Origin of the sequence: Leifsonia sp. Root112D2, from assembly GCF_001424905.1 — a bacterium.
Classification (GTDB): Bacteria; Actinomycetota; Actinomycetes; order Actinomycetales; family Microbacteriaceae; genus Root112D2.
Genome location: NZ_LMCU01000001.1, coordinates 402,391 through 514,619 on the forward strand (window position 1 = coordinate 402,391; position 112,229 = coordinate 514,619).

108 protein-coding genes, 1 tRNA gene and 3 pseudogenes (2 of these 112 only partly in view) are annotated in these 112,229 nt (G+C 65.9%); 41 read left to right on the plus strand and 71 right to left on the minus strand.

The window, feature by feature from the left end:
- The 7 genes from ASC63_RS01775 to ASC63_RS01805 all read right to left on the minus strand — a co-directional run.
- Window positions 1-142, minus strand: the beginning of a protein-coding gene (locus ASC63_RS01775; RefSeq protein ID WP_268765127.1) for an Nramp family divalent metal transporter. The gene continues 1,145 nt to the left of window position 1, outside the view; the window shows 142 of its 1,287 coding nt (coding positions 1-142); the start codon lies at window positions 140-142; its stop codon lies beyond the left edge, outside the window.
- Window positions 143-179: 37 nt separating this feature from the next.
- Complete coding sequence (locus tag ASC63_RS01780; RefSeq protein WP_055809136.1) at window positions 180-2,090, minus strand: ABC transporter ATP-binding protein; 1,911 nt, start codon at window positions 2,088-2,090, stop codon at window positions 180-182.
- Between the two features lie 124 nt (window positions 2,091-2,214).
- A complete protein-coding gene (locus tag ASC63_RS01785; RefSeq protein WP_055809138.1) occupies window positions 2,215-3,093 on the minus strand; it encodes a carbohydrate ABC transporter permease in 879 nt (292 codons plus the stop codon).
- Complete coding sequence (locus ASC63_RS01790; RefSeq protein ID WP_055809140.1) at window positions 3,090-4,454, minus strand: ABC transporter permease; 1,365 nt, start codon at window positions 4,452-4,454, stop codon at window positions 3,090-3,092. Before ASC63_RS01790 ends, ASC63_RS01785 begins: the two co-directional genes overlap by 4 nt.
- 21 nt (window positions 4,455-4,475) lie before the next feature.
- Complete coding sequence (locus ASC63_RS01795; protein ID WP_055809142.1) at window positions 4,476-5,795, minus strand: ABC transporter substrate-binding protein; 1,320 nt, start codon at window positions 5,793-5,795, stop codon at window positions 4,476-4,478.
- A gap of 174 nt (window positions 5,796-5,969) precedes the next feature.
- The gene (locus tag ASC63_RS01800) at window positions 5,970-7,214 is read right to left on the minus strand and encodes an MFS transporter (protein WP_055809144.1); all 1,245 of its coding nucleotides are present in this window, start codon (window positions 7,212-7,214) and stop codon (window positions 5,970-5,972) included.
- Window positions 7,214-7,732: a MarR family winged helix-turn-helix transcriptional regulator gene (locus tag ASC63_RS01805; protein ID WP_055809146.1), complete on the minus strand. Its 519-nt coding sequence runs from the start codon at window positions 7,730-7,732 to the stop codon at window positions 7,214-7,216. The genes ASC63_RS01800 and ASC63_RS01805 overlap by 1 nt, the downstream gene beginning before the upstream one ends.
- Before the next feature lie 175 nt (window positions 7,733-7,907).
- On the opposite strand from ASC63_RS01805, the gene ASC63_RS01810 reads away from it, so the two are divergent.
- Together ASC63_RS01810 and ASC63_RS01815 are read left to right on the plus strand one after the other, a co-directional pair.
- A complete protein-coding gene (locus ASC63_RS01810) occupies window positions 7,908-8,273 on the plus strand; it encodes a hypothetical protein (RefSeq protein ID WP_157487540.1) in 366 nt (121 codons plus the stop codon).
- Between the two features lie 194 nt (window positions 8,274-8,467).
- Window positions 8,468-9,391 (plus strand): patatin-like phospholipase family protein, encoded by a 924-nt coding sequence (locus ASC63_RS01815; RefSeq protein ID WP_055809152.1) that lies wholly within the window; start codon window positions 8,468-8,470, stop codon window positions 9,389-9,391.
- Between the two features lie 80 nt (window positions 9,392-9,471).
- On the opposite strand, the gene rplL is transcribed toward ASC63_RS01815, so the two are convergent.
- The 3 genes from rplL to ASC63_RS01830 form a co-directional block, all read right to left on the minus strand.
- A complete protein-coding gene (gene rplL / locus ASC63_RS01820; RefSeq protein WP_055809155.1) occupies window positions 9,472-9,855 on the minus strand; it encodes a 50S ribosomal protein L7/L12 in 384 nt (127 codons plus the stop codon).
- Window positions 9,856-9,919: 64 nt separating this feature from the next.
- Window positions 9,920-10,435: a 50S ribosomal protein L10 gene (rplJ, locus tag ASC63_RS01825; RefSeq protein WP_055809157.1), complete on the minus strand. Its 516-nt coding sequence runs from the start codon at window positions 10,433-10,435 to the stop codon at window positions 9,920-9,922.
- Window positions 10,436-10,735: 300 nt separating this feature from the next.
- Window positions 10,736-12,190 (minus strand): MFS transporter, encoded by a 1,455-nt coding sequence (locus ASC63_RS01830; RefSeq protein ID WP_235491714.1) that lies wholly within the window; start codon window positions 12,188-12,190, stop codon window positions 10,736-10,738.
- 193 nt (window positions 12,191-12,383) lie between these two features.
- On the opposite strand from ASC63_RS01830, the gene ASC63_RS01835 reads away from it, so the two are divergent.
- Together ASC63_RS01835 and ASC63_RS01840 are read left to right on the plus strand one after the other, a co-directional pair.
- A complete protein-coding gene (locus tag ASC63_RS01835) occupies window positions 12,384-14,156 on the plus strand; it encodes an MDR family MFS transporter (protein WP_055809162.1) in 1,773 nt (590 codons plus the stop codon).
- 24 nt (window positions 14,157-14,180) lie between these two features.
- Window positions 14,181-14,633: a MarR family winged helix-turn-helix transcriptional regulator gene (locus ASC63_RS01840; protein WP_235491716.1), complete on the plus strand. Its 453-nt coding sequence runs from the start codon at window positions 14,181-14,183 to the stop codon at window positions 14,631-14,633.
- An 8-nt stretch (window positions 14,634-14,641) separates the two neighbouring features.
- On the opposite strand, the gene ASC63_RS01845 is transcribed toward ASC63_RS01840, so the two are convergent.
- The 3 genes from ASC63_RS01845 to ASC63_RS01855 form a co-directional block, all read right to left on the minus strand.
- Complete coding sequence (locus ASC63_RS01845; RefSeq protein WP_055809169.1) at window positions 14,642-15,502, minus strand: NAD-dependent epimerase/dehydratase family protein; 861 nt, start codon at window positions 15,500-15,502, stop codon at window positions 14,642-14,644.
- A gap of 76 nt (window positions 15,503-15,578) precedes the next feature.
- Window positions 15,579-17,159, minus strand: coding sequence for a sensor histidine kinase (locus ASC63_RS01850; RefSeq protein ID WP_082487044.1), 1,581 nt, complete (start codon window positions 17,157-17,159; stop codon window positions 15,579-15,581).
- Window positions 17,156-17,932 (minus strand): response regulator transcription factor, encoded by a 777-nt coding sequence (locus ASC63_RS01855; protein ID WP_200936714.1) that lies wholly within the window; start codon window positions 17,930-17,932, stop codon window positions 17,156-17,158. The genes ASC63_RS01850 and ASC63_RS01855 overlap by 4 nt, the downstream gene beginning before the upstream one ends.
- Before the next feature lie 233 nt (window positions 17,933-18,165).
- On the opposite strand from ASC63_RS01855, the gene ASC63_RS01860 reads away from it, so the two are divergent.
- The 3 genes from ASC63_RS01860 to ASC63_RS01870 are packed head-to-tail and all read left to right on the plus strand — an operon-like array spanning window position 18,166 to window position 21,681.
- Complete coding sequence (locus ASC63_RS01860; protein WP_055809172.1) at window positions 18,166-19,761, plus strand: ABC transporter permease; 1,596 nt, start codon at window positions 18,166-18,168, stop codon at window positions 19,759-19,761.
- 26 nt (window positions 19,762-19,787) lie between these two features.
- Window positions 19,788-20,459, plus strand: a complete 672-nt coding sequence (locus ASC63_RS01865) for an ABC transporter ATP-binding protein (protein ID WP_055809175.1) — start codon at window positions 19,788-19,790, stop codon at window positions 20,457-20,459.
- Window positions 20,460-20,490: 31 nt separating this feature from the next.
- Entirely contained in the window at window positions 20,491-21,681 is a 1,191-nt protein-coding gene (locus tag ASC63_RS01870; RefSeq protein ID WP_157487541.1) for a CaiB/BaiF CoA transferase family protein, read from the plus strand.
- Between the two features lie 74 nt (window positions 21,682-21,755).
- Here the strand turns inward: ASC63_RS01870 and ASC63_RS01875 are convergent, their stop codons facing one another.
- Together ASC63_RS01875 and ASC63_RS01880 are read right to left on the minus strand one after the other, a co-directional pair.
- The gene (locus tag ASC63_RS01875; protein WP_055809181.1) at window positions 21,756-24,089 is read right to left on the minus strand and encodes a sulfatase-like hydrolase/transferase; all 2,334 of its coding nucleotides are present in this window, start codon (window positions 24,087-24,089) and stop codon (window positions 21,756-21,758) included.
- A gap of 33 nt (window positions 24,090-24,122) precedes the next feature.
- Window positions 24,123-25,361: a glycoside hydrolase family 1 protein gene (locus ASC63_RS01880; RefSeq protein ID WP_055809184.1), complete on the minus strand. Its 1,239-nt coding sequence runs from the start codon at window positions 25,359-25,361 to the stop codon at window positions 24,123-24,125.
- A 226-nt stretch (window positions 25,362-25,587) separates the two neighbouring features.
- Between ASC63_RS01880 and ASC63_RS01885 the strand changes: the two genes are divergently transcribed.
- The 4 genes from ASC63_RS01885 (at window position 25,588) to ASC63_RS01900 (ending at window position 31,022) form a co-directional block, all read left to right on the plus strand.
- Window positions 25,588-27,183, plus strand: a complete 1,596-nt coding sequence (locus ASC63_RS01885; protein ID WP_055809188.1) for an ABC transporter substrate-binding protein — start codon at window positions 25,588-25,590, stop codon at window positions 27,181-27,183.
- Between the two features lie 70 nt (window positions 27,184-27,253).
- On the plus strand, window positions 27,254-28,183 hold the full coding sequence (locus ASC63_RS01890) for an ABC transporter permease (protein ID WP_235491720.1): 930 nt from the start codon (window positions 27,254-27,256) through the stop codon (window positions 28,181-28,183).
- Window positions 28,180-30,159, plus strand: coding sequence for a dipeptide/oligopeptide/nickel ABC transporter permease/ATP-binding protein (locus tag ASC63_RS01895; RefSeq protein WP_055809194.1), 1,980 nt, complete (start codon window positions 28,180-28,182; stop codon window positions 30,157-30,159). Before ASC63_RS01890 ends, ASC63_RS01895 begins: the two co-directional genes overlap by 4 nt.
- On the plus strand, window positions 30,156-31,022 hold the full coding sequence (locus ASC63_RS01900; protein ID WP_055809197.1) for an ATP-binding cassette domain-containing protein: 867 nt from the start codon (window positions 30,156-30,158) through the stop codon (window positions 31,020-31,022). The genes ASC63_RS01895 and ASC63_RS01900 overlap by 4 nt, the downstream gene beginning before the upstream one ends.
- A gap of 20 nt (window positions 31,023-31,042) precedes the next feature.
- On the opposite strand, the gene ASC63_RS01905 is transcribed toward ASC63_RS01900, so the two are convergent.
- On the minus strand, window positions 31,043-31,954 hold the full coding sequence (locus tag ASC63_RS01905) for a LysR family transcriptional regulator (protein WP_055809200.1): 912 nt from the start codon (window positions 31,952-31,954) through the stop codon (window positions 31,043-31,045).
- Between the two features lie 108 nt (window positions 31,955-32,062).
- On the opposite strand from ASC63_RS01905, the gene ASC63_RS01910 reads away from it, so the two are divergent.
- Both ASC63_RS01910 and ASC63_RS01915 read left to right on the plus strand, forming a co-directional pair.
- Entirely contained in the window at window positions 32,063-32,623 is a 561-nt protein-coding gene (locus ASC63_RS01910; protein ID WP_055809201.1) for a quercetin 2,3-dioxygenase, read from the plus strand.
- Entirely contained in the window at window positions 32,613-33,419 is an 807-nt protein-coding gene (locus ASC63_RS01915) for an alpha/beta hydrolase (protein ID WP_200936717.1), read from the plus strand. The genes ASC63_RS01910 and ASC63_RS01915 overlap by 11 nt, the downstream gene beginning before the upstream one ends.
- 23 nt (window positions 33,420-33,442) lie before the next feature.
- Here ASC63_RS01915 and ASC63_RS01920 read toward each other — a convergent pair whose 3' ends face one another.
- Together ASC63_RS01920 and ASC63_RS01925 are read right to left on the minus strand one after the other, a co-directional pair.
- Window positions 33,443-34,258, minus strand: a complete 816-nt coding sequence (locus ASC63_RS01920; RefSeq protein WP_055809204.1) for an IclR family transcriptional regulator — start codon at window positions 34,256-34,258, stop codon at window positions 33,443-33,445.
- A gap of 40 nt (window positions 34,259-34,298) precedes the next feature.
- Entirely contained in the window at window positions 34,299-34,856 is a 558-nt protein-coding gene (locus ASC63_RS01925) for a carboxymuconolactone decarboxylase family protein (protein WP_055809207.1), read from the minus strand.
- Between the two features lie 95 nt (window positions 34,857-34,951).
- Between ASC63_RS01925 and ASC63_RS01930 the strand changes: the two genes are divergently transcribed.
- The 5 genes from ASC63_RS01930 to ASC63_RS01950 are packed head-to-tail and all read left to right on the plus strand — an operon-like array spanning window position 34,952 to window position 41,099.
- A complete protein-coding gene (locus ASC63_RS01930; protein ID WP_200936720.1) occupies window positions 34,952-35,749 on the plus strand; it encodes an SDR family NAD(P)-dependent oxidoreductase in 798 nt (265 codons plus the stop codon).
- 27 nt (window positions 35,750-35,776) lie between these two features.
- On the plus strand, window positions 35,777-36,568 hold the full coding sequence (locus ASC63_RS01935; RefSeq protein WP_055809210.1) for an SDR family NAD(P)-dependent oxidoreductase: 792 nt from the start codon (window positions 35,777-35,779) through the stop codon (window positions 36,566-36,568).
- Window positions 36,569-36,608: 40 nt separating this feature from the next.
- A complete protein-coding gene (locus tag ASC63_RS01940; protein WP_055809213.1) occupies window positions 36,609-37,484 on the plus strand; it encodes a fumarylacetoacetate hydrolase family protein in 876 nt (291 codons plus the stop codon).
- A gap of 8 nt (window positions 37,485-37,492) precedes the next feature.
- Complete coding sequence (locus ASC63_RS01945; RefSeq protein WP_055809216.1) at window positions 37,493-38,344, plus strand: fumarylacetoacetate hydrolase family protein; 852 nt, start codon at window positions 37,493-37,495, stop codon at window positions 38,342-38,344.
- A gap of 37 nt (window positions 38,345-38,381) precedes the next feature.
- Window positions 38,382-41,099 carry an alpha-L-rhamnosidase gene (locus ASC63_RS01950; protein WP_055809219.1) on the plus strand — a complete coding sequence of 906 codons (2,718 nt, stop codon included), beginning with the start codon at window positions 38,382-38,384 and terminating at the stop codon, window positions 41,097-41,099.
- A gap of 6 nt (window positions 41,100-41,105) precedes the next feature.
- On the opposite strand, the gene ASC63_RS01955 is transcribed toward ASC63_RS01950, so the two are convergent.
- The 5 genes from ASC63_RS01955 to ASC63_RS01975 form a co-directional block, all read right to left on the minus strand.
- Window positions 41,106-41,930: an MBL fold metallo-hydrolase gene (locus ASC63_RS01955; RefSeq protein ID WP_055809222.1), complete on the minus strand. Its 825-nt coding sequence runs from the start codon at window positions 41,928-41,930 to the stop codon at window positions 41,106-41,108.
- Window positions 41,927-42,883, minus strand: a complete 957-nt coding sequence (locus ASC63_RS01960) for an alpha/beta hydrolase (RefSeq protein ID WP_055809223.1) — start codon at window positions 42,881-42,883, stop codon at window positions 41,927-41,929. Before ASC63_RS01960 ends, ASC63_RS01955 begins: the two co-directional genes overlap by 4 nt.
- A gap of 122 nt (window positions 42,884-43,005) precedes the next feature.
- The gene (locus tag ASC63_RS01965; RefSeq protein WP_082487047.1) at window positions 43,006-44,109 is read right to left on the minus strand and encodes a Gfo/Idh/MocA family protein; all 1,104 of its coding nucleotides are present in this window, start codon (window positions 44,107-44,109) and stop codon (window positions 43,006-43,008) included.
- On the minus strand, window positions 44,106-45,221 hold the full coding sequence (locus ASC63_RS01970; protein WP_055809229.1) for a Gfo/Idh/MocA family protein: 1,116 nt from the start codon (window positions 45,219-45,221) through the stop codon (window positions 44,106-44,108). Before ASC63_RS01970 ends, ASC63_RS01965 begins: the two co-directional genes overlap by 4 nt.
- Complete coding sequence (locus tag ASC63_RS01975; protein WP_235491722.1) at window positions 45,218-45,958, minus strand: sugar phosphate isomerase/epimerase family protein; 741 nt, start codon at window positions 45,956-45,958, stop codon at window positions 45,218-45,220. Before ASC63_RS01975 ends, ASC63_RS01970 begins: the two co-directional genes overlap by 4 nt.
- A 178-nt stretch (window positions 45,959-46,136) precedes the next feature.
- On the opposite strand from ASC63_RS01975, the gene ASC63_RS01980 reads away from it, so the two are divergent.
- Window positions 46,137-47,339: an ROK family transcriptional regulator gene (locus ASC63_RS01980; RefSeq protein WP_157487542.1), complete on the plus strand. Its 1,203-nt coding sequence runs from the start codon at window positions 46,137-46,139 to the stop codon at window positions 47,337-47,339.
- Window positions 47,340-47,355: 16 nt separating this feature from the next.
- Window positions 47,356-48,006: a YqaJ viral recombinase family protein gene (locus tag ASC63_RS01985; RefSeq protein WP_055814653.1), complete on the plus strand. Its 651-nt coding sequence runs from the start codon at window positions 47,356-47,358 to the stop codon at window positions 48,004-48,006.
- On the opposite strand, the gene ASC63_RS01990 is transcribed toward ASC63_RS01985, so the two are convergent.
- Window positions 47,952-48,602, minus strand: a complete 651-nt coding sequence (locus ASC63_RS01990) for a TetR/AcrR family transcriptional regulator (RefSeq protein ID WP_055809235.1) — start codon at window positions 48,600-48,602, stop codon at window positions 47,952-47,954. The two genes, ASC63_RS01985 and ASC63_RS01990, sit on opposite strands and share 55 nt — an antisense overlap.
- 111 nt (window positions 48,603-48,713) lie before the next feature.
- Between ASC63_RS01990 and ASC63_RS01995 the strand changes: the two genes are divergently transcribed.
- Entirely contained in the window at window positions 48,714-49,715 is a 1,002-nt protein-coding gene (locus tag ASC63_RS01995) for a hypothetical protein (protein ID WP_200936723.1), read from the plus strand.
- Window positions 49,716-49,737: 22 nt separating this feature from the next.
- On the opposite strand, the gene ASC63_RS02000 is transcribed toward ASC63_RS01995, so the two are convergent.
- Window positions 49,738-50,382, minus strand: a complete 645-nt coding sequence (locus ASC63_RS02000) for a Pr6Pr family membrane protein (protein WP_055809238.1) — start codon at window positions 50,380-50,382, stop codon at window positions 49,738-49,740.
- Window positions 50,383-50,500: 118 nt separating this feature from the next.
- Here ASC63_RS02000 and ASC63_RS02005 point away from each other — a divergent pair, with 118 nt between their 5' ends.
- Complete coding sequence (locus tag ASC63_RS02005; RefSeq protein ID WP_055809241.1) at window positions 50,501-51,460, plus strand: NADP-dependent oxidoreductase; 960 nt, start codon at window positions 50,501-50,503, stop codon at window positions 51,458-51,460.
- 1 nt (window position 51,461) lies between these two features.
- Here ASC63_RS02005 and ASC63_RS02010 read toward each other — a convergent pair whose 3' ends face one another.
- The 7 genes from ASC63_RS02010 to ASC63_RS02040 all read right to left on the minus strand — a co-directional run bounded on the left by ASC63_RS02010 (window position 51,462) and on the right by ASC63_RS02040 (window position 57,124).
- On the minus strand, window positions 51,462-52,016 hold the full coding sequence (locus ASC63_RS02010) for a GNAT family N-acetyltransferase (protein ID WP_055814658.1): 555 nt from the start codon (window positions 52,014-52,016) through the stop codon (window positions 51,462-51,464).
- A 75-nt stretch (window positions 52,017-52,091) separates the two neighbouring features.
- Window positions 52,092-54,089 carry a S53 family peptidase gene (locus ASC63_RS02015; protein WP_235491723.1) on the minus strand — a complete coding sequence of 666 codons (1,998 nt, stop codon included), beginning with the start codon at window positions 54,087-54,089 and terminating at the stop codon, window positions 52,092-52,094.
- A gap of 163 nt (window positions 54,090-54,252) precedes the next feature.
- A complete protein-coding gene (rplA, locus tag ASC63_RS02020; RefSeq protein ID WP_055809243.1) occupies window positions 54,253-54,942 on the minus strand; it encodes a 50S ribosomal protein L1 in 690 nt (229 codons plus the stop codon).
- Between the two features lie 119 nt (window positions 54,943-55,061).
- Window positions 55,062-55,490, minus strand: coding sequence for a 50S ribosomal protein L11 (gene rplK, locus ASC63_RS02025; RefSeq protein WP_055809246.1), 429 nt, complete (start codon window positions 55,488-55,490; stop codon window positions 55,062-55,064).
- A 90-nt stretch (window positions 55,491-55,580) separates the two neighbouring features.
- Window positions 55,581-56,642, minus strand: a complete 1,062-nt coding sequence (nusG, locus tag ASC63_RS02030; RefSeq protein WP_055814664.1) for a transcription termination/antitermination protein NusG — start codon at window positions 56,640-56,642, stop codon at window positions 55,581-55,583.
- 85 nt (window positions 56,643-56,727) lie between these two features.
- A complete protein-coding gene (gene secE / locus ASC63_RS02035; protein WP_055809249.1) occupies window positions 56,728-57,009 on the minus strand; it encodes a preprotein translocase subunit SecE in 282 nt (93 codons plus the stop codon).
- Window positions 57,010-57,051: 42 nt separating this feature from the next.
- Window positions 57,052-57,124 (minus strand) — tRNA-Trp (locus ASC63_RS02040).
- Window positions 57,125-57,334: 210 nt separating this feature from the next.
- On the opposite strand from ASC63_RS02040, the gene ASC63_RS02045 reads away from it, so the two are divergent.
- From ASC63_RS02045 to ASC63_RS02065, 5 genes are all read left to right on the plus strand, one after another.
- Window positions 57,335-58,534 (plus strand): pyridoxal phosphate-dependent aminotransferase, encoded by a 1,200-nt coding sequence (locus ASC63_RS02045; protein ID WP_055809252.1) that lies wholly within the window; start codon window positions 57,335-57,337, stop codon window positions 58,532-58,534.
- 90 nt (window positions 58,535-58,624) lie between these two features.
- On the plus strand, window positions 58,625-59,557 hold the full coding sequence (locus ASC63_RS02050) for an ABC transporter ATP-binding protein (protein WP_082487653.1): 933 nt from the start codon (window positions 58,625-58,627) through the stop codon (window positions 59,555-59,557).
- On the plus strand, window positions 59,554-60,408 hold the full coding sequence (locus tag ASC63_RS02055) for an ABC transporter permease (RefSeq protein ID WP_055809255.1): 855 nt from the start codon (window positions 59,554-59,556) through the stop codon (window positions 60,406-60,408). The genes ASC63_RS02050 and ASC63_RS02055 overlap by 4 nt, the downstream gene beginning before the upstream one ends.
- A gap of 106 nt (window positions 60,409-60,514) precedes the next feature.
- Window positions 60,515-61,702 (plus strand): sensor histidine kinase, encoded by a 1,188-nt coding sequence (locus tag ASC63_RS02060; protein WP_055809258.1) that lies wholly within the window; start codon window positions 60,515-60,517, stop codon window positions 61,700-61,702.
- The gene (locus tag ASC63_RS02065) at window positions 61,699-62,376 is read left to right on the plus strand and encodes a response regulator (protein ID WP_055809261.1); all 678 of its coding nucleotides are present in this window, start codon (window positions 61,699-61,701) and stop codon (window positions 62,374-62,376) included. Before ASC63_RS02060 ends, ASC63_RS02065 begins: the two co-directional genes overlap by 4 nt.
- 28 nt (window positions 62,377-62,404) lie before the next feature.
- Here ASC63_RS02065 and ASC63_RS02070 read toward each other — a convergent pair whose 3' ends face one another.
- Together ASC63_RS02070 and ASC63_RS02075 are read right to left on the minus strand one after the other, a co-directional pair.
- A complete protein-coding gene (locus ASC63_RS02070) occupies window positions 62,405-63,094 on the minus strand; it encodes a LuxR C-terminal-related transcriptional regulator (protein ID WP_055809263.1) in 690 nt (229 codons plus the stop codon).
- Window positions 63,091-64,401 carry an ATP-binding protein gene (locus ASC63_RS02075; protein WP_055809266.1) on the minus strand — a complete coding sequence of 437 codons (1,311 nt, stop codon included), beginning with the start codon at window positions 64,399-64,401 and terminating at the stop codon, window positions 63,091-63,093. The genes ASC63_RS02070 and ASC63_RS02075 overlap by 4 nt, the downstream gene beginning before the upstream one ends.
- A 104-nt stretch (window positions 64,402-64,505) precedes the next feature.
- Here ASC63_RS02075 and ASC63_RS02080 point away from each other — a divergent pair, with 104 nt between their 5' ends.
- Window positions 64,506-66,134, plus strand: coding sequence for a PspC domain-containing protein (locus ASC63_RS02080; protein ID WP_082487050.1), 1,629 nt, complete (start codon window positions 64,506-64,508; stop codon window positions 66,132-66,134).
- Window positions 66,131-66,520 (plus strand): hypothetical protein, encoded by a 390-nt coding sequence (locus ASC63_RS02085; RefSeq protein ID WP_055809271.1) that lies wholly within the window; start codon window positions 66,131-66,133, stop codon window positions 66,518-66,520. The genes ASC63_RS02080 and ASC63_RS02085 overlap by 4 nt, the downstream gene beginning before the upstream one ends.
- 96 nt (window positions 66,521-66,616) lie before the next feature.
- Here ASC63_RS02085 and ASC63_RS02090 read toward each other — a convergent pair whose 3' ends face one another.
- The 4 genes from ASC63_RS02090 to ASC63_RS02105 all read right to left on the minus strand — a co-directional run bounded on the left by ASC63_RS02090 (window position 66,617) and on the right by ASC63_RS02105 (window position 69,629).
- Window positions 66,617-67,771 (minus strand): UDP-N-acetylmuramate dehydrogenase, encoded by a 1,155-nt coding sequence (locus ASC63_RS02090; protein WP_268765130.1) that lies wholly within the window; start codon window positions 67,769-67,771, stop codon window positions 66,617-66,619.
- A 10-nt stretch (window positions 67,772-67,781) separates the two neighbouring features.
- Window positions 67,782-68,207 carry a MaoC family dehydratase gene (locus ASC63_RS02095; protein ID WP_055809276.1) on the minus strand — a complete coding sequence of 142 codons (426 nt, stop codon included), beginning with the start codon at window positions 68,205-68,207 and terminating at the stop codon, window positions 67,782-67,784.
- On the minus strand, window positions 68,204-68,650 hold the full coding sequence (locus tag ASC63_RS02100; RefSeq protein WP_055809280.1) for an FAS1-like dehydratase domain-containing protein: 447 nt from the start codon (window positions 68,648-68,650) through the stop codon (window positions 68,204-68,206). Before ASC63_RS02100 ends, ASC63_RS02095 begins: the two co-directional genes overlap by 4 nt.
- 67 nt (window positions 68,651-68,717) lie before the next feature.
- Window positions 68,718-69,629 (minus strand): SDR family oxidoreductase, encoded by a 912-nt coding sequence (locus tag ASC63_RS02105; RefSeq protein ID WP_055809284.1) that lies wholly within the window; start codon window positions 69,627-69,629, stop codon window positions 68,718-68,720.
- 57 nt (window positions 69,630-69,686) lie between these two features.
- Here ASC63_RS02105 and ASC63_RS02110 point away from each other — a divergent pair, with 57 nt between their 5' ends.
- Entirely contained in the window at window positions 69,687-70,370 is a 684-nt protein-coding gene (locus ASC63_RS02110; RefSeq protein WP_055809287.1) for a TetR/AcrR family transcriptional regulator, read from the plus strand.
- Between the two features lie 170 nt (window positions 70,371-70,540).
- On the opposite strand, the gene ASC63_RS02115 is transcribed toward ASC63_RS02110, so the two are convergent.
- Entirely contained in the window at window positions 70,541-71,176 is a 636-nt protein-coding gene (locus tag ASC63_RS02115; RefSeq protein WP_055809291.1) for a TetR/AcrR family transcriptional regulator, read from the minus strand.
- 149 nt (window positions 71,177-71,325) lie between these two features.
- Here ASC63_RS02115 and ASC63_RS02120 point away from each other — a divergent pair, with 149 nt between their 5' ends.
- Window positions 71,326-72,345, plus strand: coding sequence for an aldo/keto reductase (locus ASC63_RS02120; RefSeq protein WP_055809294.1), 1,020 nt, complete (start codon window positions 71,326-71,328; stop codon window positions 72,343-72,345).
- 206 nt (window positions 72,346-72,551) lie between these two features.
- Here the strand turns inward: ASC63_RS02120 and ASC63_RS16765 are convergent.
- Window positions 72,552-72,692 (minus strand): annotated as a pseudogene (locus ASC63_RS16765) (GNAT family N-acetyltransferase); the annotation flags it as partial.
- A gap of 52 nt (window positions 72,693-72,744) precedes the next feature.
- On the opposite strand from ASC63_RS16765, the gene ASC63_RS02125 reads away from it, so the two are divergent.
- A complete protein-coding gene (locus ASC63_RS02125) occupies window positions 72,745-73,755 on the plus strand; it encodes a hypothetical protein (protein WP_055809297.1) in 1,011 nt (336 codons plus the stop codon).
- A 119-nt stretch (window positions 73,756-73,874) separates the two neighbouring features.
- On the opposite strand, the gene ASC63_RS02130 is transcribed toward ASC63_RS02125, so the two are convergent.
- Window positions 73,875-74,471 carry a TetR/AcrR family transcriptional regulator gene (locus tag ASC63_RS02130; protein WP_055809300.1) on the minus strand — a complete coding sequence of 199 codons (597 nt, stop codon included), beginning with the start codon at window positions 74,469-74,471 and terminating at the stop codon, window positions 73,875-73,877.
- A gap of 204 nt (window positions 74,472-74,675) precedes the next feature.
- Here ASC63_RS02130 and ASC63_RS16770 point away from each other — a divergent pair, with 204 nt between their 5' ends.
- Window positions 74,676-75,497: an NAD-dependent epimerase/dehydratase family protein gene (locus tag ASC63_RS16770; RefSeq protein ID WP_327063359.1), complete on the plus strand. Its 822-nt coding sequence runs from the start codon at window positions 74,676-74,678 to the stop codon at window positions 75,495-75,497.
- Between the two features lie 252 nt (window positions 75,498-75,749).
- On the opposite strand, the gene ASC63_RS16195 is transcribed toward ASC63_RS16770, so the two are convergent.
- On the minus strand, window positions 75,750-76,070 hold the full coding sequence (locus ASC63_RS16195) for a hypothetical protein (RefSeq protein WP_157487545.1): 321 nt from the start codon (window positions 76,068-76,070) through the stop codon (window positions 75,750-75,752).
- Window positions 76,071-76,256: 186 nt separating this feature from the next.
- Here ASC63_RS16195 and ASC63_RS02140 point away from each other — a divergent pair, with 186 nt between their 5' ends.
- A complete protein-coding gene (locus tag ASC63_RS02140; protein WP_055809304.1) occupies window positions 76,257-76,511 on the plus strand; it encodes a ribbon-helix-helix protein, CopG family in 255 nt (84 codons plus the stop codon).
- Window positions 76,508-76,777, plus strand: a complete 270-nt coding sequence (locus ASC63_RS02145; RefSeq protein WP_055809307.1) for a type II toxin-antitoxin system RelE/ParE family toxin — start codon at window positions 76,508-76,510, stop codon at window positions 76,775-76,777. Before ASC63_RS02140 ends, ASC63_RS02145 begins: the two co-directional genes overlap by 4 nt.
- Window positions 76,778-77,324: 547 nt before the next feature.
- Here ASC63_RS02145 and ASC63_RS02150 read toward each other — a convergent pair.
- From ASC63_RS02150 to ASC63_RS16830, 3 genes and pseudogenes are all read right to left on the minus strand, one after another.
- Window positions 77,325-77,933 carry a class I SAM-dependent methyltransferase gene (locus tag ASC63_RS02150; RefSeq protein WP_327063320.1) on the minus strand — a complete coding sequence of 203 codons (609 nt, stop codon included), beginning with the start codon at window positions 77,931-77,933 and terminating at the stop codon, window positions 77,325-77,327.
- A gap of 574 nt (window positions 77,934-78,507) precedes the next feature.
- Window positions 78,508-78,984 (minus strand): SbtR family transcriptional regulator, encoded by a 477-nt coding sequence (locus tag ASC63_RS02155; RefSeq protein WP_235492333.1) that lies wholly within the window; start codon window positions 78,982-78,984, stop codon window positions 78,508-78,510.
- A gap of 39 nt (window positions 78,985-79,023) precedes the next feature.
- Window positions 79,024-79,170: pseudogene (locus tag ASC63_RS16830) on the minus strand (hypothetical protein); the annotation flags it as partial.
- A 145-nt stretch (window positions 79,171-79,315) separates the two neighbouring features.
- On the opposite strand from ASC63_RS16830, the gene ASC63_RS02160 reads away from it, so the two are divergent.
- Complete coding sequence (locus ASC63_RS02160; protein WP_055809313.1) at window positions 79,316-79,927, plus strand: NADPH-dependent F420 reductase; 612 nt, start codon at window positions 79,316-79,318, stop codon at window positions 79,925-79,927.
- Window positions 79,928-79,984: 57 nt separating this feature from the next.
- Here ASC63_RS02160 and ASC63_RS02165 read toward each other — a convergent pair whose 3' ends face one another.
- The 7 genes and pseudogenes from ASC63_RS02165 to ASC63_RS02190 all read right to left on the minus strand — a co-directional run bounded on the left by ASC63_RS02165 (window position 79,985) and on the right by ASC63_RS02190 (window position 84,255).
- Window positions 79,985-80,887 (minus strand): AlkA N-terminal domain-containing protein, encoded by a 903-nt coding sequence (locus ASC63_RS02165; protein WP_055809316.1) that lies wholly within the window; start codon window positions 80,885-80,887, stop codon window positions 79,985-79,987.
- A complete protein-coding gene (locus ASC63_RS02170) occupies window positions 80,884-81,516 on the minus strand; it encodes a methylated-DNA--[protein]-cysteine S-methyltransferase (protein ID WP_055809318.1) in 633 nt (210 codons plus the stop codon). The genes ASC63_RS02165 and ASC63_RS02170 overlap by 4 nt, the downstream gene beginning before the upstream one ends.
- Window positions 81,516-82,046 carry an RNA polymerase sigma factor gene (locus ASC63_RS02175; RefSeq protein WP_055809321.1) on the minus strand — a complete coding sequence of 177 codons (531 nt, stop codon included), beginning with the start codon at window positions 82,044-82,046 and terminating at the stop codon, window positions 81,516-81,518. Before ASC63_RS02175 ends, ASC63_RS02170 begins: the two co-directional genes overlap by 1 nt.
- Window positions 82,047-82,098: 52 nt before the next feature.
- Window positions 82,099-82,596 carry a methylated-DNA--[protein]-cysteine S-methyltransferase gene (locus ASC63_RS02180; protein WP_055809324.1) on the minus strand — a complete coding sequence of 166 codons (498 nt, stop codon included), beginning with the start codon at window positions 82,594-82,596 and terminating at the stop codon, window positions 82,099-82,101.
- Between the two features lie 84 nt (window positions 82,597-82,680).
- A pseudogene (locus ASC63_RS16775) lies at window positions 82,681-82,842 on the minus strand (SRPBCC domain-containing protein); the annotation flags it as partial.
- A 57-nt stretch (window positions 82,843-82,899) separates the two neighbouring features.
- Complete coding sequence (locus ASC63_RS02185) at window positions 82,900-83,442, minus strand: dihydrofolate reductase family protein (protein ID WP_055809326.1); 543 nt, start codon at window positions 83,440-83,442, stop codon at window positions 82,900-82,902.
- A gap of 177 nt (window positions 83,443-83,619) precedes the next feature.
- Entirely contained in the window at window positions 83,620-84,255 is a 636-nt protein-coding gene (locus tag ASC63_RS02190) for a hypothetical protein (RefSeq protein WP_157487548.1), read from the minus strand.
- 279 nt (window positions 84,256-84,534) lie between these two features.
- Here ASC63_RS02190 and ASC63_RS02195 point away from each other — a divergent pair, with 279 nt between their 5' ends.
- The gene (locus ASC63_RS02195; RefSeq protein ID WP_055809331.1) at window positions 84,535-84,885 is read left to right on the plus strand and encodes a VOC family protein; all 351 of its coding nucleotides are present in this window, start codon (window positions 84,535-84,537) and stop codon (window positions 84,883-84,885) included.
- Between the two features lie 76 nt (window positions 84,886-84,961).
- On the opposite strand, the gene ASC63_RS02200 is transcribed toward ASC63_RS02195, so the two are convergent.
- Window positions 84,962-85,459, minus strand: a complete 498-nt coding sequence (locus tag ASC63_RS02200; protein ID WP_055809333.1) for a MarR family winged helix-turn-helix transcriptional regulator — start codon at window positions 85,457-85,459, stop codon at window positions 84,962-84,964.
- A 108-nt stretch (window positions 85,460-85,567) separates the two neighbouring features.
- Between ASC63_RS02200 and ASC63_RS02205 the strand changes: the two genes are divergently transcribed.
- On the plus strand, window positions 85,568-86,200 hold the full coding sequence (locus ASC63_RS02205; RefSeq protein WP_055809336.1) for an NADPH-dependent F420 reductase: 633 nt from the start codon (window positions 85,568-85,570) through the stop codon (window positions 86,198-86,200).
- 72 nt (window positions 86,201-86,272) lie between these two features.
- Here the strand turns inward: ASC63_RS02205 and ASC63_RS02210 are convergent, their stop codons facing one another.
- The 10 genes from ASC63_RS02210 to ASC63_RS02255 all read right to left on the minus strand — a co-directional run bounded on the left by ASC63_RS02210 (window position 86,273) and on the right by ASC63_RS02255 (window position 100,644).
- Window positions 86,273-87,271, minus strand: coding sequence for an ABC transporter permease (locus tag ASC63_RS02210; protein ID WP_082487061.1), 999 nt, complete (start codon window positions 87,269-87,271; stop codon window positions 86,273-86,275).
- Complete coding sequence (locus ASC63_RS02215; RefSeq protein WP_055809340.1) at window positions 87,268-88,239, minus strand: ABC transporter permease; 972 nt, start codon at window positions 88,237-88,239, stop codon at window positions 87,268-87,270. Before ASC63_RS02215 ends, ASC63_RS02210 begins: the two co-directional genes overlap by 4 nt.
- Window positions 88,236-89,867, minus strand: a complete 1,632-nt coding sequence (locus ASC63_RS02220) for a sugar ABC transporter ATP-binding protein (protein ID WP_235491730.1) — start codon at window positions 89,865-89,867, stop codon at window positions 88,236-88,238. The genes ASC63_RS02215 and ASC63_RS02220 overlap by 4 nt, the downstream gene beginning before the upstream one ends.
- 132 nt (window positions 89,868-89,999) lie before the next feature.
- Window positions 90,000-91,076: an ABC transporter substrate-binding protein gene (locus ASC63_RS02225; RefSeq protein WP_055809343.1), complete on the minus strand. Its 1,077-nt coding sequence runs from the start codon at window positions 91,074-91,076 to the stop codon at window positions 90,000-90,002.
- Window positions 91,077-91,186: 110 nt separating this feature from the next.
- Entirely contained in the window at window positions 91,187-91,972 is a 786-nt protein-coding gene (locus ASC63_RS02230) for a DeoR/GlpR family DNA-binding transcription regulator (protein WP_055809346.1), read from the minus strand.
- 72 nt (window positions 91,973-92,044) lie between these two features.
- Window positions 92,045-92,686: a recombinase family protein gene (locus ASC63_RS02235; RefSeq protein WP_055809349.1), complete on the minus strand. Its 642-nt coding sequence runs from the start codon at window positions 92,684-92,686 to the stop codon at window positions 92,045-92,047.
- 80 nt (window positions 92,687-92,766) lie between these two features.
- Entirely contained in the window at window positions 92,767-93,507 is a 741-nt protein-coding gene (locus ASC63_RS02240; protein WP_055809353.1) for an ABC transporter ATP-binding protein, read from the minus strand.
- Complete coding sequence (locus ASC63_RS02245) at window positions 93,507-94,472, minus strand: ABC transporter ATP-binding protein (RefSeq protein WP_082487064.1); 966 nt, start codon at window positions 94,470-94,472, stop codon at window positions 93,507-93,509. Before ASC63_RS02245 ends, ASC63_RS02240 begins: the two co-directional genes overlap by 1 nt.
- Window positions 94,469-97,192 carry an FtsX-like permease family protein gene (locus tag ASC63_RS02250; RefSeq protein ID WP_055809356.1) on the minus strand — a complete coding sequence of 908 codons (2,724 nt, stop codon included), beginning with the start codon at window positions 97,190-97,192 and terminating at the stop codon, window positions 94,469-94,471. Before ASC63_RS02250 ends, ASC63_RS02245 begins: the two co-directional genes overlap by 4 nt.
- Window positions 97,192-100,644 carry an FtsX-like permease family protein gene (locus ASC63_RS02255; protein ID WP_055809359.1) on the minus strand — a complete coding sequence of 1,151 codons (3,453 nt, stop codon included), beginning with the start codon at window positions 100,642-100,644 and terminating at the stop codon, window positions 97,192-97,194. Before ASC63_RS02255 ends, ASC63_RS02250 begins: the two co-directional genes overlap by 1 nt.
- Before the next feature lie 137 nt (window positions 100,645-100,781).
- On the opposite strand from ASC63_RS02255, the gene ASC63_RS02260 reads away from it, so the two are divergent.
- Together ASC63_RS02260 and ASC63_RS02265 are read left to right on the plus strand one after the other, a co-directional pair.
- Window positions 100,782-102,491 (plus strand): dihydroxy-acid dehydratase domain-containing protein, encoded by a 1,710-nt coding sequence (locus ASC63_RS02260; protein WP_055809362.1) that lies wholly within the window; start codon window positions 100,782-100,784, stop codon window positions 102,489-102,491.
- Complete coding sequence (locus ASC63_RS02265) at window positions 102,488-103,852, plus strand: FAD-dependent oxidoreductase (RefSeq protein WP_055814679.1); 1,365 nt, start codon at window positions 102,488-102,490, stop codon at window positions 103,850-103,852. The genes ASC63_RS02260 and ASC63_RS02265 overlap by 4 nt, the downstream gene beginning before the upstream one ends.
- Window positions 103,853-103,884: 32 nt before the next feature.
- Here ASC63_RS02265 and ASC63_RS02270 read toward each other — a convergent pair whose 3' ends face one another.
- From ASC63_RS02270 to ASC63_RS02285, 4 genes are all read right to left on the minus strand, one after another.
- The gene (locus ASC63_RS02270; RefSeq protein WP_162242864.1) at window positions 103,885-104,130 is read right to left on the minus strand and encodes a hypothetical protein; all 246 of its coding nucleotides are present in this window, start codon (window positions 104,128-104,130) and stop codon (window positions 103,885-103,887) included.
- A gap of 194 nt (window positions 104,131-104,324) precedes the next feature.
- Window positions 104,325-105,137 carry an IclR family transcriptional regulator gene (locus ASC63_RS02275; RefSeq protein WP_055809368.1) on the minus strand — a complete coding sequence of 271 codons (813 nt, stop codon included), beginning with the start codon at window positions 105,135-105,137 and terminating at the stop codon, window positions 104,325-104,327.
- A 7-nt stretch (window positions 105,138-105,144) separates the two neighbouring features.
- Window positions 105,145-106,134, minus strand: coding sequence for a diacylglycerol/lipid kinase family protein (locus tag ASC63_RS02280; protein WP_055809371.1), 990 nt, complete (start codon window positions 106,132-106,134; stop codon window positions 105,145-105,147).
- 15 nt (window positions 106,135-106,149) lie between these two features.
- Window positions 106,150-106,890, minus strand: a complete 741-nt coding sequence (locus tag ASC63_RS02285; protein ID WP_055809373.1) for a phosphatase PAP2 family protein — start codon at window positions 106,888-106,890, stop codon at window positions 106,150-106,152.
- A gap of 41 nt (window positions 106,891-106,931) precedes the next feature.
- Between ASC63_RS02285 and ASC63_RS02290 the strand changes: the two genes are divergently transcribed.
- Complete coding sequence (locus ASC63_RS02290; protein ID WP_235491733.1) at window positions 106,932-107,744, plus strand: DUF1206 domain-containing protein; 813 nt, start codon at window positions 106,932-106,934, stop codon at window positions 107,742-107,744.
- A 7-nt stretch (window positions 107,745-107,751) separates the two neighbouring features.
- Here ASC63_RS02290 and ASC63_RS02295 read toward each other — a convergent pair whose 3' ends face one another.
- The 4 genes from ASC63_RS02295 to ASC63_RS02310 form a co-directional block, all read right to left on the minus strand.
- Entirely contained in the window at window positions 107,752-108,426 is a 675-nt protein-coding gene (locus ASC63_RS02295; RefSeq protein WP_235491734.1) for a phosphatase PAP2 family protein, read from the minus strand.
- Between the two features lie 339 nt (window positions 108,427-108,765).
- Complete coding sequence (locus tag ASC63_RS02300) at window positions 108,766-109,545, minus strand: isocitrate lyase/PEP mutase family protein (protein ID WP_055809379.1); 780 nt, start codon at window positions 109,543-109,545, stop codon at window positions 108,766-108,768.
- A gap of 665 nt (window positions 109,546-110,210) precedes the next feature.
- On the minus strand, window positions 110,211-110,861 hold the full coding sequence (locus ASC63_RS02305) for a helix-turn-helix domain-containing protein (protein WP_235491735.1): 651 nt from the start codon (window positions 110,859-110,861) through the stop codon (window positions 110,211-110,213).
- 156 nt (window positions 110,862-111,017) lie between these two features.
- A protein-coding gene (locus ASC63_RS02310) for an ATP-binding protein (RefSeq protein ID WP_055809385.1) crosses the window boundary here: on the minus strand, window positions 111,018-112,229 show its 3' portion. Its footprint extends 54 nt past the window's final position; only the last 1,212 of its 1,266 coding nucleotides appear in the window; its start codon lies beyond the right edge, outside the window — the gene reads right to left on this strand; its stop codon occupies window positions 111,018-111,020.

Consider the following 112,229-nt stretch of genomic DNA (forward strand, 5'->3'; position numbering starts at 1 on the left):
TGCCGGGGTCAACGTACGCGATGGCGGCCACGAAGGCCGGACCGAGCAGAAAAAGGATGCGCGTGCTCCCGCGGGCGCGCTTCGGCGGGGAAGCTGTGGCTGTCGCATCCGTCGCCATCGACCGACTCGCCTCCCGTCGCATTGTTAGACGAGGCTAACAATACTCCCGCCGACGTGAATCAGTCCGTGCCAGGTTCGCCGGCCACCGACGCCACCCCTTCAGTTCCACCGCGCTGTTCCCTGTACAGCCGCGCGTACGTGCCGCCCACCGCAAGCAACTCGGCGTGTGTTCCACGCTCCACGATGCGGCCGCCGTCGACCACGAAGATCACGTCTGCCGCCACGATCGTCGAGAGCCGGTGCGCGATCGCCACCGTGGTGCGCCCGCGCGCCGCCGTGTCGAGCGCGGTCTGCACGACGCGCTCCGAGATGGAGTCGAGCGCACTCGTCGCCTCGTCGAGCACGAGCACCTCGGGGTTCTTCAGCAGCACGCGCGCGATCGCGATGCGCTGCTTCTCGCCGCCGGAGAGCCGGTAGCCGCGCTCGCCCACCAGGGTGTCGTAGGCATCCGGAAAACTCGCGATCGTGTCATGGATGTTCGCCTGGCGGGCCGCCGCCTCGAGTTCGGACTGCGTGGCATCCGGCTTCGCATAGCGCAGATTCTCGGCAATGGATGCGTGAAAAAGGTAGGTCTCCTGGCTCACAACGCCGATGTGCGCGACCAGGGATTCGTGCTGCAGCTCACGCACATCCCTGCCGGCGAAACGCACACTGCCGGCCGTCGCGTCGTAGAAGCGCGGCACCAGATACGAGACGGTGGTCTTGCCGGCCCCGCTCGGTCCGACGAACGCCGCGAACTGGCCGGGCTCGATCGTGAACGAGACGCCGTCGAGCGTGGGTCGCTCGCCCTCGCGCGCATCCGGATACGCAAATCTCACGCCGTCGAACTCGATGCGCCCGAGATCGGCGCCCTCGGAAACGGATGCGGCGCTCGGCAGGTCCGCAATGGCAGGCCGCAGGTCAAGATACTCGAAGATGCGCGCGAACAGCGCCCCGGATGTCTGCAGATCGAGCGCCACCCGCATGAGCCCGAGCAGGGGGAACAGCAGCCGGGCCTGAACGGTGGTGAACGCCACGATGGTGCCGGCCGTGATGTCGCTCGCGCCCGCGTGCAGCAGCCAGCCCGCCACGAGGTACACGATTGCGGGTATCGAAGAGAGAAAGATGTTGACCATCGCGAAGAACCACTGGCCGCTCATCGACTGGCTCACCTGCAGCCGAATCTGGTTCTCGTTCTCGTGGGAATAGCGGGCCGTCTCGGCATCCTGACGGTTGAAGCTTTTGGAGAGCAGAATGCCCGAGACGCTCAGCGTCTCCTGTGTGATGGCCGTCATGTCCGACAGCGACTCCTGCGTCTTGGTGGCGATGCGCGCCCGCACCTGGCCTACCCGGCGCTGGGCTATCACCAGAATCGGCATGAGCACCACGGCGATGATGGTCAGCTGCCAGTTGAGCAGCAGCATGGCCACGAACGCCGCCATCACCGTGACGGTGTTGCCGAGCACGCTCGAGATCGTGTTGGTGAGCACGCTGGCCACGCCGCCCACGTCGTTCTGCAGTCGCGACTGGATGACGCCCGTCTTGGTATGCGTGAAGAAGCTCAGTTCCATCGACTGCAGGTGACTGAACAGCCGCACCCGCAGCGACCCCATCACCCTGTTGCCGACGGATGAGGTCAGATACGTCTGCCACACGCCCAGCAGCGCCGAGCCGACGTAGACCACGATCATGAGGCCGACGAGCCCCATCAGCACCGGCAGATTCGGGCCGCCCCGGGGGAACAGCCCGTCGTCGAACGCGCGCTGGGTGAGCAGCGGCGGCACCACCGAGAGCGCGGCACCGATGAGCACGAGCACGATGGTTGTGACGATCGCCGCCCGGTGCGAGGCAAAGAGCGCGAAGATGCGCCGCCCCAGATTGCGGATGCGTGGCGCCTCAGCATTCGCAGCCCGCTGCGCCGCGTAGTCTCCGCCGCTGATGCGGCCGCGGCCTGGCCCGCCTGCACCGGCCGCCGCGCGGGTCGCGCCCATGCGGCCTCCGCCGCCAGCTCCGCCGGTCCCGGCGCCGTGCATTCCACTCACGTGGTGAGCCTAATCCCGACTGCCGACGCGGTTCGCGCGTATTCGCTGCTCGCGTACTGGCGAGGCCGCCGCGCTACTTCGTCGACCCCGCGAGCAGCGCGGTCACGAAGTAGCGCTGGAATGCGAAGAAGACAATCAGCGGAACGATCATCGACAGGAATGCCCCGGAGGAGAGAACGTCAATGTTCGCCCCGAACTGGCGCAGCTGACCCTGGATCGCCACCGTCACCGGCTGGGACGACGCGTTCGTGAAGATCAGCGCGATCAGCATGTCGTTCCACACCCAGAGAAACTGGAAGATGCCGAGCGAGGCTATCGCGGGCATCCCGAGCGGAATGATGATCGTGGAGAAGATGCGCCATTCGCTCGCGCCATCGAGACGCGCGGCCTCCATCAGCTCGCCGGGCACCTGCGTGAAAAAGTTGCGCAGCAGAAAGATGGCGAACGGCAATCCGAACGCCACGTGGAACAGCACAACGCCGACGATCGAGCCGAACAGGCCCAGGCTGCCGTACAGCTTCGCGATGGGAATCAGCGCCACCTGGGATGGCACCGCGAGCAGCACAATCACGGCGATGAGCAGCCAGTCCCGCCCCGGAAACTTCATCCAGGCGAAGGCGTAGCCGGCCAGCGATCCGATGATGATCACGAGCAGCGTCGCCGGCACCGTGATCATGATCGTGTTGCCGAACGACCCCATGAACTGGTTGTTCTGCAGTAGGTTCGCGTAGTTGTCGACGGTGAGCTGGGCCGGTGTCGTGAAGACGGTCCACCATCCGCTCGCACTGTTGTCTTTACTGTTGCGCAACGACGAGATGAACAGCCCGACGGTCGGTACGAGCCAGAAGATCGCTATGACGATCAACACCAGGTTGACGACGCCCTTGCCGAAGAAGTCGAGAATCTTGCGTGCGGCGCTGCGCTGCGCCTTCACCAGCGTGAGCCCGCTCATCGTTCCTTATCCATTCTGAAGCGACGCACGTTGATGATCATGAAAGGCAGAACCAGTATCAAAAGCAGGATCGCCAACGCGCTGCCGAGACCCTGGTTGTTGCCGCCCCCGAACGAGACGGTCCACATCTGCACCGCTATCACCGTGGCATCCGGCAGCGAAGAAGGCGGAGGTATGACGTAGACCAGGTCGAAGATTTTCAGCACGTTGACGATCAGTGTCACGAAGACAACGACGAGCACCGGGGAGAGCAACGGCGCGGTGATCCTTCGGAACACCTGCCATTCGTTGGCGCCGTCCATGCGGGCCGCCTCCTGCAGGTTGCGATCCATCGCCGAGAGTCCGGATGCGATCATCACCATCGCGAATCCGGCCCAGATCCAGATGTAGCTGAGGATCACAACGGCCGTCACGAGTGTCGGCCCGAGCCAGGAGACACCGGCGTATGACGCACTGAAGTTCTTGGCAGGCAGGCTCACGACATGACTGCCCGACGGAACCGATGTGATCACGTAGGTGCCGTCATCCGCCGTGGTCGCCGAGGCGACCACCTTGCCCGAGGAATCCAGCGCGTCGACTTCGACGCCCGGCAATCCCTTCTTGCCGTCGCCGATCTTGCCGTTGGTGCCGCCGCCGCCGCGCACGAAGTCCAGCCACACCGTTCCGGTGATGGTTCCGGATACCGCCGCCTGTGCTTCAACCGCGTCCTTCGCGCTCGCCGGAACGTCGGTGGGCTTGATGGCTACGAGAGGAAAGTCCTGACTCGACCCGGCGGCCACCGGATTCTGCGAGACGACCCCACCGTCCTTGACTCCGAGCCCGGCCTCCGGCCGTGGTCGCGCATTCGGATAGGCGGAACCGCCACCGAAAGTGTCATGGATGCCGACGAGCGCGGCATTGACCACACCGAGCTGCGGGCTTTCCTGGAACGTCGTGCGGAAGATGACGCCGGCAGCCACCATCGAGATCGCCATCGGCATAAAGACGATGAGCTTGAACGCGATGCCCCACTTGATCTTGTCCATGAGCACGGCAAAAATCAGGCCGAGAATTGTGACCGTGACCGGCACAACGACGACCCAGATGACGTTGTTCCGGATCGCCGTGAACGTCGACGGATCCGTGAACATGGTCGCGTAGTTGCCGAGGCCGAGAAAGTTCGTTCCGGCCGCGTCGTACAGCGAACGCCAGACCGAATAGATCACCGGATACGCGACCAGTACTCCGAGAAGCACCAGTGCGGGCGCGAGAAAGCTCACCGCGATCGTGATGTTGCGACGCCTGGCGCCCGGGCGGGGAGGGCGCCGTGCACCCTCCCCGTCCGTCGCACCAACCGTCGAGGCAACCTCCGTGGTTGTCATGACGAAGCCGTCGCGGTTTCGTTACTTCCAGGCGGCCACGGCCGCGGCTTCCAGCTTTGCCTGTGTGCCCGCGATGTCCTTCGGGTTGTTGAAGAAGTCGATCAGAATCTGCCACTCACCCGTGCCCTTTGTGCCGCCGAATGCGCTCGGTGCCTGATCGGACATGTCGAAGCGGAAGGTCTTGGCATTCAGCACAGCTTCGGCGATCTGCTTGGTGGTGGCATCGGGATACGCCGAGGTATCGACCTTCTTGTTGGGCGAGGTGAAGCCACCGAGCTTCACCCAGATCGTTGCCGACTCGGGGCCGGCAAGATACTTCATGAGCTCGGCCGCCCCCTTGTGCGTTGTCAGCTGGATCGCGGCGTTTCCGCCTCCGACCACGGCCGGACCGGAGCCGTCAACCGATGGGAAGTCGTAGAACTTGGCGTTCTTGCCGACAACCGACTTGGTGTCGCTGGCAATGTTTCCTGCGACGAAGTCACCCTCGAAGACGGTACCCGCCTTGGGAGGGGCACCGAAGACGGCCGTCACGGAGTCGCCGAAGGTGCGCTGCGCGGTTCCAGGCTGCACCAGGTTCGAGTTGCCCCACAGCTGCCCGAGAATGGTGAGTGCCTTCGTCACCGAGGGATCCGTCCACGGGATCTCGTGGTTGGTGAGCTTGTCGTACATGGCGCCGCCGGCCGAACGCAGGTACACGTTCTCGAACCAGTCGGTCAGCGGCCAGCCGGCATCCGCACCGATCGAGATGCCCGGCGTGCCAGAATCCGAGATGACACCCAGCTGCTTGATGAAGTCGTCCCACGTCTTGGGAACGGTGGCGCCGGCCGCGTCATAGACGTCGGTGTTGTACCAGACGGTCGATTTGTTGGCGCCCTTGAACCAGACACCGTAGACCTTGTCGTTGTACGAGCCGAGCTTCACCCAGTCTGGCGAATAGTTCGCCTTGACCTCTTTGAGCGTGGCTGCGTCCAGCGGCTGCAGGCTGCCGGCCTTGGCGAGGTTGTTCAGCAGGCCCGGCTGCGGCACTACCGCGACATCCGGCGGGTTGCCGCCCGAGATCTTGGTGTCCAGCGTCGTCGCGACATCGCTGCCGTAGCTCTGGTAATTGACCTTTGCCCCGGTCTCCTTCGTGAACTGGGCCAGCACGGCCTCGAAGTTCTTTTGCTCCGCCCCCGACCAATCGGATGCGACATTGAGCGTCACGCCCTTCAGCGCGCTACCTGAACCACCGCTGGTCGATCCTCCACCCGAGCCCCCGGATGAGCACCCGGCCAGCGCGAGTGCGGCGATGCTTGTGGCTGCCAGGATCGGAATGATTCGACGACGACCTATGCTCTTCATCTGTCTCTCCTCGTTGAGCGTGCAGTGCAGCGTTTACAACAAAGGATTCCTCGGATGCAAACGCTTCCTCAGTGACACCCTACCGAGGGGCAGACAGCTTCGCATCGGGGACCGGGTTGCAAATTGGCAACCATTTGAGCACCGACGCCTTCGCTGAGGTGCGAGCGGGTGAGGTCAGCTCGCGTCGGCGAGCGTGAGCGCCTCGGCCTCTTGCAGTTGCGTCTCCTCGACACCGTCAACACGCTTCAACCGGCGACTGCCCGTCACGATGATGACGGCGGCGATCAGCACGGAGACGCCACCGGCGAAGTATGGCGTGGCTGCTCCCAGCAATCCGGCCAGCAGCGTCGCCCCGGGCGGGGCAATGGCACCGCCGATGAAACGCACGCCCGAATATGCGGATGATGCGACTGAGCGGGGCAGATCCGTCGCCTCCATAACCGATTCGGTCAGCACCGTGTTCATGACGCCGAGCAGCAGGCCGCCCACAATCACGCAGACGATGATGCCTACGACCGAGCCCACGACCAGCCCCGCGACGATCAGGTCGATCGCCAGCAACGGCAGCACTATCCACATGGTGCGCGTGCGCGGAAGCCGGTTGGTGAGCAGCGGCGCACCCCAGACGGAGGAGATTGCGACGGCAAGCCCCCAGCCGAAGAAGATGAATCCGAGGGTCATGGCGTCGCCGAAGCCAAGCTCCTGCAGCGCGAAAGGCGTGTACGCCAGCAGCACGAAGAAGCCGATGTTGTAGAAGAGTGCGGCACCGGCGAGCGTGCCGAGCGCCGGGTTGCGCAGCGCCCGGAACGGCGCGGAGAGCCGCGTGGGCGTCGGCGTCTCGGGGTTCTTGCGCAGCATCGCCACTATCGCGATGAACCCGATGGCCATGAGAGCCGCCGTGCCGAAGAACGGTCCGCGCCAACTGATGCCACCGAGCACGCCACCGAGCAGGGGGCCGACGGCGATGCCGAGGCCGAGCGCCGCCTCATACAGGATGATCGCGCTCGAGGTGCCACCGCTGGCCGCGCCCACGATGGTGGCGAGCGCCGTGGAGATGAACAGCGCGTTGCCGAGCCCCCAGCCCGCGCGGAAGCTCATGATCGCCTCGGCATTCGGGCTGAGGCCGGCCGCGGCCGCGAAGACCACGATGAGCGCGAGACCGATGAGCAGCGTCTTCTTGGCGCCGAGCCTGCTCGAGACCCAGCTCGTGAAGAACATCGCAACGCCGGTCACGAGCAGATACGTCGTGAACAGCATCTCGGTCTCGGTGGGCGTGGCCTTCAGGTCACGGGCAATCGCCGGAAGAATCGGATCGACGAGGCCGATGCCCATGAATGCGATGACGCTCGCGAATGCGACGGCCCACACGGCCATCGGCTGTTTGAGAATGTTTCCGGACTTTTCGGTGCCGTGCGCCATCAGTTACCTTTCCCACGCAGTGCCGACGATGCGGCATCCGTCAATTGCACCCGTGCGGTGACGATCTCCACGGCGCTCCGCAGCGTATCGACCTCGGTGCTTGTGATGCCCTCGAAAAGCGGCAACAGAGCGGATGCGAGCTGGTCGCGCCACGCATCCAGCGCCTGTTCTCCCTTGGTTGTGCTGGCGATCTGCCAGGCGCGGGCGTCGTCGACGTCGGCGATGCGCTTGACCCACTCGCTCTCGACGAGGTTGCGCACGATCTTGGTCATGGTGGGCTGGGAGACGCGGCTGTGTGCCGCGAGCTCGCCCAGGCGCATGGGGCCGTCGCTGCGCAGCGCGGAGAGCGTGCGCCACGTGGCGGGCGACTCGGTGTTGCCGGTCACGCGCGCGGCGAGGCGGGTGAGGCGGTGGCTGGTCTGCACGAGATCGCTGAGAATCGTGTGCAGCTCGGGTGGAACGTTACTCGGCGCGGCGCCGTGGGCGCGCGTCACATCAAGGACTTCATGTGCAGGCATCCCTCAACTATATATAGCCCGTCTATATAAATCAAAACGACGAAAAAGAGTCCCTCCTGCCACGAAAAGCACGATTCCGTCCGCTCTCGGGCACGTTCTCCGTCGTTTTAGTGTGCGCTCAGCGAGGCAGGAGTCGCGCATGGCCGTGATGACAGCAGCGACTGAGGCTTGGCGCATGGCGAGTCCCGAGGATATGGTGCGTGCGGTCTCTGCGTCGATGCGCGAGCGCACGGGCAAGACGGTCGAGGAGTGGGTCGCCATCGTGGCCGACGCCGGTATCGATCCAATCGACCACAAGGCCGTGCGCAACCTCCTGAAATCGCGGTGGTCGATCCCCCAGAACAGTCAGTGGGCGATTGCGGATGCCGCGGCCCGGTCAGCAGGCTGGCTCCTTCGGTTCACGGATGCCCCGACCGGCTCGCGCTTGATACCGAGCACAAATTTCGCTCAGGCATCCCATCGAGTCGCTCTGTCGACGCCCGAAGAGGTCGACACCGAACTGCGGAAGTTCATCGCCATCGCATACGCCCAAAACGGCTGAGCTTCACCCGACCGGTCGCGCTTGTGCACCGCCTCGACGGCGTGTTAGCGTTCTGCCGATCGTGATCTATCGGCAGGAGGTGAGACCCATGAACGCAGTATCCACAGTGGGCGCTCCCCTGCAGTCCACGATCGCGCGACTTTAGTAGTCGCCGCCGGGAGCGCCTGACACGCAATTTGCGAAAGGCACCTCCCATGAACACAACACTTTTTTCTACTCAGAATTTCACCCCGACAACCGGCAAGCGAGCCTTGGTGCTCGGCGGCGGCGGATCAACAGGCAACGCCTGGCTGATCGGCGTCGTCGCCGGCCTGTTCGATACCGGGCTGGACGTGACCACAGCCGAGCTGACAATTGGCACGTCAGCCGGATCGACGGCCGCGGCCCAGTTGGCTGGCGCGACCCCGACCGAGCTGTTCGCAGCCACCGTTGCCGCTGTTCCCGCGCAACGGACCGGTCCGGTCGGATCTGACCGACGCCCCGCCAGGCCGATGGCGGACCAGCTCGAGAGATTCCTGCAGGTCATCGCCTCCTCTGAGGACGTGGCTGACATGCGCCGCAGAATGGGCGCGGCAGCACTCGAAAGGGAGGCGGCATCGGACGGCTCCTGGCAAGCACGGTGGCGTACCACCGTCGCCTCTCGATTGCCCAGTCAGAGTTGGCCGCAACGTCTGGTGCTCATCACGGCGGTCGATGCCCATACCGGTGAACCGGTCGTATTCGATCGCCACAGCGGGGTCGACCTGGTGGATGCTGTCGCCGCCAGCTGCGCCGGCGGTGGCCTTCCCTACAGAATCGGCGACAAGGCGTACCTCGACGGCGGCTATCGTGCCAACGCCGAGAATGCCGATCTGGCAGTCGGCTACGAACGGGTGCTGGTGCTGTCCCCGCTCGGCGGCAAAACACTGCATCCACTGGAGTGGAACACACGACTGGCGGCGCAAGTCGACCTACTGCTCGCGGGCGGCAGCCGAGTCGAGACGATCTTCCCTGACAGCGACTCCGAGCATATGTTCGGCGCCAATGCGATGGATCCGTCTCTGCGTCCACCCGCTGCCCGAGCCGGTTACGAGCAGGGCACAGCCCTGAGCGAGCATCTCACCGACTTCTGGCGCTGACGGCCGCGAAACGCACAAAGGGCGCCGCCTTCGAAACGAAAGCGGCGCCCTTGCGAGGAACCCCGTAGACGGGGCCTTGACTACTTGAGCGTGACGGTGGCGCCAGCCTCTTCAAGCTGGGCCTTTGCCTTCTCGGCGGTCTCCTTGTTCGCACCCTCAAGAACAGCCTTAGGGGCGCCGTCAACAACGGCCTTCGCCTCACCGAGGCCGAGGCTGGTGAGCGCGCGCACCTCCTTGATGACCTGGATCTTCTTCTCGCCCGCAGACTCGAGGATGACGTCGAAGGAATCCTTCTCCTCAACCTCTTCCGCGGCGGCCGCGGGGCCGGCAACGGCTGCAGCAGCAACCGGAGCAGCAGCGGTGACCTCGAAGGTCTCTTCAAACTTCTTGACGAACTCGCTCAGCTCAATGAGCGTGAGCTCCTTGAACGCTTCGAGCAGCTCGTCGGTCGACAGCTTTGCCATAATGTTTTCTCCTTTAGTTCTCGTGATGTACTCACCGCGGTGTCGGCATCCGTTGCACGGATGACTAGCTCGCGGACTCCTGCTTCTCACGCAGCGCGTCGACCGTGCGAACGGCCTTCGACAGCGGTGCGTTGAACAGATATGCGGCTCCGAACAGCGAGGCCTTGAATGCGCCAGCCAGCTTGGCCAGCAGCACGTCGCGGGACTCGAGGTCGGCGAGCTTGCCTACCTCTGCGGCGGTCAGCGGGTTACCGTCGAAGTAACCACCCTTCACCACCAGAAGAGGGTTTGCCTTGGCAAAGTCACGCAGCGCCTTCGCGACGGAGACAGGGTCTCCGTGCACGAATGCGATGGCGGACGGACCGACGAGCTCGTCGTCAAACGACGAGATGCCGGCGGCGTTCGCCGCAATCTTGGTCAGCGTGTTCTTCACCACGGCGTACGTTGCGTCCGCACTGATGCTGGTTCGCAGCTGCTTGAGCTGGGCAACAGTGAGGCCGCGGTACTCGGTCAGCAGAACGGCAGTCGAGCTCTGGAACTTCTCCGTGAGTTCGGCAACCGAGGCTTCCTTGTTCGCCATGGCCACTCCTCAATATTTCTGTGCCGGCAGCCCCGGGCGCACATGAAAAAAGCTCCGTACGCAGTGGCACGGAGCGGGAGTCGCAGTGTCTTTCAACAGGATGCGAGAACTACTTCATACACCTGCGCGGGCCGTTCACGTGTGAACCTTCGATCGGATGCCTGCCCTCTTTCGAGAGAATGCAACCGATAACCGGCGGTCTTTGGCTTCGTACAGAGTACGGGAGGAGGCATCCGTTCTGCAAATTGGCCGAATGCTGGTCTCGATACGCTCGCTGCACGAGCTACTCGACCATCGGAACTACTCGGACTTCGCAGTGGAGGAGAGCGGTGCGGCGATGTCTTCGAGTGACTTGCGTTCGGAGTCGATGCCGAGGAACACCTCCACCAGACCAGCCGCGATCATGAGGCCAGCCCCCAGAAAGTAGCCGAATCTCACCGAAGCGGCACCCTGGTCGATGAACTGGCCGAACAGGATCGGGCCGATGATGCCACCCAGGCCGGTTCCCACCGCATAGAAGAACGCAATGGCCATGGCCCGGGTTTCCATCGGAAAGATTTCACTCACCGTGAGATAGGCCGCACTCGCTCCGGCCGAAGCGAAGAAGAAGACGACAACCCAGCACACGGTCAATCCCACCGCGTTGAGCGCGCCAGCCTGCCAGAGCAGGCCGGTGCCGACCAGCAGCGCGCCTGACCCGATATAACAACCGCTGATCATGACCCGGCGGCCGATGCTGTCGAACAACGAACCGAGCAGCAGCGGGCCGAGAAAATTGCCGATGGCTATCGGCACAAGCGACCACGGCGCTATCGAGTCTGAAACATGGAACAGCTTGGTGAGAACGAGCGCATAGGTGAAGAAGACGGCGTTATAGAGGAACGCCTGTCCGATGAAGAGTGAAAGGCCCAGTATCGAGCGCCTCGGATACACGCTGAAGCCCACGCGAATGATCTCCCCGAAACCGGTGGTCTTGCGCTGCTTGATCTCTATCTCGGCGTCGTCGCCGACGGCATCGAGCGATTCTCCGGATGTCTTCTCCACTTCTTTCTCGATGTCACCGACCAGCGCCTCGGCCTCTTTATCCAGGCCGTGGATGAACTGCCACCGTGGCGACTCCGGCACGTTGCGTCGCACCAGAAGGATCAGCACGCCGAGCACCGCGCCAAGCCCGAAGGCCAGCCGCCAGCCGAGGTCGGCCGCGAAGATATCGGTGTTCAGCAGCACAACCGTGAGCATCGCGCCGAACGCCGTGCCGAGCCAGTACGAGCCGTTGATCGCCAGGTCGACGACCCCGCGGCGCTTGGCCGGGATGAGCTCGTCGATGGCCGAGTTGATGGCCGAGTACTCTCCCCCGATGCCCGCCCCCGTGAAGAAGCGACAAATGAAGAAGTACAGCGGAGTGAAGGAGAAGGCCGTGAGCACGGTGGCCAGCAGATACAGGCCGAGCGTGATCATGAAGAGTTTCTTGCGGCCGAAGCGGTCGGTGAGATAGCCGAAGAACAGGGAGCCCACGCAGGCGCCGGCAACATAGACGGCTGCGGCAAGCCCGATCTGGCCGGTCGTGAGCCCGAGCCCGCTGCTGTGTTCGGTGAGACGCGAGGCAATGGCGCCCACGATGGTCACCTCGAGGCCGTCGAGTATCCACACGGTGCCGAGGCCGATCACGATCATCCAGTGCCACCGCGACCACGGCAGCCGATCCATTCGAGCCGGGATCGAGGTGCGGATGGTCTTCAATTCCGTTTGTGACATGTCTCCCCCTCAGCGATATCCGCACCGTACCCCCGTGGCCATGGCCGCGCCAGAAACCCGAGCGCCATCAACTAGTTGACTCAAGTCAACTAGATATATATAGTTGACCAGTTACAACCATCTAGGTTGTTTGCTGAGGCGCACCGTCGAGCCGACGCTCTCGTCCGTCATCACCAGACTTTGGAGTTCATCAATGTCGCGTGCTCTCACGCAGGATGCCCCGGCTTCCACCACCCCGGCGGGAATCGCCATGACACACCGCCAGGTTCTCGAGGCGCTTTCGGGCCTTCTGCTGGGCATGTTCGTCGCGATCCTCGCCAGCACGGTCGTCTCGACCTCGCTTCCGCGCATCATCTCCGACCTCAAGGGCGACCAGACGGCCTACACCTGGGTGGTGACGTCCACCCTGCTGGCCACGACGGTTTCCACGCCCATCTGGGGAAAACTGGCCGACCTCTTCAATCGCAAGCTGCTCATTCAGCTCTCCCTCGTGGTGTTCGTGGTGGGCTCCGCGCTGGCCGGCTTCTCGACGAACACGGACATGCTCATCGGCTTCCGCGTGCTGCAGGGCCTCGGCGCCGGCGGTCTCACGGCGCTCAGCCAGATCATCCTGGCCGACATCATCAGCCCCCGCGAACGCGGTCGGTACATGGGTCTGTTCGGCGCCGTCATGGGCGTCGGAACCGTGGGCGGGCCGCTGATCGGCGGGCTGCTCACCGACTCGCTCGGCTGGCGCTGGAATTTCTACGTGGGCGTGCCGTTCGCGATCATCGCCATTCTGCTGCTGCAGAAGACCCTGCGGCTGCCGAAGGGATCCGGCCGCAAGGTTTCCATCGACTACTTCGGCGCGATTCTCATCGCCGGCGGTGTCTCACTGCTGCTCATCTGGGTCTCTCTCGCTGGGCAGGCCGGTCAGTTTGAGTGGGCATCCTGGACATCACTGATCATGGTGGGCATCGCGGCGCTTGCCCTCATCGGAGCCGTCATCGTTGAGCTCAACGTGAAAGAGCCCATCATTCCGATGCACCTCTTCAAGAACCGCACCTTCACCTTTGCGACCATCGCCAGCATCACCGTCGGTGTCGCCATGTTCGGCGCATCCATCTTCCTCAGCCAGTACATGCAGCTCGCACGAGGCGCTTCGCCGACCCAGTCCGGCCTCCTGACCCTGCCGATGGTCATCGGCATGCTCGGCTCCTCGATCGTGGTCGGCCAGCTCATCAGTCGCTTCGGCAAGTGGAAGGTCTACATGGTGGCGGGATCGGTCTCGTTCACCGCCGGTATGTTCCTGCTCGGCACCGTGAGTTACAACACCAACTACGTGCTGCTGGCCGTGTTCATGTTCCTGCTCGGCATCGGCGTGGGCGTGGTCATGCAGAACCTCGTGCTGATCGTGCAGAACGTCGTTTCCCCGCGTGACATGGGCGCCGCCAGCGCCTCGGTCACCTTCTTCCGCAGCCTCGGTGGCACCATCGGTGTCTCGGTCATGGGATCGATTCTCGGCTCCAAAGTGGTCGAGCTGATCGGCGACAAGACGGATGCGCTCCAGTCCGCGATTGCGCACCTCGGGGCGGGCGGCGCGAAGGTTGCCGCGGCCCTGCAGAGCGGAACCATCCCCAAGGTGAGCGCCCTGCCCGAGAGCGTTCGCGTGATCATCGAGTCTGTCTACGGAGACGCCGTGGCACACATCTTCCTCGTCGCCGCGCCTGTCGCTGTCATCACCATCATCGCCGTGATCCTGATCCCGAACGCGAAGCTGGGCACCAAGACGACGCTGGAGCGGCTGGCCGAGGAACCGAAGGGGCCGCAGGCAACGCATCCGACTGTCATCGAAGAGGCCGAGGAGACCATCGTCGAGGTCGGCGAGGCCATGGCGGGTTCCGGTCCGTTCACGGCATCAGTGCCTGTTGTATCCGCTCCAACGGGACCCGCTCACCGGGCGGATACTCCCGCCCGAAATCGCTAAGCGAGCGCGACTATGATCCTTGCCATGACGGCAGCCGACCAGCATGTCTCCAGCGCGGCCATCGCATCCGTGGAAGAGCAATTCACCATTCTGTACACGCGGGTGCGTGCGGGAATGCGCGATCGCGCCTCCCGCGTGCACCCCGAGTTGCAGCCGCTCGGCTTCACCGTGCTGGCCACCCTTTTGCGCTGCGGTCCGACCCACGCCGGGGCGATGGCCGAGCGGCTCGACCTGGACAAGAGCATGATGAGTCGTCAGGTGCGGCAGCTCGAGGGCATGGGACTCATCACCCGCGAATCCGACCCGAACGACCGACGGGCCGCCTACCTGGTGGCGACGGCGGATGCGCAGACCCGCGTCGCCGCCGTGCGTCGGGCCGACCAGAAAAGCCTGCACGCCGGCCTCGCCGACTGGCAACTCGGCGACCTGGAGAAGCTCGTCGAATTGCTGGAACGGCTCAACAGCCTGAGCGAATAGTCGCCGAGTCAGTCGCGCCAGGAGTGCTGCGGGTCGAAGCCGAGCACGCGGCGGGCCTTGTCGATCGAGAGCATGGTGTCGTGCTCGCCGAGCTCGCGGGTAATCGTCACATTCGGAAAGACCTCTGCGACGAGCTCGTCATTCGAGCGGGACATGACCGTGTCCGCCGCCGCGATGATGAATCGGTCGAAGCCGGTCTTGTCCAACTCGAGCGCTTTCAGCACGGCCTGTGCGCCGTCGCGACCATCGATATAGCCCCAAAGGTTCCACTTGCGCAGCGTCGCATCCGCATCGAAGGAGGCGAACTCGGCGTAGTCCTCCTGGTTCATCACATTGGAGAAGCGCAGGCCGATGATCTTGAGCTGCGGATCCCAGCGGGTCAGCTCGATCGCCATTTGCTCCTCGAGGTGCTTCACCAGCGAGTACACGCTCTCGGGGCGTGCTGGGTATTCCTCGTCGACTGGAATGTACGGCGGCGGAACGTCGAACGGCAGCCCGAGAACCGTCTCACTCGAGGCATAGACGATGTTGCGGATGCCGGCCCGGCGCGCGGCCTCGAACACGTTGAATGTGGCCAGGATGTTGTTGTGAAAGGTGGCCACATCGCTCATGATGCCCGGGGCCGGGATCGCAGCCAGATGAACGAGGGCGTCGTATTTGTCAGGCACAGCGCCGGGCGCCTCCGAGCCGTCGCGCACGCCGAACAGGGCGTCGACGACCTCGCCGTAATCAGTGATGTTCACCTTCAGAAAGCCGGGACCGCGTTGACCGACCGCGTCGAGGTTGGTGACATGGTGGCCGGCGTCGCGCAATACGGCGACGACCGTGCTGCCGAGTTTTCCTGAGCCTCCGGTGACGGCGATTCTCATGTGTGCTCCTTCGTGCGCATCGAGATTCCAGTCTGGCACCCGTCGCGCCGGGTCTCGATACACGCCGAAGACGGCGTTACTCGACCAGCGGATCCACCACGGCCAGCGGAAGGCTCACCGCGAACGCGGTGGCACCGGGGTCGCTTGTGACAGTGACCTCGCCCCCGTGCGCCTCGACGACGGCGTGCACTATCGCGAGCCCCAGCCCGGTTGAGCCGGTCGCCCGGGAGCGGGAGCCGTCTCCGCGCACGAAGCGCTCAAACAGCGTGGGCTGCAGATCTTCGGGGATTCCCGGCCCGTTGTCGGAGACAGTGATCACGGCGCGCGGTTCTGGCTCCGACACGACGGCAATGCCCGCGGTGACCGCCGTGCCCTCCGGGGTGTGTACCCGCGCGTTGGCGAGCAGATTGGTCACCACCTGCTGCAGCCTCGCGGCGTCGCCCGGCACCTCGACGGGCTCCTCAGGGAGTTCCAGCGACCACACGTGATCGGGCCCGGCAGCATGTGCGTCGCTCACGGCATCGATCAGCATGCTCGTCAGGTCAACCGGCTTGCGCTCGAGATCGCGCCCTTCATCGAGCCGGGCGAGCAACAGCAGGTCTTCGACGAGCGAGGTCATGCGGGTGGCCTCGGATTCGATGCGGCCGATCGAGCGCGTCACATCCGCCGGCAGTTCGTGCGGAGAACGGCGGGTCAGCTCGGCGTAACCGCGGATGGAGGCGAGCGGCGTGCGCAACTCGTGGCTGGCATCCGCGACGAACTGGCGCACTTTCTTCTCGCTGTTCTGCCGGGCGGTCAGTGCCGAACCGATGTGGCCGAGCATGCGGTTGAGTGCCGCGCCCATGGTGCCCACCTCGGTGCGGGTGTCGGCATCCGATTCGGGCACGCGCACGGCCAACGCCACGTCACCGCTGTCGAGCGGCAGTTCGGAGACCTGCAAGGCCGCCCCCGTCATGCGCTCCAGGGGGCGCAGTGCGAGGCGCACGATGAAGGTGCCTGCGACGGCGAGAAGAGCAAGGCCGAGCACCGTGATCACGATGAGCGTGACGATCAGCTGCGACAGGGTGCCGTTCACCTCGGACAGGGGCAGGCCGATCACCAGACCATCGCCGGTCGGCAGGGTGGCCGCGACCACCCTATATTCGCCGAGGCCGGAGCCGAGATTGATGGTGCGCGGGCGGGCGTCACGCGGAATGGAAAGCAACTGGCTGACATGCACCGTGACCGATTTGGTGGTCGCCGAGGGGTCGAGGTAGCCACCGGCAAGAATGTTGCCGCCGGAGATCAGCGCGCCGAACGTTCCGGTCGGCTGGCCTCGCGCGCCCACCACGGCGTTGATCGGCGCGTTCGGATTGCCACCGAAGCTGCCGGGGTCGCGCAGAACGGCGCTGCGTCCGCGGTCGACGGCGCTGTCCAACTGCTGGTCGAGACGGCCCATGAGCGAGCTCTGCAATGCCAGCACGCTGATGAGCCCTATGACGATGCTGACCACGGCGAGCAGGGCCACCATGGCGAGAACAAGGCGGCTGCGCAGGGTCCAGGTGCCGAAGCGGCGAATGTGGATGCGATCGCGCAGGCGGGTAGGGGGGTGCGCTGCGGGTTGAGGAGGGCTCGACGAAGGAGGGCCCGTCTCGAAACCGGCATCGGCCTCGCTCATGTGGCGGCCTTCACCATGTATCCCGCACCGCGCACCGTGTGGATCATCGGCGTGCGCCCGGCATCGATCTTCTTGCGCAGATAGGAGATGTAGAGCTCGACAACGCTCGAGGAACCGCCGAAGTCGTAGCTCCACACCCGGTCGAGAATCTGGGCCTTGCTGAGCACGCGGCGCGGATTGCGCATGAGAAAGCGCAGCAGCTCGAACTCGGTGGCGGTCAGCGACACGGGCTCACCATCGCGGTGCACCTCGTAGCTGTCTTCGTCGAGAACGAGGTCGCCAACGGTGAGAATCGGGTCGGAGGCATCCGCGATCGCCGTGCGCGAGCGGCGCAGTAGGCCGCGCAGTCGGGCGACGAGCTCCTCGAGGCTGAACGGCTTGGTGACGTAGTCGTCTCCCCCGGCGGTGAGTCCGGCGATGCGATCGTCGAGGGCATCCTTCGCGGTGAGAAACAGCACGGGCGCCTCATAGCCGTCGGCGCGCATGCGGCCGAGCACCTGCAGCCCGTCGATGTCCGGCAGCATGATGTCGAGCACGACGACATCCGGCTTGAACTCGCGGGCGAGCGTGAGCGCCTGCTGGCCGTTCGGGGCGGTGCGCACCTCCCAGGACTCGTAATGCAGGGCCATCGACAACAGATCGGTCAGCGTGGCCTCGTCGTCGACGACGAGCACGCGGATGGCGCTGCCGTCGGGGCGACGCAGCACGGTTCGCGGCTGATTACGGGAGGAAGCGCCCTCGTTCGGGCGGTCAGAGATGCTCACGCTCCCCATTATGCGCACGCCGCTGCCGGGCCCACTATGAAGAAACTATGTGGATGCTGTGAGTCTCGTGGATTCGTTGGGCCACGCGGTGAATCGAGTCGCCACAGCGGCATCCATCACCCTCAGCAAAACCATAGCCTCGACCTAGACGCGGCATAGCCGGGGTTTCTACTCTCAGCCTGTCCGGCCCTGCTCCGCCTTCGCGAAGCACGCGATGCACGGGCCTGCTTCGTAGGAGAGAAATGTTCGGAACGTATCTGCGACGCGAGCTCACGAATCGCCGCAAACAAACGGTGATCATCGCGGTAGGACTGGCGCTGGCCATAGCGCTCGTGATCATCGTGAATTCCGTTGCTGCCGGGGTGAAGGATGCGCAAGCCTCCGTTCTGCAGTCGGTCTACGGGGTCGGCACCGATGTGACCGTCACGCAGCCCGCGCAGGCGGCGAGCGCCACCACGACGGGCGGAGGGCCGGGTGGGGGCGGCCGCTTCGACTTCGGGGCCAAGCCGGGGGCATCCGGTTCATCGACGGGCAGCCAGACCATTCATCAGTCGCGGCTCGAATCCGAGCGCGGGGCGACCACCATGGCGGCGACGAGCCTGGACAAGGCGAGCGCCGTGCAGAATGTGGCCACGGCCACCGGGGTGCTCTCGCTGACAAACACCACCTTCGACGGAACGCTGCCGAACTTCGCCCAACTGCGCGAGCAACGCCAATCAGGTGGCACGTCAGGCAACGCTTCGGGCGGCGCCACGCAGACTGCCCCGACCGGCGGTGCCGATGGCGCGGGTGGCAGCTCGTTCAAGGTGGATTCCTTCTCGGTGCTCGGCATCAACCCGGCCGGCAGCGCGGTCGGTCCGCTCTCCTCCGTCTCGCTCTCAAAGGGGCGCAGCTTCGCCGCCAGCGACACCGGTAAGGATGTCGCGGTGCTCGATGCGAGCTACGCCAAGACCGCGAGCATCGCCGTCGGCGACACCGTGACCATCGGCGGAACCGACTTTCAGGTGGTCGGCCTGGTGACTGCGAGCGGTTCGGATGCCACGACCGCCGCGAACGTCTACATTCCGCTCGATGTCGCCCAGAAGCTTTCGAGCAACACCGACAAGATCAGCAGCATCTACGTGAAGGCGGCATCCGCCAGCGATATCGGCTCGATCAAGACCGCGCTGCAGAAGGCGCTGCCCGGAGCCACGGTGAGCACGCAGGCGGATCTCGCCTCCAGCGTCTCGGGTTCGCTCGGCACCGCCGGTGACCTGGTCGCCAATCTCGGAACCTGGCTCTCGATCATCGTGCTCGCCGCGGCCTTCCTCATCGCCATTCTGTTCACGATCTCGGGCGTCACCCGACGCACCCGCGAGTTCGGCACCCTTAAGGCCATCGGCTGGAGCAACCGCCGCATCGTCGGCCAGGTTGCCGGCGAGTCTGTCGTGCAGGGCCTGATCGGTGGCGTGGTGGGCATCGCCGTCGGCCTCGTCGGCATTGTCATCGTGAACGTGGTGGCACCAACTCTCTCCGGCGGCGTGGGCAACGGCTTCGCCACCGCCGCCGGAGCAGCCGGGCGGGCGGTGACACGCTCCACGGCTGCTCCCGGTGGTGGAGCGGGTGGCTTCGGTGGCGGTGCCGGTGCTGGCGGGTTCGGGGGCGGCGGGGCCTTTGCCGGCGCCCGCGAGGCTGCCGCATCGGCCACCACCAACGTCGCCCTGCATGCCCCGGTGACCGTGTGGATCATCGTGATTGCCGTTGGCCTGGCCATTCTCGGCGGCCTCATCGCCGGCGCCTTCGGAGGCTGGCGCGCCGCGAGGCTTCGCCCCGCCGCCGCTCTCCGCTCCGTGGCCTGAACCGACTAGCGAACAGGAATACGCACATGTACACACTCACGAATGTCAGCAAGAGTTACGTTCAGTCCAAACGCACCGTGATGGCGCTGAACGACGTTACGCTCGAGATTCCGGATGGCCAGATGGTCGCCATCCAGGGGCCGACGGGCGGCGGAAAGTCGACGCTGCTGCAGATGCTCGGCGCGCTCGATCGGCCGAGTTCTGGCCAGGTGATGCTGGCCGATTCGCTGCTGTCGAAGCTCGGCGACGGCAAGCTGGCCGCCATTCGCGCGAAGGAGATCGGCTTCGTTTTTCAGGGCTTCAACCTGATTCCGACGCTCACCGCGCAGGAGAACGTGGAGACGGCGCTGGCGCCGCTCGGACTGAAGGGCGAGGAACGCAAGCGGCGGGCCACCGAGGCGCTGGCATCCGTGGGGCTGGCCGATCGCGGCAGCCATCTGCCCGCCGAGCTGTCGGGCGGCCAGCAGCAGCGCGTGGCCATCGCGCGTGCCCTCGTGAAGGAGCCGGATGTGCTGCTCGCCGACGAGCCGACCGGCAACCTCGACGAGGAGACCCGCGACGAGATCATGGACCTGCTCGAAGGCCTGTGGCGCGACCGCGGGCTGACGCTCATCGTCGTCACGCACGACTCGGCCGTGGCCAGGCGCGCCCAGCGCCGCCTGCACATCAAGCACGGCACGGTGAAAGAGGCCGCGTAGCGCGAAGGGTGGCGTGTGGCAGACTTGCGGCGTGACATCCGGCCCCCTGACAGACCTGCTCGTCATTGACCTCAGCCGGGCGCTGGCCGGGCCGCACGCCGCCATGATGCTGGGCGACCAGGGCGCGCGGGTGATCAAGGTGGAGGCCACCGGAACCGGCGACGACACCCGCGGCTGGGGCCCTCCGTTCGTCGGGCCTGCCGACGACCGGCAGTCCACCTACTTTCTCTCCTGCAACCGCAACAAGGAATCCATTGCCCTCGACCTCAAGTCGGCCGACGGCCATGACACGCTTGAGGCGCTGATCGTTCGGGCCGATGTTCTGGTCGAGAACTTCCGCACCGGGGTGATGGATCGGCTCGGCTTCTCGACGGCCCGCCTGCACGAGATCAACCCCCGGCTGATCGTGCTGTCGATCACCGGATTCGGACACGACGGCCCCGAGGGCGGCCGCGCCGGCTACGACCAGATTGCCCAGGGCGAGGCCGGGCTCATGTCGCTGACCGGGTCGGGACCACACGATCCCCAGCGGGTCGGCGTGCCCATCGGCGACCTGCTCTCGGGCATCTACGGCGCCTACGGCGTCACCGCCGCCCTGCATCGCCGCGAGACGACCGGGCTGGGCGAGGTCGTGCGCACCTCGCTGCTGGCTGCACTGGTCGGAGTGCACGCCTTTCAGGGAACCCGCGCCACCGTGGCGGGCGAGGTGCCGCAGGCGCAGGGCAACCATCATCCGTCGATCGCCCCGTACGGCCTGTTCGCCAGCGCCGACGGTTCGGTGCAGATCAGCGTGGGCAACGAGAGCCTCTGGCTGCGCTTCTGCGAGCGATTCGGGCTGGATGCTGCGGCGCCGGGTCTCGCCACGAACGCCGAGCGCGTACAGAATCGCCCTGAGACCATTCGCGTGGTCGAGGCGGCATTCGCGGCGTACCCGGCGGAGGAACTTCTCGTTCTGCTCACGGAGGCGGGCATCCCCGCCGGCCGCGTACGTAGCCTGGACGAGGTGTACGCGTGGGATCAGGTGGCGTCGCAGGGCCTGCTCGTCGAGGTGGAGCACCAGGTGCTCGGCCAGATCACGCTGCCCGGGCCGCCACTGCGCTTCTTCGATGCGGGCGCGGATGCCGAGCACGAGACCACACACCGTGAGCACAGCACCCCGCCGACGCTCGACCAGCACGGGGCATCCATTCGCGCCTGGCTGAACGCCCCCGAAGCCGGTTAATGGCGACAGATGCGGGACCGACAACGATTTTCAGTCGGCTTTCATCCAGAGTTACAACGCCTCCCTGGGCACCACTAATCGATCAACTGGGCGCTGAGTTCGTCTATCGCAATGATGATCTCGCGGTTGTACGGCGCCTTCGCGCCGGGCTCGTAGCGCACGTGGCGCAATCCGCCGCTGTACCGAAACACACCATGCCGCTCGTGGAGATCCCAGTCGACGGGTCCGCCGCCGTCGAAGCCGACGCTGATGCCGGTGAACGGCGCCATGCCGACCAGCATCGGCACGGACTCGAGCACGACGAGCTGTCTGCCATCGGCCTCCATCGTCACTCGCCAGACGAAATCGGGCAGTGCCTCGAAGCGAGCGGTCACGCGCCCGACCGCACCCGCCAACGGCGCTTCAGCGCGACGCATGTCGCCATAGGCGTTGTAAGAGAGGTGCAGCGAGCCGGCTTCGATCCAGACGGCGTACCCCCCACCCTGGTCTCCGTGCGAGAACAGCACGCCGTCGCAGAGGTCACCGTCGAGGTGAACCTCCACGGTGAAGGATCGCAGCTGGACGAGCTTCGACGAACGGAAGCGCTCGAGCGTCGGCGTGCCGGGGTAGAGGGTCACCGGCTGCGACAAATACAGATCGGTCGAGGGACGCTTCGCCAGAAAGCTCGGCTCGTCGGGCAGTGGGAAGACCGTGTTGTGCCAGGCCGCCTTGCGCCATTCCTCGGCGAGTTCGGCGACGATATCGGGATGCTCCGCGGCGATGTTGCGCGTCTCGGTCGGGTCGCCTTCAATGTCGTAAAGCTGCCACACGCTCAGATCTGCACCCGGCGCGGTCGCGACCGCCTTGAAACGGCCGCGGTAGAACGCGCGCTGGCCCAGCAGTGTGATGTGCTGGCCGTCCAGCTCGCTCGCGGCATCCGAGCCCAGAAGAAGCGGCGCGAGGCTGCGACCGTCAACCGGAAGCGTTGGCGCCCCGTTGAGCGTGTCGGGACGCGTGATTCCGGCGAGTTCCATGAGCGTGGGAGCGATGTCGGTGACGTACGCGAACTGGCTGCGCACGCCGGCATCTCCCTCGGCACGGGCAAGCGCTGCCGGCCACGAGACGATGAGCGGGCTGTGCACACCGCCCTCGAGCACCGACCCCTTGTAGAGACGAAAGGGCGTGTTGGATGCGTGCGCCCAGCCTCGCGGATAGTGCCCATGTACGCGCGGGCCGCCCAGCTCGTCGAGCGGGCGCTGCACGTCGGCGACCCAATCGGTGGGCATCATCGGGATCGAGGTGAAGCGGCTGAAATAGCTGCGCGTGCCCTCCACCCCACCCTCGCCGGTGCCGCCGTTGTCTGATGTGAAGACGAAGATCGTGTTCTCGTACTCGCCGATCTCCTTGAGATGCGTGACGACGCGCGCCACACTCTCGTCGATGGAGGAGATCGCCGCCGCATAGACCTCCATATGGCGTGCGTAGAGCTCACGCTGCTCGTCGTCGAGATCGACCCACGCGGGTACTCCGTCGGTCTGATCGATTCCGGATGCCGAGAGTTGCGTGCCTTCGGGCAGCAAACCGCTGTCGAGCTGGCGCTGGAAGCGCTCAGCGCGTACCCGGTCCCAGCCCTCGGCGTACGCGCCGTTGTTGATCGTGATCTTGTCGGGCCTCGCCTGCACCGGCCCGTGCACGGCATGATGCGCGAAGTAGAGAAAAAATGGCTGACGTTCACCGCCGGTCTGGTGGGCATCGATCATTGCCAGCGCCTCGTCGGTCAGGCGATCGGTGAGGTAGTCGTCATCGTCAAACTGTTCGGTGACCGGGGAGTTGTCGCGCACGATGCGGTGCGGGTGATACAGCGTCGTGAACCCGTCCATCGACCCGAAGTAGCGGTCGAAGCCCTTCTGCAGGGGCCACGTCACCTTGTCCGCGGCGTCGTGCATCTCGGCCTCACGGGTCAGGTGCCACTTGCCGACCATGAACGTCGCGTAACCGCCCGCACGGAACGACTCCGCCATCGTGGGCAAGCCGTCCGGCAGCACCATGCTCATGCCCGGGTAGCCGGGATCGACGTGCGGCACCATGCCGAATCCCGCCCGGTGCGGATTCGCGCCGGTGAGCAGCGCTGCGCGCGACGGAGCGCAAAGCGGCGTCACTCGGAAGTTCGAAAACCGATAGCCCTCATCTGCGAGCGCCTGGATCGCCGGGGTCGCTATCTCGCTACCGAAAGGCTGCACGTCGCTGAAGCCCATGTCGTCGATCAGCATCACGACAACGTTCGGCGCCTCATGCCGGGGCGTGCGGCGCCGCGGCCACCATGGCCGCGACTCGGATGATCGCGGAGAAACCACTCCCCCGAATTCCTCATAGCCACGGGGCTCGGCCCCTTCGGCGCCGTGGATTTCCGGTTGTGGCGAAACAGTCATCGTCGATCTTCCTCGATCTCGGCTCGGTGCGGGTTAAGCCGTGAAACGCCGGACCAACCCGGCGTAGACATCCGCACTCGGCTTCGCGGTGCGCTCAAAAGTCGTGCGGTCGACCTCGTGCAGTCCGAGCTTCGGACCGTAGCCGAAGATCCACTCGAAGTTGTCCATGAGCGTCCAGTGACAGTACCCGAGCACGGGCACTCCCGCGCGCATCGCCTCGGCGAGACCGTCGAGCGACGGTTCGATGAAGCCGGCTCGGATGCTGTCGTCCGGCGTGCTGACGCCGTGCTCGCTCACGAGGATGGGCACGCCGCTCACCGCGTGCGCGTACTCGACGGCGCCGCGCAGAGAGTCGGGGTCGACCGGTGTGCCCATGCCGTTGAGCGTGGCACCGTCGGCGGCGGGGAGGAGCCCGTCTTCTCCGTAGTACAGGCGCTCGTAGTTCTGCACGCCGACAAAGTCGTCATCGGCGGCGAGCCGCAGCCAGTAATCGTAGACCTCGGCGCGCTTGCGGTCGCGCACCGCTTCGCCGCCGGGGCGAGCGACGTCGTCGCACATCGCGAGGGAGAGACCGACGGGCAATTCGGGACGGCGTGCCTTGATCCCCGACGTCGCGGCGACGTGCGCCGCGGTTATGCCCGCGCGCATCTCGACGAAGTCCTCGCGCAGCATGACGTTGCCCGCGCGATAGCGCTCAACGCCTGCTTCACGGCTGGCAGCGGCGAGGGTCTCTCTCTCCAGATCGACGACGAACGCGGGCAAACCCGCCCACGTGAGCATCTCAGGCAGGTCTGGTTCATTGAAGGTGATGGCAAGCTCGATTCGGTCGCCGAACCGGTCCATCACGACACCGCAGTAGCGGGCGAACAGCGCGGGTGCCTCCGTGTCGAGCCAGGCGCCGCGCTTCGCGAACCAGTGCGGCGAGGTGAAGTGGTTGAAGGTGACGACCGGCGCGAGACCGCGAGCGCGGCATCCGTCGACGAGTGCCTCGTAGTGTGCCAAGGCTTCTTCTGAGAATTCGCCCTCGGTGGGCTCGATCCGCGCCCACTCGACCGAGAAGCGGTAGGCGTTCAGCCCCATGCCCGCGACGAGGTCGAGGTCGGACTCCCACCGTTCCCACCCATTCGTGGCCTTGCCCGAGCGCTCCTGGAAGACCGTCGGCGTCACGTTTTCGAGAAACCATGTGTCGCTGTCGACGTTATCGCCCTCGTTCTGGTGGCCGGCGGTGGCGACGCCCCAGAGAAAGTTCGTCGGAAAGCGTTCCGTCGTCATTGTTGTTGCCCTTCGATGCGCTCAATCGTTATTCGTTGTATGAAAACATGTTTCACTGACAAAAGCGAGAGCAAGAGCGACGTTAGGTGCACGCTAACGCTCGACTGAGTGAATCCGAATGGCCAAAAGGCATTGCGCGGTTCAGTCTTGTTGACAAGCTCGTGTCACCCGTACCCGAGCAGCGACACCGAAGCATGACTCACCCCACCGATCACAGGAGATCAGGATGTCCCGCATCACACACACAGCACGTGGCGCCGCGGTCATTGCGGCCGTCGCGGTATCTGCGCTCATACTCAGCGCATGTTCCGGTTCCAGTGGAAACAGCAGCAGCGGCGGCGCCGTCGACACGTCGAAGCTGACCATGGCAATCCAGGGCGACATGGCACCCAACGGCTTCGACCCGCTGCGCTACAGCACCGGTCAGCGCATCTTCTTCGAGGGGATGTACGACTCTCTCTTCGCGCTCGATAAGGACGGAAAGACCGTTCCAGACCTCGTTACGAAGTTCACATACAACGCCGACAACACGCAGCTGACACTTGACCTCAAGACGAGCGCGACGTTCACCGACGGCAGCAAGCTGACAGCGGATCTCGTCAAGAAGAATCTCGACTACCGCTCCCAGGCCGGCGCGCTCGGGCTGAACGCGTACACCCAGTTCGGCGCGGGCCAGAGTAACGAAATCAAGGATGTCACCGTCGTCGACGAGCACACCGTGACCCTCACCTTCGCCAAGGCTCAACCGGGCTTCGAAGCCAACCTCGGCTTCCCGTCGGGAGTGATCGTCGGGGCCGACGGTGTCGCCGATCGGTCGAGCCTGGATACCAAGCCAGACGGCTCCGGCCCGCTCACGCTCGACACTTCCGGAACGGTGAAGGGCAATAAGTACCTGCTCACGAAGAAGAAGGGCGACGCTGACGCGAAGGCCTACCCCTTCGACTCATACGCGTTCCTTCCGATCGTCGACCCGCAGGCGCGGGTGAACTCCGTGATCTCGGGTGAGACCGACGTGGCAGAGGTCACGGCCGACACGCAGGCGCAGCTGAAGTCCGCCGGCAAGTCTGCAGGCGTCGGGCTCGTCGCCAACGGTGGCACGATCTTCAACGTGATCGCCTTCGACAAGGTCGGCGCAACCGGGCCGCAGTGGTCTGACCCGCGCGTCTACCAGGCACTGTCGATGGCCATCAACCGCGACGAGTACGTCAAGGGGGTGCACCCGGGAGAGGTGCCCACCGCCAACGCGCTGCCGGCGAACAGCCCCGGCCACCTGCCTGAGCTCAACAAGCAGTTCGCCTATGATCCCGCAGGCGCCAAGAAGCTTCTCGCTGAGGCCGGCTACCCCAACGGGTTCAGCTTCGATTTCACGGTCACGCAGGGCAGCCAGCGCGACATCGAGGCGCTCTCGGCGTACTGGAAGGCGATCGGCGTGACCGTGAAGATCACGAACGCGGCGTCCACCGAGCAGCAGTTCAAGGCCGTGCAGACGACCCCGCTGGGCGGCCCGCTCGCGCTCACGTGGGACAACCCCCTCGGCAACATCTTCGGCGTGCTGTTCGGTTTCGCGAACTACCACAAGGCCGAGAACCCGGCCATCCAGGGTGCCGCAGGTGCATACGCTGCGGCCGCCGGCAAGGGTGACGCGGCTGCGCAGAAGACCGCACTCGCCAAGCTGAACAAGGCGATTGTGGAATCGGGCTGGCTCATTCCGTTGTATGAGGCGCTCTCGCCGTGGGGCTATAACACGGCGAAGGTGGCAAAACTGACCTTCCCCGGTTCAGACCCCTACCCGCTCCTGGCGTCCATCCAGCCGGCGTCCTGATCGACATTCCGGTGCCGGCGGCTTCGCGCCGCCGGCACCGGACCAATGGGGAGTGATGATGCTCATCTTCATGGCAAAGCGGGTAGGACTCGGCATCCTGACCCTGCTCATCGCGTCGTGGATCGCCTTCGTGCTGGTGCACCTGTCCGGCTCGACGCCGGGCGGTGTCGCTCTGGGACAGTCTGCGACGCCGGAGCAGATCTTCGCCTACAACACCAAGATCGGCTGGTATGACCCCTGGTTGCAGCAATATTTCCAGTGGATCGGCCAGGTACTTCAAGGAAACCTCGGCGTTTCGCTCATCGACGGTCGGCCGCTCGGCCCTGATCTCGCCAAGCGCCTCCCCGTCACCGGGGCACTCGCCGTCGGCGGGGCGCTGCTCAGCGCGATCATCGGCATCCTCCTCGGCGTGCTGGCGGCGGTGCGCGGCGGCGCGGTTGACCGGGTGGTCACGGTGATCAGCGGCATCATGCTCTCGCTTCCTGCCTTCTGGGTGGGCGTCCTCCTCGTCTACGTCTTAGCCGTGCAGCTGCGTATGCTGCCGGCCACCGGATTCGTGCCTTTCGACGTCGACCCGGAGCGGTGGTTCCGATCCCTTGTTCTTCCGGTCTTGACGATCGCGATCACCTCGGCGGGTGTGATCGCGCGACAGACGCGCGCGTCGATGGCTGAGTCCCTCGCGCAGGAGCACATTCGCACCCTGCGCGCGATCGGCACACCGACATGGAGCATCGTCTATGTCCACGCGCTGCGCGGAGCGAGCCTCCCCATCCTCGCGAGCATCGTGGTGCAGTTCATCGTTCTCTTCGGCGGCTCGGTCGTCATCGAGCTTCTCTTCGCGCTCCCCGGAATCGGCCAGGCCATGCAGGCATCCGTCGGCTCCGCCGATCTTCCGTTCGTGCAGGCCCTCGTGCTCGTCGCCACACTCGTGGTAGTCGTGGTCAACCTCGTGCTCGAGCTCCTCAACCGCACCCTCGACCCGAAACTGCGTGCATCATGACGGTCTCCACCACCGCGATCCTGGCCATCCGCAAGCCGCACCGCAGGCTGCGCACGAAAGCCTTCCGCTCGCCGACGGCCATCCTGTCGCTCATCTGGCTCGTGGGCCTGGTCATCGCCTCGCTCACCGGGCCACTCTGGCTGCGGTACGGGCCTCTCGCGCAAGACCTCGGCGCCGTTCTTCAGGGGCCGACCGCCGCGCACCTCCTCGGCACCGACCAGCTCGGTCGCGATCTTCTCTCCCGCATCGTGACCGCCGCCGCCTCCACGATGGGCCTGGCCCTCGTCTCCCCGATCGTCGCCGTCGCCGTCACCGTGCCCCTCACGCTGTGGGCCGCGCGCAGCAGCCGGGCCGAGGCTGTCATGAACAGCATCAGCGAGATCGTGCTCTCCCTTCCGGGGATGGTCATCATCCTCGCCTTCATCACGGCCGTCGGACAGAACATGCTGCTGGTCATGGCCGTATTCGGCGTGCTGTTCTTCGGAGGGCTGTACCGCATCTTCTCCGGCCAGGCGAAATCGCTACAGAAGCAGTTGTATGTCGAGGCCGCCGCGGTAGACGGTGTCAGGCCGCTCAGCGTCAGCTTTCGCCATGTGCTCCCGAACATGGCCACGACCGTGATAGTGCAATTCGTCATCTTCTTCGGCATCGGTATCATGCTGCAGGCGGGCCTCGCCTTCATCGGGCTGGGACCCCAGCCGCCGGCACCGACCTGGGGCGGCATGATCCAATCCGCCGCGCAGTTCATCTTCCAGCAGCCCTGGATGATGGTGCCCACCGGCCTCGTGCTCGCGCTGACCATCATCGCTGCCAACGCTCTGGCCGACGTGCTCTCCGGCGGCCAGGCGACTCCACCGCCACTAGTGGCGATTCGCCACAAAAAGCTCAAGACCGTGCCGGGCCTCACCGTCGCGCGTCCCACGAGTGCCGCCGCGCCCTCGAACCCGCTGGCGACCGCTCCGGGAGAACTCGTCATCGAAGAGCTCGTGATAGGGGTCGATGACGGGCCCGCGCTCGTGACGGGTGTTTCGATGCGAGTGGAGCCGGGTAGGGTCATGGGCCTCGTCGGTGAATCCGGCTGCGGTAAGAGCGTGACCTCCTACGCGCTGATGGGGCTGCTCGCTCCGGGGCTGTCGGTGCGCTCCGGACGCATCCAATGGGGAGATCTCGACCTCGCGCGCGCCGATGAGAAGGCCCTCAGAAAGGTGCGAGGTCATGACATCGCCTTCATCTCGCAGGAGCCCTCCCGGGCGCTGGACCCGATGTTCACTGTCGCCTCTCAACTGGGCGCGGCCGTCAAGCGTCTGCGTCACGTGAGCGGTGGCGAGGCGAGACGCATTTCTGAGCAGTTGCTCGTCGACGTCGGCATCGTCGATGCGCCCCGCGTGCTGAAGAGCTTCCCGCACCAGATCTCCGGCGGCATGGCGCAGCGCGTTGCTATCGCGTTGGCACTGGCGGGGTCCCCGCGCCTGCTGGTCGCCGATGAGCCCACGACCGCTCTGGACGTCACTATCCAGGCCGAGATCCTCGCCCTGCTGCGCGGCCTGATCGCCGAGCGCGGCATGTCGATCATTCTCGTCACGCACGACCTCGGTGTCGTCGCCGACCTCTGTGATGACGTCTCGGTGATGTATGCCGGGCAGATCGTCGAGACCGGCACCGTGCGTGACGTGCTGATGCATCCCGAGCATCCGTACACAATGGCGCTGCTCGCCGCCGACCCGCACGCAATCATCGCGTTCGAGGGCACGACGAGACTTGCGTCGATTCCGGGGCAGGTTCCACTCCCGGCATCCTGGCCCAGCGGATGCCGCTTCGCCCAGCGGTGCCGCTTCGCGACCGACGAGTGCCTGACCACGATCGAGTTGGAGCCTCGCACTCTCGGCTCCGGCGGCGTGCGCTGCGTTCGACACGATGACGTGCAGGGGCGACAGGACGAGTGGCGAGAGCCTGTCTCGGTCGGAGGAGAGCGATGACCACGGTGCAGCTGGTCCGAGAAGCCGCGGATGCCGAGGCCGTGCCGCTGCTGGAGGTGCGCAACCTCACCATCCGTTACAACAAGAAGGGTCCCGCGGCCGTCGATGGCGTGTCGTTCACGATCGCCCGTGGCGAGACGATGGGTCTCGTCGGAGAGTCAGGCTCCGGTAAGACGACGATCGGACGGGCCATCCTCGGCCTGCAGCCGGTCACAGACGGGCAGATCCTGTTCGAGGGCCGCGACATCACGCACGCGAAACCGGCGGCACGCCGCTCACTGCAGGGCGAGCTGCGCGCCGTGTTCCAAGACCCCTTCTCCTCGCTGAACCCGCGCCGGCCGATCGGCGACGCCATCACCGAACCGCTCCGGATCGCCGGCATCGCTCGCGCGGAGCGCGATCTGCGCGCGCAGGACGTGCTTTCCGCCGTCGGCCTGCCGCCGGGGTCGGAAGACCGGTATCCTCGCCAGTTCTCCGGCGGCCAGCGGCAGCGCATCGCGATCGCTCGAGCCCTCGTCACCGATCCGCGCCTTGTGGTCTGCGACGAGGCTGTCAGCGCGCTCGACCTCTCCACGCAGGCGCAGGTGCTCAACCTGCTGGCCGACTTGCGCTCCGGCAAAGACCTCGGCTACCTCTTCATAGCCCACGACATGGCCGTCGTTGAATTCCTCGCCCAACGCGTCATCGTGCTCAACCGCGGACGAATAGTGGAGCAGGGCGCCACAATCGACGTGATGCGCAACCCCCAAGCCCTCTACACCCGCACCCTCATGGCGGCCTCACCGGTTCCCGACCCCGACGAGCAGGCGCGTCGCCGCGAGGCATGGCAGGCGCTCCGTGCCGAGGCGAAGGTTGCCGGCTGAAGGTAGGCGCGTGAGCCCGTTTAGTGGAATGACACCTCGACGAGAGAAGACAGCTCCTGCGCGGTCTCGCGGAATGCCTTGACCATGGGGTTCTGCGTGTCGCCGAGGCTGAAGAGCAGAATCGTGGCGGGCTCGATGTCGTCGAACGGGATGAAGGCGAGTTCGTCGCGGCGATACTGCCGCGCCGCTGACTGACCTGCAATGTTGACCCCCGCGCCTGCAGCAACGAGCTCGAAGAGTCCGTCAACGCTGTCGGCCGTCAGTCCGCGCTTCGGACGCGACCCGTCGGGGCGGGGATCGACGAGCCACCAGTCGACCACTTCGGGTCGACCGTCGGTGACGGCGACGAAGACCTCGTCGTTGGTCTCGAGGATCGAGATCGACTCCCGGTCGGCGAAACGGTGATCGGACCGCGTGACAAGGATGCGAGGCTCGCGCCAGATTGGTTCCGAACGTATTCGCGGCGGAACCTGAATGGGGCCCGGCCCGAACACGACGTCCACTCGCCCGGCCTCGAGGTCGTCGATGACGTCGAAGAATCCCAGGCGCCGCATCTCGATACGCGCGTTGGGGAAGGCGTTCATCGTGGCGGCGATTGCGGCGGTCGTGAGCGTGCCAGCGCTGGCAGCGACGAGGCCGACCTTCAGGACGGGCGCATCGCGGTCGCGCCGCACGGAACGGGCCCAGCTGAGGATCTGATCGTGGTCGTCCTGCACGCGTCGGGCGAGCGGAAGCAGGTCACTTCCGTAGGCGGTGAGCTCGACCTTACGGGAGCTGCGATCGAAGAGCTTTACACCAATCTGCTGCTCGAGCCGGCTGATCTGCTGACTCAGAGACGGCGGGGTGATGCTCAAGCGCTCAGCGGCGCGGCCGAAGTGGAGCTCTTCGGCGAGCACGCAGAAGTAGCGCACGACGTGGATCGGAACATCCATGCTCCGATCTTAGTCCCAGCCTAATGACGGTGAGGTATCTCGAACTGGCCTGGAGCGGGTCTGGCCCCGACACTGGAAGGATCCAACTTACGCGGAGGTAAGAGAGAAATGACACTGGAGTCTGCAGAGCGACAGCTCGACCCCATGCACATCGGCATTCTGCCGGGAGTGCCCAAGCCCTTCTATCTCGCCCACGGCGAGGGCGAGAAGAGCATCGTGTTCGACACGATGTTCGACATTCTGCTGACCGGAGACGAGACCGACGGTCAGTTCGACGTGTTCACGAGTGAGGGCAATGCCGGCGATATCATTCCGGCGCACCTTCACCCTTATACGAATGAGATCTTCTACGTCGTCAGTGGCGCCGTCCACTTGTGGATGGACGATGAGCACGGGTTCAAGGACGACCGGGTACTGACCGCTGGCGCATTCGCCTATGTACCCAGGAACACCATCCACGCGTACCGTAACGAGGCGGCCGACTCGAAGGTCCTCGGGGTATCCAGCGCCGGCTTCGGCCGCTTCTTCCACGCGATGGGCAAGCCGACGCTGGAGACGGGCATTCCGGGACCGAGCGAGTTCTTCGCTCCGTCGTTCGACCAGATGCGTGCCGCGGGCGAGAAGTATGGCACCGTCTTCCGCCCGGACTACAAGTTCCTTGACGACTGAGCCGGCGCCCGTGCGCACGCCCACCGTGCTCCGCGACCTCGTGTACGCGGAGCCGGCGGGCTGCCGGCCACTGAGCCTGGATCTGCATCTGCCAGCGCAGCACGATGCACAGCTGATCGTGTTCGTGCACGGCGGCGGATGGCGGCTGGGCAGCCGCCGCGTGTTCTGCCCGTCGATGACCGCAGCCGACGACCCGTTCGGCCGGATCGTGACGGCGGGGTTCGCGCTCGCATCTGTCGACTACCGGCTCAGCGGCGAGGCAGTCTTTCCTGCCCAGGTCGATGACGCTTTCGCCGCCGTCCGATGGCTGCGTCTGCACGCCGACGAGTTCGGCTTCGACGCCGACCGCCTCGTGCTGTGGGGCGAGTCGGCGGGCGCGACGATCGCGGCGCTGGTCGCGCTGGATCCGGATGCCTCGGCCCGCGGTCTCATCGACTGGTACGGGCCGACCGACCTGACCGCGATGGCGCCGGATCTCGGCAGTCTCGACGACCCCGACAGCCGTGAGGCCGGCTGGCTCGGGCATCCCGTCGGCGCCGACCTCGATCGTGCCCGAGCGGCCAGCCCCGCCACGCATGTGCACGCCGGCGCGCCCCCGACCTTGATCGCGCATGGCCTGGACGATCAGGCGGTGCCTCACGCGCAGAGCGAGCTGTTCGCCGCGGCGCTGGTGGGCGTGGGGGTGCCGACTGAATTGGACCTCGTGCCCGGTGCGGGGCACCTGTGGCAGGGCGACGTGGACCGCGTCGGTTTGCTTGAGCGCGCGCTCGCGTTCGCCCGCCGCGTTACTGGGTAGCTGGCAGGCGTCCCTCGACCCGGTCAGTTAGCGCGCAGGCGCAGCGAGATGTCGTCCGCGGTGGCCTGCAGCCGCTCGCGCAGCGGTCCGCGCAGCGATGCGACGTCGTGCCGCGACGACGCGACAGCGATGTTGATCGCGGCGGCGGGCTTCGTCTCGCGGCCGAACACCGGCACCGATACCGAGCGCAGGCCAGCGGCGACCTCCTCGTCCTGCACGGCGTAGCCCTGCTGCCGAATCTCGGCCAGTCGCGCCGCCAGCTCGCCGATCGATTGTGCCGCGTTCGGTCCGGCGGTGGCGGCGAAGTCGTGACCGGCCAACGTCTGCCGCAGCTCGTCGTCATCGAGCCAGGCCAGCAACAGCTTGCCCATCGAGGTGTAGGCCGCAGGCAGTGTCGAGCCCACCTGGATGTTGGCGGTCACCAGGTCGGAGTTGCGCAGTCGAGCGAGGTACAGCACCCGGTCGCCGGTCAGCACGCCGAGGTTGACGGTCTCGCCGGTGGCCTCGGCCAGTTGCCGCAAGGGCTGCTCACTCAGTTGCACCAGGCTCGAACCACGCAACGCGGCCGAGCCGAGAGTGAGCACGGCCACCCCCGGCCGGATTCCTCCGTCGGGGAGTCGCTCGACGAAACCGCCCTCTTCGAGGGTCGCGATCACGCGAAATGCCGTCGGCATCGGGATGCCGGTGCGATCGCAGATCTCGCGCAGCTTCAGCGCCGTCACAGATTCGTCGAACAGGCGCAGCACGTCCAGTCCCTTGGCGAGCGCCTCGATCCGATAGCGGCTGCCCGTCTTGACATGCCCTTCTTCGGGAACGTGGACGGAGTCAGGAGCTTTCATGGTATGAAACCGTATCTCGTCGAGGTTCGACGCGCAAGCTTCACGACTCCACCCGAAAGACGCGCAGTTGCAGCGCGAGCGTCGAGTAGTAACCGACGAGGGTAGTGAGTTCGAAGATGGCGCCGTCACCGAGACCTGCGGATGCCCTCTCCCACAGTTCGTCGTTCAGGTCGCCGTCCAGCAGCGCGATGACAACGCGCCCGACGAGGGCCTCGTCGTTCGGGAACCCCGCGACGTCGAGCGCACAAATGGAGGCAATCTCCGTGGGAGTGAAGCCGAGAGCGCGAGCGATCGCCTCGTGTGATTCGCGCTCGAAATCACTGTCCCGGCGTGCGGCGACAAGGAGGATCGCCAGCTCGCGGGCACGGTCGGTGAACCCGGTGCAGTATCGGATGCTCGCACCGAGCTCTTGCAATGCGGTGCCGACCGCGGGCGAACGCAGGAATCCGTCGAACGGCCCGCGGAGCGATCCGTCATCGGCGGTCAGCGGAAAGTGTTGCGGTCCCTGAGCGCGTGGACCACCGGTGATTGCCGCAGCCAGCACGCGCTGATCGATCGATTGCTCGTGGGGTCGAAGAGGGGTGATGCGGGCGGTCATGGATCCTCCTGGGTTGACTGATCTCACTCGGCGGGATAAGTTCATTTAGCAAAAGTAACTTTTGCTAGATAAACTTTACTCACAAGGAGGCGACGGTGTCGACAGCGACAATCGTCGAGAACGGTACGGCAACGTACGCGGACTGGCTCGGACTGAACGGCTCGCGCGCGCTCGTCGCCGGAGGCGGCGGAATCGGCGGAGCCTGCGCACTCGCGTTTGCTGCGGCAGGGGCATCCGTCGCCGTCGCCGACCGCGATGTGGCGACCCTCGAGGCGATCGGCTCCGAGCTGGCGGCCCGCGGGGCGAACTACGAGCTGATCGAGGCCGATCTCACTGAACATGGCTCAGGAGAGCGCGTGGTAGCCGAGGTCGTCGAGAAGCTCGGCGGACTCGACATTCTCCTGCACGCCATCGGCATCAATGACCGTCGCCCGATCCTCGAGTTCACTGAGGACGAATGGGACCATATCCTGCGCGTCAACCTCTCGTCGGCTTTCGGCGTGGCGCAGGCCGCGGGACGTCGCATGGTGGAGCAGGGATATGGTCGGGTGCTCGCCCTCTCAAGCGTCTCCGGCCTTCTCGCGCACCACTCGCATGGTCCATACGCGGCATCCAAAGGGGGCATCAACCAGCTCCTGCGGGCCATGGCACGGGAGTGGGCGGCGTCTGGCGTCACGGTGAATGCACTCGCGCCTGGCTACATCGAGACCCCGCTGACCGCTGGTGAGCTCGCCAAGCCGGGCAAGCGCGAGAACCTCGTGGGCCTCGTTCCGGCAGGCCGCCTCGGCACTCCAGACGAGGTGACCGGAGCAGCTCTGTTTCTATCGTCACGTCACGCCAGCTTCATCACCGGCCACGTGATGTACATCGACGGCGGACGCACGCTGGTCTAGAACTGAGAGAGAAATAAGGAGACGCAAATGACTGATTCCACCCCACAGATCTTCCCCCGCTTCGCGGGCAAGACGGTGCTCGTCACCGGTGCCGGTACCGGCTTCGGCGCCGAGATCGCCGTTCGCGCTGCGCAGGAGGGCGCGAAGGTCGCCGTGCACTACCGCTCGTCCAAGGCGGGTGCCGAGGCGACCCTCCAGCGCATTCGCGAGGCCGGCAGCGACGGAATACTGGTTCAGGCCGACATCGGCTCGTGGGATCAGATCAAGCGCATGGCCGACGAGGTGTGGGCTGAATTCGGAACCCTCGACGTGCTCGTCAACAACGTCGGCGACGTCTCGAGTGAGCAGATGGCGTGGGACCAGCTCACCCAGGAGGCGCTCGACGCGGTCATCGACATCGACGTCAAGGGCACGCTGCTGATGACCCACGAATTCGGTGCGCGGATGCTGGAGCAGGGCCACGGCAACATTGTGCAGGTCGGCTCCACCGTCGTCGTGCGCGGCTCCTCCCGCGCTCCGCAGTACGCGGCGGCCAAGTACGCGATTCTCGGCATCACCAAGTCGTACGCGAAGGCGTTCGCGCCGGCCGTGCGGGTCAACACCTTCGCGCCGGGCTTCATGGAGACCGAGCGGCTGCTGGGCCGTGAGGACTGGAAAAGCGGCCGCCGCGAGGTGCTGCTGTCGCAGACGCCGATGGGAGTCATCCCACCGCCCGAGTTCGTTACCGGCGCATGCCTGTGGCTCGCCACAGACGAAGCGGCTCACCTCACCGGTGGCTACATGCTCGCCGACGGCGGATTCAACATGGTCGGCGCGTAGGCGCCGACCTCCAGACAACGAACACAAGGAGACCCATCCCATGAAGCTCATCACCTTCGACGGTGGCCGCGTCGGCCGCCTCGAGCTCGACGAGGGCGTCGTGCTCGAACTCGACGTGCCTTCGACCCGCGAGTACTTCGCCCGTGGCGGCGACGTGCGGGAGACCGGCGAGCGCCTCGCATACAGCGACGTCAAGCTGGAGGCACCTATCCGCCCCAAGAAGTTCTTCCACACCGCCGGCAACTTCGCCGACCACCACAAGGAGCTCGCCGCCGTCGACTGGTCGCACCCCGTGCACAAGGGAATCGTCTTCTTTCAGAACGTCGATGCGATCATCGGCCAGGATGACGACATCGTCTATCCTTCCCACCTCACCAAGGAGATGGACTACGAGCTGGAGCTCGGAATTATCATCGGCAAGTCCGGCAAATTCTTCGACGCCGACGAGGCCGACGAGTACATAGCCGGATTCACCGTGTTCAACGACATCACGGCGCGTGACATCCAGCGCAAGGAAATGGAGTCCGGCGTCTTCTCGTTCTCAAAGGGGATCGACACGTTCTGCCCGATCGGCCCCTGGATCGTCACCCGCGACGAGGTGCCCGACATGCACGAGCTGCCGATGCAGCTGCGCGTCAATGGTGAAGTGCGCCAGCAGGGCAACACCAACCAGACCCGCATCAGGTTTCCACACCTGGTCGCCTACCACTCCCCGCAGACGTACACCGCCGGTGACATCATCACCACAGGCACGATCTCGGGCGTTGCTGCCGTGCAGCCGAATCCATTCGACTTCTACCTCAATCCCGGCGACGAGATCGAGGCCGAGATCACCGGCATCGGCACGCTGCGCAACAAGGTCATCAGCTGGGAAGAGCGCTACGGCGAGCCCGCTCCGCAGCGAGTGGACTGGTAGGCACCCGCGTGAAGATCGCGAATCTCGACGGTCGCGCCGCCCTCATCACCGGGGGCGGCGCGACCGATGTCGCCGCGGCATCCGATGGTCGTTTCGGGCCGGATCCCCAGTCGTTGTTCGATCACTGGAGCGCATTCACCGAATGGGCGTCGACGGTTGAGCTACCGGATGCGGCGGCATCCGCCGCCATCGATGTCGAGGGGTTGGGGGCCCCTGTGCCGCGCCCGCGTCAGGTCTTCGCGATCGGCCTGAACTATGCAGAGCACGCCGCCGAGGCCGGGTACCCGCCGAATTCGATGCCGGTGACGTTCACGAAGTTTCCGTCGTGCATCGTCGGAGCCGACACGATCGTCGAACTGCCGGAGGGAAACGTCGATTGGGAGGTCGAGCTCGTCGTGGTGATCGGCCGCGAAGCCCGCAATCTCGATCGTGAGAGTGCGTGGGACCACGTGGCGGGCCTCACCATCGGGCAGGATCTCTCCGAACGCATCACGCAATTGCAGGGCTCTGCCCCACAATTCAGCCTCGGCAAATCGTTTCCCGGGTTCGGGCCAACCGGTCCGTGGCTTGTGACGCCCGACGAGTTCGCCCACCGGGACGACCTCGCGCTCTCGTGCAGCTTGTCAGGTGAGAGGATGCAGTCCTCTCGCACGTCGATGATGCTCTACGACGTTCCGGAGCTTCTCGTGCGCCTCTCGGCCGTGTGCCTGCTGCTGCCGGGAGACATCATCTTCTCAGGCACACCCTCGGGCATCGGCAACCGACGCACCCCCCAGCGCTTCATCGGTGCTGACGACGTGCTCGTGAGCGAGATCGAGGGCATCGGCACGTTGACCACGAGATTCACCGCCAGTATCTGAGCTGGCAGCTCAGCGAGCCCCACGAAGGAGCATCCTCATGCAGCACGGATGTCGGGACCTTCGCGTCGAATATCTGCGCGCCCCAATCGCAATCGGAACTCGGCATCCGCGATTCTCGTGGATCGTCGACCTCGAGCAAGAGGCGTACGAACTCGAGGTGGTGACCGCCAGCGGTCGTCCCGTGTGGATGAGCGGTGTGGTGGAGAGCATCGAGAGCTCGCTTGTCGACTACATGGGCGAACGGCTCGCGTCAAACACGGCCCACAGGTGGCGGGTGCGCTGTCTCGGCGCCGACGGCTGGGCGCCGTGGGCGGAATCCACCTTCGAGACGGCACTGTTGGATGCCGCGGACTGGGTCGCCGAGTGGGTGGAGCCCGACCAGCAGGATGCCGTCGTCGAACGGTGGAGCATTCTCGATTGGATCCGCGGTCTCGGGCCCGACACGCCTCTCGATGAGCGGCTGCGCCCGCCGCAACTGCTGCGGCAGTCGTTCGCGGTACGCGACGGACTCTCGCGCGCACGACTGTTCGCCACGGCGCGCGGCATCTACTCCGCCTTCGTGAACGGGCAGCGCGCCGACGACCAGGTGCTCGTGCCCGGGTCCGACGCGTATGAGCACCGCATCTCGGTGCAGAGCTACGACATCACCAGCGCCCTTGCGGCGGGTGAGAACGTACTCGCACTCGCACTCGCCGACGGTTGGTGGTCGGGAAGGCTCGGCCTGACAGGATCCAGTGCCCAGTTCGGAACGCGGCTCAGTGCCATCTGGCAGCTGCACCTGGAGTACGCCGACGGCACGGCCGAGGTCGTGGCATCCGGCTCCGACGTGCGCACCGCCGGCGGCCCATGGGCCTACGCCGACCTCTTCATTGGCGAGCAGTTCGACCGCCGTGCCGTACCGATCGGATGGGACCGCGCGGGCTTCGACGACAGTCAATGGATGCCGGCGATCGGGGTTGGTCGAGACCACGAACAGCTCCGGCCCTTCACCGGAGAGCCGATCCGTCGCGTGCTCGAGTTGCCTGCCGTCGAGGTCATCGAAACGCCCGATGGTGCCGTGGTCGATTTCGGCCAGGTGATCGCCGGCCGCACGCGGCTCCGCATCCGTGACACCGTGCCAGGCCAGCGAATCGTCATCGAACACACCGAAATTCTCGCCGCCGATGGCGCGTGGTTCGACAACATCACCGGCATCAACAAGGAGCAGACAGACGTCTTCTACTCCGCCGGTGGCGACGACGAGTGGGAGCCGGAGTTCACCTTCCACGGGTTCCGGTATGCGAGGGTCACGGGGCTCAGCGGCGCGCTCACCGCCGACGACATCGTTGCGGTGGTGATCGCGAGTGACCTTGAGCAGACCGGTTCATTCGCGTCATCCCATGCCCGGCTAAACCGTCTGCACCAGAACATTGTCTGGAGTCAGCGCGGCAATTTTCTCTCAATCCCGACAGACTGCCCGCAGCGGGAGCGGGCGGGATGGACCGGCGATATCCAGGCCTTCGTCGGCGCCGCGACAAACAATGCGCAGGTCGTGCCCTTTCTCTCACGGTGGCTCGACAACCTGCGGGCCGACCAGCTTGCCGACGGCCGCATCCCGATCTTCTCGCCACGCTCGCCGTTTGATGACGAGGCTGCAGCGACCGCGCAGGGCATCGGCTCGATCGTCGCCGCTGCCGGCTGGAGCGACGCGATAGCGATCGTGCCGTGGGTGTTGTACGAGCGGTATGGCGACCGCCGAGTGCTCGAGGAGAACTCCGACGCGCTGATGCGCTGGATCGATTATCAGCAGACGACCGCTGCCACCGAGCTGCCCGACGCGCTCAGCACAGTCGATCTCACGCCTGATCGGCGGCGCGCCCAGGCCCTGCTTTACAACACCGGCGCGCACTTCGGCGATTGGCTGACCCCGAGCACGATGGAGGACAAGCCGATCCATGAGGCGCTGGGGGTGGCGCCCGCGCTCACGAGCGAGTACATCGCGCCCATGTTTCAGGCGAACACGCTCTCTCTTGCGTCGCGGGCAGCGGCAGTGCTCGGTCGAGGGGCGGATGCCGCGGCCCTCACTGACCGCGCGGCTGATGTGCGGGCGGCCTTCGCTGCTGAGTATGTCGATGTGCACGGCGACCTGCCGGTGCGCTTGCAGGGCGTCTACGTGCTGGCGCTGGCTTTCGACATGGTGCCCGAGTCAGTTCGGCCGCGCACGGCCGCCCGACTCGTCGAGCTCGTCCACGCCCGCGGCGACCGACTCGACACCGGCTTTCTCTCCACGCCCTACCTGCTCGACGTGCTCTGCGATCACGGCTACCCCGAGGTCGCTCGCACGCTGCTCTGGCAGTCCGAGATGCCATCCTGGCTGTACGAGGTCGACCAGGGCGCGACAAGCATCTGGGAGGCGTGGGATGCGGTGTCGCCCGACGGAGAGATCCGGCCCATGTCGCTCAACCACTATGCGCCGGGGGCCGTGGACGACTGGCTGTATCGCCGGATTGCCGGCATCCGCTCCACCTCGCCGGGCTACCGCACAGCGGTGATCGAGCCGGACTTCGACGCGGGTGTTGAGCGCGTGCGGGCCCACGTCGGCACGCCGTACGGGGAGCTCGCGGTTCAGTGGCAGCGCGAGGCGGATGCCGCATCCGTCACCGTCGACGTGCCCAACGGCGTCGCGGCGAAGCTAGTGACCTCGTCGGGAGTGGTCGTGCTCGCTCCCGGCCGCTCGACGCATGCGGTGTCACTGGCGGTGACGCGTGGGCCCTAACCCCGCTTAGAGCCGCATCAGGTCTTCGCCAGCGATGACCTCGCCCGAGAACTCGCCGCGGATCTGCGCGAGGTCGTCGGCGGTTGCCTGCGTGTAGTGCGAGAGCACCACGCATCCGACTTCGGCAGTAGCGGCGAGCTGACCGACCTGTGTGGGCGACAGGTGCTCCGTGGCCATATGGTCGCGCACAAACGCAGGAACCAGTGCCGTGTCGGCATCCGTCACCATCTCCGACACCAGGATGTCGGCACCGTGAGCGAGCCGCTCGACGGCCGCGCTCACTCCGGTGTCGCCCGTGAAGACGATCGAGCGGTCCGCGGTGTCAAAGCGCAGGGCGTAAGAGCGGTGGAGCCCGCCAAACTCCGTGAGAGCGTAGTGGGTGTTCTCCACGGCGGTCACTTTCACATCATCGTCGGAGTAGATGACGCCCGGCTCGGCCTCGGTCACTTCGAGGATGGACTGCGGGGGCGGCATCGGCGCTTCCGTGCCGCGGATGCGGAAATTGACGTCGAGATAGGCGAGGATGCCGTCGCACAGTGCGCTCGCGCCGGGTGGTCCGATCAATGGCAGGGGACCGCCGCGCATCGTGTGACGGAAGGTGACGACACCGGGGAGCCCCGCCGTGTGGTCGTCGTGCAAGTGCGTGAGGAAGACGCCGTCGAGATCGAGAACCTTCAGGCCCGCGCGGGCGAGCTGCCGGCTCACCCCCTCACCGGCGTCGATGAGATAGTGCCGCCGGCCGACTGTCACGAGACTCGCGATGCCTGCCCGGTCGACGTGACCGCCAGGCCCGCCGGCGGTGCCGAGCAGAGTGAGCGCCGTCGTGCTCATTCCCTGAACTTGGCCTTCAGGTACGCGACTCCGCGGTCGATCTGGGGCAGCGGGTCGGTGCCGAGAAACACGTGGTCTGCGCCGGGCACGCCCACCAGCTCCGATTGCGCGCCGGCCTGCTGCAGCGCGGCGTGCAGTTGCTCGCTCTGGCCGAAGGGCACGAGGCCGTCGGCCTCACCGTGAACGAGCAGGAACGGCGGAGCGTCCGCGCGCACATGGTGGACGGGTGAGACGAGTCGCCGGGCCTCGTCGCGCGGGTACGGGGAACCGGCCAGAAGGATATCGATCGGCTCCGCGGGTGCTCCCTGGCCCTTCGCGTCGAGGTTGTCGATCCACTCCTGCGGCATCGAGTCGCGGAAGGCGGGCATGGTGTCGGCATCCGCAACGCCGTAGAAGTCGACCACCGCGCTCACCGCGCTGCTCTCGCCGGTCACGCCCTCCACGCCCTCGAACGCGGGGTCATCGATCAGCGCGACGAGAGCGGCGAGATGGCCACCGGCAGACTCACCCCACACGCCGAATCGCTCGGTATCGAGACCGAGTTCCTCGGAGAACCGGCGGAGGTAGCGGATCGCGGCCTTCGTGTCGTGCACCTGGGCAGGGAAGGCCGCTTCGCGCGAGTGGCGGTAGTCGATCGATGCCACCGCGAGGCCCGCGTTGATGATGGCCTGAAAGAGCGCTCCGGCCGGCCAGTAATCGGGCGGAGCGAGGCGGGTACCGAACAGCCAGGCGCCGCCATGGATCCAGACGACGCAGGGAACCGGACCGGTGCGCTCGGTGGGTACGTACAGGTCGAGCTGGAGCGGCCGGTAGCCGTCGGGCATCGCGTAGGTGAGGGCGAGGCGCCGTTCGGCGCCGGTCGGATGCTGCGCCTCGGCGATGCCCGGCGCGAGGAATGCCGGTGGCTGAAAGCCCGGGTCTTCTGCCGTGATGGTGTATCCGTCTGCCGTCATGTCGCTCCTTTGCGAACCTACTTCATTTAATGAAAGCTACTTTCAGCATAGCTGAAGCCGAGCGCGGGCTCAGGGCCAACGCGTCAGTTCACGTACGGTCTCGACACGCGCGCTTCGCGGCGCTACGGGACCACCGAAATCCAGGTGCCGCTGTCGGCGGCGTCCATGACTGCGTCGGTCACGCGCGCGGCGCGCAGCCCGTCTTCGAAGCGCGGCAGGCCCTCGGGCGACGCGCCCTCGATGGCCGCGTAGCTGTCGGCGACGAAGGCGTTGAACGCATCCTGGTAACCCTGCGGATGCCCGGCAGGCACCGCACACAGCCGCGCGGCATCCGGATGCAACTGATCGGCATCGCGCGGGATCAACTGCGATCCGCCGCGACGCCCCACCCAGATGGCCTCGGGCTGCTCACCGTCGAAGGCGATGCTCTCGCTCGAACCCGCGATCTCCAGGTGCAGCCGGTTCTTTCGACCGGCGGCCACCTGGGAGACGAGCAGCGTGCCCAGGGCGCCGCCGGCCGTCTGCAGCACGATGGCTATCGCATCCTCGGTGGTGATGGCGGTGTGCTCGGCCCGCTCGCCGAAGAAGGTGCGCTTGGTCGCAGAGACCTGCGTGACCCGGTCGCCCGTGACGAACTCGGTGAGGTCGACCAGGTGCGACCCGATGTCGCCGAAGGCACGCGAGCGACCGCCGCTGGCCTCCTCGACCCGCCAGTTGTCGTCGCCGGCATCCAGCAGCCAGTCCTGCAGATACGAACCGTGGATGCTCAGCAGCCGCCCCAGTTCGCCCTCCTGCACCCGGGCTCGCGCCTCACGCACGAGCGAGTGAAAGCGGTAGACGAACGGCACCGTCGCGGTGACGCCGGCAGATGCGACGGCGTCGACGAGCGCAGCGGCATCCGTCACGCTCGTCGCCAGCGGCTTCTCGCAGACGATGTGCTTGCCCGCCGCCACGATGGCGGCGGCCTGCTCGGCGTGCAGCGCGTTCGGCGTGCACACGTGCACGACGTCTATCGCATCATCCGCGAGCAGCTCATCGAGCGAATCGTAGCCACGCTCGAGGCCCAACTCCTCGGCCGCGGCCCGCGCACGCGCTCCGCTCGAGGAGGAGATGCCGACGAGACGTGCCCGTGCCGCACGAGCGGCCCGGGAATGCACGGCGCCCATGAAGCCGCCGCCCACGATTCCTACCCCAAGCGGTCGGCCGGGCGACGCCGCCTCGCTCATGCCGACAGCGTTCCGACGCGCGGATCCCAGTCTTCGGGCAGGGCCGGTGCGACGGTCGTGGTGCTCGCCACCTCGACCGGCTGGCCGCTCTGCGCCGACTCGATCGTGGAAACCATGACGTCGAGCACGTGAAAGGCGTTCTCCCCGGATGCTCGTTCCGGCCGTCCGGCGCGAATCGCCTGGGCGAGCTCGGCCACGCCGGTACCGCGGGTCGTCGTCACGCCGGTGGCGGCCACCGTCGTCGTCTCCTCGCCACCGTCGTACACAACGAGGTCGCCGTCGAAGGTGTTCGGGTCGGGCACGACCACGGTGGCGTCGACACCGGCGACCTCGAACTGCGTACGACTCAGCTTGGAATCGAAGCTGAAGATGCTCTGCGCTGTCTGGCCGCCCTCGAACTCGTACAGCGCGCTCACGTGCGTCGGCACCGTCACGTCGAACTGTTCACCGGCACGCGGGCCGGAGCCGATCACCCGAAACGGCTTGGCCTTCGAGGCAGCGGCGGTCACTCGCGAGACCGGTCCGAACAACTGCACGAGCGCCGTGATGTAGTACGGGCCGATGTCGAACATCGGCCCCGCCCCCTCCTGGAACAGGAAGTCGGGGTTCGGATGCCACGCCTCGGGTCCGGGATTCTGCATGAGTGTCAGCGCGGTCAGCGGCGCTCCGATGCCGCCGGCCTCGATGAAGCGGCGGGCCGACTGGATGCCCGCCCCGAGAAAGGTGTCTGGCGCGGTGGCGACTCGCAGGCCCGCCGCGTGTGCGGCGTCCAACAGCCGCCGTCCGCTGTCACGGTCGAGCGCGAAAGGCTTCTCGCTCCACACGTGCTTGCCTGCGGCGAGCACCTGCTCGGCCACCTCGACGTGAACGGCGGGAATGGTGAGGTTGACGACGATCTCGATGTCGGCATCCGCCAGCAGGCTTTCGACCGAACCGGATGCCGCGATGCCGAACTTCTCCGCCTGCGCGCGCGCTCGTTCCTCATCGATGTCCGCGATGAAGCGCACCTCGAGATCGGGGAACGTGGTCAGGTTCTCCAGGTACTGGCTGCTGATGACACCGGCACCGATGACGCCGACGCCGACGCGCCCGGTGCGTGCTGCGGCGCTCATGCGAGGCCTGCAGCGGTGAGGTAGGAGTAGCTGTCTGCGATGGCCTGGAAGCGATCGTCCCGGGAGTCGTCGAGCTCGATCACGCGCAACGCCTTCGGCGCCGCCTCGATGATCGCGCGCACGGGCATGGATCCCTTGCCCACGGCGACCTGATCCTTGTTCTCCCTGGTACCCGGGCCGTCCTTGATGTGCAGGGCGACAACGCGGTCGCCGAGGCGCCCGAGCAGTTCGACCGGGTCGACGCCACCGACCTTGACCCAGTACGTGTCGACCTCGAGCACCACCTCGGGGTCGAGCTGCGCGGCGAATACTTCGAGGGCGTTGGTGCCGTCGATGATGCTCTCCAGCTCGTGGTTGTGGTTGTGGTAACCGACCGTGATGCCGAAGCCTGCGGCGACCTTCGCCGCGGCGTTGAGCTGCGCGGCGATTTCGGCAACGCTTTCTGCAGTCTGCCAGCGCTCGGCTGGCACATACGGGTCGATCACGGTCTGGATGCCGAGTTCACGCGCGGCAGCGAACACCGGCGCGGCATCTTCGCCGATGAAGTGCGCGTGGGTGGTCGGCGCGGTCAGGCCGTTGGCCTTCAGAGCATCGCCCAGGCCCTCGAGACCGGTGAAATTGAACGGCTCCACCTGGGTGAAGCCAAGCTCGGCGATGCGCTTGATGGTGCCGGCCAGGTCTTCGGCGAGCAATTCCCGCACGGTGTAGAGCTGCACGGAAAGATTTGACGAGGTCACGATTCTCCTTGAGTGAGATCGGGGAAGGTCTCCAATTTTGCGCCAACGCGGTTGCGTGACACACCCGTGGACGGGGTTGCATCAATCTAAGCAGACTTCTGTCGACGCACAAGCAAAAGATGAATTATTCATGGCAGATTTCGACTAGAGCGGCCTGATCGTATGATTCAATGCCCTTATGCCCGAGACCGTGACCGCGACCCCAGCCGAGGGCGCGTTGCTCACCCGGGATGCCGCCCGGCTGCTCGAGCTGCTGCGCGAAGGCACGCCGCGCACGCGCTCGGAGCTCGCCGCGCTCACCGGCCTCGCCCGGTCGACGGTGGCCGGCAGGCTGGCCGGGCTGATGGCATCCGGCCTGGTTGTTCACTCGCCGGGCGCGGTCTCGTCGGGCGGACGCCCGCCTGCTCGCGTTGCCTTCAACCCGAACGCGCGCATTCTCATCGCCGTCGATCTGGGCGCGACGCACGGCATCGTCGCCGTTGCCGACCTCGCCGGCAGCATTCTGCACACCGATTCCAGGGCACTGAACATCGCGGAGGGCCCCGAGGCCGTGCTGGACTGGGTCATCGACGCGACGCGCAGGCTGCTGAGGCGAACCGGCAGACCCGCAAGCGATCTCGTGGGCATCGGCGTCGGGCTTCCCGGCCCCGTCGAACACTCCACGGGCATGCCCACGAATCCACCCATCATGCCCGGCTGGGATCGCTTCGACGTGCCCGCCTACATTCGTCGTCGCTTCGATGTGCCCGTGCTCGTGGACAACGACGTGAACGTGCTGGCGCTTGGCGAGCAGGCGACATCCTGGCGGGAGCACAACGATCTGCTGTTCGTGAAGGTCTCGACGGGCATCGGTGCCGGCATCATCAGCGGAGGGCGCCTGCAGCGCGGCGCGCAGGGATCGGCGGGCGATCTCGGTCACGTGCGCGTGCCGTTCACCAGGGACACTCCGCGCCATGGTGACGAGGGAGCGGATCTCGAGGCTCTCGCGAGCGGTCCGGCCATCGCGCGCTGGATCTCCCGGGCGGGTACACCGGCGAGCACGAGCCAGGATGTCGTGGAGCTGGAGCGCGCGGGTGACGCCGCCACGATCCAGGCGATCCGCCAGGCCGGCCGCGACCTCGGCGAGGTGCTGGCCACCTGCGTCAACCTGCTCAATCCGTCTGTGGTCGTCATCGGCGGCAGCATCGCGCGCGCCGGCGAACACCTGCTCGCGGGCGTACGCGAGGTGGTCTACGGCCAGTCGACGCCGCTCGCCACCCAGCACCTCACCATCGCGCCGGCGCAGGCCGGCGACACCGGCGGCGTGCTCGGCGCCGCGATCATGGTGATTCAGAACACGCTGGATCCCGACGCGATTCCCGCCTCTGCCGGGGCAGAATAGACACGTGACCGACACGATGCTCTCCCTCTTCGAGGAACAGGCATCGGTCCCAGTCCCTGAGCTTGCCGAGGGGCCCAATCACCTTTCGCGCATCGTCGCCGACTCCACCGATCGCGTCGCCTGGCTGCGCGCCCGCAGCCGTGGCGTCACGGCAACGGATGTCGCGAAGCTGGCCACCGCGCGCTCCATTCAGGCGGCCGCCTTCGACAAGCTCAACGGCAGTGGATTCACGGGCAACGCCTACACCGACCACGGCAAGGCGCGGGAGCCGGAGATCGCCCGCTGGGTACTCACCGAGTACGGCATCCGCCCCAGTTCGGCGCTGTTTCATGCGGTATCGAACACCGCGCATCTGGCCACCCCGGACGGCATCGCGCTGCGCCATGGCAACAGGCTCGAGCTCGCCGAGATCAAGACGACGAACAAACTCTGGCGCAGCATCCCGCGCTCCTACCTGCGCCAGGTGTGGTGGCAGCAGTACGTGCTCGGCGCCGAGCGCACCCTCGTGGTGTGGGAGCAGCACAAGGACTTCGTGCCGGTGGGCACGCATCCGGAATGCCGCTGGGTGGACCGCGACGAGAACGAGATAGCGATGCTCGTGGGCTTCGCCGATCAGCTCCTGGAACTTGTGGCCGCAGGCCGTTCCCGAGCACGCGAAACCGGCTGAACGGAGACATTTTCATCGCCGTTGCTCACCGTTTGCGCCAGCGGCACGTAGACCTGGTCAACGATGTCCGCAATGGCGGCTGGGTCGAAGGGGTGACCGAAAAGCAGTTCGTGTCGCAACAGCGTGATGGGCAACAGCACCACCCGCTCAGGGAGCGGGTTCGGTCCCAGTTCTCCGCGGGCGCGCGCCGCATCAAGGATTGTTCGCATCACCTGGCTGTTGATGACCCCCACCGCATCGAGAGCGTCATCCAGCAGATTGTCGTCTGATTCCCCGATCACTCCCCGATACACCTCGGCCGTGAAGCGCGAGACCTGCTGCTCTATCTGCTCGAGAACGCTGATCACGTCCATTTTCAGTGAACCGGTGCGGGGCACCACGACCTGATCGGCGCCGGTTTGGCTGATCGCATCCAGCACCATCTCGGCACGACTGCGATAACGGCGATAGAGCACCGGCTTGCTGGTCTGCGCGCGTCGGGCAACCCCCTCGAAGCTCACCCCCGCGTAACCGTGATCGCTCAACTCCAAGAGTGTCGCCGCCTGGATGGCAGCCATGAGCACATCGTCGCGTCGTCGCACCCTTGCCTCGGTCATACGCCGAGCCTATCGCAAGATACGTCTCGTATCTTGACAAAAACGGATGCTTGGAGATACGCTGCGTATCTCGATAGATACGCAGCGTATCTCTCAATGAAGGAGCATCGCATGGCAATTCAGACCGCTCATGACGGCGTGCCCGGCTCAAGCTGGCGCCGGATGGCTACCTCGGGAGGTGTTCTCATCGCGATCATGGTCGCGCTGGTGATCGCATTCGCCTTACCCGGCATCCATTCGGCGCCCCGCGATGTGCCGATCACTGTCGTCGGCTCGCAGGCTCAACGGACACAGCTCGAAGCGGCGCTCGACAAGGCCGGTGAGGGCGTGTGGCACTATCACTCGGCATCGAACGTGGCGGCCGCGAAGGACCAGATTCTCGATCGCTCGGTCTACGGCGTCTTCGTCGTCACCGATACGGGCACGAAGCTGTACTACGCATCAGCGGCCAGCGAGGCCGTGGCCACGCTGCTCACACAAACCGCATCGCACCTCGAAGCGACCACAGGCACCCCCGTGACCGCCACGGATGTGCGCCCGTTCACCAGCACGGATCCGAGGGGCGTGGGCCTCGCGGCTGGCGCGCTGCCCATAGCACTCGGTGGCTGGATCGCCGCCGTCGGCATCATCGCGCTCATCGCCGGCACCTGGCAGCGACTAGCCACGGCCGGCGGGTTCGCGATAGCGGGCGGGTTTGCCCTCGTCGGCGTGCTGTTTGGCATTGGCGCCCTGCAGGGAAACTACGTCGCCGATTCACTCGCGGCGATGCTCAGTATCGGTGCGACCAGCTTTCTCGTTCTCGGATTACAGCGCTTCTTGAAAGGTATCGGTATTGGCATCGCCGCCCTGATTCTCATTGTGCTGGGCAATCCTCTTTCCGGGCTGAGCAGCGCTCCTGAGTTACTCCCGCACCCGTGGGGCGCCCTCGGCCAACTGCTGCCGCCGGGCGCCACCGGCACCCTCCTGCGCAACGTCTCCTTCTTTGATGGTCACGCGATCGCCATGCCGCTGGCGATCCTCGCGGCCTGGCTCGTCGTCGGCCTCATCATGTACGGCCTCGGAACTCTGCGCGAAGGCCGCACCTTTGAGACAGTGACCGTACCGATCGACTAGGCGCGAAGACGAAGGCCGCGGGCTATCGTGAACGCAGCCCGTTGCCGAGCACGCGAAGCCGGCTGAGCCACACCACCACGACGCCGACGATTCCGATGAAGCCGGCTATCGCCACGATGTACAGCACGACCGTGGCGTAGCCGCCCGGCTGAGCAGGGTTGAGGAACGGGTAGGGATACCAGCCCACGATCGGGCCGCGAATCAGGGTGTATGCCAGCCAGAGAATCGGAAAGGTGAGGACCAGCCAGAGCCGGTCCCAGCGCACGGGGATTCGGCCGGGGGCGAGAATCCAGTCGAGCACGACGTACAGCGGCGCGTACACATGCAGAATCTCGTTCGACCACGGCAGCGTCGTCGCCTGGTCGAGGGAGACATCACGCAACAGCAGGGCGTAAACGACACCCGTCGTGGCCATGTATGCGGTGACCGAGGCACGGAACATGTTGTAGCGCTGCGGGTCCCGCCGCTTCGTGAAGCCGAACCAGGCACCGGCGAGCAGCATCGCAATCGTCAGCAGATTCGAGTCGATCGTGAAGAAGCTGAGGAAGTTGGCCGTGAAGAGCGAGGGGTTCGGAACCATCGATAGGCTCTTGGCGAATTGGCCCACGACCGCGGCTATGACTCCGACGGCGACGATCAGACGGATGACTGCGAACGCTCGTCTCATACTTCCCCACCCTCGCGGCCGCACGGTCGCTCTCGCTGAATGCTAGCGGGTCACCACCCCCCAGCGCAGACGTGCACGGAGCAGAATGGACGTGTCGAGCGATCGGGAGGATCAGCTAATGGATAACATGCGCGCCATAGTGATGGACGAAGCCGGAGAACCGGATGCGCTGCGGCTGGCGGACGTGCCGGTGCCGCTCAAGGTCAACTCCGAGTTTCTCATCGAGGTGCACGCGGCAGCACTCAACCCCATCGACGCCAAGACGCGGGCGGGGCGCGGAGTGTCTGCGGCGATAGCCAATTATCCCGCCGTGCTCGGTCACGATTTCAGCGGTGTGGTGCTGCAATCGCCGTATGAGGCGCATCCGATTCGCCCCGGTGACGAGGTGTTCGGCATGGTCATGTTTCCGCGGTTCAGTGGCTCGTTCGCCGAGGTCGTCGCGGTGCCGAGCCTCAGCGTTGCGCGCAAGCCGACTGCACTCACGCATCTCGAGGCTGCAGCGGTACCGCTCGCCGCGATGACCGCGTGGGGGCCCGTCGTCGAACTCGCGCAGGCGCACGAAGGGCAGCGGATGCTCATCCACGCCGGTGCGGGCGGGGTAGGGCACTTCGCGGTGCAGATCGCCACCCACTTCGGCGCGCACGTGATTGCAACGGGGTCGACGCGCAACCAGGACTGGCTGCGCGAGCTCGGGGCATCCGAGGTCGTGGACTACACGACGACACGGTTTGAAGACGCGGTCGAAGAGGTCGACGTGGTCATCGATCTGATCGGCAATGTGCACGAGAACACCGGCAGCCGCTCGCTGAAGGTCATGAAGCCGGGCGGGCTCATCGTGAACATTCCGACGGGCAGTTGGCCGTCATTCTTCACGGATGCCGCTGCCGCCGGCATGCGCGCCACCGACTACAAGGTGGCACCGGATGCGCGCACGCTCGATGTGATTGCGGAGTTGCTGCAGACGGGGGCGCTGCGCGTGAACGTCGACGAGGTCTTCGATCTTGCCGACACGGCCCAGGCGATGCGCGCCCTCGAGGAGGGGCACACCCGCGGCAAGATCGCCCTGCGCGTTCGCTGAGCTACAGCGCGCGCTCGAACACGTAGTCGTCTTCGAGACGGTCGCCCACGAGAAAGTGCTTCGTGCCCACGCGCTCGTAGCCCTGCTTCTCGTAGAAGCGCTGCGCCCGCGCATTCTCCTCGTTGACGCCGAGCCAGATTCCGGCGGCACCACGCGCCCGAGCGGCGTCAAGCGACGCCTCCATGAGCGCGCCCGCCACGCCGGCGCCGTGATATCCAGCGAGCACGTAACACTTGCTGAGCTCCGCAGTGGGGCGGATGCGCAATGCGCCCGCGACATCCGCATCATCCGGTTCGCCGAAATTCACCATGCCGTAGCCCACGATGTTCGCCTCGCTCCGTGCCGCGGTCTCCGCCGCGTCCACGGCCACGAGCACGAGCCGCTCGACATCAGCGACGTACTCGGCGAAGCGCTCCTCCGACAACATCGTGGCAATGAAGTGCGCCTTCGCCTCCTCGGTCGTGTGCGGTGGGCAGGCGAGGGGGAACGTGGCGGCTGCGACCTCGGCGAGCGCCGCGGCATCCGGAAGCTGGGCGGCACGAACGGTGATGGTCATCAGCACAGAATACCGCCGCCCGGCTGGTCGAGTAGCAGCGTGCTCGCGCATGCCGTTACTCGACCAGCGGAACCGTTAGTGCCTGCCCTGGCCGACGAGCGACAGCAGCGAGAACGACACGCTGCCGAGCCCCGTCACATTGTCGTATCGCGGTGCCGTGGTGAGCGAGGTGTCCCTGTCGAGCGTGATCAGGTAGCTGTTGCCACTGGTCTTGCTGGTGTACGCGACGGCCTGCGGCGGGTTCGAGGGAACCACGTCGCGGAACGCCGACGGCAGCGCACGGTGCAGCGCGTACAGCGTCGGGTTGGCGAAGCCCACCGTGCTGTGCGTCAACTGCTGCACGATCGCCATCTGCGCGGCGACAAGAGGAGACGCCAGCGAGGTGCCGCCGTAGGTCTCGTTCTCGAAGTCACCCGTCTCGAGCGTCGAATCGTCGATGATCGGGCGGATGCCGATGAGGAACCCGGTGTAGGGATCGGCCAGCGCCGCGATGTCCGGCGACACCCGCTTGCCTTGCGCCAGGGCGTTCGGAACCGTGCCTCGCTGGTAGGCGGGCTGGCCGAACACGGCACTCGTGCCGCCACCGGCCCCGCCCACGAACCGCGTGCCGGGTAGCGGCTGGGTGTAGCTCAGCGCGCCCGAACCGTCGGAGACGATCTGGTCGATCGTGTCACCCCATCCGGTCTCGAACGACGCCTTGCCCTGCTTGTCGATGCCCATGCTGGTTCCGCCGACGGCCGTCACATAGGGCGAGGATGCCGGAAAGTCCGGCGACGCGTAGCCCAGGTTCGCAACCTCGTCGCCGTTGTCTCCGCTGGAGAAGTAGAGCCCGATGCCCTCGCCTGCCGCCTGAATGTGCAGGTTCTGCTCACCGCGCAGCACGTCGGCGGGGATCGCCTCACCGATGTTGCCGTAGCTGTTGCTGACGATGTTCGCCAGCTTGCCATCCAGAATCGTGGACAGCGCCACATCGAGGCCGCCGCCGCAGTTGAAGCCTCCCACGTAGAGGATCTTCGCGGCGGGCGCCACCGCGTGCACCGCCTCGACGTCGAGCGTCTGCTCACCCTGCCAGCCGCTGGGGTACTGGCACGCTTCCTGGTCGACAAACTCACTGGCATCCGGAACGATCTGTGAGTATGCGCCCTTCGACAGCGTCGGCTCACCGAGGCTGGCCGAGTAGGTGTTCACGTCGTTCACGATGCTCGGCGAGGCGTAGGCGTCGATGATCGCTACGGTCTGCCCGGCCCCGTTGAGTCGGCTTTTCGCCGAACTCGATAGCCCATATGCCGTGCGGATCTGCGACGGCGTGTACCCGCAGTTGTAGGTGCTGTACTGGGTCTTGCCGTTGTACGCGGCGGGAACCGTCACCACGTGCTGCCCGATGTACTGCGAACACGGCGTCGTGACAGGCGGGGTGGCCGGCGCGTTCGTGCGCAGCTGCGGCGTGCCGTTCGGGCCGAGGTCGCCCTGCTTGATCGAGTTCGGCTTGGTCAGCAAGCGGGACTGGTCAACGCTGATGCCCGCCACGGATGCGCCGATGGCCTTCGGCAGCGACGGCGCGCTCGAGGGCGCGACGAGCGTGTGATCGGCGTAGCGGTAACTGTGCAGCGACGTGCCGAACGCCGCGCTGACCTGGTCCGCCGTACCGCGGAAGACCACGTACTGCCGGCTCTGCGGCACGGCCGAGATCGTCAGGCCCTGCGCCTTGAGGTAGGCAACGACGCTGTTCACGGATGCCTGGCTCGGCGAGAAGCGCCGAATCCAGTCGCGGGGGTTCAGCGTGTGCCGATAACCGCGCGCGCCGGGCGTCGATGCCGCCGTGGCGAGGGCCGCCGCCTCATCCGCATGCTGCAGGGGCAGGTACACCTCGCCCTCGACCGAGGTATCGTCTGCAGCGACTCCGGCATCGTTGGCCGCCGTCGCCCAGGAGGGCACGGAATCCGCGTAGGAAACGCTGTCGGCAGCCGAGGCAGCCGACACGCCGGTCATCGAGAGCGCGATAACGCACGCGATGCTAGCGAGAGCGCCGAGAGCCTTCTGGTGAGAAGACCGGCGCGAGAGGAACGAACTCATGGATTGTCCTTACTCGTCGTTGAGAAAAGTGCGAACCGCACAGAGGGACTTTATGCCTGTTCACGACCCCCCACAAGGGGGATAGACACATGAGAATATTTCAGTGCGTTAAACGAAAGAGACCCACCCGCTATGGGTGGGTCTCTTCGTGTACGGTGCGTGCTTAGAACACGTTGACGTCCAGCGGGATGCCGGGGCCGAACGTGGTCGACACTGCACCCTTCTGGATGTAACGGCCCTTCGACGACGACGGCTTGAGACGAACGATCTCGTCAAGCGCGGCGGTGATGTTCTCGTGCAACTGCTCCGGCGTGAACGCCGCCTTGCCCACGACGAAGTGCACGTTCGCGTGCTTGTCGACGCGGAACTCGATCTTGCCGCCCTTGATGTCGGAGACGGCCTTCGCGACATCCGGGGTCACCGTGCCGGTCTTCGGGTTGGGCATGAGGCCACGCGGGCCGAGCACCTTGCCGAGACGACCGACCTGGCCCATGAGCTCAGGCGTGGAAACGGCCGAGTCGAAGGCGGTGTAACCGCCGGCGACCTTCTCGATGAGCTCGGCGCCGCCGACCTCATCTGCGCCCGCCGCGATGGCGGCCTCAGCTGCCGGGCCCGTCGCGAAGACGATGACGCGGGCGGTCTTGCCGGTGCCGTGAGGAAGAATCACGGTGCCGCGAACCATCTGGTCAGCCTTGCGGGGATCGACGCCGAGCTTGAGCGCGACCTCGACGGTCGAGTTGAACTTGGCGGAGCCGGTCTCCTTCGCGAGGGTGACGGCTTCCTGGGTGCTGTAGTACTTTCCGGCCTCGATCTTCTCGGCCGCGGCCCGGTAGGCCTTTGACTTCTGTGCCATTTGTTTCTCCTTGAGAGACTGTGGTCATCTGCGCCTGGCAGGCGCTGCCACGTGATGATGTTGTGAACCGGGGGTCTCGATACGCTCGCTGACGCTCGCTACTCGACCACCGGAGGGGGTTATTCGACCGTGATGCCCATGCTGCGGGCGGTGCCGGCGATGATCTTGGATGCCGCGTCGAGGTCGTTCGCGTTGAGGTCGACCATCTTCGCCTCGGCGATCGTGCGCACCTGGTCCTTGGTGAGCTTGGCCACCTTGACGGTGTGTGGCGTGCCGGAACCCTTGGCAACGCCTGCGGCCTTCTTGATGAGCTCGGCAGCGGGCGGGGTCTTCAGGATGAACGTGAACGAGCGGTCCTCGTACACGGTGATCTCAACCGGGATGACGTTGCCGCGCTGCGACTCGGTCGCCGCGTTGTACGCCTTGCAGAATTCCATGATGTTCACGCCGTGCTGACCGAGCGCCGGGCCGATAGGCGGGGCGGGGTTGGCGGCGCCGGCATTGATCTGAAGCTTGATCAGACCAGTTACCTTCTTCTTCGGTGCCATGTTTCTTCCTTTTCTTTGTTCGAACGGCGGCGTGAAACCGCCTGCTCTCCCGCGGGGCCGGCCTTTCCGGCCCGCGGTGGTTTGTGAGTGTTAGAGCTTGGTGACCTGGTCGAAGCTGAGCTCCACCGGGGTCTCGCGCTCGAAGAGTGAAACGAGCACCGTGAGCTTGCCGCTCTCAGGCTTGATCTCGCTGATCGAACCGGGAAGGCCCGCGAACGAACCCTCCTTGATGGTGATGGTCTCGCCGATCTCGAAGTCGACCTCGGCCGGAATGGCACGCGTTGCGGCCTTGCCGCCCTTGCCGCCGGCGGTCTTGGCTGCCGGCACATCCTGAATCTGCACGAGGCTCTTGAGCATCGAGAACGCCTCTTCGAAACGCAGCGGCGTTGGGTTGTGCGAGTTGCCGACGAAGCCCGTCACACCGGGGGTGTGCCGCACGACAGACCAGCTGTCCTCATTGAGATCCATGCGCACCAGCACATAGCCGGGAATGCGCACGCGGGTGACCATCTTGCGCTGGCCGTTCTTGATCTCGACGACGTCCTCCATGGGGACCTCGACCTGGTAGATGTAGTCCTCGACGGCCATCGAGACCATGCGGTTCTCGATGTTCGACTTCACACGACGCTCGAAGCCGGCGTAGGAGTGGATGACGTACCACTTGCCCGGCTTGCTGCGCAGCTCGGCGCGGAACTCGTCGTACGGGTCGACCTCGGCGGCGTCTGCGTCTTCAGTGTTCGCGTCGGCGGCGTCTGCCAGGCCTTCGGACTCCTCAACGGCGCCGGGCTCCCGGGACTCCTCGGCATCCGCCTCTTCGTCTTCCGCAGCCTCGAGTGCAGCCTCGGCCTCGTCGGGGGTGTCGATCTCGAGGGCGTCGTCGACAGCGGCATCCGCTGCGGGGTCGGTGGCTTCGGCCAGGGCGTTGAGTCGCGCTTCGAGGTCGAGCTCGATGTCGTCGTTCGACTCATCGCCGTCTGACTCGGAGTCGTTGCTCTCGCCCGATTCATCGAAGACGTGCAGCGCCTCGTGCTCGGCAGGCTCGACGGATTCTTCCTCGGCCTCGAGCACATTGCCCGTCTGAGCCTCGTCCTCTTCGGAGGACTGCTCCGCCGCGGTTGCCCAATCGACGCTCTGGCGATCTCTGTCAGCCACTGAATACCATTCCATTTCTCTCGTTGCACCGGCGATGTTCCCGCTCGCCAGCCCGATCGCCGGCAAGCCGGTCGACCTCAGTCATCTATTTGGAAACCGCGGGGTTTCCGAATGCCCACACCACACCGAGCCCGAAAACCCAGTCCATGAAGTACACGAGCGCCATGATGAAGACGACGAACACCAACACGACGCCCGTATAGGTGAACAGCTCCGAACGCGTGGGGGTGACGACCTTCTTCAGCTCGGCGACGACCTGCTTGATGAAGTTCGACAAACGCGCAAAAGGCCCACGCTTTGCCGCGCGATCCTTTCTGGCGTTCTCGACGATCTCCTCGCTCGGTTCGTCGATTTCTTTTCCGGCCACCTGGTTACACCTTTCGTGGGCCGGTGCTGACGCACCGACTTGCAGGGCGGACAGGACTTGAACCTGCAACCTGCGGTTTTGGAGACCGCTGCTCTACCAATTGAGCCACCGCCCTATGGACGCTGAACCTGCATAGCTTCGCTACGCGACATAAATGGACGATGAGCATGAAGGTGCTCTGTACGAAAATGGGCGCAAAAAAGCTTGGCAGAATTCAACTACCTCGACCAAGTGTAGGTGACGCCCGAACCCCTGTAAAGCTGGGGCGAACGCACCGCCCACGACAGCCATTCTAGGGGGAGGCGGTGCCGCTAGGCTGGGAGACGTGAGTGAGCAGAACCGCGTCTCCCGACGGATCGCGCAGATAGCGGAATCGGCCACCCTCAAGGTCGACTCGAAGGCAAAGGCGCTGCAGGCGCAGGGTCGGCCGGTGATCAGCTACGCGGCCGGTGAGCCCGACTTTCGCACCCCCGAGAACATCGTCGAGGCCGCCCTGGCCGCCGTGCACGACCCGAAGAATTACCGCTACACGCCCGCAGCCGGCCTGCCCGAGCTGCGTGAGGCGATCGCCGCGAAAACGCTGCGGGATTCAGGATTGGACGTGCCGGCATCCGCTGTCATTGTCACCAACGGTGGCAAGCAGGCGGTCTACCAGTCGTTCGCGACGCTGCTCGACCCGGGCGACGAGGTTATCGTGCCTGCGCCGTACTGGACCACGTATCCCGAGGCCATCAAACTGGCCGGAGGCGTGCAGGTCGACGTTTTCGCCGGGGCAGATCAGGGCTATCTGGTCACCGTTGAGCAACTTGAGGCGGCCCGCACTCCGCGCACCAAGGTGCTGCTGTTCGTGTCACCGTCGAACCCGACCGGCGCGGTGTACTCCCCCGAGCAGACGCGTGCGATCGGCGAATGGGCCGACGAAAATGGCCTGTGGGTGATCACGGACGAGATCTACCAGAACCTCGTCTACGACGGGGTTCGCGCTGTTTCCATCGTGGAGGCGGTGCCGTCGCTTGCCGACCGCACCATCCTGGTCAATGGCGTGGCCAAGACCTATGCCATGACCGGATGGCGACTCGGCTGGATGGTCGGCCCTGCCGATGCCATCAAGGCGGCGGGCAACCTGCAATCGCACCTGACCTCGAATGTGTCGAACATCTCGCAGCGGGCCGCCCTCGAGGCGCTGACCGGCCCGCAGGACGAGGTCGAGCGCATGCGGCAGGCCTTCGACCGGCGCCGGCGCGTCATTGTCGACGAGTTGAACGCCATCCCGGGTATCGTCACGCCCACACCGCAAGGCGCCTTCTACGTGTATCCGGATGTCACGGGGCTGCTCGGACGCGCATGGGGCGGTGTCATCCCCACGACCTCTCTCGAGCTGGCAGACCTGATTCTGGAGCAGGCGGAGGTGGCGACCGTTCCCGGCGAGGCGTTCGGGCCATCCGGCTACCTGCGCCTGTCGTACGCCCTCGGCGACGACGCCCTGCTGGAGGGCGTGCGCCGCCTGCAGCGACTCTTCGCGTAGCTGCCGTTCGCCGCATCCACCGATCGGTGGATGCCGGAATCGACCGGTCAGGGTCTGGTGCGGCGCACAACCGGCTGCGATTCTGAGGACATGACATCAACAGACGCGGTTGTGAGCGTTCGCGAACTGCATAAAAGCTACGGAGACTTCAGAGCCCTCGACGGCGTGAGTTTCGACATCCATCGCGGCGAGACGCTGGCGCTGCTCGGCCCCAACGGCGCCGGCAAGTCCACCACCATCGAGATTCTCGAGGGGTATCGGGACCGCACCAGCGGCGAGGCGCGCGTGCTCGGCGTCGACCCGCAGCACGGAGGTCTCGACTGGAAGGCTCAGCTCGGCATCGTGCTGCAGTCCAGCGGCGAGCCCGGCGACGTGACGGTGCGCGAGCAGCTCAGCCACTTCGCCGGCTTCTACCCCAACCCGCGCGATATCGACGAGGTGATGGCCGCCGTCGGACTCGAAGAGAAGGCGAAGACGCGCATCCGCGCCCTCTCCGGTGGGCAGCGCAGGCGGGTGGATGTCGCGCTCGGCGTGATCGGGCGCCCGCAACTGCTCTTTCTGGACGAGCCCACCACCGGCTTCGACCCCGAGGCACGCCGTGAGTTCTGGGGGCTCATCCGCTCGCTCAAACGCGAGGGCACCACCATTCTGCTCACGACGCACTACCTCGACGAGGCCGCCCAGCTGAGCGACCGCGCCGCCGTGATAGCGGGCGGCCAACTCGTGGAGATAGCCCCGATCACCGAGATCGGCGGGGCGGATGCCCGGGTGCCGGTCGTGCGCTGGCGCGAGGCATCCGAGATGCGCGAGCAGCGCACCACGCAACCCGCGACCTTCGTGGCGGGCCTCGTGGCCCGTCTCGGCAGTGAGCCGGAGGGGCTCGAGGTGATTCGGCCCAGCCTGGAGGATATCTACCTCGGCATGCTGGCGTCGCAGAACGACAGCGACCATACCCAGACCCCGCAAGTGAATCTCGACACGGCCGCCCTTCTGCAGCCTCAGGGAACGGAACAGAACTCATGACCACCGCAATCGCAACCGCCGTACCTGCCCTCGCGGCCGGTCGCAGCATCCGCCTCGGAATCAGTCGCATCGGCTACGAGGTGAAGGTGTACTTTCGGCAGGGCGATACCGTGTTCTTCACCTTCCTGTTCCCCGTCGTGATGCTCACCATCTTCGCCGTGGCGTTCAGTTCGCAGGGCAAGATGGGCGTGCATCCCGACGGCACGGGCGGCATCACCATCGCGGCCTATTACCTGCCGGGCATGGTGGCCGCCGGCGTGCTGCTGAGTGGCCTGCAGAACCTCGCGGTCGACATCGCCGGCGAGAAGAGCGACGGCACACTCAAGCGTCTGAGCGGAACGCCGCTGCCGATGCTCAGCTACTTCATCGGCAAATTCGGCCGGGTGTTCGTGACCGGCGTGCTGCAGGCGGCGCTGTTGCTGCTCGTCGCCCGTGTCGGCTTCAACGTTGCACTGCCCGCGGATGCCGGCAGCTGGCTCACCTTTGTGTGGGTGTTCGTGCTCGGAATCGCGACATCCGCCGTTCTGGGTATCGCACTCTCGGGGCTGCCGCGCAGTGGCAAGAGCGCCTCAGCCGTGATCATTCCCATCGTGCTGGTGCTGCAGTTCATCTCGGGTGTCTACCTGCAATTCACGATGCTGCCGACGTGGCTGCAGAACGTGGCGAGCGTCTTCCCGCTCAAGTGGATGGCCCAGGGCATGCGCGCGGTGTTCCTGCCGAGCGACTTCGCGGCCGCCGAACAGGGTGCCAGCTGGAGTCTCGGCTGGGTCGCGCTCGTGCTGGCCGTCTGGCTGGTCGCCGGCCTCATCCTCTGCCGGGTCACGTTCCGCTGGATTCGCAAGGACAGCTGAGCACAACCCGGCATCGCCGAGTTCGGGATCAACGTGGGTTGCAGCGTCGTGCATCAGCAGCCATCCCGAACTCGGTGAAGCGGCTCGAGAATGAGAGAGTGGTGACGTGAGAGGAAGCAGGCTGTGGGATCTCGCCTTCGGCGGCGCCCTCGTCGTGCTCGCCGTGATAGCCGCGTTCAGCTGGGGCCCGTTCGATTTCTCGCGCTGGGGCGTTTGGGCCACCCTCGCCGCCCTTGCCCTGTGCTACTTCGTCTTCGGCCGGCTCTCGGTTCACGAGGACCGTTTCACTGCGGCATTCATCGTCGTGCTGGTCGTTGGCGCTGGAATTCTGGCCGTATTCCAGCCGACCCAGGCCACATTTCAGGCGATAGCCCTTCCGGTGCTCTGGTGCATCGGCGGAAGCCTGTACCGCACCATCGTGCTCAACGTGCTGCTGGTCACCTCGGTAGCCATCGGCACGACCTTCAGCCTCGGTAGTGGCGCGGATGCCATGCTGCAAGCCGCCATCACTGCAGCCCTTTCACTGATCTTCAGTCTCGCTCTCGGCCTCTGGTTTACCCGCGTAGCCGAATACGGCGACGAGCGAGCACGGCTGCTTAAGGAACTGATCTCGGTGCAGGACAAGCTCGCGGCAGCCAATCGCGAGGCAGGCGTGGCAAGCGAGCGCGAGCGGCTCTCCCGGGAGATTCACGACACCATTGCGCAGAGCCTCACCAGCCTGGTGATGCTCGCCCAACGTGCGCGCGCCGAGCTCTCTCGCGGTGATCTCGGCCGCCACGACATCGAAATTTCTGCCATCGCCGAGAGCGTCGATCTCATCGAGACCACCGCGCGCGACGCGCTGACCGAGGCCCGCTCGCTCGTGGCGGCGCTCGCCCCTCTTCCCGTCGGAGAGTCGTCCCTCGCCGAGGTCATGAACAGACTCACCGCTCGTTTCACTCGTGAGACCGGCATGAGCGTCACCGCATCGGTCGCCGCCGCGGACATCCCGCGCGACTTCGAGGTGGTGCTGTTGCGCTGTGCGCAGGAGGGGCTGGCGAACGTGCGCAAGCATGCGCAGGCATCCGAGGCGCTGGTGTCGGTGAGTCGACAGCAGTCGGGTGTGCGGTTAGAGGTGCATGACAACGGGCGCGGGCTCAGCGGGTATGCCCCGGATGCCGAGCGCGGCTTCGGCCTGAACGGCATGCGCGACCGGGTCGCGCTTGTCGGCGGGGAGCTTGAGATCTCGGACGCACCCGGCGCCGGAACAACGCTCGTCGTGACGATCCCGGTGTCGCAGGAGGTTTCCGTATGAACACAGCAGGGCTCCAGGCCCGCGGCGCCAACCGGAATATCCGCGTGCTCGTCGCGGACGACCATCCCATTGTGCGCAGCGGTATAGCCGGGCTGCTTGCTTCCGCCGACGGCATCGAGGTGGTGGGTGAGGCCATAGACGGGGCGGAGGCGGTGCGGCTCGCAGCCGAACTGATGCCGGATCTCGTACTCATGGACCTGCGGATGCCACAACTCGACGGCGCAGAGGCGACCGCCGCGATCACGGCGTCGCTGCCCGACACCCACGTGCTGATTCTCACGACCTATGAGACCGACGACCACATTCTGGGCGCCATCGAGGCCGGGGCAAGCGGGTACCTGCTCAAGGCTGCGCCGGCCGAGGAGATTCTGGCGGGGGTGCGCTCGGTGGTCGGCGGCGAGACCGTGCTGGCGCCGGCGATAGCCGCCAAGCTGGTGCAGCGGGTGCGCTCCGATGCGGATGTCGGCGCGCAGCCTCCTCGCCCCCGACTCAGCGCCCGCGAACTCGAGGTGCTGCGTCTCGTGGCCGAGGGTCTCAGCAACCCCGACATCGGCCGCCGGTTGTTCATCGGCGACGCCACGGTGAAAACCCACCTTCTGCACGTCTTCGAGAAGCTCGGTGTGAGTGACCGAACCCGCGCGGTGACGCTTGCGTTGGAACTCGGGATTCTGTAGGCGCGGCGGCGGGTCAACCAGCAGAGAACTAGAGCAGGCGGCGTTCCAGTGCCCAGGCGGTGAGCTCATGGCGGGACGAGAGCTGCAGCTTGCGCAGCACGCTCGAGACGTGTGTCTCCACCGTCTTGACGGAGATGAACAACTCGGATGCCACCTCCTTGTACGCGAATCCGCGCGCAATCAAGCGCATCACCTCGCGCTCGCGTGCCGACAGCCGGTCGAGTTCATCGTTCGCCTCGGCCTGCTCCCCCGCGGCCGCACCGAAGGCATCCAGCACGAATCCGGCCAGGCGGGGTGAAAAAACGGCATCGCCACCCGCAACGGCCACGACGGCGCGGCTCACCTCGGCACCCGAACTGCCCTTCGTGATGTATCCGCGAGCGCCGGCGCGGATGACGCCGACGACATCTTCGGCCGAGTCGGAAACGCTGAGGGCCAGGTACCGGGTCTGCGGCGCGGCCGGAGCACTGCGCCGGATCACCTCGGCCCCGCCGCCGCCCTCGCCTCCCGGCAGGTGCACGTCGAGCAGCACCACCTCGGGGCGGGTCGACGCGATGGTCTCGATCGCGGCATCCACGGTCGCCGCCTCGCCCACGACGATCAGCGCCTCGTCGAGGTCGCTGCGCAAACCCGAGCGGAAGATCGAGTGATCGTCGATGATGACGACACGAATTACCGTGCCTTCGGTCGCGGAGCGCGGGCCTGTCGCATCCGTCATTGCTGCTCACTCTCAGTCGTGCGCCCGATCTGGCGGTCGAGGTGCAGGTGCACCTCGGTGCCGACGCCACCCACGCCGGTGTTGACGCGCGCGGTTCCGCCGGCGCGTCGCATCCGCCCCAGAATCGACTCGCGCACCCCCAGTCTGCCCTGCGGCACGGTGGCCGGGTCGAATCCCGGGCCGCGATCGCGCACGAAAACGTCGACTGCCGCCGCCGTGGTCTCGAGGTAGACGGAGATGTCGCCACCGGCATGTCGCGCCGCGTTCAGCATGGCTTCGCGCGCCGCCGCGGCGACCTCACCGTTGCCACGCTCCACGGGCTCGCCCACGGCCACGACCTCAAGACGGGCCGGGTATTCCAGCTCGAGCACCGCCGCGAAGTCGCGCAATTCGGTGCCGAGATCGCTGTCGAGTGGGGCGGAGCCCGCGTAGAGCCAGTCGCGCAATTCGCGTTCCTGCGCGCGGGCGATGCGGGCCACCTCGCTCGAGGCTCCCGCACGGTTTTGAATGAGGGCGAGCGTCTGCAGCACCGAATCGTGCAGATGCGCGGCGATCTCGGCGCGCTGTTCCTCGCGAACGCGCCCGGTGCGCTCGGCTATCAACTCGGTCCACAGCCGCAGCGCCCACGGACCGAACAGCACCGTCGCGGCCACCAGGAGAGTCACCGTGAAGAGCGGCCACGCAAGCCAGGCATCGACGCTCCTCCATGCGAACGGTTCGAGCACGACCATGCACACGAGCAGAACCCCGGATGCGACGCGAATCCCGCGCGACGCCCGCGCCGCTCCGGCACCGGCGAGCGCACCCGCGATATCGCCGGCCGCGACGCTGACCCGCGCACGGCCTTCGATGAGCTGATCCCACGCCACGCTGCCGGCCGCGCAGGCCAGCATCACGAGCATGAGCGGCAGCAACCCACCTCCCGAAATTCCGAAGACGCCACCGAGCGCGAGTACCACTATCGCCAGCACGGCAGCAACGGAGAAGAGCAACCAGGGAACGTTTACGGCGCGGCGCACGGGGCCCGCGGATGCGGCATCCGCGTTATTCATGCGGCTCGCGCCGCCGAGACCGGTGCCGCCCACGCCATTCTCGCCGTCGAGCGGCACGAGCGCCCACAGCCACAGGTACAGCAGGATGCCTGCACCCGCGCCCAGCGCGAGCCCCACCATGATGAGGCGCACGACGACGACCGAGACGCCCAGATGTCGCGCGAGCCCTGCGCACACTCCGCCGAGCAGGCAGGCGCGCGGGCGCGACAGCGGCGGGCGGGTCGGTCCGCTCCGCGCGGTCGTCGTCTGGCTCACTTCAGCATCCAATCAGAGTTGCGGCGGGCGCGGGCGGCAACTCAGGGTGCGTTCAGGGTAGTCCCCCATAGCGGGCAGGCGGCCGACCACGGGAACATCAAAGCATGGCAGCAAAGAAAAATACGCCCCCGACCGATTCGGAACCCATGGATGCACCGGGCGCGACAGCAGACTCAGCGACAGGGCCGCGAACCGGCGGGCAGCGCTTCTTCAGTTGGATGCGCGGGCTCGGCATCGTGCGCCAGGACGGCTGGATCGGCGGCGTTTCCGGCGGCATCGCCATTCGCCTCGGCATCGACGCGCTCATCGTGCGCGGCATCATCGTGGTGATAGCGGTACTCGGCGGCCCCGTCTTTCTTGTCTACGCGGCCGCATGGCTGCTGCTGCCCGACGCGAACGACGACATCCACCTCGAACGCCTCATTCGCGGCGTATTCGAACCTGCCATCGTGGGCATCGGCGTGCTCGTTCTGCTGGCATTCCTACCGCTTGCGCAGGGCGTGTGGTGGGCCGGCGCGCAATTCTGGGGCGAGCCGTACTGGCCGCAATCCCTTGGACGTGGGCTGTGGAGCGTGCTCGTCATTGGCGTCATCGTCGCTTTTGTCATCTGGGCGTCGAGGCGCTCCAATTCAAACTCTCGAAGTGGTGGTGCGGATGCGCGAACGGCTTCCGCGTATCCCACCACCGCTTCGGGCGCGGACACCGGCGCAAAAGGCCCGGTCCCTGAGCCTGCCGAAGGGCCCGGTGGGTTGCCCTCGCTCGCAGGCTCGCTCGGCGCCGGGGTCGCGGAATCGCTGCGCGATTCTCCAAGCTCCACCGCGCCCGGAGCGCCAACGGCACCAGCCGAGGGCGCATCCGCCGAGGAATTCGAGGCCTGGAAGCAGCGCCAGCAGGAGTGGAAGGAGCAGCACAACGCCTGGCGCGCGCAGCAGGATGCCGATGCACGCGCCATCCGCGAACAGCGCTCCGCCGAGATGCGAGCCCAGGCGCAGGCGCTTGCGGCGCAGGCGGCCGAGACGCGGCGCATCCGACGGCTGGCGAACCCGCGCACCAGCGGGGCGTTCGTGGCCATCACTCTTGGCCTCGCGATTGTGGGCGGCGGCATTGCGGCACTAGTGACCGCGAGCACCCCCGACTGGCGCGGATACGAGGTGACCGTAGGCTTCGCCCTCGCGACATTCGTGGTTGGCCTGGCAATGGTCGTTGCCGGAGCCATGCGTCGCCGTAGCGGGTTCCTTGCGTTCGTCGCGATTCTGCTCGCCATCACCACCGTGCTGACGGCGCTGCCGCCGCGCGACAGGGACTTCACCTTCGTTGCCGGGTACCACGGTTCAGACACCTCTACGCGGGTCTTTCAGCCGGTGGGAAGCTACTCGATCTTTCTGCAGAAGCAGGACCTGAGGCCCGACGGCGAGCCGGTCGTGATAGACGTGCTGCAGTGGGCCGGCAGCGTGAACGTCACCGCGCGCGAGGGAATCACCGTGCGGGTCGAGTCGGTGCGCGATGACGGTGGAGTGGCGCTGTGGGGCTCCACCTGGCTTCCTGATGACACGGTCACCAGTCAGGATGCCGCGGTCACCCATCGGTCGAACGGCGCGAGCGACGCGACCCTCAGCTACGGCACCGCGAAGACGCCGGATGTCATCGTGCGCGTCACGCAGACCGCCGGCTCGGTCGGCGTGCAGTACTACAAGGATGCCGCGGCCAGCGATCAGACAGGAACGAACAAATGAGCGACATGACAACCCCTGAGTTCGAGCGGGACGAGGCCGCGAATGCGACCTCCCCCATCGGCGAGGACTTTGCCGAAACTGAGGTGCTCGCCGCGGAAATACACGACGCCTCCGAAGCGGGGCCTGACAAAACCACGACGACCGCTGCGCGACCCCGGACCCGCTGGGCCGGCATCGTGTGGGGCACGGTCTTTGCCGCGGTGGGCCTGGTGACGATGCTCATCGTCACCTCCCCGGATCGCCGGGCCGGCTTCGGCAGCTGGGCGGCCACGCTCACGCCGGGCGGCTTCGTTGTCATGGGCGTGCTGGCCCTCGGATGCCTCATCCTGGTTCTCGGGCTGCTCGCCGCGGTGCGCCGCCTGCAGCGCCGCCGCGTCGCATCCTGAGCCGGCCTCGCCTCCCCCGCCTTCTCGCTGAGGGGCGAACTTTGGCCCTTGATTTTGCGAAATCAGGGGCCAAAGTTCGCCCCTCACGACAGGAGGTTAGAGGGCGAGGCCCACGAGCACGGGCTCGGGCTGCAGGGTGATGCCGAACTCGGATTGCACCCGCAGCTGCACGAAGGTGGCCAACTGCACAATCTCGACCGCCGTCGCGCCGCCTCGGTTCGTGATGGCCAGGGTGTGCTTGCTCGAGATGGCTGCGCGCGAGCCCGGCAGGGCGAATCCACGATGGATGCCCGCCTGCTCGATCAGCCATGCGGCGCTGAGTTTCACGACATAGTCGCCTCCCAAAGACGGGGCTCTTGCCGGCGTGTTCGCATTGAGCGGCGTCACGATGTCGGGCTCGGGGGGTGTCATGGGCCAGCGCGGGGCACCCCCAGGCAAGGTGCGCGCATAATTCTCGCTGACGATCGGGTTCGTGAAGAAGGAGCCGGCGCTTACCGAATCCAGATCCGTCGCATCCAGCACCATGCCCTTGGATGCGCGCAGCGCCAGCACGCTGCGCCGCAGTTCGGCGAGCGGCACCCGTTCCCCGATGCCGACCGCGAGCGAGTCGGCCAGCTGCGCGTAGCGAACCGGCGCACTCGGCGCGCCGCCGGAGAGCTCACTGTCCGCGGCATCCAGCTCGAGTTCGACGGCGAGCACCACACCGAGCAGGCCTCGCTTGAGAGCTGAGGTGCGGTAGCCGAGCCCGAGCTCATCCGCGAAAATGTGCCGCACCTCGCCACTGTCACGATCGAGAAAATCAATCGCCGAGAGCACCGACGAGAGCTCCTGGCCGTATGCACCGATGTTCTGCACGGGCGCTGCGCCCACGCTGCCGGGGATACCCGAGAGTGCCTCGATTCCCGCCCAGCCGGAGCGCACCGCGAGCGCGACAAGCTCATCCCACGGCTCGCCGGCCTGCACGCGCAGTCGCACCCGGCCTGCGGTGGAGGGCAGCTTTTCAACGCCGCGGGTCGCCACGCGGATCACCGTGCCCTCAAAGACCTCGTCGCTCGCAACGGTGTTCGAGCCACCGCCGAGCAGCAGCCACTCGTCGCCGCTGCGCCACACCGCACGCGCCGTCTGCACGAGCTCGGCTTCGGTGGCCGGCTCGACGAGGCGCTCGGGTACGCCGCCGACGCGCATGGTCGTCAGCGTCGACAGCGCGAGCGGCGCGGCGTCGGCGGGAGGGGTCGCGGAATCGGCGGGCACGGGCATCCGGCTATTTCAGGCTGACGCGCGCCTGCGCCTTGCCCAGCACCGTGTCGCCGTTGAAGCGCACGGTCAGGTCGATGCGTGCGATCTGCGCGTCGGCATCGAGCAGGCCGACCGTCGCCACGACGGCGAGTTCGGCTCCATCAGTGGGGTCGACGACGACGGGCCGGGTGAACCGCACCTGGTAGTCGACGACACGCGCGGGGTCGCCGGCCCAGTCGACGACGGGCTGAACCGCCAGCCCCATGGTGAGCATGCCGTGCGCGAGCACGCCGGGCAGGCCGACGGATTCCGCCACATCGTCGCGATAGTGAATGGGGTTGAAGTCTCCGGATGCCCCGGCGTACCTCACGAGCGAATCGCGCGTCATGCCGAACGCGGCCTCGGCGACCACATCGCCGACGCTCAGACTTTCGAAAGCGGGCGCGCTCATGCGTCTCCCCTCACCACGAGGGTGGATATGGCCGTCACGACGTGGGCGCCGGATGCGTCGGTGATCGCCGACTCGGCCGTCACCATGGCGTTGCCCCCGAGGGTCTTCACACTTGTCACGGTGAGCGTGGCCGTCAGCTCGTCTCCGGCGACGATCGGGCGGGTGTAGCTGAAGCGCTGCTCGCCGTGCACGACGCGCGAGAAGTCGATGCCCGCATCCGCGTCGGCGAGCAACTGAGCGAGCGTCGCCTCCTGCACGACCACCGGGAAGGTCGGGGGCGCCACGACGTCGGCGTGACCGGCCGCGCGCGCGGCATCCGCATCGAGGTTGACGGGGTTGGTGGCGAAGACGGCGCGAGCGAACTCGCGAACCTTCTCGCGCCCGACCAGGTATGGGGCGGTGGGCGGGTAGACCCTGCCCTGAATCTCGGGGTTCACTGTCACTCCCCCAGTCTACGGATGCCTGCTGGAGTCCTCTTCCTCGACTCGATCTGCCCGCGCTCCACGAGCGTCAATACTTTTCCACCCACAACGACGGGCTTCGCATGTTTCCTGCTGGCGGTTGGTGGATCGCTCGGAGGTATGGCTCGAGCCGCCGGTCTCCCGTCGGAGTCCCGACGGCATCGATTCGGAGGGATTCAAGGAAGAAGCGCGTGAGGTTGCTGACGCGGGGAGAGCTTCGATCGGCCGCCCACTGAAGTGGGCGCAGGATCCCGGGTCGGACGCGGAGGATGCGCTGGCGGCGTCCGGCGATTCTGAACGCGAGTTCTTCGAGTTCGCGGTATGTGAGAGTGTCGGGGCCGCCGACGTCCCAGCTTGCCGACGGCTCGGCAAGATGCTCGACGATGAACTCTGCGAGATCGGCGCCATGGATCGGGTTGACCTTCGCGGTGCCATCCCCGAGGGTGAACCCGAACCCCTTCTTCGCCATGAGCAGGAAATCGGTGACGTCGGAGAAGTAACCGGACGGGTTGACGATCTGGCCCGCTACGCGGCTGCGGCGCAGCGCCTCGGCGAACGCGTGCTTGGAGCGCATGGTCAGCGACGTGCCGCTCTCCGAGTGCAGGACATTGACGTAGAGGAAGGATGCGAGCCCGTGGCGCTCTGCGTCCTCCAGTAGACGCAAGTTGCCGAGGAAGTCGATGTCCCATGGGCTCGCATTCTGCCGGGTGACTCCCAGAGCAGAGACGAGGCGGCCGGCGCCCTCGCAGACACCCCGCAGCGTTGTCGAGTCAGAATAGTCCACGACCTTCCACTCGGCAACCCGTCCGCGCAACGACGGCGCGCCGAACGGCCCCGGGGCTTCCGCCCGTTCCTGCGAGCGAACCAACGCAAGCACCCGATAGCCGCGCGCGTCGAGCGCCTCGACGACATGTCGTCCGACATAACCGGTGGCTCCCGCGACAACGATTGTCTCGCTCACACATGCCTCATCATTCCTGTACTGACTGGTACACGAATTGAGTCTACGATCAAGAGCGTGTCTCGTCCAGCCCGCCCACTCGCCACGTCCACGGCCACTCGCCTCGCCGCCGCCGCGGCGGACGCATTCGCTCAGAGCGGGCTCGAGGGGGCGTCGCTGAACGGCATCCTGAGGCGGGCGGAGATGGGCAAAGGCTCCTTCTACCACCATTTTGTCGACAAGGCCGCGCTGCACGACTGGGTCACCGAGCGCCTGTCTGTGGACCTGCTCGCGGAGGTCCGCCCGCCGCGACTGGAGACGCTGACCACAGCCACCTTTCGGCCGGAACTGTCGAAAATGCTCGATCGGCTCGGCCGGATCACCACGACGCGCCCCGATTTGATGGACCTCGGCCGCATGTTCCACAACTCCGCCAACGTCGCCGTCGATCGCACGATCGCACGAGTGCGCCGCACCGTGATCGCCTGGGTGACGGATGCTCTCGGAATCGGGCAGGCGCTCGGCGTCGTGCGCCGGGATCTACCCCTCGACCTGCTGACCGCCTGGACCATCGCCTCGCTCACCACGATCGACCAATGGACGCTGACCACAACAACTCCCCTCACGGAGCGCCGCACCGCAGCAGAAACGACACTCGAGAGCCTCTGGCAAATTCTCACCACCACCGGTCCCACGGACGAGAACTCACCCCTGGAAACAGAAAAACATGTCCGACACGATCTGCCGGCAAAGGGACGATAACCGGACGGGGTTATGCCCGATCGCGGGAGAAGCTCGAGACCACTTTTCGACGGAAGAGGGCGCCCGCAAGGGAACGGCGAGAGTATTCGGTGAACGCCGATGGGCGGGCGGCCGCGTCGCATCCATCGCGCGTCGCTGTGTTTGTGCAAGCCAGGGCGCTCGTGCTGCGGTTAACCGCGCGGCGCGTGAGGATCTGCGGCTGTGTCTGGGTGCGGGCGCAGTCCTGCGATGAGGAGTTCGACCATGCGACGTGCGTTGTAGCGGCGATCTGCGCCCGCGCCGATACAGAGATTGCCGACTCCACGCATTAGCTCGTAGGCACCGATGCGTGGCAGAATCTGGCCGGCCGTTGCGGCGGCCTCGAGCAGCCCAGAGCATACCGGGACAAGCCGGTCGAGAAAGTAGGAGTGGAGGTTCTGGAAGGCGGCATCGTCGGAGCGTAGCGCCTCGGCGAGACCTTGCTTGGTGACCAGAAAATCTACGAAGAGATCGATCCACTGCGCCAGGGCTCCGTGCGGTGTGTCGCTCGTGGCCAGGAGCACCGGCCCCGCTTCGGCGCAAGCCTCAACTTGGTGCCGGTACACGGCGACGATCAGATCGGCGCGCGTCGGGAAGTGGCGATAGATCGTTCCAATTCCAACACCAGCCCGCGCCGCGATATCTCGCACGGGCGCATCGACTCCGGATGCGAGGAATGCCGCCCCGGCAGCCTCAAGGAGCGTCTCCTCATTGCGCCGGGCGTCGGCGCGCTTGCGCGGTGGCGGCGGCAGTGGCGGTGATTCAGACTCGCCTTCGTTGCTGACCATAACGCCGAAACCTCCGTGACGTGTCAAACGGATCAAGGTTCCGTATAGTGATTAGCGGAACAAGGATCCACTTGTCATTGTGTCAGACGATGCCGACCGATGCCAGGCTTCACGTCGTGATACAACCCACTTTCAGGTCAGGAACACGCATGCAATACCGCACTCTAGGCCGCACCGGTGTGCAGGTCAGCTCTCTCGCGCTCGGCGCAATGAACTTCGGCAAGCTCGGAGGCACCAGCCAGAACGAGGTCACCGCCCTCGTCGACGCCGCCCTCGACGGGGGGATCAACCTCATTAATACCGCTGACGTATACAGCCAGGGCCAGTCGGAGGAGATGGTCGGCCAGGCTATCGCCGGTCGACGCGACGACATCGTGCTCGCCACGACCGCTGGCCTGCCGATGAGCGACAAGCCGGGCTATCAGGGCAGCTCGCGACGCTGGCTGGTCACCGAGCTGGACAACAGTCTTCGCCGCCTCGGCGTCGACCACATCGATCTCTACCAGATTCACCGGTGGGACCCAACGAGCAGTGACGAGGAAACCCTGTCGGCGCTGACCGATCTGCAGCGTGCGGGAAAGATCCGCTACTTCGGCACCTCGACCTTTCCCGCTTACCGCCTCGTCGAAGCCCAGTGGGCCGCCCGCGAGCACCACCTGGGCCGTTACGTCACCGAACAACCAAGCTATTCAATCCTGCAACGCGGAATCGAGACCCACGTTCTTCCCGTGGCCGAGCAGTATGGGCTCGGCGTGCTGGTGTGGAGTCCGCTGGCCTCGGGCTGGCTGTCGGGCGCGATCCGTGAGGGCCAGGCGATCACCACCAACCGCTCCGCGTTCATGCCGCAACGCTTCGACACATCGATCCCATCCAACCGGGCCAGAATGGACGCCATCGAACAGCTCGCCACGGTCGCCAATGACGCCGGTCTGACGATGATCCAGCTAGCGCTCGGCTTCGTCACCGCACACCCTGCCGTCACCAGCGCCCTCATCGGCCCGCGCACCATTGATCACCTGCACAGTCAATTGGCCGCAGCCGACACCGTACTCAGCGCCGAGGTTCTCGACGCGATCGATGCAATCGTCGCGCCCGGCGTCGACTTGGCATCACAAGAGAAGAACGATACGCCGCCAGCGCTGCTCAACCCGTCAGCGCGACGCCGCTGAGAAGTGTATTGCTGGTGCGAGCCGCACAGAATCCGGATCCATCCGGAGAGCGACCGGCCGCCGCCGTGGGCCACGGTCTTCATCGCGCGCTCGGAACCGGCCCGCTCGAAAAGTGCGGTGGTGCCGACGTAGCCGGAGGTGATGTCGACCCGGACTTCGCCGGTGGCTCCCGACATCTCGATCGGATATCCCTCGACAACGCGCGCGCCGTGCTCGCGAGCGTGGTGAACGGCGCCGTTGAGCAGAGTGTGCATGAGGCCCTGCCCACGGTAGCGAGGCCTGCGATAGGTGGAGCGCGGGGCGATGGAGCACCAGCCGGCCGGAGCACCGTCCACGTATGCGAGCACTCCCGGGCAGGCGCTCGCACTCGGCCTTCATGTACGAGCGTAGAATTTTCGCGTGGAGGTAACGACGCTCGAGGTTGGTGATCGGGTGCGCGTGCGAGCGGGCATCGCGATCATGGTCTCGCTTGGCGTGGCGATCGTGTTCACCCTGCTGACATGGTGGACGAAGGAAGTTGCTGCTTTTGATCTGCGGCAGCCATGGCAGGACGATCCTTTCGACGTGCTGGTCTCCCTCGACTTTGCGATCATTCCCGTCCTGGTAGTGGCGGGGGCGATTCGGACGCTGCTGTGCCGGCGGGACAGGCCGCTGCCGACACGTCGAGTCGCCGATCTGCTTCGACTTAGCCTTGCAGTTCTTCTTGTGCTCGCGGCAACGCAGGCCGGAGAGTGGATCGCCACCGCGCTCGGGCTTCATCGGCTTCAGTGGAATATGGAGACGGGCTGGCAGCTCGCGGCTTTGGCAGCGCTGTCGGCGGCGACCGTTGCGGCCGGAGTGCTTGTCGTCGCGGCGGGCCGGGCTGTGCGGACTCGGGCGCAGATGGGTGATCAGCCAGATTGGCTGGCGGACGCGGTGGAACTGGGCTTGAGGTGCGCGCGGTTCCTGCGATGGCATCCGCGGTCGGCGCATGCAGTCATGCGGTGGGGCGACAAGGCGTTGCTTTCGCGGGTTCGTACGCATCCCGTCGTTGCGGCTGGAGCGCTCTCGTGTGTGCTGGCGATTCCATTCGTCGTCTCGAAGGTCTTTCTTGAGGGCTATCCGCCCTTGCTCGCGCTGCTGGCTTTCGCACTTCCGGCGGCGGGGCTTTTCGCTTTCATTGTGGTGGCCGGCCGTTTCCTGCGCATTGTCCCCCCTCGCGCCGGTCTCAAATCGCTATGGCCGCCTGTTCTTGTTGTGGGCTGTGCCACTGGGCCCGCTCTTTTCGCTTTCCATGACAGTTTGCTCAGCCATCCCAGCCCGCTTGCTGTGGATGGCTTGCTTTTCGGCGGCGGGGTCGCGGGCGCCCTGATCGGCCTCTCATTGCAACTGGGCCTTCGCCATCTTCGGCATCGTGCTCTCGACAGTTGATCCACCGCAGTGCCGACGACGCCCGCTGCATGAACGTTCACCGGACAGTTGGTGATGTCAGCAGGGGATCCGCTTTCGATACAGCGTGGGTGATCGGCGGCGTGCCATCGGTTCGCCCGTTATGCCGGAAAGTCCGGGGGGCCCTGGCCGAGTTGAAGCGCACGTTCCTGGAGCCGGGCGAGTGCTGCTGCACCGTATTGCGAAAACGGTTCGTCGGTGGCTGATTCGATCCATCTGCGGAGCGCGAGGCTGAACGCGAGAATCAGCATCTCTGCTCCGAGGCGAGCGGTCAGATCTTCGACGCCGCGTTCGAGAAGGGATCCGACGACCGAGTTCGCGATCCCTGCCGTTTTCAGAAGACCGCGTTCGCGCACTTCGACGCTCGCCTCGGCAATCCGGTGCCGTTGCGCGGCTCTGCGGCGCTGCTCGGCCGTCATCACGGCGTCCGCCGCCTTCAATGCACCCGCCAGACACGCGGACACGTCGGCGTCGTCGGGAGCCTGACGAATCGCGTCGGCGAAGAGCCCGCTGAGGACCTCCTCGCCTCCGAACAGGATCTCGCGTTTGTCGGCGAAGTGGCGGAAGAACGTGGCGCGATTCAAGTTCGCGCGCTCGGCGATCTGGGCCACAGTCGTGGCCTCGTACCCGTTCTCGGAGAACAGCTCGAGCGCTGCATCCTGCAATCGTTCGCGCGCATCCGGTGCCCATCTGCCCATATTCACACCCTAGACGACGCGACCGGATCGCATCATCGGTTGACGCGACTGCGTTGCATCATTTATTATTGATGCAACGCAGTCGCATCAGATGAGATATCGAAGCCGCGCTGCGGACCGTGAACAAGAACAAGGAGTCTCATTATTCGCATCTTCGTCACCGGCGCGTCTGGCTGGATCGGATCATCCGTCGTCCCGGAACTCATCGCCGCAGGCCATCACGTCGTCGGGCTCGCTCGTTCGGATGCGTCCGCGACCGCGATCGAGCACTCCGGCGCCGAGGTCCGCCGGGGCGGTCTTGCCGACCTCGAGGTCCTGCGCTCTGCTGCGGGCGAAAGCGACGGCGTCATCCACCTCGCCTACGATCACGCCCTGGGCCAGATCGGGGGCGCCCCAGCCGACGCCGCCGCCATCGACGCGTTCACAAGCGCACTCAGCGGCACCGGGAAGCCGCTGCTGATCACGGGAGCGACCCTTTCGGCACCTGGACGCGTTGCGACCGAAGAGGATGAACTTGTGGCCGAGGGCCCGATCGCCGCTCGCATCACGAACATGCAGACGGCCCTGACCGCTGTCGACCGAGACGTCCGCGTCAGCCTGGTGATGATCCCCCGCTCCGTCCACGGCAGCGGCGAACGGCACGGCTTCATACCGCAGCTCATCGCCAGGGCGCGCGCCGAGGGCGTCTCCGGATACGCCGGCGACGGGACCAACCGTTGGCCCGCCGTGCACGTCAAGGACGCCGCGACCCTCTACCGTCTGGCCGTAGAGCACGCCCCCGCCGGCTCCGTCCTCAACGCCGTCGGCGACGAAGGCGTCGCGGTCAAAGACATCGCCGAAGCTATCGGGCGACACCTGAACGTGCCCGCGAAATCCCGCCCCGCCGAAGAATTCGGCATGCCCCTCTCCGCGCTTCTCGGCTCCGACATGCCCGCGTCCAGCGCGATCACCCGACAACTACTCGGTTGGACACCCACCCACCCCGGCCTCCTCGACGACATCGATCAAGGACACTACTTCGACTGAACAGACCACAGAATTGTGAATCCAGGACAGACACCGGTAACCCAGACGACCAACGACATCTACGTCGCTACCTCCACTCGGAGCTCTCTGCAACCGACCTGGAAACGTGGCCAATGCGATCGAGGGACGAGACGACATCCAGCTCAAACCCGCCGGCGACGACATGATCCGCGCTTTCGTGTTTGAAACTGCGAATCCACAACTGAGCGGTCCCATCACAACCGACTCCGCCGAGCGGTGGATCACGCACCCTCATTCGTAGCCGAGAAGCTGCACTCTGAGTTCATACTCTGGGCCGAGCTCCTGGCTGAGTCGTTGGGCCAACACGTGACCGGCCGCTATCCAGACGCGACGATTTTGATCACTATCCCAACCCGGCTCCGTTGGACCAGGCGGATCCGGTTGCAGGTGAGCATCCCAGAAGTCCCACCATGCTCGAAGATCATCGGTCAACTCACGTGACAACGACAGGTCTGTCGGCGTCAGCAATAGCTCGTCCTCAAGAGCAGTGCCCCACAATGGCCACCGATGACCCCAGTCCGGAAAGAAACGGATCTCGCGGCTTGCTACCATCCCGCGATAATACGACCACCCGAAAGGCCGTCGCGTTTGACGAACGGCTTGCGGGAGTGCTTGAGAGCGCCCGGTAGCAGGTCCGCTTGCGGGCAGCAGTGCGCAGTTTTGGTGTAGTCGCATCCCCGTTCCTGGCCCGCAAATGGTATGATTTTGTCATACCAAAGTTGTCGGCTGGGAGACGAAATGGCTGCACGCAAGGTGGCAGTCACACTGCCAGAAGAACTTTTTGAGATCGTCGAGCGAGCACGCGCGGTCGAGCACCGTACCCGCTCAGAAGTGGTGCAGGAAGCGCTACGGACCCATTTCGGCGAGGCCGTCTACGTACCCAGCGACGAGGAGCGACGCCTTCTCGTCGCCGCGCTCGACGAGGTTGGGAATGCTCCCGAGAAGATCCGCGACTGGGACCAGGTGCGTGCCGAGCTGCGGGCTGGCCGGTGACAGTCCGGCTCACCGGACTTGCGGTGAGCGACCTGAGCGAGATCTGCGGCTACTACCGGGCCATGGACGACGACATCGAACATCGGTTCCTCGACCAGTTCGACCTCGTCGTGGAACGGCTCCTCAGCTTCCCCAGGGGCGCACCGCCAGTTGACGGATTCCCCGACGTCAGGCGCGCGCGAATGCGCCCGCTCCCGTTCGGCATTTTCTATCGCCTCGACGGCGACGAGATCCTAATCCTTCGGGTGCTTGCACACCCGCCGTGACGCGTCCGACCTCGAATGATGAGGTCGAGAAAGGCGACTCACCCGCGACCTGTCCTCCTCCCGAAAGCGCATGCAGGCCGACCGGCTTGCGGACGTCCCGTGACGTCACCGATCGTCGATTCGGGAATCGTTTGTCGGGACGAAGAAGCGTCCGATCGGCTTTTCAAAGAGGCGGGAGATGCGGAACGCCAGCGGAAGTGAAGGATCGCGCTTTCCGGTTTCGAGGCGACGTCCGTCTGACGAGACACGTCCAGGTGTTCGACGAGCACCGCCTATGTCCACCCGCGCGCTGCGAGTTCTGAACGGATCAGGTTCTCCATCAGACCTATGCGGGGCGGAAGTGCACGTCAAGGGGGCTCGTGATTTCGCCTGACCGCCGCTGGTGCCTGCTGGAGGAACCTCCGACCGCGCACTCAGCCTTCGGCGTCGGTCGGCGCGTGGAAGATGAGGCGGTTTCCGAATGGGTCGGGGACGGTCAGGTCCTCGCCCCAGGACTGTTGGTCAAGGCCGATCCGCAACGGATAGAGAGAACTCGAAAGTCGATCCTTCAGCGGTCGCCCCGGCGTCGGGCAATAATCGCAGCCTGAGACCGCTGACCAGCAGTTTTCCTGACGTGTGATTCGATCACGTCGAAGCCAGTCGCTGTCAGCTCTTCGCTGAGGGCCTCCACGGACCACCGATATGCCGGCGTGACCGCGTGAGCGAACTCCTCAACCACAGGGCCTTCGAAGAACCCGATCAACAGCGCGCCTCCAGGCTTGAGTACTCGGCTGAACTCCTGAAGCGGAACCCGGATTGCGTCGGGCTCGTGGTGGATCAGGGAATACCAGGAGAGAATCCCGCCAATGGAACCGTCTCTGACGTCGAGGGCGTTGAGGCTGCCGGTTGTGAACGGTACGTCGGGGTAGGTGCTTCGCGCACGCTCGATGAACTCGGGCACTAAATCAATGCCTTGGGCAGAAAGGCCTCGTTCGATAAGGAAGTTCGTCCACTGACCGGGCCCGCAACCTGCATCGATGACGCTGCCCTTGACCTCATTGGCCCACGTTGATACAAGCCGACGATCTGAAGGGTGCACGGCGCTCATCGATCCGAAGAGCTCAATGTATTCAGCTGCACGGCGTGAGTATGCGGCGCTGGCCCCGTCGTCGATCACGCGATCGAGTTTACGCACGGCTGATACACGTGCCCGATAGACGGACGAACAGCGGGCGCTTCCGCTCGAACACCGGGATCCGCTGGTTAATCAAGATGCGGGTGTCGCATATAGCCCGCCCGTAAGGGATTCTCACTCAGCTACCTCAAACGCAACAGCCTGGAGGCGTGGTTCGGACAGGTATCAACTGGAGGCGAATTTGACAGACGAAGCCCCGGCTCACCATCGCGGTGAGCCGGGGCTTCGAGCAGTTGTTGTTACTGCCGCGAATCAGTGCCTACTGGCAGCTGTCGCACTGCAGCATGTCCATGGGGTCGACGGGAACTGCATAGCCGCCAACACTGTCGTTTTCGTAGTCCATGATGGCCTCCCTGAGAAGTTTTGATGTCGAAACGGTGTCGGCCGCTTCTTCCGCCCTTGCGGTGGTTCTCCACTATATAACGTGAATGACACTCTTGTCATTCCACTACATGTAGTGTTTTGAACTTTTTTCCAACTAATTTCAGATTAGCCCGCACCACCGACATTGACTGAGGATGCGCCGCACCATTTCGCCGCAGGCGACCGCCGCGATTCAGTCTGTTGTGTTGAGCTGAACCATCGCGTCGTAGAGCTGTTCGTCCGTCATCGGCGGCTCGGGGATCGGATGCGCCCGCTCCGTTCGGTACGCATCGAGCATGAGGTGAAGCTGACGTCGCCAGGCGTTGGGCGCAGCAAGACGCGTGGCATCGATCACCCGGCCGTTGAACCAGATGAGGTTGACGATGTCAGCGAGCGTGATGTCGGGGCGCGCCTCGCCGGCCTCTTGCGCACGGGTGAGCACGTGCTCGATTTGTCGACACATCTCGTCATGGATGCGCTCGGTCTCCGCGCTGCCGGGGAAGCGTCGGGAAAGGAAGTCGTTGAAACCCCTGTCGCCTGCCTGTACCCGAAAGAGGTTTTCCAGGTAGTCGGCGAACGCTTCCCAGGGATCGTCGTGCTGCATTGCTTGCGTGGCACCGCCGAGAAATTCCTCGAGCTGGGGCTGAAAGGCGGCCAGAAGCAGATCCATCCGCGTAGGGAAGTGGCGATAGAGCGTTCCGATGGCAACACCCGCGTCGCGAGCGATCTTTTCCAACGAGGCGTCCACTCCGCGAACAGCGAACTCGCGCCGCGCCTCGGCGATGAGCCTGTCATGGCGCTCTTGGGCGCCTCGCCGACGGACGGTCGGCGCTGCTGTGATCCCTCTGATTTCCACCTGGCCAATCTACTCCAAAAGGTGGGAATACCTGAGGCACCCCTCCGGTTGCATCCCACTACCGGAGGGGTGCCTCAGTCATTTGCAAGAAGCAAGCATCCAGAACCCCTCGATGAATCGAAATAGATACGACAAGGAGCACACAATGACCACAATCAGCATCATCGGCGCGGGGAACATGGCCGCGGCCATCGGCACTCGAGCAGTGAAGCACGGCCACACCGTCGAAGTGATGGGCCGCGACGCAGCCAAGGCTCAAGCCCTTGCTGACCAGATCGGCACCGGCGCGACCGTCGGTACGTTCGGCGCACGACCGGCAGGTGACATCGTCTTCCTCGCCGTTCTTTACGCGAGCGCCGTCGACGTCGTCACGCAGTACGGCGACGCGCTGGCCGGCAAGACCCTCGTCGAAATCACCAACCCGTTCAATGCCGATGCAAGCGGTGTTGTCACCACGCCCGGTAACTCGGCGACCGAGCAGATTGCCGCCGCGGCCCCGGAGAGCACAAAGGTCATCAAGGCGTTCAACACGGTCTTCGGCGGTGTGCTCGAAGCCAAGGCGCCGCTGGACGTGTTCTTCGCCGGGGGCGACCCGGCGTCGCGCGCGCAGGTGGCAGCATTCCTGGAGACACTGGACATGCGACCGCTTGACGCCGGCGGGCTTGAGACAACGCACGCCCTGGAGTGGGCGGGCATTCTCCTCATGGGCCTCGCGCGCAACGGCAGCGGCTTCGGAACCTCATTAGGGACGAAGTAAGCACGAGGGGCGCGGCCACCGTGATCTGAGCGAACACCCACGCGACTCGCTCTCGCCTCACACGTCGTACGCGGCGTGCGTCCACAGGTGAAAGACCGCGTAGGCGCGTAGCGGGGACCAGGCGGCGGCCCGTTGCAGAACCGCGGCGGATGTCGCGACGCCCAGCGCACGCCGCAAGACCAGGTCACCGGCCGGGCACGCGTCGCGGTCGCCGAGCGCGCGCAGGGCAAGATAGTCCACCGTCCACGGCCCGATTCCGGGCAGCGCAAGCAGCCGCGCCCGCGTGTCGACATGATCGCCGTCCGGGGCGATGTGCAGTCCGCTCGCGCAGGCCTCGGCGAGCGCGTGCACGGTGCGGGAGCGCGCGCCGGTGAGGCCGATGGCCTTCTGCAGCTGATCGGGGGTGGCAGCCGCGAGGCGGGCCGGCGTCGGGAAGGTGTGCAGGGCATCCGCCCCTGCTCCCGCTCCCGCCGCCGCGTTCGACGGCCGGGCATCGGGCACCGGCGTGCCGTAGGCCGCCACGAGCCTGCCGGCGAAGGTGCGCGCTGCGGCGAGCGAGACCTGCTGGCCGAGCACCGTGGTGACGGCCGTCTCGAAACCGTCGACGCTGCCGAGCACCCGCAGCCCTGGGCGGGCGCGCACGAGCGGCGCGAGCAGCGGGTCAACCGAGAGCGCCGAGCCGATGCGGGCCGGCTCGGCATCCAGGTCGAGCCAGCGGCGCACGACCGAGACTACCTCGGCGAGCGCCATCGCATCCGCCGTATCGACGGACGCGTCGACGCGCTCGGAGGCGATCGAGACCGTCGTCGGCACCGGGCCGCGCGAGGTGGAGATGAGCCGCGTGAGCGTGCCGCGCACGGCATCCGCTCGCTCGAGGCCCGGTACGGCGTGGGCGACGATCGCCGCCAGAACGGATGCCGCGGCGTACGGCCCCGTGAACTCCAGTTGCCGGGTGCTCACGCCGCGTGCTCCAGCGCGAGCAGCAGTTTCTTGGCCTCAGGGCCGCCCGCGTACTGCCCGATCGACCCGTCGCTGCGCACCACGCGGTGGCAGGGCACCACGAGGGGAAGAGGGTTGGTGGCGCACGCCGTTCCCACCGCCCGCACGGCCCGGGGGCTGCCCGCTGCCAGTGCCATGGCGCCGTAACTGGCGGTGGTTCCGTAGGCGATGCTCGGAAGTTTGCTGAGCACCTCGCGCCGGAAACCCTTCGAGAGCCGCCAGTCGAGGGGCAGATCGAACGCCGTGCGTCGTCCGGCGAAGTATTCGTCGAGTTCCCGCGCAACAGCATCGAGGCGCCCCGGCGAGCGCAGCAGGCGTGGGCTGATCCGCTCGCTGAGCAGTTCGAGCACGCGGTCATGGCTCTCTCGTTCGAAGGCGACCCGCACGAGCCCCGCCTCGGTGGCAGCCAGCAGCACCGATCCGACGGGCGTGTCGATGGTTCGATAGGCCACATCGAGAATTCCCGCGGCCTGCGATTCGCGCTCAAGGCGCGCGTGCAGGTGTCGCAGCGTTTCGGCGTCGCGAGTTGGCAGCGAGCCGAAGATCTCGGCGGCGTTGCCGGTCTGGTTCGGGTGTTCGGTGCTGGTCATCATGCGTTCTCTCCCTCGGGATAGCTGCGGCGCAGCGCGGCGATGCCGTCGGCGGATGCCCGTCTCGCGGCATCCGCGGAGCCACCGAGAATGGTGGCCGCCTCGGCATACGGAAGCCCGACGAGGTAGTGATAGGCCACAGCCTCGCGCTGCTTGAGTGGGAGTGCCCTCAGCGCGTTCCACAGGTCGCCGTCCCAGCTGGTACTGGACTCCGGCCCCGCCACCACGCCGCCGCCGACCACACCGGATGCCTCGCCGGCACCATGCGCGCCCACCAGCTCCACGTCGTCAACGGCCACCGGCGCGCGACCGCGCGCCCGTGTCACGTCGATGGCCTTGCGATGCGCGATGGTCACCAGCCAGGCCTGCACGTTGCTGCCGGGTGGCAGCGATGGATACGCGGTCATCGCAGAAAGGAACGTCTCCGACCACGCGTCGTCGGCATCCACCGGCCCGAGAACGGCCCGGCAGACGCGCAGCACCGTTTCACCGTGCTCGGCGACGATGTCTTCGAAGGGTTTCACACTCACATCCTGTAGACGCGCAGCGCGAACGATTCGTGAGGTGCGCAGGCGAAAAGCATCAGAACAGGGCCGGCGCCCTGCGTTCGACCGGTGTCTCGAGGTCGAGCAGGAACCGTTTGCGCGCGAGCCCGCCGCCGTAACCCGTGAGGCTGCCGTCGCTGCCAATGACCCGGTGACACGGCACCACAATGCTGAGCGGATTTCTGCCGTTCGCCGCGGCGGCCGCGCGAATGGCCAGCACGTCACCGTATTGCTCGGCCAGATGCAGATAAGACCAGGTTTCTCCATAGGGGATGCGTGTCAGCAGCTGCCAGATCGCGCGCTGGAACTCGGTGCCGTGCGGCTCAAGCTGCAGCTCGAACTCGGTGCGCTCCCCCGCGAAGTACTCCGCGAGCTGCGCGGTGGCCGCCTCGAAACCGTGAGGGTCGCGTGCGCCGAAGGTCGCGGCATCCGGCTGGTGGCGGTGCTCCTGCATATAGATGGCCGTGAGCGCGCTGCCGTCGCCCACCAGCGTGAGCGGGCCGATGGGCGAGTCGATCACGGTGTGCGTCACCATGGGAGCCTCCAGCTGTCTCCACCTACGCTATCGCCGCCGGCGTAAACGTCGCCAACGTGATCGCTGCGGCGCAACGACTTTGGGCTAGCTGCGCTCGGTGATCGTTTTGACACTCTGCACGAGGCTGTCCCACATGCCCTGTGAATGGGCTGCCGCTTCGGGGCTGCCGTTGTTGTCCTGAGCGAGTGTGAGCCGGGTCGAGTCATCGACCTCCTCGAGCGTCCAGGTGAGTGTGTGGTAGTTCTCCGGAACGTCGTCTTCACCCGTGAGTGGGCTGAAGTGGGTGGCGACTACGGAGGGCGGCTACGAGCTGCTGACCGGGACGTAGCGCTCGGCCCGCACCCCTGAGGCGAATTCGGTGGTCCCGACGAGCTGCAGGTCGAGCGGCTCACCGAGACCCTCGAATAGCCGGGGACCGTGGCCTACGAGTGTCGGGTACACGACGAACTCGTACTCGTCGATGAGACCGGCGTCGGCCAGAGCGCAAGGCAGCGTGACGCCACCGACGTAGAGCCCGTCGCCCGGCTGCTCCTTCAGCTTCCTGACCGCCTCGACGGGGTCACCGTTCAGCGCCTCGGTATTCCAGCCGTCTGGTTCACGTGTGCTCGACACCAGGTACTTCTTGGCCGCGTTGATCGACTCCTCGAACGGCCGCATCCACGGCGGCAGGTCTTTTGCGGTACGCCAGAACTCCATCAACTCGTAGGTGGTGCGGCCGAGGATGATCGCGTCGGCACGGGCAATGGTCTGCGCCGCGTGGTTGTGAGATTCCTCGTCCGGCGTGCCGGCCATGTGGTCGACGCAGCCGTCGAGCGAGACGTTGATCGAATACCGCAGAGGTCGCACCCACCCAGACTGCCACGGCGCCCATGCATCCGCTATGTCTGAAACCCCTCCGACCGTCTGAGCCCGACCGCCGAACCGGATAGCGAAGAAACGGATAACGCGCTTCGCCGGCAGAAGTTGGTGCCCGGGGCAATCTCTACTCAAGTGACTGCATCCCAAGCGTGCCTTTCGAACCTTCTAGACGGCTTGCGGTCCGCCCCAGGATTCGGGCCAGGTGCCAGGGTCGATTTCACTGCGCTGCCCGAGGCAGTTGGTGGCCCACTCGGCCTGCCAAAGGTCGTCGAGGAATGCTGCACGTTCTTCCCGTTTTGCGCGATCATCATCGGGAGCCGGTAGAAGTCCGGCTCGACCAAGGTCCACGGCCGCGCCGACGGCATCCGCAAGGCTTGGCGCGACGGCTCGAGGCCGGTCGGGCCAGCTCGCGTCGATGACGGTGCCCGACCGTTCCGGCACTGCGTCGACCGCTGCCTGGTACCACCCCTCCTGCGCGACCGGGATCCACGCACTACTCCACTGCCACGGTTCCGTCTGCCGGAACAACGCGACGTACTCAACGATCCTGCCCGCGCTCAGAAGCGGACCACAATCGAGCGTTGGCCACCATTCACCATGTGCTGGCTGCCCATCGCGCCAGCGCAGGAGTACCTCGAGCTCGGCTGGGAGCGGCATTGGCCACGCTGCGGCCCGCATGGCTGCAAGAGCCTCGTCGCCGACCGGTCCTCGCAGATTTCCCCACAACGCCGGCGCCAATGACGGCAGTTCCAGTTCGACCCGGCGCAGAGTCTCGGCCATCCGGGCGCCACGATCATCCATGCGTCGATTCACCCACGGAACCGTCACTCGCGACAGCCCCTCTTCACGTCACGTCACGTCACGTCACGTCACGTCACGTCACGGTAGATCGAAAACCGTCTTCTTCTCTACGCCGACGCGCCGACGCGTCGACCGCAACTTCGATCGTGTCCCGCTGAGCGTTGGCTGAGTGGGGCGCTCCCTTGGCGTACGCGTTCCACGCGATCCTGGCCCGATTCGTGCCGGCCCGGATTGCTCTCGCATCCCGACACGGCACGACTCTGGTGTCAGACTTGAACGATGAAAGCGGTAGAGGCGATCACCAACCTGCACACCGACGACGTCGAGCGGGCGAGGGAGTTCTTTGAGTTCCTCGGGCTGACCGAAGAGGGAATGAACCAAGGGTGGGTGGCCCGGTTCACCTCCGCGGATTCGGGCGCGTGCGTCCAGGTCGTGACTCGAGACGCGACAGCTCCGGAGGACTCCGTCATGACCATCAAGGTCGATGACGTCGATGCCGCGTATGAAGAAGCGCAACGACGTGGCTATGAGATCGTTTACCCGATAACCGACGAGCCGTGGGGCATTCGTCGATTCTTCGTCCGGAGCCCTGATGGACACGTGATCAACGTCGCCCGGCATCGCTCGTGATCGAAGGCTGCACTTCGGTCACTGCACTCCCCCACTGAGAGCGACCTCATGCGTCGGCGCCCGGCGGACCAGCCGCTCAGGCGTGCTCGGCCTCGTTCGAGAGCACCTCGAGCCGGTTTGTGGGGTCGAGCGACCGCAACACGGTCTCGGATATCTCGCCCAGCTGCCGCACCTGTTCGTCGCTGAGCACGTCGATGACATGCTGGCGCACCGTGGCGACGTGACCAGGCGCGGTGGCCACCACCTTCTGCCATCCCGTCTCGGTGAGATGCGCCAGCGTGGCTCGCCGGTCGTCGGGGCAGGGCAGCCGTTCCACGAACCCTCGCGACTCGAGGCGAGCCACCACATGGGAGAGGCGCGGCAGGGTGGCGTTGACGTGCGCGGCCAGAGCGGACATGCGCAGGGAGTGCTCTGGGGCCTCGGAGAGCATCGCCATAAGAAAGTACTCGAAGTGGGTGAGATCGGCGTCGCGTTGCAACTGGGTATCGAGCGTGCCCGGCAGCAGTTGCACAACCCCGACCAGGCGCAGCCAGGCGTGCAACTGGTCTGAGGTGAGCCATCGAACGTCGTCCATGCACCAATACTATCGCGGTTACTTGACGCTACAACTAAATGGGGGTATCTTTTAGTTGTCTTTACAACCAATCGGATCGGGTCACCCGATCGAAAGGAATCGAACCTCATGAGCACACTCACCATCATCGGCTCCGGAAACATAGGCACGGCCGTCGCCGGCATCGCTACCGCGGGCGGCAACAGCGTGCAGATCCTCTCCCGTGACCTGCAGCACGCACAGGCCGCCGCCGAGTCTGCGGGCTCCGGTGCCACGGCAGGCACGCTGGGCGATGCCCTCACCGGCGACATCGTCGTGCTCGCCATTCCGCACCCGGCCATCGACGAGGTTCTCGCCACGTACTCGGGCGCACTCGATGGAAAGACCATCGTCGACGTGACCAACCCGCTCGACTTCTCGACGTTCGACAGTCTCGTAACACCGGCGGATGCATCCGCAGCGGCACAGATTCAGGCGACAGTTCCCGGCGCCCGCGTGCTCAAGGCGTTCAACACCACCTTCGCGGCGACCCTGGCCACGCGCTCGGTCGGCGGAGAGAACACCACGACCGTGCTCATCGCCGGTGACGACGCGGAGGCGAAGGCCGAGCTCGCCACCGTCGTGACCGACGGCGGCCTCAACGCGGTCGACGCCGGATCGCTCAAGCGTGCCCGTGAGTTGGAGTCCGTTGGCTTCCTGCAGCTCACCCTCGCGGCCGGCGAGAAGATCCAGTGGACCGGCGGATTCGCACTCGTCAACTAGTCACACCTCATGACTGTGGCCGCCCTGAGCATCTGCTCACGGCGGCCACAGTGGTTCTCACGGCGTCTGGCGTCAGAGCCGCTGTGTGCGCGAGAGCACCGTCTGGATGATCACCACCACCGCCAGGAACACGCCAGAAACCACCGACTGCACCGAGGAGCTCAGCGAGCCCACCTGGTTGATGAGATTCTGAATCACGCTCAGCAGCAGAACACCTGCCACCGTTCCGATGAGATTGCCGCGCCCGCCGGTCAGCAGTGTGCCGCCAATCACCACGGCCGAAATCGCGCTGAGCTCCATGCCGACACCCACTGTCGGCACACCGGATGACGAGTACGCGGCATTAAGCGCGCCGGCAAGCCCCGCGCACAGCCCGCTGATCACGTAGACCGTGAAGTGCACGCGGGCCACCGGCAGACCCATAAGAGTTGCCGCGTTCTCGGATCCACCAATAGCCAGAATCGACTGGCCGCCCGCCGAGCGGGCCAGCAACACGGTTCCGATCACGACGACGACAATCGCTATGACCACCGGCCACCGGATGCCCACGAAGCCGCCCTGCCCGAGGCCATTGAGGGCGGCATCCTTGATCAGCGGGGTGTTCGATCCTCCCGCCGTAATAGCCAGCACGAGCCCGCGCACCCCGAGCAGCCCGGCCAGCGTGACGATGAAGGGGGCCATCTTGCCGTATGCCACGAGGAAGCCCTGGATCGCACCTATCGCGCCGCACACCACCAGCGGCAGCAGCAGCCCGCCGAGCAGGCCCCAGGTGGAGCCGTATGCGGCGAGCACGCCGCCGAGTGCGAACACGGAGCCGACCGAAAGGTCGATGCCGCCCGTGAGAATCACGAATGTCATGCCGACCGCGACGATCAACAGAAAAGAGGATTGCGTGGCGATGTTGGCGAAGTTATACGCGGTAGGGAATGTGGGAAAGGCGATACTGCCCACGACGAGCAGGATGACGAGCACCATTGCCGCGCCGTAGCTCTGGAAGAGCGCCGCGAGCCGCTCTCGTCCAAGCTGACTATTGGTGACGGGCCCGGCCTCGGGCTCTACGGTGACGCTCATCGCACCGACCTCTTTCCGCGTTGGATATATACCGCGACGAGAATGATCACGGCCTGCGCGATCTGCGAATACGCATCCGGCACATTGTGTTTGATGAGGGTGGCGCTGATGAACTGCAGTAGCAGCGCGCCTGCCACCGTGCCGACGACCTTCACCTGGCCGCCCGTCAGGGGCGTGCCACCGATGACGACGGCGGTGATAGCGGAAAGCTCGATGAGATTGCCGAGCGTCGATGGCACGGATGCGCCGAGCCTGGCCGTTCCTATCACCCCGGCGACGGCGGCCAGCCCTGCGGCGAGAACGTATGTGATGAGGAGGATGCGCTTGACCGGCAGCCCGGCCAGCTCCGCCGCCCTGCGGCTGCCGCCTATTGCCATCAGCTGCTTGCCGAAGGTCGTCTTGTTCACCAGGATCGCCACCCCGAGCACCAGCACGAGCGCGATGAGAACGCTGTAGGGAACTCCGGCGATCGAGTCACGGCCGAGCGCCAGGATGCCCGGGTCTATCACCGACTTCAACTGCTCGTTTGCCACGAGCAGTGCGATGCCACGCCCCGCCACCATGAGCGCCAGGGTCGCCACGATCGGCTGCACCCCGATGAAGGCGATCATCGCTCCGTTGATCACGCCTATCACCGCACCGATGGCGATGGCGATGAGCACGGCGGGAACGAATCCGTAGCCGATATAGAGAGGTATGACCGCGGCGGCCAGCGCCATGACGGCGCCCACCGAAAGGTCGATGCCCTCGGTTCCGATCACGAGCGCCATGCCCAGCGCCACGATCAGCACAGGAACGACCTGCACGAACTGGGTGCGGAAGTTGTCGATGGCGAAGAAATTGGGCGTGAACAAAAGGTTGTAGATGAGCAGCAGGGCGAGGGCGAAATACACGCCGTATCGCTGAATGTAGCCACGCACGGCGCCGCGCTGCGGCAGCACCGTCGTCACGGCAGCGGTCTGGCTCATGCCGTCTCCCCCACGTCTTCTCGCGCAGCGTCATCGCTGTGCGGCTCGTTCCTGTCGCCGGCGAGTGCCGCGAGCAGGTGTTCCTCGTCAACGTGCACGCCCGTCAGCTCGGTCTCGACCTGGCCGTCCCGCAGCACTATCACGCGTGCCGATCCTTCGACGACCTCCTCAACCTCCGAGGAGACGAGCACGATGGCGAGCCCCTCGCCGGCGAGTTCGTCGATGAGTGCCTGCACCTCGGCCTTGGCACCGACATCGATGCCGCGGGTCGGTTCGTCCAGCAGCAGCACCTTGGGGCTCATCGCCAGCCAGCGCGCGATCATCACCTTCTGCTGGTTGCCTCCCGAGAGTTCTGAGACGATCTGATCGGCACTGGAGGCCTTGATGTGCAGTCGCTTCATGAACACGTCGACGACGGCATCCTGCTTGGCACGAGAGGTGAAACCGCCGCGCGAGAGCCGCGGCAGCGCGGCCAGCACGATGTTGTCGCGCACCGAGAGATTGGGCACGATGCCCTCGGCCTTGCGATCCTCCGGCAACATCACAATGCCGGCCCGGATGGCGGCGGGCACGCTTCCGCTGCGCACCACGCGGCCACCCACCTTCACCTCGCCCCGATCGAGCTGCATCACGCCAGACATGGCCTTGAGCGTCTCGGAGCGACCCGAGCCGAGGAGCCCGCCGAGGCCGACGATCTCTCCGGGCCTGATCTGCAGATCGATGCCCTCGATCTGGTGTTTGCGGCTCAGCTTCGAGGCGATGAGCACGGGTGGTGCGTCGCTCGAGGTAGCGGCGCTGAACGCGGTGACACCGTTGCGCCCGGCCTTCTCGACAGATCGCCCGAGCATGAGCGAGATCAGCTCCACGCGGGGCAACTCGGCGAGCGAGCCGGTGTGCACAACCTTGCCGTCGCGCAGCACCGTGACGCTGTCGCAAACCCGGTAGATCTCATCCATTCGATGACTCACGTAGACAATCGCTATGCCCTGCTCGCGCAGCATGCCGATGACCGAGAACAGCGTCTCAACCTCGCGGGCCTCGAGGGAGGAGGTGGGCTCGTCCATAATCACGACGCGGGCGTTGATGCTGACCGCGCGGGCGAGGGCCACCATCTGCTGTATGCCGAGCGCCAGGCTGCGCAGCGGCCGACGCACGTCAACCTGGATGCCGTAGGTCGTCAGCAGCGTGCGCGCATCCGCGTACATGCGACGAAAGTCGATGAGGCCAAGCCGCGTCTTCGGTTCGCGGCCCAGAAAGATGTTCTGCGCCACCGACATGAGCGGAACCAGGTTGACCTCCTGGTAAATGGTGCTCACACCGGCGCGCTGCGCGTCGAGCGGCCGGGCGAAGGCAACGGCGTTCCCGCCGAAGCGCAGTTCACCCTCATCGCTCTGATAGACGCCCGTGAGCACCTTGATGAGCGTCGATTTTCCTGCGCCATTCTCGCCCATGAGCGCCAGGCTCGCGCCCGGTGCAAGCGAGAAGTTCACGGAATCGAGGGCGGTGACCCCGGCGAACCGTTTGGTCACCGCTCGCGCCTCCAGTACGGGCACCTGGGCTGCATCGGTTGTGGGCGTGGCTGTCGCAGACATTCCTGCCCCGGCGGAGGTCGTGGACTCCTTCGTCACACTGGGCCTTTCTCATGCAAGTCGTGAACGGTCTGGTCGTGAACGGCGTGGCCGATGAACTGTGTTGTCGATGAAGTGCCGGCGTGCCGGCGACCGTCCCCCGGCGGTCGCCGACACACCGAACCGAGGATGCTAGAACGCGGAGTCGACCTTCGCTGCCGCGTTGGAGGAATCGTACTCGGAGTCTTCGATCACGATGTCCTGACCCACCGGGTCACCGGCGAGGAAGGTCTTCAGCGTGGCGAAGGCGAGCGGTCCGAAACGCGGGTTCGACTCGACGACACCGTTGTATGCGCCGGCGACGATCTGCGAGACGGCATTCTTGGTTCCATCGACAGAGTAGATCTGAATGTCCTTGCCCGGTGCCTTGCCTGCGGCGATGATGGCCGCCTGTGCGCCGAGGCCCATCTCGTCGTTCTCGGCGTAGATCGCCGTGATGTCGGGGTGCGCCTGCAGCAGCTGTTCGGTGACCGACTGGCCCTTGTCACGGGCAAAGTCACCCGTCTGCTGAGCGACGATCTTGATGTCGGGCGCCTTGGCGGCAATCTCGTCCACGAAGCCCTTGGTGCGGTCGGTGGTCACACCGTTACCGGAAGAGCCGAGCAGAATCGCCACGTTGCCTTTGGAATCTGTGCCCTTGATGAGCTGGTCCGCGGCACGCTTGCCCTGCTCCACAAAGTTCGATCCGAGAAAGGAGACATAGTCGGTGCAGGCCGTGGCGTTGAGCTTGCGGTCCACCGTGAGCACCGGAATGTTCTTGTCACGAGCCGCCTTAAGCGCCGGCTCGAGGCCATCCGAGTTGAGCGGGGCGACGATGAGCACCTGCGCGCCCTGGGCGATGAGGTCCTGGATGTCTGAGATCTGCTTGGAGAGCGTCGACTGCGCATTGGTGTGAATGAACTTCTTCACGCCGATCTTCGCGGCCTCGTCGGTGATCGACTGGGTCTCCGCAATGCGGAACGGGTTGTCTTCCTTCTCCGACTGGGAGAAGCCGACGACAGCATTCTTCAGATCGATCTTCTCGCCCTTGTAATCGGCGAGACTGCAGGTGGGACCGTTGGACTGCTTGACCTTCTGCGCCGTGTCGGCCGAGTTGCTGGTCTTGCCGGTCGATGTACCGGTGTTGGTGCACCCGGTGAGGGCGAGGCCGAGAACGGCAACCGACGCGGCTACCCCGAGCAGGTAGCGCGATGTGCGTTTGGTGTTCATGAAGAACCAACTTCCTTGTTGATGCGGTGAGGAGCAATTCGGCAAGCACCGAAACGCTCAAAACATAGCAACGGAATTCAGAAAAGAAACTCCGCCTCAACAGATTGTTGCTAAATCGTGTCCAAAAGTCCAGCGGCGGGCGCAATATGCACCATCACACCCCGGGCAGAGAAGGCGTCGAGCTGTTCGGCGGGGGCCGCGGCATCCGTCACCAGATGCGCTATCGACTCGGTTGCGACGGTTTGAATCGCCGAGCGGATGCCGACCTTCGTGTGGTCGGCCAGCACCACGACGCGGTTGCCTGCCGCCGCCATGGCCCGGTCCGCATCCGCCACCGTCAGGTTGGGCGTCGAGAGTCCGAAATCGGCGACAAGGCCGTTGCCGGAGAGGAAGGTGCTGTCGGCGTGGATGCCCCGCAACGTGCGGTTGGTCGTCTCCCCGACGAGCGCCAGAATCGGCGCACGAAGGGTGCCCCCGGTCATGATCACCTGGTTCTCGACCGAGCCGACGAACGCCTCGGCAACGGGAAGCGAGTTCGTGATGATGGTGAGCCCCGTGCGATCGTGGAGCTGCCCGGCGAGCGCCTCCGTTGTCGTGCCCGGACCCACGATGATGACGTCACCATCGTGCACAAGGCCCGCCGCCAACAGCCCGATGGCCCGCTTCTCGCTCATGGCCTGGCCGGCCTTCTCGGCATATGGGGATTCGCGTGACGGTGGCCCGGCAATCGCCCCGCCATGCGTGCGCGTGAGCAGCCCGGCCGAGTCGAGGTAGTCGAGATCACGACGCACCGTGACGGCGGATGTCTCGAGGCGCCTGGCCAGGGACGTGATGGCGACAGCCCCATCCGCGCGCACGGATTCGAGGATCAACTGACGTCGCTGCGCTGCAATCACAGCCCCATGCTACAAACGGATCGTCAGAAAGTGATCACTTTTGATCAATTCCATCCTGAAGAGCATGCCCCGCTACTCGATCAACGGCATGAAAGCTTGCGCGGAGGGCGAGGCGGCTGCTGAGATCGTTCTCTGGCCGTCATCCGCCGATTTCTCGCTGTTCTCTTCTTCGAGAACACGGTAGATCGTCGCCCGGGACGTGCCGAGTTCCTGGGCGATCTCCCGAACCGTCGCGCCTTGCTCCCGCAAGAGCAGCACGCGCTCAACGTTGGTCTGCGAAAGCGCCCTCGGCCGACCACCGACGCGCCCGCGTGCCCGCGCCGCGTAGACGCCCACCATGGTGCGCTCGCGCACGAGGTTGCGCTCGAGCTGGGTGAACGCGTGCACGATGGTCAGCAATGCCTTGCCGTCGTCTCCCGAGGTGTCCAGCTCCTCGACGATGGATGCGACGCCGACGCCACGACGCCCCAGCAGTTCCAGAAGCGACAGCACATTCGACAGCGTGCTGCCCAGGCGGTCGAGCCGCCACACGACCAGAGTGTCACCCGCCGCGATGGAATCGAGAGCCTCGGTGAGTTGCGGACGGGTCGGCGTTGAGCTGTTGGGGCTGATGTCCTCGAAGACGCGTTCGACCCCATGCTTGCGCAGCAGATCACGCTGAAATTCCGAGCTGTGCTCAAGCGGGTCGACCCAGACGTAACCGACCGTCGTCATTGCGCAGATCACCTCGTCAGAGCATCAAAGGCCCGCTCAGGTGGCGTGGGCCCGAATGCACGAAATGGTATCACCTGCGCTCAAGAGACCACCCTGCCGTCGGCCAGGCGCACGGTGATGTCGGCCAGGGCCTGCAGCTTCGGGTCGTGGGTCGAGACAAGAAGGGTCATCCCTTCGGAACGCACCAGCGAGATCAACAGCTGCATGATCGCGGCGCCGGTGTCGGCATCCAGCTGCCCCGTTGGCTCGTCGGCTATCAGCAGGCGTGGCGAGTTGGCCAGGGATCGCGCTATAGCCACCCGCTGCTGTTGGCCGCCCGAAAGCTCCGCCGGTCGCTGCGCCGCATGGGCCGAGAGACCGACGAGGTCGAGCAGGTCAGCTACCCGCCGCTCGCGTTCGGCGGCATCGACCCTGCGCAGCCGCAGCGGCAGGCCCACGTTCTCAGCCGCCGACAGCATCGGCAGCAGCCCGAAGGTCTGAAAGACGAACGCCAGCTCATCGCGGCGCAACGCCGTGCGTGCACGCTCGTCGAGGGCGCTGACCTCGATTCCGTTCACGCTCACCCGGCCCGAACTCGGCGCATCCAGGCCGCCGATGCAATTGAGCAGTGTGGTCTTGCCCGATCCGCTTCGGCCCACAAGAACCACGAGAGCACCACGCGGCACGGTGAAGGAGACGTCTCTCAGCGCATGCACCTCGCCGGCGGCGGAGGCATAGCTGCGACTCAGATTCTCCACCACGACAACCGGGTCACCGTCGACCGCGGCCGCCCCCGAAAATGTCGCCGCGGCGCCGGATGCCTGTGCCAACGCATCCGCCATCATCGCTCACCGCCCTGCTTGTTCTCTGCCTTCTTCTCGCTCTCGCCCGGCCAGACTCCCACGTGATCCGACTCGAGCTCAAGCCGCACACGATGCTTGAGGCCGAGCGAGGCACGAAAGTCGGCGGGAAGCTGCAGCCGCCCCGCCCGGTCGAGCACCGCGAATTCCTCGGCGACCAACGAGGAGGCGCCGGTCTCGTCGAGCAGGGTGCGTCGGAGCGTCTCAGAGGAAGTGCGGCCGTCGCGGATCGCCACCGTGCGCTGCACCTGACCGGAGACCTCCGCGTCGTGCGTGACTATCACGACGGTCGTGCCGAGCTCGGTGTTCGCCGCACGCAACGCGGCGAACACCTCGTTGCCGGTCGCACTGTCCAACTCGCCGGTCGGCTCGTCGGCAAACAGAACGCGCGGGCGGTTGGCCAGCGCCACGGCTATCGCCACACGCTGCTGTTCGCCACCGGAGAGTTCGCCGGGGCGGCGGTTCGCCTTGGCGCCCATGCCCATCGCGTCGAGAAGGCCTGCCGTGCGCGCACGCCGGTCGTTCGCCCGCACACCGGCGAACGACATCGGAAGCGCGACGTTCTCTGCCGCGGTCAGATAGGGCAGCAGGTTTCGCGACGTTTGCTGCCAGATGAAACCCACGACGTGCCTGCGGTAGTCCAGCCGCTCGGCCGCAGACATGCGCAACAGGTCCCTCCCCGCCACGTGCGCCCGGCCAGCGGTGGGAACATCGAGCCCGGAGAGCACGTTCAGCAGCGTCGATTTTCCCGAGCCGGATGCCCCGATGATCGCGATCATCTCGCCGGGATCGACGAGCAGGTCGAGGCCCTGTAGCGCCTGCACCTCGATCTGGCCCACCTGGTAGATGCGCACGACGTTGTCGCACACAATCAGCGCATTCGCCCCGTATTCGGGGTTTGCCGTCGGCATCCCGCTCGGCGCATCCATCGTCGTCGACTTCGTCATACCGTCTCTCCAACCCGTAGAACCTCACTCAGGCGATCACGCCGATGAATCACGAACTCGGCCAGCATGGCCAGCACAAGCAGCACCGCGGTGCCGCCGACGACGGCCGCTATTACCGCGGGCGAGATGCGCAACGTCGGGGTATCCAGCCCTCCGGCGAGCACATCCAGGCCGAGCGACGGCCCCAGAGCCATGACGGTGCCGATACCGGCGATGATGCCACCGACGACGGCCGCGAGAACCACGGGAGCGACGTCGGCCAAGGCGAGCCATCGGGTCGCTCCCCTCCCCACTCCGAGGGTGCGCAGCAGCGACAACGCACGCACCCGACTTCGGGTACCGGCGATAACGCTCGCCACCAGTGCCATCACCGCGAGCAGCGCGACGGCGCCGACCGAGAGCAGCATCACGTCACCGACCCCTGTCACAAGCGCGAAGTGGCGGCGTTCCTTCAGCCAGTCGACGCGCGTGTGAATGTCGCTTCGGTCAACGTCGAGCATCGCGGCCGCTCGCGGCGCGCCCGGGCCCATCGCCAGCAGACTGTTCGCGGTGAGCGGCTCGGGCATGCGCGCCGAGAGTGCCTGCAGGTCCACATAGAGATACGGGCCGTCCAGATAGCCGTCGGGTGCGGCATCCACGACACCCACCAGCTTCAGTGGTATGTCACTGTCACCGACATGCACGACGAGCTTCGTCGACACGAGCTGGGAGGCCAACTCGGAGTCGACCACCGCGGGCAGCGGTTGCGATGCGGATGCCGCGCCCAACTTGCGCAGGCCGCCCAACTCGGGTGCGGGCACCGTTTTCGATGCCTTCGCGGCGCTCGCGAGCACATCGGCGTATCCGCCGTCCACCGCGAGAAGGGCGCCGATCGCCAGACTCGGGCCGGCCCGAACGTCCACCCGCTTGGCCACGTATGCCGATCCGGCCGCGGTCACTCCGCTCGCGTGGGCAACCCGGGCGACCTCGTTCGGGGTCACCGGCGCCTCGACCCGCACCTCTGCTCCGATGCGCTGCCAGGATGCCTGCTCTTGGCCGGAGCGCACCGTGTCGATGAGCAGACCGCCGCCCACCGCCAGGGCCACGGAGAGCGTCAGGGCCAGCAAGGGCAGCACCGCGAGGCCACCGCCCGCCCGTGCGGCACCGAGAATCCCCAGCGCGCCCCGGGAACGGCGCCCCAGCGCCGCCACCGCGCGCATGACCCCTGGGTACAAGCGCAACACGACGAGACTGATGACGAGGGCGAGCAGGAGGGGGGCCGCGAGCAGCAGTGGATCCACGGCATCCGTACTGGTCTCCAACAGCCCTCGACCGCGCAGCGAGACGAGTGCGCCGGCCGCGAGCGCGACCACACCCAGCTCGATGACGAGGCGCCGGCTCGCGGCGCGTGCCCGAACCTTGGCTCGGTCCTGCCGGTTGGCCGGCTCGCGCCGCCCGCGCCAGAGACCGCGCGCCAGCATGACCGACTGCAGCGGTGTCGCGAGAACCGCGATCAGCAGCACCACGCCGAGCATGAACGCATCCGGCCTGTCGCCGGCAAAGAGTAGCGCGGCCAAGCCGAGTCCAAGCGCCCCGCCGACAATCGTGGCGAGCACGGACTCCACCGCGGCGCGAATCGCCATTGAGGCCAGCGATGCCCCCCGCGCACGTTCCAGCGCAAGCTCGCCCGCCCTGCGCACAACGAGCAGTCGGGAGAAGAGCAGGATGACCGTGGCCGCAGCGCCGAGCACCCCCGCTACCATGAGCGACATCTGCGCGACGGCAGCCCGCGCCTGGCGCGGGTAGTCCGAGAGCGCATCGACGAACTCGGAATTGACGCGCAGCGCCACCGTGGAGTCGCCCGCGAGCCTCGCCGTGTCTGCCGGAAGCCCGGCCACCTCGTCGGAGACGCGCGCCTCGAGTGCGTTCGTGAACGCGCTCGGATCCAGCCGCAGCCGGATGGTCGCATCCAGCGGTTCGATGAAGAGTGCCTCGGAGCGCCCGATTCCCTCGGCAGTGGCGAACAGCGTGAGTGAGTCACGCGAGGGACCGCCGGCCGCGACGCCGTCTGGCGCGGCGAGAATGCCCACGACGATGAAGCGCCGCACGCCGGCCGCTCCGCCGGGCTCGGAGGGCGGGAGGGGCGCCTCGAACACGCTGCCCAGACCGACGGGCGATGTCTTCGCCCCCGCAGCCTGCGCCGCAGCCTGCGCCGCAGCCCGCGCCTCGGCCGCAGAGACGACTACCTCGATGGCGGAGCCGGCGCTCGCGCTCGCGTCTTCAGGCATGCGGCCCGTGACGAGCGGCAGGTGCACCGAGTCGGGCGTGAGCATTCCCAGTTGCACCGTGCGATGCGTGGGTGGCGCATCTCCAGTCGCCAGCGACGTCTCGAGTCGGGGGCTCAGCACCTCAACGCTGGAGGCCGCAAAGACCTGTTTCATCGCGGACGGGAGACGGCTCGGGATGTCGCGCGCCAGCTCGATCACCTGCTCGGGGCTCGCGTATCGCAGGGGGGTGCCGGGCTGCCCCACGGATGCCTGCACCAGAACGTCCGCGCGCGAACCGGCCGCAGACACCGCCTGCCGGGCGCCCTGGTCGACCGTGCCGATGAGTACGCCCGGAACCCCGGCCGTGAGCAGCACCGTGAAGCAGACGAGCAGAATCCAGCCGATGAGTAGCGCGAGGTCGCGGCGCGCACGCCGGCGCACCAGCACGCCGGCGGCAGCGAAGAGTGAGCGCATCAGGGCTCACCTCCCGCGCGCAGAAGCTCGGCGGGTTCGACGAAGCGCTGAACCCGGGCGACGAAGAGCACGACAAGCGCGAGCACGACCGCCACCGTCGCCACCAGCAGGGCGATTCCCGGCCACTCGACGCGCACCACGACGGCGGGCACCGGCGCGACACCGCTGGGCGAGACCGCCACGAGCGGGCCGACCAGCACCACGAGTAGAAGACCGATGGCCAGGCCGAATACGGTGCCGAGCAGGCACATCAGGGCCGATTCCGTCGCCACCAGGCCGACAAGCCCGCGGCGCGAGAACCCCAGCGCCCGCAACTGGGCGAGCTCGAGTCGGCGCGCCCGCAGCGTTGCGGTGCTGTGTACCGCGAAACCAATTGCCGCCAGCAGGGCGCTTGCGAGAATCGCGAGCCATAGTGCGGCCTGTGTCGCCACCCGAAGCGGTGACTGCTGCAGCTGCAGGGCGAGGGTCTCGGCGCTGACCGCCGGCGCGCTGCCGGCCGGCAGGTGCAGCGCGTCGAGGTATGCCTGCGCCGTGCCCGCGGGCACGTCCACCCACCATTCGTCTACCATCGCGCCGGTCACTCCGGCCTCGGCCAGGGCGCGGGCCAGCAGGGACTGATCGAGCACCACCGTGTCGCTGGGTGACACGGCTGCGGATGACACGGCCGACAGATCCGCAGCGCCGGCCGCCCCCGGAACCAACGGCGTCGTGCCGGCCACGCTGACGGTGACCGAGACACCCTGAATGCGCAGGCTCATCAGCGTTCCGGACGAGATGTTCAGTCGCTCGGCGAGCGCGTCGGTGACGACCGCGGGAACCGTGAGCTCGGGCATCCAGCCCACCACGGCGTAGCTCTGCGGAGCGGAATCAATGGTGCGCGGAATGACTGCGGGAACACTCAGCTGCCAGCCGTGGGGAACGCTCGGCGTCGACGCCTGGGAACGGGGATCCTCCGTGCTGAGGGCGTGCCACTGCACACCCGCGGGCACGCTCACCGGCTCGGAGACGAAGGTCGGGTCGACCGGATCATCGCCGACCTCGGCCTTCTGCTGCGCGGGGTCGGGGTGCAGCACCGCCAGGCCGCCCACGAGAATATTCGCCGCAACCGGCGTCGCGGCGGCCCGGTAGTTCTCGGGCGTGACCACAACCACGGATGCCTGCAGGCCGACGATGCGCACCCCTCGCGTCGCCTGCGTGTCACCCGGCGCCCTCGGCATGAGCCCGCGCACCTCATGAGCGCGGCCATCGACGGGCACCCGCCCGAGGCCGATGGTGCTCAGCAAGCCCTCGGCGTTCTCGACCATCGCGCTTACCTCGGCCGCGACGCCGGGGAGCGCATTGGCCTCGTCGCCGATCTGCACCGTCGCCGTCACGCCGCGCACGTCGCCCGGCAGTGTCACACCGCCCGACGCCTTCGCCGTGCTGCTCAGGCCGCTCATGATGCTCGAGCCGCCCTCGTCGCTGAGTCGACCACGGTCGAGCAGTCGCCGGGCCGAGGGTGTCAACGCCAGAATCTGCGTGGGAGCGCCGCCCGAGGCATCCGTCTGGGAATCGTCGCCGGAGACCAGGTGCCCGCTGCGACGCATTACCGGCTGCGGCTGCGCCACGGCGCCGTGCGCGAGCACCGATTCCTGCGTGCTCGCCGCACCGGCGACGGCCGGCACGCGCACCGGGGGGCCTACGGCGAGCGAGGCCTGATCCACCTGCGCCTGCCGCCAGGTGGAGAGAAAGGAGATGCCGAAGACGCCGACGGCGAGGGTCAGACTCAGAAGCAATACCGCTGCCGTCGCGCGCTGGGCCCGACGTCCGATCTCCCAGGCAGCCAGCGAAACGCCGATGCCGCGGGCGCGTGCGCCGAGACGCTCGATCAGCCGGGAGGCGGCAGGGATGAGCCGCATGCACACGAGGGTCGCGGCCACCAGAACGAGCGCAGGCCCGGCTGCCAGAACGGGGTCGACGGTCAGCGAGCCGTCGGCGCTGACCGGCGAACGGTACTGCTGCAGCTGCCAGAATGCCACCGCGGCCAGCACGACGAGCACCAGATCGAGCCCCGAACGCATCATTCCGGATGCCGCGCCCTGGCGCCCCTTTGCCTGCTCGCCCTCGACGAAGGTGCGCGAGCGCCGCAGCAGTGGTGCCACAAGCACCCCCACGAGCACTATCGCTATAGCGCCCGCCGTTGCCCAGCTGAACGCGGGCAGGCCTGCCTCGGCGGGCATGCCGGCGGCCACCATCGGCGGCAGCGCCGCGAGAAGACGGTAGACGAGCATCGCGAGCAGGGGGCTGGCCGCCACGGTGACGGCGCCGATCAAACCCGCCTCGAGTGTCGCCAGGCCAAGGATGTGAGCCCGGGAGGCGCCGCGCGAACTCATGAGCCGACGCTCCCCCGCCCGCGCGTCGGTGAACAGGCGTGCCGTCTGGGCCATGGCCGCGATGGCCAGAACGACGAGCAAAAGGCTCACGACCACGACGGTGGAGCGGGTGACGGCCAGGCCGGTGGCGACCGCACCGACGGCATCCGCCACCGCGGAGGCGACGTATACGCCGCCGGCCGAGGTGCCGATGTGACTGGTGACGATGTTGTCGACGGAGGCGAGCCGATGCTGAAGGGACCCCAGCTCATCGACCGTCGCGCGGTCGAAGTGCGGCAGATACTCGATGTCGAGAAACGACGCGGGGATCGAGCCCGCCGCGAGGCCGCCGGATGCCATCACCAGCGGACCGAAAGCATTGGTCGGAACGTAGAAGCTGACGCCCGGTTTCGGAAAGGCGGGATCGCTTCCGGCTCCGCTGAGGGTGTCCCGTGACCAGTAGTGCCCGTGCGGGGCCTTCGCCGCGTAGAGGCCGACGATCTTCACCGTCACCGGAGCCGAGCCTGCGTTCACGGTGACCGTATCGCCGACCGCCAGGGCGAGTCTCTTCGCGGCGGCGGCGGGCAGCGCCACCTGAATCGGAGAGCCCGGAGCGGCCTTCCGGGCCCACACTCCAGCGCTCAGTGTGGCGTGCGACTCGATATCGTCGATCTCGCCGAAGTATGCGAGCGCGGGCAACTGCGGCGTCGACAGCGCGGGAACATCGGACAATTTCGAGAGCGCGATGCCTGCCGAGGTGGCCGTGGCCGCCGGACCGAGCACCGTCTCAATCGCCTTCGTCGCATTGGCCCGGCTGTTCGCTATGGCGCCGTGAGGGCTGAGAATGCGCACCTCAAGCATGCTCTGCGCACTCGGCACTGCCGCGAGCGCGCCACGGACACCGCCCTGTTCGGTCGCCGTCACGAGCAGGCCCAGGCTCACGATGAGCGTGCTCGAGAGCACAGCCACGGCGACCACGGCAATGAGCAGCCGCCACTGTGCCCGTGTGCGGCGCAGCGTCACCGCGACAAGCCACGAGGCAGAGAGTCGGAAGGAGGTGCGGGTGCCGTCAGATTCGGCCCGCGTCGCCTCGTGAGTCACGCGTCTCAGGATAGCCCCACCGGTGCACGCCGCCCGTCAATATCCGTCTTCCACTATGCGGTCAACACGTTGAAACCGGCCTGTGGCAATTCATACACTCCCATCAAGCCACTTCCAACGACGGAACGAGGAGCGAGATGGTCGAGCTGCGCAGTAATTTTCCGGCAGAGTCAGCGTTGGGCATTGCCCGACGCGCACAGTGGGCGGCCCTCGGCATCCCGGCGAGTGATCTCTCCAAGCCCAAGGTCGCGATAGTCAACACCTCCTCAGACCTCGCCGCCTGCTATGCGCACCTCGATGACATTGTGCCGGTGCTCAAGGAGGAGCTGCGGGCCGCCGGCATCCTGCCGTTCGAGATTCGCACGACGGCACCCTCTGACTTCGTGACGAGCGCGGGGCGGGCGGGCAGATACATCCTGCCGAGCCGAGATCTCATCGCGAACGACATCGAGGCCGTGGTCGAGGGCGCCCGCCTCGACGCGATGATCTGCCTCAGTTCGTGCGACAAGACCACCCCGGGGCACCTGATGGCGGCGGGTCGTCTCAACATTCCGACCATCATCATTCCGTGCGGGTACCAGCACAGCGGGCTCGCCGCGGGCGGCGACTCCGATGTCGAGGAGGTCTTCCTTCTCGCCTCGAAGCAGGTGGTGACAGGTGAACACGACGACGATCTGCTGCGCATGGCCGATGAGGCCATCCAGGGGCCGGGCGTCTGCGCGGGCCTCGCAACGGCGAACTCGATGCACATGGCCGCAGAGGCCCTCGGAATGGCCTTGCCCGGCGCGGCCCCCACCCGCGCAAACGGCGAGCGCATGTGGCAGACCGTGCGCAATTCGGTCACGGCGATAGCCGACCTCATCGAGCGCGACATTCGCCCACGCGACATCATCACCAACGGATCGATTCAGAACGCCGTGCGCGTCATGCTCGCGGTGGGCGGGTCGATCAACACGATCAAGCACCTGCAGGCCATCGCCGTCGAGACCGGCCTCTCGGTCAACGTGTGGGAGACGTTCCGGGAGTTCGGGCGGAATACCCCGTTGCTCTGCGCGATCCGTCCGAACGGGCCCTGGCTCATCGAAGACCTGGAAGACGCCGGCGGCGGCGCGACCATCCTGCGTGAGCTGCTGCCCCTGCTCGACGGCGAGCAACTCACCGTCACCGGGCGCACCATTGCCGAGAATGCAGCGGATGCCGCTCCCGCGGACGGAACGATCATCAAGCCGATCACCGATCCGTTCGGCACCGATCCCGCCATCGTTGTTCTGCGCGGAAGTCTCGCCCCGGGGGGAGCCGTCGCCAAGCGCCCCGTTCCCGACCCGGGACCGCGCCGTTTCACGGGGCCGGCCCGCGTTTTCGGTACCCGCGAGGAGGCCATCGAGGGCATCTCCAGCGGCAAGGTGCGCGAGGGCGACGTCGCGGTCATCCGTGGCATCGGGGTCTCCGGTGCACCCGGCATGGGCATGACATCCGCATTCATCTTCGCCCTGCACGCGCGAGGCCTCGCCCAGAGCGTCGCCCTGGTCACCGACGGCCAGTTCAGTGGGTTGGTGAATCAGGGAATGACGGTGGGCGAGGTGTCGCCCGAGGCCGCATCGTCCGGCAGTGCACTGGGCCGGGTCATCGACGACGACATCATCGACATCGACCTGGCCAGCGGCCAGCTCGACCTGCTGGTCGACCCCGAAGTGCTCGCCACCCGTGCGCCGTATGAACCGCCGGCGGATGCCGACACCGGCGGCGGAATGCTCGACCAGTACCGCGAACTGGTGCAGCCGCTCGCCTGCGGCGCCGTGCTGTGCTCGCGCCCGGTGCGCCTCTGCGAGTCGGCAGCCGCCCGATGAGCCGCGCGAGTCTGCACCTTCCCCCCGCTGAGGTCCCGGTGATCGGCGAGTACGACGTGGTGGTGATCGGAGGCGGCCCCGCCGGCCTGATGGCGGCCACCGCTGCCTCACGCGCCGGGCGATCCACCATCCTGATAGAGAGGTACGGATTTCTCGGCGGCGCTGGCACGATGGGCGGGCTGAGTACGTTCTGCGGGCTGCACGCACGCGTGCACGGCGAGGACCGGCTCGTCGTGCACGGTTACGCCGACGAGCTGCTCGATCGTCTGGTTGCGCTGAATGGGCTGAACGATCCGCACCTGACCATTGAAGATCGCATCATGGCGATAGCCTTCGATATCTCGGCCTACAAGATCGCCGCCGACGAACTCGTGCTCGCCGGCGGCGGCACGATGCTGTTCCATGCAATGGCGGTCGGCATCACCAAGGCCGATGACGACACGATCGACGCGGTCATCGTCGAGTCCAAATCGGGGCGCGCGGCCATTCGCGGGCGCTTCTTCATCGACGGCTCGGGCGACGGCGACGTAGCGGCGTGGGCCGGCGTGCCGTTCGATCGCTCGCCCGATCTGCTGTATCCCTCGCTGATGTTCCGCATCAACGGCGTCGATCCCGTCGAAGCGGGAGATGCCTGGCGCACCGTGCGCCGACTCATGGAGGAGGCCGAGGCCGCGGGCACCCATAGTTTTCCGCGCAAGAAACCGATAGTGCGCCCGCAGCGCAACCCGATTGAATGGCGCTCCAACCTCACCCAGCTCAGCAACGACGACGGCTCCGCGGTGGACGGCACCGATGTGCACCAGCTGACGCACGGCGAGATCCAGGGGCGGCAGCAGGTGCGCGATACCTTCGAGTTCATTCGTTCGCGCACGCCGGGCTTCGCCGACTCGTACGTGGTAGACATCGCTCCCCAGATCGGCATCCGTGAGACGCGACGAGTGCACGGTCGGTATCAGCTGACCGAAGACGATGTTCTGAACGCGGTGGACTTCGACGACTCCATCGGGGTGAACGGCTGGCCCGTCGAGGCGCACGTCAGCGGTGACGTCGCGTTCCGCTTTCATCACGCCGCCGATAGTCGCGGATTCAACCAGCTGCCGTATCGCATGATGGTTCCGGTCACGATGAACAATCTGCTCGTCACGGGGCGCTGCGCATCCATGACGCAGGGCGGACAGTCGTCGGCTCGCGTCACCGGTCCCTGCTTCGTGATGGGCCAGGCAGCCGGAACCGCCGCGGATCTCGCCCTCGCGCGGGCGAGCAGCGCTGGCGACGTGGACATCGCCGTTCTGCAGCAGCGTCTGAAGTCAGACGGCGGCTACCTCGGCACCGATCTGGCGGCGGATCGCGTCGCGGTCTGAGCCGACGCGGCCGGGTCCCGACGCTTTGCGGCCTAGTGCCCGCCCGCGGGCAGCTCGACGTGGTCGAGCGTGTACGGCGTCGGTTCGAGCGCCGCGGTCATGATCGCCTCCATCACGGGCTGGGGCACGAGGCAATCGGCGCAGGCATCCGCACCGGCCTCGATCTTCACGATCACGCGGTCGTTGCCGACGGCCGACCAGTTGAGCAGGTAACCGTCTGAGGCGAGCATGTCGCGGAACTGTTGAAGCGCATTATCCACGGCTTCTGGACTTTCCATCGTGTCAGACATCATCCGTCTCCAATCGTGCTGAACGCTGCGGGGCACTCGCGAGGCGAGGCTCTGTGAGTGGATTCAGCTAAGCACGCGGCTCTTCCGTATCTCGTACCGGGTTTCACCCGCCGGAAGACCGGATGCCGGAGCCTTCCATTGGGCGGAAGCACGCGACGGTCGCGCCCAGCGACCGCACGCCGTTACGTCGAGGGAGAATCGTAGATGACCACACTCGCGTGACCGCTCTCCCGCAGCGCGCGGGAGATGCCGTTGGCGGCGATGCGCACCAGGTGAATCATGTTCTTCTCATCGACATCGTCACGCGTGAGCGCCAGTGACAGGGCAGCAACGACCGTTTTATCCGGCGCGAAGATCGGTGCGGCGACACCAACGTGAACGAGATCCGCCTGGCGATCGCTGATCGCATAACCCCGGCTGCGGATGTCGGCGAGCACCCGTTCGAGTACGTCGCGTTGGGTATAGGTATATTCCGTTGTCGCCCGCAGCTCACCCGACAACACCTCCTCCTGCACCTCCTCGGGTGCGTGGGCGAGCAGAACCTGCGCGATGGCCGTCACATGCAGCGGGTACCGGTGGCCGGTGCGGGGCCGTCTGGGCACCTGGCGTGGGCTCTGGAATCTCTCGATCGAGACCAACTCGAGCCCCTCACGAATCGCCAGGTGTGCGGCGTATCCGGTCGTCTCATAAAGGTCTTGCAGGTAGGGGCGCGCAATGCGCTGCAGCCCCACCGATCGCGGGGCGAGGGAGGCCACCTCCCACAGGCGCAGGCCGATGCGATATTTACCTTCGCTGTCGCGCTCGAGGGCGCCCCACTCATTGAGCCGCTGAACGATTCGATAGCACGTGGCAATCGGCAAGCCGGTGTGGCGACTGATATCCGACAGGGACTGCCGCACCCGGCCGCCCTGAAACGTGCCGATGATGGCGAAGGCTCGATCTATCACCGAGCGGGCTCCACCGCCGGGGTCTTCATCGAGCCGCTCTGCCGTCATCTGACTATTATCCCGCGTTCACCTCCGAGCCAGCGGCCGGCTGTTCGCGCGGTATGCGCACGAGCAGGCCTCCACGCTCGAGGCTCACTCGAATCGCGGTCACCTCGCCGAAAGCATCCCCGTCGAGTTCGATCTTCTCCGGCCGCCCGAATGTCGCGTCAAGGCTCTCGCTCGTCTCATACCTGAGCGGCCGGATCGGCTTCGTCTCACCGAGAAGTCGTCGACCCGTGCGGGTGCGCCGAAGGATGCCGTTCTCCCAGGCCACGCGCAGCCAGATGCGCAGCCATCCCAGCGCGCCTTCCGGCCGCAGCATCACGATATCGAGCAGACCGTCGTCGATTTTGGCGTCAGGCATGAGCACCATGTTGGCGGGGAGCGACCCGCAGTTGCCCACGATGAAGGTGTGCACCGTCGCCCGGTGAGGTGCACCCGAGTTCAGGCGGTACCGAACATGAAGCTCGTTACCATCGCGAAGTGACTTGGCGATCGAAGTCACGTAGGCGAGCCAGCCCGCGCGTTTCTTCAGGGCGTCATCGGAGTTCTCGATCATCTGGGCATCGATTCCCAGCCCCGCCATGACCGCGAATGCGCGGCGATCCACCGACGAATCCGGGCGTCGAAGGTCGATGATGCCCACGTCGATCGGCTTGTCGGTACCGGAGAAAGCCGTCTCGAGGCCAGTCTCGAGGTCATCCAGTTGCAGCTCGAGATTGCGGGCCAGCAGGTTTCCCGTTCCGGAAGGAAGGAGAGCGAGAGGGATGCCCGAGCCTCGCAGACCCTCTCCGACTGCCCGAACGGTGCCGTCGCCCCCGGCGGCGATCACGACATCGGCAGACGTCTCGATGGCCTCGCCCGCCTGACCGGCGCCGGGATCTTCCTCGGTCGTCTCGATCCACAGCGACGCATCCCAGCCATGGCGTTTCTCGGCCTCAGCGACGGCGTTTGTGAGAGCATCCAACTCGACCTTGACCGGGTTGTAGATTATGGCAGCGCGCATGCACCCACCATACGATCATTGCTCGGCGTTGCCTCCCGCATCCGGTTTTATCGGATGCGTCTCGAGCTTCACCCAGATCGGCGAGTGCGGCAATCGTCGCTCGCGATAGAGCCGCAGGGCGAGTGGAGCCCAGATGATGACGGCGATGCCGACACCAACGAGCATGCCGCCGATGGTGTCCGAGATCCAGTGGGCGCCAAGATAGGTGCGGCTGAGCATCATCAGGAGGGTGTACACGGTGCCCGTCACCCACACCCAGGTTCGCCAGAAAATGATGCCGAGCGTGGTCGCAATGAGCGCCGCATTCGCGCTGTGGCCGGAAGGGAACGATCCAAAGTCGGGTTGCACGAGGATGTCGGTCGGTCGCGGGCGCCCGACAATGTTCTTGATGATCACCACAACGGTCGCGCTGACAATGGTCGCTATCGCGTAGTACAGGGCTGCCCACGGGCGCCGCCAGAGAAGCAGTCCGCCGATTATCGCGAGCGGCACGATGACGATTGAACTGATGCCGCCGCCGACCCAGTTGAACACCAGCGCCGGTATGGTCCACACCGGGGCGCGCGCCTCAACGAGCTCGCCCATCCACTCGACCTCGAAGCCGAACGGCTTGTCGGCCTCACGGTAGAAGATCACCGCCGCGAGAAGAATGACGAGAAGGAGTGCCCCAACAGCCGAGACAACCCACCACAGCCGGGCAATCCGCACTTCACCGGGAGCATCGCTGTTGACGACGTCACTAATTTTCTCCGCCATTCATCGATCGTAAGCGGAGCGGCGCGGCTATGCTAAGCGCGATGAGCACTCCAGCGGGGCGGGCGGCACGCTCGGCCAAGAACAGCACCGTGATGCACGTGCTCGCGCGCGCGGGCTTCGTGGCGAGCGGTCTTCTCCACCTCATCATCGGATTCATCGCCATCGCACTGGCTACCGGTACGGGCGGCGGCACGGAGGCCGACCAGTCCGGCGCGCTCTCCCAGCTCACCCGGGCTCCCGGCGGCCAACTGCTGCTGTGGTGCGCCACCATCGGTTTCGCCGCCCTCGGCCTGTGGCTGCTGCTCAGTGCCTTTGCCGACCGTTCCTGGCAGGGCAAGCGGTCACGGGCCGCGCACATCGTGCAGAACCTTGCCAAAGGCGTCATCTATCTCGTTCTTGCATTCACCGCCTTCACCTTCGCGCGGGGAGGCACGGACAGTTCGGCGCAATCGACCAGCCAAATCGGGGGAACCCTGCTGCGTGCCCCGGGCGGTGTGTTCGTTGTCGTTGCGATAGGCATCGTTCTACTCGGCATCGCCGGCTACATGGTCTTCAAGGGCGTCAGCAAGCGCTTCGAGCGGGACATCCGCGTGCCGTCCGGCCCGACAGGCCGCGCGATAAGCATCCTCGGCGTTATCGGATACGTGGCTCGTGGGGTCGCCCTCGGCGCCGTCGGGGTGCTGTTTCTCGTCGGGGCCGCAACACACGATGCGAGCAAGACGACCGGGCTGGACGGCGCACTCAGGTCGTTTGTGAGTTTGCCGTTCGGCATGGTCGTGCTCATCGCCATCGGGGTTGGATGGCTCGCCTACGGCATCTACGCGTTCTTCCGCGCCCGCCTCGCCCGCCTCTGATCGCCACTCATTCCAGCGCGGCGGGCGGCCCGACGCGAACAGTGCGCCAGGTGTCGACGGCTATCACGCTGCCGAAGACGATGAGCGAGAGCGAGATGGATGCCAGCACGTCGGTCGGCCAGTGGTAGCCCAGATAGACCCGGCATGCGGCTATGGCTGTCACGAGAGCGGCAGCCACGACGAATGCGACCACGGCCGACACCGGATTCTGGCGGCGCGAAAACACCAGGAACGTCACGATGAGGAGAAAGTCGGTCGCGCCCATCACATGCCCGGAAGGGAATGACGGAGTGTGATCCACATCCAGCAGCATCGCGTCGATCGGTGGCCTCTCCCGGCCGATCACGGGTGCAAGGATCTGCACGATAGCGACGCCAACGATCATGCCCCCAGCCAGCAGCAGCGGTCGCCAGGCATGCCTCGCCGCGAAGCCCCACCACAGTGTTGTGACCAGAATGATGACCGGCATGGCAACGGGCCCGAAGACCATGGCCAGCACCGCCATGACGCCCGTCAATGCCGGCGAGCGCATGCCCTCCAGCCAGCCTTGAACCGGCCTGTCGATCGCTGAGAGCCCGTCGCTTTCGCGCACCGAATCCAGGATGACTAAGAATGCGACCAGCCCGACCACGGCGAGCACGCCGGCGATGAGGTAGAGGTTGCGTCTGGAGGACGCAGGCACCTCTCGCGCCTCAACGATGAACTTCGCGTGGAACCGGCGTAAAGCCCCACGATCTTCGCCCGACGATGTGGCCATCACTCACTACCTCCCGGCGTCGTTTGCGCTGGCGACCACGGAGTTGCTCTGGCGCAACTCGCTCTCGTGCACCAGTAAAGAACCCACAACCTGCTTCAGCATGCGTGTAAGGCTAGCGCGCGATTCGGCACTTCAGTTCTTCCTCTGCCCCGGTAGAGTGCGGTCACTGCATGCATATCGCCATCGCATGCGAAAGGCGGATGCCGGACACGACGTGCCAATTTCGCTCTCGCTCGATGAGTCTTCTTCGAGGCTGTAGGCGACCTATCGCTCCTCGGCGGCGCGGTGCGCGAAGTCGAGGAGCCGCTGCTGCGATTCCGCATAGGAGGTCGCGGTCGGCATCGGACGCCCGTTCTGCACGGCAGTAGCGACGTGAACTGCAGCGTCGATCGCGACACGGTAAGGCAGAGACCCTGTGCTGACGCGCCGCACGCCGAGGTCCTTCAAATCAGCAAGGCTCGGGCCTGGCACGACTAACACGTTGACCGGAAGCGGTATCGATGCGGTCAGTTGCTCCAGTGTCTTCGGGTCGGCCGCACCAGGAACAAAAATGCAATCTGCACCCGCGTCGGCATAGGCCTTCGCCCGGTCGACAACAGCGTCAACGGTGTCGTCCTCATGAAACCAGAAAGAGTCGACCCGGGCGTTGACGAACACCTCAGGGCTGGTCTTCTTGATCGCAGTGATCTTCGACGCGGGAAACGTGGGGTCGACGAGCCTTCCGCCAGCAGAGTCCTCGATGTTTACACCGTCAACGTCGAGACCGGCAACCAGGGCTGCGACCGCCGCGGGGTCGTCACTGTACCCGTCCTCGATGTCGGCGGAGAGATACACAGGAAGCGCGTGAAGCCTCGCTAACAGGGCGACGGTGGCTTCGCGGCTCCCTCCCTCTGCATCGGGGCGTCCGATCGACGCGTTCACCCCGAAACTCGTTGTGCCGACTGCCGCAAATCCGGCTGCCGCGAAAGCGAGCGCCGAACCAACATCCCACGCATTCGGCAGCAGTAGCGGCTCGTCCTCGAAGTGCAGATCACGAAAAGTCATCAACTCTCCTCCACGATCAATCTCCAACGGACAACCACTGTTGATCAGGGACAGGACAGTTGGATCGCGTCAATATATGGTGACACGAGGAGCGTTTCGTGTCAGCCCCGATCTTGGCGATTGCCCGCCCTTGTTGCCGGCCCGTTTGCGCGTCTGCAACGAATTCAGGCTGCGGCGGCAACCCGGATGTCGGCCGAACGTGAGGCGATATTCCGTCGCGTCGCATTGCTTATTAGAGGGCAACTGTCTGGACCCAATACCGCCGAAGCGTCAGAGATCTATTGGTCCACAACTGTCAGAGAAGTCCTGAGACATAACACTTCGCACGGTGATTCCCGAGAGCGGTCACCCTTCACCTGAACGCCGAGCTCGACGAAACATGTCGCGATTTCCCGGGGGATGCGCGCCGCCTAGCGCCCGACCGGGCAAGAGGGCAACTCGGTCAGCTATGCCGAGGGGCGTTACCGTCCGCAGGTACCGCATGAAGCGATCGACAAAATTGCTTGTTCCGTAGTTCGTACCGTTCCGCGCAACACGGAACATGGTACTTTCTGGAACCCAGTCCAACGAGCAGGCCTAAAGTCGCAGCGAGAAGTTCGCCCGCCACCGCGGAACCCTGCTACCGCGCCATGACGCCACCTGCTTCGCCGTCATGGCCGGCGACCCTAGCGGCGCCATTCGATGCCCTTCAATAGCTCGAGCGCGCGGCCATCCTCACGCGGGCGATTCCAGTCAACAAGGTCCGCAATGACCAGCCCCAGACCGACAGGCTCGGGGGGCCGCTTCGCGACGACACGAAGACGGATATTCGGTGACACGGACTCAACCAGCAGATTGTCGCGTAAGAATCCATCCAGATCGGCAGCCGCGATGTAGCCCTCGAACTCGCCTGCGGCCGAGAGCCCTGCACGCGGGTCGCTGATACCGGATGCCGCAACTCTCGAGTCCGCAGCGATCTCGGCGATGTCAGCCACGTTCGCGGCAACATCTACAACGCGGATCTGGCGACCCCGCATCCACGAATAGAGCAGCCGCAGCGGATCATCATTGTTACGAAGACGCTCGACGTACTTACTGAGAAAGAAGCGCTCCTGAGCGTCGATTCCACCGGGTTCATTGCCCGACATCGCGTTGACGAGCAACCCGGCCATCCTAGGACTCAAAGGTCGACGATTCGCCACCCGCTGATTCACCTCGGCCTGCTCGATCACCCACGATCTACCCACACGCTGAGCGACGATCTGACCTGACTTGATCATCGCGAGCGCACGCTGCCGAGACACCCCACGGACCTCAGCAAACTCGGCGACACTCAACTGCATTGAACTATTATTGTCGATTGACAATGGAAACTCAATCGCGCTGTGTCAATCTGAGTCTGAAGGCTGCAGTCTCGGCCCGGCCGGCTGGACGAATCGGCCAGTGCCTGACCATCGAGTCGCGACTAAGGAGGAAATGGCCTGGCCCGACGCTCAGGGACCGAACGCGCCGAGCGGAACTACGTCTACACCGTCGTCACGTCGGTATGCATATTTGGTCGTCGTGATCACGGCGAGGAATTTGGGCTTCCCCACTTTTGAGGTGTCGACCTTTTCGTTGAACCTGAGAAGTGAAGCTGCCGCCTCGTCGACCCGGTTGTCACCAAGTTTGATTTCTATGGCCGCCCAAGACCCATCCCGAAGTGTGACGATGGCATCAACCTCGAGACCAGAGGCATCCCTATAGTGCTTGATCGTTCCGTCTAGTGCCTGCGCGAAGATACGAAGATCGCGGATGACCAGGGACTCAAAGAGGAATCCCAACGTGTTCAGATCCTTGAGCAACATCGCTGGGGACGCCCCAAGTGCCGCAACAGCGAGAGACGGATCCACAAAATGCCGCTTCGGCGATTTGCGTACAACATCGCGAGAACGCAGATGAGTCGCCCAGCTGCCCTGGTTCTCGACCAGCATGAGCCGCTCCAGGGTCGACACGTATTCAGCGGCTGTCTCCGCCTTCATCGAGTCTCCGGCGATGCTCGCGTCTGCGGCAAGTTTGGAATCGGCAACCTCCGTTGCAACGTTTCGCGCCAGCGTCCCCAATAGACGCTGGACCCTCGCCGGGTCACGCCTGGTGGAATCGACGCGCGGGAAGTCGGCCCGCACAACATCACCGAGGTACGACCTCATTGCACGACCCGCGTTCTCTGCAGTCATCGCCTGGAAGCCCGGCCACCCACCAATACAGAGACGTTCGACGGTGTCACTCAGCGACAAGCCCGCTGTCACGCTTTTTGCCGGCTCGCCCTCCATGAGCGCTTTAAACGACACAGAGCCATCCGAGTGGCCCGATTCATACAAACTCATCGGGCGCATTTTCAGCCGCATGATTCGCCCCGCGCCCGTATGCCGGGTTACGTCGTCTGCTGGCACTGATGAGCCGGTGAGAATGAACTGGCCCGGCTCGCGGCGATTGTCGATCTCTTGCCGAACGGCATTCCAAAGACCTGGCTCTAACTGCCATTCGTCGATCACCCTAGGCGTGTCCCCGGCCAGCAATAGAGATGGTTCAACGCCAGCTAATGCGCGTGCCGACGCGTCAGTGTCGAGGCGGACCGAACTGCTCCCGTGCTCCAAGGCTGTCGCTGTTTTCCCGCTCGCCCGCGGACCTTCGATGAGCACTCCGCCGAGAGTTGAGAGCGCTTC

Bases quoted from the DNA above. Each gene is read 5' to 3' on its own strand.
- ASC63_RS02235 (WP_055809349.1), bottom strand. From the start codon at position 92,686: ATGACGACGGTCGGTTACGTCTGGGTCGACCCGCTTGAGCACAGCTCG.
- ASC63_RS02050 (WP_082487653.1), top strand. From the start codon at position 58,625: ATGACATCAACAGACGCGGTTGTGAGCGTTCGCGAACTGCATAAAAGC.
- ASC63_RS02280 (WP_055809371.1), bottom strand. From the start codon at position 106,134: ATGCGCGCTGCCATAATCTACAACCCGGTCAAGGTCGAGTTGGATGCT.
- ASC63_RS02155 (WP_235492333.1), bottom strand. From the start codon at position 78,984: ATGGATCTGCTTCTGGCCGCCTTTCAGCCCCAGCTCGAGGAATTTCTC.
- ASC63_RS01835 (WP_055809162.1), top strand. From the start codon at position 12,384: ATGTCGCGTGCTCTCACGCAGGATGCCCCGGCTTCCACCACCCCGGCG.
- ASC63_RS01890 (WP_235491720.1), top strand. From the start codon at position 27,254: ATGGCAAAGCGGGTAGGACTCGGCATCCTGACCCTGCTCATCGCGTCG.
- ASC63_RS01885 (WP_055809188.1), top strand. From the start codon at position 25,588: ATGTCCCGCATCACACACACAGCACGTGGCGCCGCGGTCATTGCGGCC.
- ASC63_RS01970 (WP_055809229.1), bottom strand. From the start codon at position 45,221: ATGAGCGCCGCAGCACGCACCGGGCGCGTCGGCGTCGGCGTCATCGGT.
- ASC63_RS02250 (WP_055809356.1), bottom strand. From the start codon at position 97,192: ATGCGCTCACTCTTCGCTGCCGCCGGCGTGCTGGTGCGCCGGCGTGCG.
- ASC63_RS02265 (WP_055814679.1), top strand. From the start codon at position 102,488: ATGAGCCGCGCGAGTCTGCACCTTCCCCCCGCTGAGGTCCCGGTGATC.
- ASC63_RS01830 (WP_235491714.1), bottom strand. From the start codon at position 12,190: ATGTCACAAACGGAATTGAAGACCATCCGCACCTCGATCCCGGCTCGA.
- ASC63_RS02015 (WP_235491723.1), bottom strand. From the start codon at position 54,089: ATGAGTTCGTTCCTCTCGCGCCGGTCTTCTCACCAGAAGGCTCTCGGC.
- ASC63_RS02285 (WP_055809373.1), bottom strand. From the start codon at position 106,890: ATGGCGGAGAAAATTAGTGACGTCGTCAACAGCGATGCTCCCGGTGAA.
- ASC63_RS02130 (WP_055809300.1), bottom strand. From the start codon at position 74,471: ATGGGCAGATGGGCACCGGATGCGCGCGAACGATTGCAGGATGCAGCG.
- ASC63_RS02120 (WP_055809294.1), top strand. From the start codon at position 71,326: ATGCAATACCGCACTCTAGGCCGCACCGGTGTGCAGGTCAGCTCTCTC.
- ASC63_RS02065 (WP_055809261.1), top strand. From the start codon at position 61,699: ATGAACACAGCAGGGCTCCAGGCCCGCGGCGCCAACCGGAATATCCGC.
- ASC63_RS01985 (WP_055814653.1), top strand. From the start codon at position 47,356: ATGCTCTCCCTCTTCGAGGAACAGGCATCGGTCCCAGTCCCTGAGCTT.
- ASC63_RS02195 (WP_055809331.1), top strand. From the start codon at position 84,535: ATGAAAGCGGTAGAGGCGATCACCAACCTGCACACCGACGACGTCGAG.
- rplA (WP_055809243.1), bottom strand. From the start codon at position 54,942: ATGGCACAGAAGTCAAAGGCCTACCGGGCCGCGGCCGAGAAGATCGAG.
- ASC63_RS01935 (WP_055809210.1), top strand. From the start codon at position 35,777: ATGACTGATTCCACCCCACAGATCTTCCCCCGCTTCGCGGGCAAGACG.
- ASC63_RS01940 (WP_055809213.1), top strand. From the start codon at position 36,609: ATGAAGCTCATCACCTTCGACGGTGGCCGCGTCGGCCGCCTCGAGCTC.
- ASC63_RS02245 (WP_082487064.1), bottom strand. From the start codon at position 94,472: ATGACGAAGTCGACGACGATGGATGCGCCGAGCGGGATGCCGACGGCA.
- ASC63_RS02085 (WP_055809271.1), top strand. From the start codon at position 66,131: ATGAGCGACATGACAACCCCTGAGTTCGAGCGGGACGAGGCCGCGAAT.
- ASC63_RS01950 (WP_055809219.1), top strand. From the start codon at position 38,382: ATGCAGCACGGATGTCGGGACCTTCGCGTCGAATATCTGCGCGCCCCA.
- ASC63_RS01875 (WP_055809181.1), bottom strand. From the start codon at position 24,089: ATGACTGTTTCGCCACAACCGGAAATCCACGGCGCCGAAGGGGCCGAG.
- ASC63_RS02270 (WP_162242864.1), bottom strand. From the start codon at position 104,130: ATGGAAAGTCCAGAAGCCGTGGATAATGCGCTTCAACAGTTCCGCGAC.
- ASC63_RS01965 (WP_082487047.1), bottom strand. From the start codon at position 44,109: ATGAGCGAGGCGGCGTCGCCCGGCCGACCGCTTGGGGTAGGAATCGTG.
- ASC63_RS02000 (WP_055809238.1), bottom strand. From the start codon at position 50,382: ATGAGACGAGCGTTCGCAGTCATCCGTCTGATCGTCGCCGTCGGAGTC.
- ASC63_RS01850 (WP_082487044.1), bottom strand. From the start codon at position 17,159: ATGAGCGAGGCCGATGCCGGTTTCGAGACGGGCCCTCCTTCGTCGAGC.
- ASC63_RS02055 (WP_055809255.1), top strand. From the start codon at position 59,554: ATGACCACCGCAATCGCAACCGCCGTACCTGCCCTCGCGGCCGGTCGC.
- ASC63_RS02005 (WP_055809241.1), top strand. From the start codon at position 50,501: ATGGATAACATGCGCGCCATAGTGATGGACGAAGCCGGAGAACCGGAT.
- ASC63_RS01990 (WP_055809235.1), bottom strand. From the start codon at position 48,602: ATGACCGAGGCAAGGGTGCGACGACGCGACGATGTGCTCATGGCTGCC.
- ASC63_RS02300 (WP_055809379.1), bottom strand. From the start codon at position 109,545: ATGACTTTTCGTGATCTGCACTTCGAGGACGAGCCGCTACTGCTGCCG.
- ASC63_RS02180 (WP_055809324.1), bottom strand. From the start codon at position 82,596: ATGGTGACGCACACCGTGATCGACTCGCCCATCGGCCCGCTCACGCTG.
- ASC63_RS01790 (WP_055809140.1), bottom strand. From the start codon at position 4,454: ATGACAACCACGGAGGTTGCCTCGACGGTTGGTGCGACGGACGGGGAG.
- ASC63_RS02070 (WP_055809263.1), bottom strand. From the start codon at position 63,094: ATGACGGATGCGACAGGCCCGCGCTCCGCGACCGAAGGCACGGTAATT.
- ASC63_RS02240 (WP_055809353.1), bottom strand. From the start codon at position 93,507: ATGGCGGATGCGTTGGCACAGGCATCCGGCGCCGCGGCGACATTTTCG.
- ASC63_RS16195 (WP_157487545.1), bottom strand. From the start codon at position 76,070: ATGGTAGCAAGCCGCGAGATCCGTTTCTTTCCGGACTGGGGTCATCGG.
- ASC63_RS02010 (WP_055814658.1), bottom strand. From the start codon at position 52,016: ATGACCATCACCGTTCGTGCCGCCCAGCTTCCGGATGCCGCGGCGCTC.
- ASC63_RS02200 (WP_055809333.1), bottom strand. From the start codon at position 85,459: ATGGACGACGTTCGATGGCTCACCTCAGACCAGTTGCACGCCTGGCTG.
- ASC63_RS01845 (WP_055809169.1), bottom strand. From the start codon at position 15,502: ATGAGAATCGCCGTCACCGGAGGCTCAGGAAAACTCGGCAGCACGGTC.
- ASC63_RS02210 (WP_082487061.1), bottom strand. From the start codon at position 87,271: ATGAGCGTCACCGTAGAGCCCGAGGCCGGGCCCGTCACCAATAGTCAG.
- ASC63_RS02260 (WP_055809362.1), top strand. From the start codon at position 100,782: ATGGTCGAGCTGCGCAGTAATTTTCCGGCAGAGTCAGCGTTGGGCATT.
- ASC63_RS01780 (WP_055809136.1), bottom strand. From the start codon at position 2,090: ATGGGCGCGACCCGCGCGGCGGCCGGTGCAGGCGGGCCAGGCCGCGGC.
- ASC63_RS01955 (WP_055809222.1), bottom strand. From the start codon at position 41,930: ATGAGCACGACGGCGCTCACTCTGCTCGGCACCGCCGGCGGGCCTGGC.
- ASC63_RS01785 (WP_055809138.1), bottom strand. From the start codon at position 3,093: ATGAGCGGGCTCACGCTGGTGAAGGCGCAGCGCAGCGCCGCACGCAAG.
- ASC63_RS01910 (WP_055809201.1), top strand. From the start codon at position 32,063: ATGACACTGGAGTCTGCAGAGCGACAGCTCGACCCCATGCACATCGGC.
- ASC63_RS01810 (WP_157487540.1), top strand. From the start codon at position 7,908: ATGGCGAGTCCCGAGGATATGGTGCGTGCGGTCTCTGCGTCGATGCGC.
- ASC63_RS02095 (WP_055809276.1), bottom strand. From the start codon at position 68,207: ATGAGCGCGCCCGCTTTCGAAAGTCTGAGCGTCGGCGATGTGGTCGCC.
- ASC63_RS01925 (WP_055809207.1), bottom strand. From the start codon at position 34,856: ATGACCGCCCGCATCACCCCTCTTCGACCCCACGAGCAATCGATCGAT.
- ASC63_RS01900 (WP_055809197.1), top strand. From the start codon at position 30,156: ATGACCACGGTGCAGCTGGTCCGAGAAGCCGCGGATGCCGAGGCCGTG.
- ASC63_RS02170 (WP_055809318.1), bottom strand. From the start codon at position 81,516: ATGACCAGCACCGAACACCCGAACCAGACCGGCAACGCCGCCGAGATC.
- ASC63_RS01855 (WP_200936714.1), bottom strand. From the start codon at position 17,932: ATGGGGAGCGTGAGCATCTCTGACCGCCCGAACGAGGGCGCTTCCTCC.
- ASC63_RS01800 (WP_055809144.1), bottom strand. From the start codon at position 7,214: ATGGCGCACGGCACCGAAAAGTCCGGAAACATTCTCAAACAGCCGATG.
- ASC63_RS01880 (WP_055809184.1), bottom strand. From the start codon at position 25,361: ATGACGACGGAACGCTTTCCGACGAACTTTCTCTGGGGCGTCGCCACC.
- ASC63_RS02205 (WP_055809336.1), top strand. From the start codon at position 85,568: ATGAGCACACTCACCATCATCGGCTCCGGAAACATAGGCACGGCCGTC.
- ASC63_RS01840 (WP_235491716.1), top strand. From the start codon at position 14,181: ATGACGGCAGCCGACCAGCATGTCTCCAGCGCGGCCATCGCATCCGTG.
- ASC63_RS01905 (WP_055809200.1), bottom strand. From the start codon at position 31,954: ATGGATGTTCCGATCCACGTCGTGCGCTACTTCTGCGTGCTCGCCGAA.
- ASC63_RS02215 (WP_055809340.1), bottom strand. From the start codon at position 88,239: ATGAGCCAGACCGCTGCCGTGACGACGGTGCTGCCGCAGCGCGGCGCC.
- ASC63_RS01815 (WP_055809152.1), top strand. From the start codon at position 8,468: ATGAACACAACACTTTTTTCTACTCAGAATTTCACCCCGACAACCGGC.
- ASC63_RS02290 (WP_235491733.1), top strand. From the start codon at position 106,932: ATGAGCACTCCAGCGGGGCGGGCGGCACGCTCGGCCAAGAACAGCACC.
- ASC63_RS01805 (WP_055809146.1), bottom strand. From the start codon at position 7,732: ATGCCTGCACATGAAGTCCTTGATGTGACGCGCGCCCACGGCGCCGCG.
- ASC63_RS01980 (WP_157487542.1), top strand. From the start codon at position 46,137: ATGCCCGAGACCGTGACCGCGACCCCAGCCGAGGGCGCGTTGCTCACC.
- ASC63_RS01920 (WP_055809204.1), bottom strand. From the start codon at position 34,258: ATGAAAGCTCCTGACTCCGTCCACGTTCCCGAAGAAGGGCATGTCAAG.
- ASC63_RS02160 (WP_055809313.1), top strand. From the start codon at position 79,316: ATGACCACAATCAGCATCATCGGCGCGGGGAACATGGCCGCGGCCATC.
- rplJ (WP_055809157.1), bottom strand. From the start codon at position 10,435: ATGGCGAACAAGGAAGCCTCGGTTGCCGAACTCACGGAGAAGTTCCAG.
- ASC63_RS01895 (WP_055809194.1), top strand. From the start codon at position 28,180: ATGACGGTCTCCACCACCGCGATCCTGGCCATCCGCAAGCCGCACCGC.
- rplL (WP_055809155.1), bottom strand. From the start codon at position 9,855: ATGGCAAAGCTGTCGACCGACGAGCTGCTCGAAGCGTTCAAGGAGCTC.
- ASC63_RS02275 (WP_055809368.1), bottom strand. From the start codon at position 105,137: ATGACGGCAGAGCGGCTCGATGAAGACCCCGGCGGTGGAGCCCGCTCG.
- ASC63_RS02115 (WP_055809291.1), bottom strand. From the start codon at position 71,176: ATGGTCAGCAACGAAGGCGAGTCTGAATCACCGCCACTGCCGCCGCCA.
- ASC63_RS02080 (WP_082487050.1), top strand. From the start codon at position 64,506: ATGGCAGCAAAGAAAAATACGCCCCCGACCGATTCGGAACCCATGGAT.
- ASC63_RS01865 (WP_055809175.1), top strand. From the start codon at position 19,788: ATGTACACACTCACGAATGTCAGCAAGAGTTACGTTCAGTCCAAACGC.
- ASC63_RS01995 (WP_200936723.1), top strand. From the start codon at position 48,714: ATGGCAATTCAGACCGCTCATGACGGCGTGCCCGGCTCAAGCTGGCGC.
- ASC63_RS01960 (WP_055809223.1), bottom strand. From the start codon at position 42,883: ATGACGGCAGACGGATACACCATCACGGCAGAAGACCCGGGCTTTCAG.
- ASC63_RS01795 (WP_055809142.1), bottom strand. From the start codon at position 5,795: ATGAAGAGCATAGGTCGTCGTCGAATCATTCCGATCCTGGCAGCCACA.
- ASC63_RS01860 (WP_055809172.1), top strand. From the start codon at position 18,166: ATGTTCGGAACGTATCTGCGACGCGAGCTCACGAATCGCCGCAAACAA.
- ASC63_RS02225 (WP_055809343.1), bottom strand. From the start codon at position 91,076: ATGAACACCAAACGCACATCGCGCTACCTGCTCGGGGTAGCCGCGTCG.
- ASC63_RS02140 (WP_055809304.1), top strand. From the start codon at position 76,257: ATGGCTGCACGCAAGGTGGCAGTCACACTGCCAGAAGAACTTTTTGAG.
- ASC63_RS02190 (WP_157487548.1), bottom strand. From the start codon at position 84,255: ATGGATGATCGTGGCGCCCGGATGGCCGAGACTCTGCGCCGGGTCGAA.
- rplK (WP_055809246.1), bottom strand. From the start codon at position 55,490: ATGGCACCGAAGAAGAAGGTAACTGGTCTGATCAAGCTTCAGATCAAT.